General features: G+C 48.9%; 90 protein-coding genes, 1 pseudogene and 1 riboswitch (1 of these 92 running past the window's edge). Of the genes and pseudogenes, 44 read left to right on the plus strand and 47 right to left on the minus strand.

What is annotated here, in order from left to right; genetic code table 11:
* The 9 genes and pseudogenes from D1627_RS18400 to D1627_RS00045 all read left to right on the plus strand — a co-directional run.
* A pseudogene (locus tag D1627_RS18400) lies at nt 1–378 on the plus strand (hypothetical protein); the annotation flags it as partial.
* Nucleotides 379–709: 331 nt separating this feature from the next.
* Nucleotides 710–2,089 carry an MATE family efflux transporter gene (locus tag D1627_RS00010; protein ID WP_119430184.1) on the plus strand — a complete coding sequence of 460 codons (1,380 nt, stop codon included), beginning with the start codon at nt 710–712 and terminating at the stop codon, nt 2,087–2,089.
* A gap of 11 nt (nt 2,090–2,100) precedes the next feature.
* On the plus strand, nt 2,101–3,330 hold the full coding sequence (locus tag D1627_RS00015; protein ID WP_119430185.1) for a glycosyltransferase family protein: 1,230 nt from the start codon (nt 2,101–2,103) through the stop codon (nt 3,328–3,330).
* The gene (locus D1627_RS00020) at nt 3,284–4,522 is read left to right on the plus strand and encodes a glycosyltransferase (protein WP_119430186.1); all 1,239 of its coding nucleotides are present in this window, start codon (nt 3,284–3,286) and stop codon (nt 4,520–4,522) included. The genes D1627_RS00015 and D1627_RS00020 overlap by 47 nt, the downstream gene beginning before the upstream one ends.
* Nucleotides 4,519–5,796 (plus strand): hypothetical protein, encoded by a 1,278-nt coding sequence (locus D1627_RS00025; protein WP_119430187.1) that lies wholly within the window; start codon nt 4,519–4,521, stop codon nt 5,794–5,796. The genes D1627_RS00020 and D1627_RS00025 overlap by 4 nt, the downstream gene beginning before the upstream one ends.
* Nucleotides 5,797–6,041: 245 nt before the next feature.
* Nucleotides 6,042–6,836: a polysaccharide biosynthesis/export family protein gene (locus D1627_RS00030; protein ID WP_119430188.1), complete on the plus strand. Its 795-nt coding sequence runs from the start codon at nt 6,042–6,044 to the stop codon at nt 6,834–6,836.
* A 2-nt stretch (nt 6,837–6,838) separates the two neighbouring features.
* Complete coding sequence (locus D1627_RS00035; protein WP_119430189.1) at nt 6,839–9,157, plus strand: GumC family protein; 2,319 nt, start codon at nt 6,839–6,841, stop codon at nt 9,155–9,157.
* A gap of 110 nt (nt 9,158–9,267) precedes the next feature.
* Nucleotides 9,268–10,482, plus strand: coding sequence for a glycosyltransferase family 4 protein (locus D1627_RS00040; protein WP_147383142.1), 1,215 nt, complete (start codon nt 9,268–9,270; stop codon nt 10,480–10,482).
* A 4-nt stretch (nt 10,483–10,486) separates the two neighbouring features.
* Nucleotides 10,487–11,662 (plus strand): glycosyltransferase, encoded by a 1,176-nt coding sequence (locus D1627_RS00045; RefSeq protein ID WP_119430191.1) that lies wholly within the window; start codon nt 10,487–10,489, stop codon nt 11,660–11,662.
* A gap of 15 nt (nt 11,663–11,677) precedes the next feature.
* Here the strand turns inward: D1627_RS00045 and D1627_RS00050 are convergent, their stop codons facing one another.
* From D1627_RS00050 to D1627_RS00085, 8 genes are all read right to left on the minus strand, one after another.
* Complete coding sequence (locus D1627_RS00050; protein WP_119430192.1) at nt 11,678–13,375, minus strand: GNAT family N-acetyltransferase; 1,698 nt, start codon at nt 13,373–13,375, stop codon at nt 11,678–11,680.
* A 62-nt stretch (nt 13,376–13,437) separates the two neighbouring features.
* Entirely contained in the window at nt 13,438–14,499 is a 1,062-nt protein-coding gene (locus tag D1627_RS00055) for a polysaccharide deacetylase family protein (protein ID WP_199688344.1), read from the minus strand.
* Nucleotides 14,500–14,816: 317 nt separating this feature from the next.
* The gene (locus D1627_RS00060) at nt 14,817–15,410 is read right to left on the minus strand and encodes a hypothetical protein (RefSeq protein WP_119430194.1); all 594 of its coding nucleotides are present in this window, start codon (nt 15,408–15,410) and stop codon (nt 14,817–14,819) included.
* 142 nt (nt 15,411–15,552) lie between these two features.
* Nucleotides 15,553–16,644 (minus strand): 2-hydroxyacid dehydrogenase, encoded by a 1,092-nt coding sequence (locus tag D1627_RS00065; protein WP_449421204.1) that lies wholly within the window; start codon nt 16,642–16,644, stop codon nt 15,553–15,555.
* A 231-nt stretch (nt 16,645–16,875) separates the two neighbouring features.
* A complete protein-coding gene (glgX, locus tag D1627_RS00070) occupies nt 16,876–19,005 on the minus strand; it encodes a glycogen debranching protein GlgX (RefSeq protein WP_119430196.1) in 2,130 nt (709 codons plus the stop codon).
* A gap of 276 nt (nt 19,006–19,281) precedes the next feature.
* Entirely contained in the window at nt 19,282–20,064 is a 783-nt protein-coding gene (locus tag D1627_RS00075) for an oxygenase MpaB family protein (protein WP_119430197.1), read from the minus strand.
* Between the two features lie 79 nt (nt 20,065–20,143).
* The gene (locus D1627_RS00080) at nt 20,144–21,601 is read right to left on the minus strand and encodes a potassium/proton antiporter (protein ID WP_119430198.1); all 1,458 of its coding nucleotides are present in this window, start codon (nt 21,599–21,601) and stop codon (nt 20,144–20,146) included.
* Nucleotides 21,602–21,927: 326 nt separating this feature from the next.
* On the minus strand, nt 21,928–22,314 hold the full coding sequence (locus tag D1627_RS00085) for a hypothetical protein (RefSeq protein WP_147383144.1): 387 nt from the start codon (nt 22,312–22,314) through the stop codon (nt 21,928–21,930).
* Nucleotides 22,315–22,480: 166 nt separating this feature from the next.
* Here D1627_RS00085 and D1627_RS00090 point away from each other — a divergent pair, with 166 nt between their 5' ends.
* Nucleotides 22,481–24,946, plus strand: coding sequence for a penicillin-binding protein 1A (locus tag D1627_RS00090; RefSeq protein WP_119430200.1), 2,466 nt, complete (start codon nt 22,481–22,483; stop codon nt 24,944–24,946).
* A 63-nt stretch (nt 24,947–25,009) separates the two neighbouring features.
* On the opposite strand, the gene D1627_RS00095 is transcribed toward D1627_RS00090, so the two are convergent.
* Nucleotides 25,010–25,441: an acyl-CoA thioesterase gene (locus D1627_RS00095; protein WP_233555449.1), complete on the minus strand. Its 432-nt coding sequence runs from the start codon at nt 25,439–25,441 to the stop codon at nt 25,010–25,012.
* Between the two features lie 184 nt (nt 25,442–25,625).
* Here D1627_RS00095 and D1627_RS00100 point away from each other — a divergent pair, with 184 nt between their 5' ends.
* The 3 genes from D1627_RS00100 to D1627_RS00110 all read left to right on the plus strand — a co-directional run bounded on the left by D1627_RS00100 (nt 25,626) and on the right by D1627_RS00110 (nt 28,865).
* On the plus strand, nt 25,626–26,393 hold the full coding sequence (locus D1627_RS00100; protein WP_119431043.1) for a S1/P1 nuclease: 768 nt from the start codon (nt 25,626–25,628) through the stop codon (nt 26,391–26,393).
* A gap of 252 nt (nt 26,394–26,645) precedes the next feature.
* Nucleotides 26,646–27,950 (plus strand): NCS2 family permease, encoded by a 1,305-nt coding sequence (locus D1627_RS00105; protein WP_119430201.1) that lies wholly within the window; start codon nt 26,646–26,648, stop codon nt 27,948–27,950.
* A gap of 249 nt (nt 27,951–28,199) precedes the next feature.
* Nucleotides 28,200–28,865: a hypothetical protein gene (locus D1627_RS00110; protein ID WP_119430202.1), complete on the plus strand. Its 666-nt coding sequence runs from the start codon at nt 28,200–28,202 to the stop codon at nt 28,863–28,865.
* Nucleotides 28,866–28,982: 117 nt separating this feature from the next.
* Here D1627_RS00110 and D1627_RS00115 read toward each other — a convergent pair whose 3' ends face one another.
* The gene (locus D1627_RS00115) at nt 28,983–30,323 is read right to left on the minus strand and encodes a Na+/H+ antiporter NhaC family protein (RefSeq protein ID WP_119430203.1); all 1,341 of its coding nucleotides are present in this window, start codon (nt 30,321–30,323) and stop codon (nt 28,983–28,985) included.
* A 225-nt stretch (nt 30,324–30,548) separates the two neighbouring features.
* Nucleotides 30,549–30,651: riboswitch (SAM riboswitch) on the minus strand.
* Nucleotides 30,652–30,825: 174 nt separating this feature from the next.
* Here D1627_RS00115 and D1627_RS00120 point away from each other — a divergent pair.
* Nucleotides 30,826–31,746: an N-acetylmuramoyl-L-alanine amidase gene (locus D1627_RS00120; protein WP_119430204.1), complete on the plus strand. Its 921-nt coding sequence runs from the start codon at nt 30,826–30,828 to the stop codon at nt 31,744–31,746.
* Nucleotides 31,747–31,924: 178 nt separating this feature from the next.
* On the opposite strand, the gene D1627_RS00125 is transcribed toward D1627_RS00120, so the two are convergent.
* Nucleotides 31,925–33,187, minus strand: coding sequence for a DUF819 family protein (locus D1627_RS00125; protein ID WP_119430205.1), 1,263 nt, complete (start codon nt 33,185–33,187; stop codon nt 31,925–31,927).
* 267 nt (nt 33,188–33,454) lie between these two features.
* On the opposite strand from D1627_RS00125, the gene D1627_RS00130 reads away from it, so the two are divergent.
* Nucleotides 33,455–34,504: a serine hydrolase domain-containing protein gene (locus D1627_RS00130; protein WP_119430206.1), complete on the plus strand. Its 1,050-nt coding sequence runs from the start codon at nt 33,455–33,457 to the stop codon at nt 34,502–34,504.
* 193 nt (nt 34,505–34,697) lie between these two features.
* Here the strand turns inward: D1627_RS00130 and D1627_RS00135 are convergent, their stop codons facing one another.
* The 4 genes from D1627_RS00135 to D1627_RS00150 all read right to left on the minus strand — a co-directional run bounded on the left by D1627_RS00135 (nt 34,698) and on the right by D1627_RS00150 (nt 39,410).
* On the minus strand, nt 34,698–35,876 hold the full coding sequence (locus tag D1627_RS00135) for a C40 family peptidase (RefSeq protein ID WP_119431044.1): 1,179 nt from the start codon (nt 35,874–35,876) through the stop codon (nt 34,698–34,700).
* 86 nt (nt 35,877–35,962) lie between these two features.
* The gene (locus D1627_RS00140; protein WP_119430207.1) at nt 35,963–37,051 is read right to left on the minus strand and encodes an aminotransferase class I/II-fold pyridoxal phosphate-dependent enzyme; all 1,089 of its coding nucleotides are present in this window, start codon (nt 37,049–37,051) and stop codon (nt 35,963–35,965) included.
* Nucleotides 37,052–37,053: 2 nt separating this feature from the next.
* The gene (locus D1627_RS00145) at nt 37,054–38,067 is read right to left on the minus strand and encodes a dipeptide epimerase (protein ID WP_119430208.1); all 1,014 of its coding nucleotides are present in this window, start codon (nt 38,065–38,067) and stop codon (nt 37,054–37,056) included.
* Nucleotides 38,068–38,132: 65 nt separating this feature from the next.
* Nucleotides 38,133–39,410 (minus strand): D-alanyl-D-alanine carboxypeptidase, encoded by a 1,278-nt coding sequence (locus D1627_RS00150; RefSeq protein ID WP_233555450.1) that lies wholly within the window; start codon nt 39,408–39,410, stop codon nt 38,133–38,135.
* A 447-nt stretch (nt 39,411–39,857) separates the two neighbouring features.
* Between D1627_RS00150 and D1627_RS00155 the strand changes: the two genes are divergently transcribed.
* Nucleotides 39,858–43,052: a SusC/RagA family TonB-linked outer membrane protein gene (locus tag D1627_RS00155; protein ID WP_119430210.1), complete on the plus strand. Its 3,195-nt coding sequence runs from the start codon at nt 39,858–39,860 to the stop codon at nt 43,050–43,052.
* Between the two features lie 12 nt (nt 43,053–43,064).
* Entirely contained in the window at nt 43,065–44,468 is a 1,404-nt protein-coding gene (locus D1627_RS00160; protein ID WP_119430211.1) for a SusD/RagB family nutrient-binding outer membrane lipoprotein, read from the plus strand.
* A gap of 131 nt (nt 44,469–44,599) precedes the next feature.
* Here the strand turns inward: D1627_RS00160 and D1627_RS18405 are convergent, their stop codons facing one another.
* The 4 genes from D1627_RS18405 to D1627_RS18660 all read right to left on the minus strand — a co-directional run bounded on the left by D1627_RS18405 (nt 44,600) and on the right by D1627_RS18660 (nt 45,552).
* On the minus strand, nt 44,600–44,806 hold the full coding sequence (locus D1627_RS18405; protein WP_233555451.1) for a glycoside hydrolase family 9 protein: 207 nt from the start codon (nt 44,804–44,806) through the stop codon (nt 44,600–44,602).
* 67 nt (nt 44,807–44,873) lie between these two features.
* Nucleotides 44,874–45,068: a hypothetical protein gene (locus tag D1627_RS18410; protein ID WP_199688345.1), complete on the minus strand. Its 195-nt coding sequence runs from the start codon at nt 45,066–45,068 to the stop codon at nt 44,874–44,876.
* Nucleotides 45,069–45,084: 16 nt separating this feature from the next.
* Nucleotides 45,085–45,330, minus strand: a complete 246-nt coding sequence (locus D1627_RS18415; RefSeq protein WP_199688346.1) for a hypothetical protein — start codon at nt 45,328–45,330, stop codon at nt 45,085–45,087.
* Nucleotides 45,331–45,459: 129 nt separating this feature from the next.
* Nucleotides 45,460–45,552, minus strand: coding sequence for a hypothetical protein (locus D1627_RS18660; RefSeq protein ID WP_119431045.1), 93 nt, complete (start codon nt 45,550–45,552; stop codon nt 45,460–45,462).
* A gap of 258 nt (nt 45,553–45,810) precedes the next feature.
* On the opposite strand from D1627_RS18660, the gene D1627_RS00175 reads away from it, so the two are divergent.
* From D1627_RS00175 to D1627_RS00230, 11 genes are all read left to right on the plus strand, one after another.
* Nucleotides 45,811–47,061 (plus strand): ROK family transcriptional regulator, encoded by a 1,251-nt coding sequence (locus D1627_RS00175; protein ID WP_119430212.1) that lies wholly within the window; start codon nt 45,811–45,813, stop codon nt 47,059–47,061.
* 37 nt (nt 47,062–47,098) lie between these two features.
* Nucleotides 47,099–49,063, plus strand: coding sequence for a glucosamine-6-phosphate deaminase (nagB, locus tag D1627_RS00180; protein WP_119430213.1), 1,965 nt, complete (start codon nt 47,099–47,101; stop codon nt 49,061–49,063).
* 233 nt (nt 49,064–49,296) lie between these two features.
* Nucleotides 49,297–49,806: a hypothetical protein gene (locus D1627_RS00185; protein ID WP_119430214.1), complete on the plus strand. Its 510-nt coding sequence runs from the start codon at nt 49,297–49,299 to the stop codon at nt 49,804–49,806.
* Nucleotides 49,807–49,816: 10 nt separating this feature from the next.
* The gene (locus tag D1627_RS18240) at nt 49,817–49,996 is read left to right on the plus strand and encodes a hypothetical protein (RefSeq protein WP_147383146.1); all 180 of its coding nucleotides are present in this window, start codon (nt 49,817–49,819) and stop codon (nt 49,994–49,996) included.
* A gap of 139 nt (nt 49,997–50,135) precedes the next feature.
* A complete protein-coding gene (locus D1627_RS00195) occupies nt 50,136–51,203 on the plus strand; it encodes a DUF5700 domain-containing putative Zn-dependent protease (protein ID WP_119430216.1) in 1,068 nt (355 codons plus the stop codon).
* An 80-nt stretch (nt 51,204–51,283) separates the two neighbouring features.
* On the plus strand, nt 51,284–51,793 hold the full coding sequence (locus D1627_RS00200; protein ID WP_119430217.1) for a hypothetical protein: 510 nt from the start codon (nt 51,284–51,286) through the stop codon (nt 51,791–51,793).
* A 165-nt stretch (nt 51,794–51,958) separates the two neighbouring features.
* Nucleotides 51,959–52,204, plus strand: coding sequence for an AbrB/MazE/SpoVT family DNA-binding domain-containing protein (locus D1627_RS00205; protein WP_089320658.1), 246 nt, complete (start codon nt 51,959–51,961; stop codon nt 52,202–52,204).
* A complete protein-coding gene (locus tag D1627_RS00210) occupies nt 52,195–52,518 on the plus strand; it encodes a type II toxin-antitoxin system PemK/MazF family toxin (RefSeq protein ID WP_119430218.1) in 324 nt (107 codons plus the stop codon). The genes D1627_RS00205 and D1627_RS00210 overlap by 10 nt, the downstream gene beginning before the upstream one ends.
* A gap of 290 nt (nt 52,519–52,808) precedes the next feature.
* Nucleotides 52,809–53,183 (plus strand): hypothetical protein, encoded by a 375-nt coding sequence (locus D1627_RS00215; RefSeq protein WP_119430219.1) that lies wholly within the window; start codon nt 52,809–52,811, stop codon nt 53,181–53,183.
* Nucleotides 53,184–53,352: 169 nt separating this feature from the next.
* A complete protein-coding gene (locus D1627_RS00220; protein WP_119430220.1) occupies nt 53,353–53,577 on the plus strand; it encodes a hypothetical protein in 225 nt (74 codons plus the stop codon).
* Between the two features lie 449 nt (nt 53,578–54,026).
* Entirely contained in the window at nt 54,027–54,584 is a 558-nt protein-coding gene (locus D1627_RS00230; RefSeq protein ID WP_119430222.1) for a hypothetical protein, read from the plus strand.
* Between the two features lie 212 nt (nt 54,585–54,796).
* On the opposite strand, the gene D1627_RS00235 is transcribed toward D1627_RS00230, so the two are convergent.
* On the minus strand, nt 54,797–57,625 hold the full coding sequence (locus tag D1627_RS00235; protein ID WP_119431046.1) for a glycoside hydrolase family 3 N-terminal domain-containing protein: 2,829 nt from the start codon (nt 57,623–57,625) through the stop codon (nt 54,797–54,799).
* A gap of 466 nt (nt 57,626–58,091) precedes the next feature.
* Between D1627_RS00235 and D1627_RS00240 the strand changes: the two genes are divergently transcribed.
* Nucleotides 58,092–59,627 (plus strand): glycoside hydrolase family 10 protein, encoded by a 1,536-nt coding sequence (locus D1627_RS00240; protein WP_119430223.1) that lies wholly within the window; start codon nt 58,092–58,094, stop codon nt 59,625–59,627.
* A gap of 74 nt (nt 59,628–59,701) precedes the next feature.
* Here D1627_RS00240 and D1627_RS00245 read toward each other — a convergent pair whose 3' ends face one another.
* The 14 genes from D1627_RS00245 to yjjX all read right to left on the minus strand — a co-directional run bounded on the left by D1627_RS00245 (nt 59,702) and on the right by yjjX (nt 80,360).
* Nucleotides 59,702–60,466, minus strand: a complete 765-nt coding sequence (locus tag D1627_RS00245; RefSeq protein WP_119430224.1) for a DUF4397 domain-containing protein — start codon at nt 60,464–60,466, stop codon at nt 59,702–59,704.
* A gap of 14 nt (nt 60,467–60,480) precedes the next feature.
* Complete coding sequence (locus D1627_RS00250; RefSeq protein ID WP_119430225.1) at nt 60,481–62,151, minus strand: SusD/RagB family nutrient-binding outer membrane lipoprotein; 1,671 nt, start codon at nt 62,149–62,151, stop codon at nt 60,481–60,483.
* Between the two features lie 12 nt (nt 62,152–62,163).
* Nucleotides 62,164–65,268: a SusC/RagA family TonB-linked outer membrane protein gene (locus tag D1627_RS00255; protein ID WP_119430226.1), complete on the minus strand. Its 3,105-nt coding sequence runs from the start codon at nt 65,266–65,268 to the stop codon at nt 62,164–62,166.
* Nucleotides 65,269–65,930: 662 nt separating this feature from the next.
* On the minus strand, nt 65,931–66,974 hold the full coding sequence (locus D1627_RS00260; protein WP_147383148.1) for a glycosyl hydrolase family 18 protein: 1,044 nt from the start codon (nt 66,972–66,974) through the stop codon (nt 65,931–65,933).
* A gap of 75 nt (nt 66,975–67,049) precedes the next feature.
* On the minus strand, nt 67,050–68,630 hold the full coding sequence (locus tag D1627_RS00265) for a PKD domain-containing protein (protein ID WP_119430228.1): 1,581 nt from the start codon (nt 68,628–68,630) through the stop codon (nt 67,050–67,052).
* 7 nt (nt 68,631–68,637) lie between these two features.
* Nucleotides 68,638–69,423, minus strand: a complete 786-nt coding sequence (locus D1627_RS00270) for a hypothetical protein (RefSeq protein WP_119430229.1) — start codon at nt 69,421–69,423, stop codon at nt 68,638–68,640.
* A 14-nt stretch (nt 69,424–69,437) separates the two neighbouring features.
* A complete protein-coding gene (locus D1627_RS00275) occupies nt 69,438–70,928 on the minus strand; it encodes a SusD/RagB family nutrient-binding outer membrane lipoprotein (protein ID WP_119430230.1) in 1,491 nt (496 codons plus the stop codon).
* Between the two features lie 23 nt (nt 70,929–70,951).
* Complete coding sequence (locus D1627_RS00280) at nt 70,952–73,996, minus strand: SusC/RagA family TonB-linked outer membrane protein (protein ID WP_119430231.1); 3,045 nt, start codon at nt 73,994–73,996, stop codon at nt 70,952–70,954.
* A 1,233-nt stretch (nt 73,997–75,229) separates the two neighbouring features.
* On the minus strand, nt 75,230–75,982 hold the full coding sequence (locus D1627_RS00290) for a Mut7-C RNAse domain-containing protein (protein ID WP_119430232.1): 753 nt from the start codon (nt 75,980–75,982) through the stop codon (nt 75,230–75,232).
* A gap of 121 nt (nt 75,983–76,103) precedes the next feature.
* Nucleotides 76,104–77,291 (minus strand): NRAMP family divalent metal transporter, encoded by a 1,188-nt coding sequence (locus tag D1627_RS00295; protein ID WP_119430233.1) that lies wholly within the window; start codon nt 77,289–77,291, stop codon nt 76,104–76,106.
* Between the two features lie 7 nt (nt 77,292–77,298).
* Nucleotides 77,299–78,060 carry a LamB/YcsF family protein gene (locus D1627_RS00300; RefSeq protein ID WP_119430234.1) on the minus strand — a complete coding sequence of 254 codons (762 nt, stop codon included), beginning with the start codon at nt 78,058–78,060 and terminating at the stop codon, nt 77,299–77,301.
* The gene (locus D1627_RS00305; RefSeq protein WP_119430235.1) at nt 78,057–79,070 is read right to left on the minus strand and encodes a 5-oxoprolinase subunit C family protein; all 1,014 of its coding nucleotides are present in this window, start codon (nt 79,068–79,070) and stop codon (nt 78,057–78,059) included. The genes D1627_RS00300 and D1627_RS00305 overlap by 4 nt, the downstream gene beginning before the upstream one ends.
* Entirely contained in the window at nt 79,067–79,795 is a 729-nt protein-coding gene (gene pxpB, locus D1627_RS00310) for a 5-oxoprolinase subunit PxpB (protein ID WP_233555453.1), read from the minus strand. Before pxpB ends, D1627_RS00305 begins: the two co-directional genes overlap by 4 nt.
* Nucleotides 79,796–79,802: 7 nt before the next feature.
* A complete protein-coding gene (yjjX, locus tag D1627_RS00315) occupies nt 79,803–80,360 on the minus strand; it encodes an inosine/xanthosine triphosphatase (protein WP_119430237.1) in 558 nt (185 codons plus the stop codon).
* A 187-nt stretch (nt 80,361–80,547) separates the two neighbouring features.
* Here yjjX and D1627_RS00320 point away from each other — a divergent pair, with 187 nt between their 5' ends.
* Nucleotides 80,548–83,142 carry a M1 family metallopeptidase gene (locus tag D1627_RS00320; RefSeq protein ID WP_119430238.1) on the plus strand — a complete coding sequence of 865 codons (2,595 nt, stop codon included), beginning with the start codon at nt 80,548–80,550 and terminating at the stop codon, nt 83,140–83,142.
* A 73-nt stretch (nt 83,143–83,215) separates the two neighbouring features.
* Here the strand turns inward: D1627_RS00320 and D1627_RS00325 are convergent, their stop codons facing one another.
* From D1627_RS00325 to D1627_RS00335, 3 genes are all read right to left on the minus strand, one after another.
* Nucleotides 83,216–87,007 carry a DUF5689 domain-containing protein gene (locus tag D1627_RS00325; RefSeq protein WP_199688347.1) on the minus strand — a complete coding sequence of 1,264 codons (3,792 nt, stop codon included), beginning with the start codon at nt 87,005–87,007 and terminating at the stop codon, nt 83,216–83,218.
* 261 nt (nt 87,008–87,268) lie between these two features.
* On the minus strand, nt 87,269–88,930 hold the full coding sequence (locus tag D1627_RS00330; protein ID WP_119430240.1) for a pyruvate dehydrogenase complex dihydrolipoamide acetyltransferase: 1,662 nt from the start codon (nt 88,928–88,930) through the stop codon (nt 87,269–87,271).
* Nucleotides 88,931–89,142: 212 nt separating this feature from the next.
* Nucleotides 89,143–89,769, minus strand: a complete 627-nt coding sequence (locus D1627_RS00335) for a histidine phosphatase family protein (protein WP_119430241.1) — start codon at nt 89,767–89,769, stop codon at nt 89,143–89,145.
* A gap of 59 nt (nt 89,770–89,828) precedes the next feature.
* Between D1627_RS00335 and D1627_RS00340 the strand changes: the two genes are divergently transcribed.
* The 8 genes from D1627_RS00340 to D1627_RS00375 all read left to right on the plus strand — a co-directional run bounded on the left by D1627_RS00340 (nt 89,829) and on the right by D1627_RS00375 (nt 97,755).
* The gene (locus D1627_RS00340; RefSeq protein WP_119430242.1) at nt 89,829–90,248 is read left to right on the plus strand and encodes a hotdog fold thioesterase; all 420 of its coding nucleotides are present in this window, start codon (nt 89,829–89,831) and stop codon (nt 90,246–90,248) included.
* Between the two features lie 44 nt (nt 90,249–90,292).
* Complete coding sequence (locus tag D1627_RS00345) at nt 90,293–91,465, plus strand: chorismate-binding protein (protein ID WP_233555454.1); 1,173 nt, start codon at nt 90,293–90,295, stop codon at nt 91,463–91,465.
* A 156-nt stretch (nt 91,466–91,621) separates the two neighbouring features.
* Nucleotides 91,622–93,322, plus strand: a complete 1,701-nt coding sequence (gene menD / locus D1627_RS00350) for a 2-succinyl-5-enolpyruvyl-6-hydroxy-3-cyclohexene-1-carboxylic-acid synthase (protein ID WP_119430243.1) — start codon at nt 91,622–91,624, stop codon at nt 93,320–93,322.
* 243 nt (nt 93,323–93,565) lie between these two features.
* Complete coding sequence (locus D1627_RS00355) at nt 93,566–94,021, plus strand: DoxX family protein (RefSeq protein ID WP_119431048.1); 456 nt, start codon at nt 93,566–93,568, stop codon at nt 94,019–94,021.
* Between the two features lie 198 nt (nt 94,022–94,219).
* Entirely contained in the window at nt 94,220–95,332 is a 1,113-nt protein-coding gene (locus D1627_RS00360) for an AMP-binding protein (protein ID WP_119430244.1), read from the plus strand.
* Between the two features lie 65 nt (nt 95,333–95,397).
* Nucleotides 95,398–96,273, plus strand: coding sequence for an SMP-30/gluconolactonase/LRE family protein (locus D1627_RS00365; RefSeq protein WP_119430245.1), 876 nt, complete (start codon nt 95,398–95,400; stop codon nt 96,271–96,273).
* 102 nt (nt 96,274–96,375) lie between these two features.
* Nucleotides 96,376–97,293, plus strand: a complete 918-nt coding sequence (locus D1627_RS00370) for a DUF1835 domain-containing protein (protein ID WP_119430246.1) — start codon at nt 96,376–96,378, stop codon at nt 97,291–97,293.
* Nucleotides 97,294–97,356: 63 nt separating this feature from the next.
* On the plus strand, nt 97,357–97,755 hold the full coding sequence (locus tag D1627_RS00375; protein WP_119430247.1) for a hypothetical protein: 399 nt from the start codon (nt 97,357–97,359) through the stop codon (nt 97,753–97,755).
* Nucleotides 97,756–97,817: 62 nt separating this feature from the next.
* Here the strand turns inward: D1627_RS00375 and hutG are convergent, their stop codons facing one another.
* The 3 genes from hutG to hutU are packed head-to-tail and all read right to left on the minus strand — an operon-like array spanning nt 97,818 to nt 101,804.
* The gene (gene hutG, locus D1627_RS00380; protein WP_119430248.1) at nt 97,818–98,789 is read right to left on the minus strand and encodes a formimidoylglutamase; all 972 of its coding nucleotides are present in this window, start codon (nt 98,787–98,789) and stop codon (nt 97,818–97,820) included.
* Nucleotides 98,790–98,813: 24 nt separating this feature from the next.
* The gene (gene hutI / locus D1627_RS00385) at nt 98,814–100,061 is read right to left on the minus strand and encodes an imidazolonepropionase (RefSeq protein ID WP_119430249.1); all 1,248 of its coding nucleotides are present in this window, start codon (nt 100,059–100,061) and stop codon (nt 98,814–98,816) included.
* A 39-nt stretch (nt 100,062–100,100) separates the two neighbouring features.
* Nucleotides 100,101–101,804, minus strand: coding sequence for a urocanate hydratase (gene hutU, locus D1627_RS00390; RefSeq protein ID WP_119430250.1), 1,704 nt, complete (start codon nt 101,802–101,804; stop codon nt 100,101–100,103).
* A 103-nt stretch (nt 101,805–101,907) separates the two neighbouring features.
* Between hutU and D1627_RS00395 the strand changes: the two genes are divergently transcribed.
* A complete protein-coding gene (locus tag D1627_RS00395) occupies nt 101,908–102,531 on the plus strand; it encodes a class I SAM-dependent methyltransferase (protein ID WP_119430251.1) in 624 nt (207 codons plus the stop codon).
* 65 nt (nt 102,532–102,596) lie between these two features.
* Here the strand turns inward: D1627_RS00395 and D1627_RS00400 are convergent, their stop codons facing one another.
* Together D1627_RS00400 and D1627_RS00405 are read right to left on the minus strand one after the other, a co-directional pair.
* Nucleotides 102,597–103,637, minus strand: a complete 1,041-nt coding sequence (locus D1627_RS00400; protein ID WP_119430252.1) for an NAD(P)-dependent alcohol dehydrogenase — start codon at nt 103,635–103,637, stop codon at nt 102,597–102,599.
* Between the two features lie 102 nt (nt 103,638–103,739).
* Complete coding sequence (locus tag D1627_RS00405) at nt 103,740–104,222, minus strand: c-type cytochrome (RefSeq protein WP_119430253.1); 483 nt, start codon at nt 104,220–104,222, stop codon at nt 103,740–103,742.
* A gap of 248 nt (nt 104,223–104,470) precedes the next feature.
* On the opposite strand from D1627_RS00405, the gene D1627_RS00410 reads away from it, so the two are divergent.
* The 4 genes from D1627_RS00410 (at nt 104,471) to D1627_RS00425 (ending at nt 109,732) form a co-directional block, all read left to right on the plus strand.
* Nucleotides 104,471–106,867, plus strand: coding sequence for a zinc-dependent metalloprotease (locus D1627_RS00410; RefSeq protein WP_233555455.1), 2,397 nt, complete (start codon nt 104,471–104,473; stop codon nt 106,865–106,867).
* A 198-nt stretch (nt 106,868–107,065) separates the two neighbouring features.
* The gene (locus D1627_RS00415; RefSeq protein ID WP_119430255.1) at nt 107,066–107,512 is read left to right on the plus strand and encodes a DUF1622 domain-containing protein; all 447 of its coding nucleotides are present in this window, start codon (nt 107,066–107,068) and stop codon (nt 107,510–107,512) included.
* Between the two features lie 100 nt (nt 107,513–107,612).
* Nucleotides 107,613–108,593, plus strand: coding sequence for a 23S rRNA pseudouridine(2604) synthase RluF (rluF, locus tag D1627_RS00420; protein ID WP_119430256.1), 981 nt, complete (start codon nt 107,613–107,615; stop codon nt 108,591–108,593).
* Nucleotides 108,594–108,721: 128 nt separating this feature from the next.
* Nucleotides 108,722–109,732: a S4 domain-containing protein gene (locus tag D1627_RS00425; RefSeq protein ID WP_119430257.1), complete on the plus strand. Its 1,011-nt coding sequence runs from the start codon at nt 108,722–108,724 to the stop codon at nt 109,730–109,732.
* Nucleotides 109,733–109,792: 60 nt separating this feature from the next.
* On the opposite strand, the gene D1627_RS00430 is transcribed toward D1627_RS00425, so the two are convergent.
* The 5 genes from D1627_RS00430 to D1627_RS00450 form a co-directional block, all read right to left on the minus strand.
* Entirely contained in the window at nt 109,793–110,254 is a 462-nt protein-coding gene (locus D1627_RS00430; protein WP_119430258.1) for an SRPBCC family protein, read from the minus strand.
* 545 nt (nt 110,255–110,799) lie between these two features.
* Nucleotides 110,800–111,654 carry a pirin family protein gene (locus D1627_RS00435; RefSeq protein WP_119430259.1) on the minus strand — a complete coding sequence of 285 codons (855 nt, stop codon included), beginning with the start codon at nt 111,652–111,654 and terminating at the stop codon, nt 110,800–110,802.
* Between the two features lie 140 nt (nt 111,655–111,794).
* Nucleotides 111,795–112,676, minus strand: a complete 882-nt coding sequence (gene cysM, locus D1627_RS00440) for a cysteine synthase CysM (RefSeq protein WP_119430260.1) — start codon at nt 112,674–112,676, stop codon at nt 111,795–111,797.
* Nucleotides 112,677–112,773: 97 nt separating this feature from the next.
* Nucleotides 112,774–113,457 (minus strand): type 1 glutamine amidotransferase domain-containing protein, encoded by a 684-nt coding sequence (locus tag D1627_RS00445; RefSeq protein ID WP_119430261.1) that lies wholly within the window; start codon nt 113,455–113,457, stop codon nt 112,774–112,776.
* 111 nt (nt 113,458–113,568) lie between these two features.
* A complete protein-coding gene (locus D1627_RS00450) occupies nt 113,569–114,249 on the minus strand; it encodes a site-2 protease family protein (RefSeq protein WP_119430262.1) in 681 nt (226 codons plus the stop codon).
* A gap of 210 nt (nt 114,250–114,459) precedes the next feature.
* Between D1627_RS00450 and D1627_RS00455 the strand changes: the two genes are divergently transcribed.
* Nucleotides 114,460–115,343: the 5' portion of an FAD-binding oxidoreductase gene (locus D1627_RS00455; RefSeq protein ID WP_233555456.1), read on the plus strand. The gene runs 529 nt beyond the window's last position; only the first 884 of its 1,413 coding nucleotides appear in the window; the start codon lies at nt 114,460–114,462; its stop codon lies off the right edge, out of view.

The raw sequence follows: 115,343 nt of genomic DNA on the forward strand, positions 1-115,343 counted from the left end.
AACGACGCGCAGCTACCCTACCTGAAGCTGGGAATTTACAAGTGGGACTGGAATGGTAACGGTAAAACGAAAGTTAGCAAGCGTGTAATGTTCCTTGACAATGTTAAAGTAGGCGATCAGAATGCTTCTTTCAACTCTATGTCATCAAGCAACACCAGCACGGCTCCGACTCCAGCTCCAGCTCCGACTCCGACTCCCGAGCCAACACCGGCGCCAACACCAACACCAGCGCCAGCTCCAACACCGGCTCCTGAGCCAACGCCAGCTCCAACTCCGGCACCAACCCCGGAGCCAGAGAAGACTGAGTCTTCTTCATCATGGAGCGGCAAATACTCTAACTGGTGGAGCAACTTCTTCTCTAGAGGATGGAGACGCTAGTATAAGCTTTGCCTTGCTAGTGCCCTATGAGGTCTTAGCTAAGCAAATATAATAGAACGCTCCCTGTAGGATGGTTTCATACTGTCTTACAGGGAGCGTTTTTTTGTATACCTCTACTTAATGCTGATAATGCTAGTGTTAATTTAAAGCGCTGCTTCGGGTATCAGTTATCAGTGTACTGCAACAAACCTAAATTAATACCACCGATTTATAACAACATCTCACCGCATTCGTATTTTAACTATCTTATATTTTTTTTCACTTATTTTATTATATAAGACAAAACGCCCATATATTACACCGGTTATCTGAATTAATAGCGTTCTCCCTTATGAACTACTGGCTTGCTACCCCTTATTACCTGGTAAAGGATTTAGTGCAGAAAGGGCATGTGCGTAGCATTAAGGCAAAGAAAAACATACTTGCCTCTATCGTAATAAAAGGGTGCAGTGTAGCTATCAGCCTGGCGCTTGTGCCACTCACTATAAACTATATTAGCCCAAGCGGTTACGGCATTTGGCTTACACTAAGCGCTATAGTTAGCTGGTTCAGCTTTTTTGATATAGGAATGACACAGGGTTTGCGCAACAAGTTTGCAGAAGCCAAAGCAAAGGATGATACAGAGAGTGCCCAAAGTTACGTTAGCACAGCCTTTGCAGTAATTGCAATCATATTTAGTGCCGCCTGGTTACTCTTTCTTGCTGTAAATCAGTTTCTTGATTGGTCCCAGATATTAGGTGTGGAGCAAAGCATGCGAGGCGAGATCAGCATGCTTGCTACAATTGTGTTCACCTACTTTTGCCTGCAGTTTGTGCTCCGTATTATCACGACCGTTATTACAGCAGACCAACAGCCAGCGAAAGCATCTGTTATCGATATGCTAGGCCAGTTATTGGCCTTGATCATTATTTTCGTTTTAGTATACACCACCTCCGGGTCTCTTATTAACCTGGGCTTAGCACTATGTATTGCCCCTTTGGTAGTGCTTGGGGTGGCAAACATATACTTCTTCCGGGGCCCGTATAAGGTTTTCAGGCCATCCTTAGCCAAAGTTAACCTTTCTCATGCCAAAGGGCTGTTTGGCCTTGGTGCCGTGTTTTTTGTGATCCAACTTTCCGGAATCATACAGTATGAAACCGCGAACCTTATTATTTCCAGAAACTTCGGTCCGTCAGAAGTTACTTCTTATAACATTGTGTTTCGGTACTTCGGAATTTTAAACATGGTATTTGCCATTTTCCTCACTCCTTTCTGGTCGGCTTCCACAGAGGCGTTTTTAAATAAGGATATGAAATGGATCAGGAGCAGCATACAAAAGTATAACTGGCTAAACATGGCCTTAATGCTGGCTGGCACAGTTATGCTTTTATTTTCGGAACAGGTCTACACTCTTTGGCTGGGCAAAGGCACTGTGGAGATAGATTTTATGCTTTCTTTCTGGGGCTTCATGTTTTTTGCTGTGTCCATGTTTGGTAGCAAGTATGTTAGTTTGCTAAATGGCATAAGCGCCTTGCGTTTACAGTTCTTGTCTTGCCTGATTAGCCCTTTCATTTATATTCTGACTGTACTCATACTTATTAAATACTATAATATGGGCGTATACTCGGTATTTATTGGCGCTATCATCGCCAATTTTAATGCCTTTATTTTAGCTCCCATACAATACTATAAAATAATAGTACAGAACAAGAGAGGAATATGGATTCGATAACAAACTAGCCTATGGATGGTGCCTCATTAAAAAAGAAAATCCTGGATTCTATCTGGCTAAGGGTAAAAGATTACTTCTACGACCAGCGCGTCACTGATTCTCCGATCGTGCAGAATTTGAACGCACGTGCCTCTAATTCTCAGAAGAAAGCCATTATCTGTTACTTGCCATACAGCTTCTTTAACAATTGGGAAGAAACAACCTGTGGAAGAACGCAGCCCTTCGAAATACTTGCGATAGTGGATGCCTTATCAAAATTAGATTATCGGATAGACCTGATAGATTGCAATGACTTACGCGCCCTACAGCATGTCGAAAGTAAGAGATACGATCTCATTTTTGGGTTTGGAGAGACCTTTTATCACTTAACCCAACAGCAACCCTGGGCCATGTCGGTTCTGTACATGACGGAGCAGCATCCAGAATTTTCGTACCGGGAAGAGCAGAAAAGAGTTGACTATTATAACCAAAGGCATCAAACGAAACTGCAAAGCAGCCGAAGCGGAAAATTTTATCAAAGGCATCATCTAGAGCCTAAGTATACTTGTGTTATAGTTATGGGAGAAGAGGATCAGTTTTCTGGAACATATGATGCTCCATATGCCATTTTCCCTACCGGGCTCTTGCACCCTAATTTTATACTTCAACCTAAAAACCAGGAAATTGCCAGAAAAAACTTTTTATGGCTTGGCTCTCCGGGAGCGGCTATACACAAAGGGCTAGATTTACTGACAGAGGTTATTGCCAACAGGAGAGATCTAACGCTGCATATTGGCGGCATTTCCGATGCGGAAAGGGAGATGCTTAAAATAGGAAAGATCAAAAATGTAATTGACCATGAATATATAGATGTTCAGTCTCAACTGTTTAAAGACTTGGTAAGCACTTGCGCTTATATCATACTTCCCTCATGCTCAGAAGCCTGCGCAACATCTGTTACAACAGGCATGCTACATGGCCTCATACCTGTAGTTATGAAAGATGCAGGTTTTAACCGGCTAGGCTCACTACCTGTGTTTCTAGAGCATTATGCATTAGAATACCTCGATAAAGAATTATCTGAGCTAGCAGACAAAAGCCCAGAACAGCTAGAGCTTTACAGCCAGCGCGTGTATAGGTATGCGCACCAGCACTTTACCATTGATTCTTTTGCAAATCAGATAGAGACAATACTTCGCGATATAGTTAATAAGTATGACAAAAATACTACACCTGCAAACACACCTGCCTTCGTCCGGTAACGCTGCCTTCAGATTACACCAGGCTTTTAGGCAAGCTGGCGTAGATTCCGGTATACTGACTTTAACCTCAGATATAACCCTGGAGCATACGCAGCATTTAGGCAGAAAAGCAAAAATCAAAGCGATGCTTGATAGCAGGCTGCAGTCGTACCTGACACGCAATGCTGTTTTGGAGTATGGATATTTTTCATACCCCATACTTGGCACAGATATATCTAACTTTGAAGAAGTTAAACAAGCCGACATTTTATACCTGCATTGGGCCATAGGCGGCTTTCTAAGTATAAAAAACATAGAGCAGCTGGCACGCACAAACAAGCCGATCATTGTTTTTATGCATGATATGTGGTCCATAACCGGCGGTTGCCATTATAGCTTAAGCTGCGATAAGTTTAAGGTACTGTGCCGCGACTGCCAGATTTTTCCTGCAGGCAACTTCAAAGACTTAGCGCTTGCTGAGTTTAACAGTAAAAGTAAAATCTACAACAAGTATAAAAACCTGTATTTTGTATCGCCGAGCCGCTGGCTACATAATCTTGCAAAAGATGCCGCATTAACAACCGGTAAGCCCGTTTTTCATATTCCCAATATACTTAACAGGAGCGTTTTTAAAGCGGTTGATAAATCCGTGGCAAAACAGCTTCTAAATATCAATGCTCAGGAAAGGGTGATAACGTTTGGAGCGACTTCTGTTGACAGCCCGTACAAAGGCTGGAGTTACCTACAGGAAGCCCTAACCATACTTCATCAACAAAAAGACCTGGAAAATATAACTGTCATGGTTTTTGGCAGCGGCCATAACCAAGCTATGGCGGATGCGGTCCCGTTCAAAATAAAATTCCTGGGTCGCCTGCGCGATGACTACTCTACGGCCTTGGCGTATAATGCCTCCGATGTATTTGTTGTTCCATCGTTGGCGGATAACCTCCCTACCACTGTCATGGAGAGCCTGGCGTGCGGCACACCGGCTGTTGGCTTCGAAACAGGCGGCATACCCGACATGATACAGCATAGGCAGAACGGCTACCTTGCTGCTTACCGCAGTGCAGCCGATTTAGCAGAAGGTATAAAATATTGCCTTCAGCATCATGTAAAAGGCTCGCTTCTACCAGCTTTTGATACTGAAACCCTGCTGCAGAAGCATTTCAGCTTATTCGACCAAGTACTTCATGCAACGCCCGTAAGTTTATGAATACAGCCACCTTACAAGATACCTACCCTATTAACCAAAGCCTGAGCGTATACCAGACAAGGTTATTAAACTTCTTTTGGGTAGGTTTCTTAGTGTACACTTTAAGCTTTACACTAGGCACTACTGGCAGAGTAAACATAGTGCTTACAGAGTATTGCCAGGTAATCGGTATCCTGATATTTATGCCGAGCGCTCTAGCTGTCATTCAATTTAAACTGGAGAGCAACTATTTAAAAGTATTATACACCTTTTACTGCTGCTGGTTATTGATCACCGTTGCCCGTGGCATACCCATGGATTATGGAATGATAAAAAAGAACCTGTTTGACCCTTATAACGGGTTTTACTTGTACATGACACCGTTGATTATACTACTCCCGATCAACCTGGGGCATATCCGTAAAGTATTTTTATCAGTTATTACCCTTAGCATTGCCTACCTCCTATACAACCTGCTTTTCATACAGAACTTAATTTATATACAAGGCGAAAGCAGTAGAACAATTCTTGAGTATTTCGCCAAAACGCTTGGCCTATCCAGCGGTTTCTTGCTGTTAACTTACACCTACCACACAAAGTCAGTTAACATATTGGCATTTGCTACCATTGTTTCAACCCTTTTGCTAGCAATTATTGGTGCTCGGCGAGGGCTTATCCTAATATCCGTTATAATACTGGCATTTACATTTATTGTGTATGTGTATGCAAATAGAAAGCAACCGGGAAATCTTTTCGTTTATGCCACCGGCATGCTGATTGCCTTGGCCTCCGTTACTTTTCTGGTTCTGAGAAACGACTCCTCCCTCTTAAGCTTCACAAAAGAACGGATGGACGAAGACACGAGAACTGGCGTGGAGCTTTACTTTTATGATGACATGGAAGATCAGGACTGGTTAATTGGCCGGGGTATGAATGGCTTAGTTGCTGCACCTGTAAGTATAAACGATGACCACGTGCAGGGCATGCCCGGCTATAGGGATGGCATCGAAACTGATTACCTTAAAATCATACTTAAAGGCGGCATTATCAGTTTAGGGCTACAGTTGTTGATAGCGGTTCCGGCCATTTTTCTTGGTTTTTTTTATTCAAGCAACACGCTCTCCAAAGCCGCTGCACTCTGGATCATACTTTGGATGCTTTCGCTGTACCCTACCAATGTAACAACCTTCACGATGAATTATATTTTGGTCTGGGTTTCTATCGGCATTTGCTATTCCACATCTCTGCGCCAAATGCCAGAGAATAGTATCCAGGAATTTTTCAGATCCAAGTAAGCAAACAGTCGCCATCTGCTTCGGCACACTGGCTCTTCCTAAAAATCACAGCACAATATTTAACATTAAGCAAACCTTGCCAGCTTCCTATGCATATAATTGCAATGGTAATTTGGCTGCAATAAATTGAAATATACAACTCCTATATGCATCTTGCGTATTGTAATTATTCACCATTTATTTAAACAAAACCAATTGATTTAATTCTTGCATCGTGCCAAATACCTAAACCATAGCCTTATACTATGAGATTAAATTTACCCTTACCTTACGCTTTGGCTATTATACTTTGCCTCCTGTTTACCTCCTGCGTTAATACAAGGGAAGCTGTTTATTTTGATGGTGTGGGCAAAGCGACTTTCCAAACGGAGGGTCAGGAGCATCCGGAGCCCCCTATCCGGCCCAACGACCTGCTAAGCATTTCGGTATCAAGCCCAAATCCGGAAGCCACACTGGCATTTAACACACCTAACTTGGCGGCAACACAGGTTTCGTCTGCGGCGGGGGCGATTGTACAGGCGGCAGGCTATCTGGTAGGCAGGGATGGCACCATACAGTTTCCATTTTTAGGCAACATTAAGGCAGCAGGCCTTACAAAGTCTCAATTGCAAGATAACATAACCAGCCAACTGGCTACCAAAAAGCTCTTATTAAACCCTATTGTAAGTGTGCGTTACCTTAATTACAAGGTATCAGTGCTTGGTGAAGTAGCTAGGCCCTCTGTATTAACAATCCCTAATGAGCGTGTTACAATGCTGGAAGCCATCGGTTTGGCCGGTGACCTAACTGTATATGCCAAACGCGACAACGTGCTGCTTATCAGGGAGCTTGAAAATGGCGACAGGGTAACTACCCGCATAGACCTGACATCCCAGGACCTCCTAACCTCGCCTGATTATTACCTGAAGCCCAACGACATATTATATGTAGAACCGAATAAAGCGAAAGTGGCAAGTGCAGGCCGGGCTAATCAATGGCTGCCTATTGCCCTGAGCGCCATGTCTTTAGCCGTGATTGCGATTGATAGATTAGTAAGATAAGTATGAGTAGCTCAATCAATAACGCCCCGAATAACGAAGAAAACCTCCTGACTGTTCTTCTCAGGAAGTTTCTTCCATACTGGCCTGTATTTATAGGGCTGGCCATACTTTCTATGGCTTTAGCGTGGGTATATTTGCGTTATGCTACCCCGGTTTATGAAATAGCTGCCACGCTAATCATCAAAGACGAGAAAAAAGGCGTGGATGATGCCCGCATGACAGAGTCGATTAATGCCTTTGCCTCTAAAAAGATTGTTGAGAATGAGATTGAAGTAATCCAGTCTCGGGCGTTGATGAAGAAGGTAGCCTTAGGCCTGCATCTGTATGCCCCTGTGTATGAGGACACAAAGTTTAAAGAAGTAGCGGCTTATACTTCCTCTCCCGTAATTGTTACGCATTATAACCCAGATGCCATCCTTGCCACAGAGGACGAGCCGCAAAAAATATACTTTACATATAACCCCGACTTGGAAGAAGTTACTGTTGACGGAAAGTCTTACCCGCTTAACAAATCGATCAGGATGCCATACGGCGTTATCAAGTTTATCCCCAATGATCATCAAAGCAGCCAGGCTAAAGAGCAACTTTACTTTCAACTGCTACCGCTTAAGGCCGTAACGGCTAGCTTGCTAAATAATTTGCAAGTAAATGCAGCAAACAAATTGTCAACGGTTGTAAACCTGCAGTTAAAAGATGCGGTGCCAGAGCGCGGCGAAGCTATCCTAAACCTGCTGGTCCATAATTACAACCAGGCCTCAGTGGTAGAAAGAAATATACTTGCTGAGAATACGCTGGCCTTTATAGAAGACCGCATGCAAAAGGTTGAAAAGGAGCTTGACAAACTAGAGAGCCGCGTGCAGAAGTATAAAACCTCTAAAGGAATTGTAGACCTGAGTGAGCAAGGCCGTACGTTTTTGCAAAACATGAGTGCGAACGACAGTAAGGTAGAGGACATCAATCTCCAGTTAGCCGTTCTGGCAAAAATTGAGAACTATATTATTGCCAAAGACAAATCCGCAGGCATTGTACCCTCCACACTTGGTATAAACGACCCGGTGCTTACGCAGCTTCTGCAAAAGCTGTACGACAATGAAATACAGTACCAACGCCTCCGAAAGACAACAGCCGTTAACAACCCTATCCTGCTCTCAATAGCAGATGAAATAGAGAAGATAAGGCCGAGTATACTTGAGAATATACAAAACCAGCGCGACAACCTTCTGGCTAGCCGCAAAAACCTGACAAATACAAAAGGCAGCTATACCACGGCATTGCAAACTATACCCAAGCAGGAGCGCGAGCTCTTGGAGATAAGCCGCCAACAGGCCATCAAGAACAACGTTTATACATTGCTTCTCCAGAAAAGAGAGGAAACCGCCCTTTCTTTTGCTCCCTCAGCCACTGACAGTAAAGTGGTTGACGTGGCAGAGTCCTCGTTCGCCCCTGTCAGCCCGAAGCGCAACATTATCTATTTAGGTGCATTGGCTTTTGCGTTTATAGTAAGCATAGTCTTAGTTACTGCAAAAGACTTCTTTAGCAGTAAAATCCTGTATCGCACAGATATTGAAGCTTATACCCATGCCCCTATAGTTGCTGAGTTAATGAAAGTGAAGCATGATGATAGCCAGTTATTCACTAAGCCAGACAACCCTGTTGTGATTGAGCAATTTAGGCAGTTGAGGACGTCCTTGGGCTTATACAGCCGTACGTTCAAGAAACGAAAGATTCTGGTTACATCCAGCATACCCGGTGAAGGCAAAAGCTTTGTAAGCACAAACTTAGCCTATAGCTTAGCGGCTTCTGGCAAGCGAGTTGTATTGGTAGACATGGATATGCGCAAGCCTAAAACATCCACCCAATTTGGCATGCTAAACCAAAAAGGCGTTACAGATTATATCAACGCGCAATATGCCGCAGAGGAGCTCCTGCAGCGAACTCCTTTTGATAACCTCTGGATACTACCGGCTGGCTCTAAGCCCGGCGACCATACAGAGGCTTTGCTTAATGGCCGAGTTGAGGATCTTTTTCATCACCTGGAGGCTGATTTTGACTTTATAGTTATCGATACGCCTCCTGTAGACCTGGTTTCAGACGGCTATCTTATCTCTGAGTTCTGCGACATCACACTTTTGATCATTCGCCACGACCATACACCAAAGAACATCATTAAATACCTAAACTACAGCAACAAACATAAATCGCTGCATAACCTGGCCATAGTGTTTAATGGTGTTAAACCACGCGGATTTGCCAACAGGGAATACGGCTATGGGTATGGTTACAGGTATGATCATGTGTATCATAACAAGGCCTATTCATGATGGCGCTGCCACTCCACAGGCACTGGCGAAAGTATAAGTAGCCTGGCACCGGAGTGTATTTAAACAAAGTAATGTCACTTTAAAACTTCAGCATTAGGTTGGAAGCCGTTATGCACATAGTATACGTTGGATACCCAGGTTTTCCGGTGGGGCATGCCCAGGTCGAGAGGCAAAAGCTATTGGCCAGGGGCCTTGTTGCTTGTGGCTGCGAGGTAACTGTGCTTAGCAGGTATGGCGTGCTTAGCCAATCTAAAGGGGCAAACATAAATCCCTCAGGCCTTTATGAGGAGGTGCGCTATTGTTTTACCTCGGGCATAGCTTATCGCCCGGACAGCTTCCTGCTTAGAAATTATTATAAACTAAAAGGCCTGGTAAACGAGGCAAGACTGCTCTGGAAATTGCGATCTGAGAAGAAACTTGATGCGGTTATCATCACGACAAACTCATTTTACAATGTCTTGTTTTACAGTTTGCTGGCTTACGTGTGCCAGGCGCAGTCAATCCTGGATAATGTAGAGTACTGGGGGCAACGGCAAGGCAGCGGTTTGCTGCAGCGCATAGACCATTATTTGTACGACAATCATGCTTTTAGATTCACTACCAAGGTTATCTGCATTAGTAACTACCTGCTGGATATTGTGCTTAAGCAGGCACCGCAAAAGCCTGTGCTAAAAGTTCCGGTAATTGTGGACCTGGCCAAGTTTTATACAAATGGCAACTTGCGCGAACCATACTTCCTTTTTTGCGGCAGCGCCTCCTATTTTGACACGATTCGCCTTATAATTGAAGCGTATGAGTTACTTGGTAACACAACTTACAAGCTTTACATTGTCTCAAGTGGGCCAAAGCACCTGCTCGACCGTGTTAAGCAGCGCATTGCCCAAAGCACTTACCAGGGCAGCATTCAGCTTTTTAGTGAGTTAAAGTATGATGATCTCATCCTGCTATACACCTCCAGTAAGGCCTTGCTTATCCCATTAATGAACAGTGAGCAGGACAAGGCCAGGTTCCCGCATAAGATTGGCGAGTACTGTGCATCCAGCAAAACAATAATCACCACTAAAGTAGGTGAGATAAAGTACTACTTTAAAGATAAATACAATGCGCTGATTGCTGAAAAGGCTACCCCCAAATGCTTCGCTGAGAAAATGAATTTCATCATAAACAACCCTGAGCTTGGTGAGGTGCTAGGCGAGCGATCGTTTGCTGTAGCTAAGCAACATTTTGACCACTTGAAGCTGGGCCGTAAAGTATATAAGTTTATTTCTCAGCAAGAAGAAGTTAAAACCCCCATCCCTTACCAAGTGCAAACTATTTATTATTAGCCTTATGAATGTCCTCAGCATACAGCACCAAGATACACCGGCTGCCAGCTTTAAAGAGAAAGATGCTGAAAAAATAATGTTTGTTATACAAGGGCTAACGCAGGGCGGGGCTGAGTTTTTCTTTATATCACTGGTAAATGGTTTAAAAAGAAAGGGCATTGAGCCAGTAGTGTTGCTCCTAAGCAGTGATAACCCGCTAAAAATCTCGCTGGACTCAACTATAAAAGTGTATACCCTTACACGCTCTTTTCGCTACGATGTATTTATATCGAATAGAATAAAGAAGATAATGCGTGAGGAAGCGATTAAAAAAGTCTTCTGCATTGGTGCGTTCTCATTCTTTTTATCCAAGCTTGCTGTGCTTGGCTCCCCTGAGCTTACTTTTTTCTTATCGTTGCATACCACCGTACCGGTGTCGAAAAAAGAACATATACTTGATACGCTTTACCTGAGAATGCTTGGCAAACGCGATAAGGTGATATTTATATGCCAGAACCAAAGGGAGTTTTACAAATCTAAGTATAAATATAAGTCTGATAAATCTCTAGTGATCTATAACGGGATAGATGTAGCATATGCTGTAAATGGAGATGCGGAACAGCTCCTGACTAGTAAAGCCAGTATCAGGCAAGCCCATGGTATTCCAGATACTGCGCCAGTCATAATTAAGGTGGCTAATTTAAGACAGGAGAAAGGCCATTTTTATGCAGTGGATGCCCTGCAGCTCTTGCATGAAAAACATAACTGCAGCGCGCATATGTTTTTTGTTGGAGGTGGCCAAGCAAGTTACAGCCAGAAACTTACAGCCTATATCGCTGAAAAAGGTTTGGCTGGCCACATCCACCTGGTAGGCCCGAAAGATGATGTGCGGCCATACTTGAGCGCCTCTGATATTTTTACGCTTACCTCTTATAGTGTCGAAACCTTCTCGATTGCTGCCCTGGAAGCTATGAGTTTTGGCCTACCCTGCTGCTTGACAAAAATAGGCGGCGCCTCCGAGATGGTTGCCGAGGATAAAACCGGCTTGCTTTGTAGAGCTAAAGACACAGAGCACATTGCTGCCAGTTGGCACAAACTCCTAACTGGCAACTATGATCGTACTTATATTCAAAATTATGTGCGTTCAAAATTCTCTTCCACCACAATGGTGCAGCAGTATCACGATGTACTGCAAACCTAATATTTAATGCCGCGCTCATACTTCCTCAACCGCCTTCCCCTCCAGCCGAAGCTCCTTCTTTAGCCTGGCAGAGAAATTCATGCCCTGCAGATACATACCCGTGCAGCTTTGCTCTTTACAGAGTTCATCAAAAACGCTGACCAGGAACAGCGGTAGCCTATTAATAGCTTTTGAGTGGCAATACAAATGCATGAGCAGAGGCTCAGCATGATGTTGCTTAGAGCCATTTACCTGCTTTGCGCTGGAGGCAATGTGCCATATCAAGAACTGCAGCACCCCGTTTTCAGCATAGGAATAGGCTACAGAATTGTGGTCGAAATTTGATTTGGCCTGCTGCATAAACTCCCATTTGCAAATGCCGGTACCGTTAGGGGCGTAACTTAGTATATGGGCTATGTTGTTCTTATCTATTGGAATGGACTGGTTTTGATAGACAGACCCAGGTGTAAATTTATAAACCAGGTTTTCGAACTTTGGCTTTTCAGAAACCTTTTTTTGGAACAATTTTAGGATGCCCAATGCATGGCCTGCTTTGGTAGCCGCATCAAGCAGTGATTTGTTAAAACGCTGGTGTAGCGTACGCGGATCGATGCTATGCTTTGCAAGCTTCTCCTTTACTACCTCTTTCAATACAAAGAAGTTATTGAGCAGAAAAGCTTTGTTTTTGGAGGTTATGCGCAGCTCAACTATGTCTTCGTGAGCGTTTGCATGCCGCTCTTTATACTTATGGCCTCCTGGGGTCAGGTCTAAATAATCATATCCTTCCGCTTTCAGTTTTAAAGACACCAGATTTAATGCTAGGAAGCTCGGCCCAAATCGGTAATAAACAGGAGAATGAGCGTTTATACCGGCCCCATGCATACATTTATTCTTACCAATAATGGTGGTTGCGCCTGCAACAAGCTCACCGTTTACCCTTAGTGCGTTTAGTTCGAGTAATCCTTTCTTAAACAGGCCAAACAAATACCTCTTTAGTGCCGGGTTTTCCCGGAATGGCATGGTACGGAACATGTACCCCTTCCTAAAATCATGGAAGTTAGCCAGCGTATTCAGCACAGCAGTAAATTCATCAACATCAGTAATAGTTGAGAACTGCACTGCTCCCATGCGTTTAAACTTGTTGTAATTCGACTTGAACTGCTTTTTGTTCAACAACTTATCAACGGATGGATGACTAAAGTTTAGGATTGGCCTTGTAAATAGCCTGATAACGCTACGTTTTGCCCATGCCTGGTTTTCCTGAAACCATTTAGTTGGCGTTTGGGGCGGAAGGTATTTGAAGAAAATATCCTGGTTCGGATAATTCTGACGTATCAAATCTAAGGCAGCGGCTATAAAAGTGTTTCCGTTTGTAGGCGTGGCCAACCAAGTATGGTAATACGCGCTCCAACCGCCGGCACCCGCTATACCTAATCCTTTAATATTCTCCGCTAGTGGTAACACACCCGTTAATGCACTCTCCTGGCGTGCCACTACAAGTATAGGGTTGTGCTTGTCTCCAAAGCATTGGTACCAGCACTTTACATAATCCGGTGACTGAAAAACTGTTCCCCAAGGGCACACCTCATACAGCTGCCCCCACTCCGCCAGAAACTTACTGCTCTCCATTATTTTGAGAACATCGCCTCCGGTAATTAACTCTAAAGAACCTATTAAACTATTGTCAGAAGCTAAAGTCTTTAATTCAGGAAAAAGAATGTCGTTTTTACTCATAAGCTGTAAAAATCAAAAATTTCAAAACGGACATTAGATATTACATCAATTCCAACTCTCCATTAGTTTTCTTCCACTAAAAGTATGGCATACAGGTTTCTGCATGTATCCGGTAGCTTGTAAAATATATACATAATAGTAAGAAACAAGGCATCTGAAATTCCTGACTTAGTACTTGGCTTTAAATAACCCAGCTTGCTTTTACCATAAAGTTTACGGATATCTTGCTCCTGCAAATTTGGTCTCGGGTTAGCTCTATCGCTTGTCATTAAGCGCCTCACATTGTTCATGAAGGGCTCCCAGATACCTACCATCCTGCATATAGCTTCTGCAAATGGGGCCCCCTCAATTACTTCGAAGCGAGGCAGCTCATACGTATACTTTAATTTTTCAGGCTTCAGGAATTCAGGGTGTACGGTAAAGGCCAGCTTATAACTTTGCTGGTAAAGTATAAGGATCTCTCGCGCGGTGTAATCTCCGTTGGGGTAGGCAAAAAACTCAACATCCTTACCTATCCACTGCTCTAGCTTTCGCTTGGACTGGCTAAGCTCCTCAAATACTTGCTTGTCGGGGCAGTTGTTTAAGATAGGGTGCGTAACGGTATGGGCACCTATGGTGATGTAAGGAGATGTTGAGATCTTCTGCACTTGCTCTTTCGTCATCGCCTCTCTAGGCAGAGAAATTCTGCGCTTAAGCCTCTCGACCATGGCAAGGCGGTCGGAATTTGCCACATGCTTTAAATCATCAATGGAAAGTTTGGAAATTCTGCGTTTGTTGCCTTCTTCTATATAAGACCACCAGTAGTTGCCTTGCTCCACGGGGCCCGTAGATACGAATATAGTAACCGGAACCCCATACTTATCTGCTATATCTGCTATACAAGTTTCGTTTGAGATCCAGCCATCATCTACCGTAAGCACCACGCCCCCCTTTGGGAATGGCTCCTCCTGTTTGGCGATACCATAAATGTTAGCAGTGCTTAGGAAAACGAAGCCATTACCTTTTAACCATAGCAGGCAGTCTTCAAACTCTCTGGCAGTGGGTTTATGAAAGTATATGGATAGGATATGCTCACCTGATAGGGCTTTTCTCTTGGCACGCCGAACTAACCCAATCCCTATCATTAAGTTTGCCAATGCATACGCTAAAATATATCTAACAATACCTTTCATCTACAAACCGATAGCAGCATTTACTTTATTCCTGAAGTAAATTACAAGGGCGCCATATGATCCTGGAGTGTATCATACTGGAATTTACAGTTCCGCCTTAAATAAAGAATGTCAGGAAAAATAGCAGAATTAAATTTGTTATAAGACAAGAAAAATTATACTTTTTTATACTTGTTTTTATAGATTTAGTTTAATTTTTTGACAATTATATACTAATAAAGAGCTGGTCTAAATTAGATAACTTCGATATGCATCTTTGGCAGACACCACTAATTTCTAGGCGGATTAATCATAATGTGCGCGCCATGCGTGCCTGGATACATAATCCAAGGCATGCCCGGAGATTCTGCTTTTAGCGGCAACCCTGTTTGTGCAGCCGTGGCAAAAGGAATATACACTACATAGCGTAGGTAGCCATTGCTTACTTTGCCTGTAGCGTAATCAACGTCATCGTCGGGGGCAGAATACACAAAGAGGGCAGCAGGTTGAGCGGGCATTTTAAGCTTGCCACTTTTTGCCTCTTGCTCGCGTATGGCAAATATCTCTTTGGTATTTTTACCTGCCTCCCGAAGCGTTCTTCCGCGTGCCATAAATGGCCCCAGATCTTGGTGGTAACATGACACGGAGAAGCCTTCCTGCCTTGGATCATCGGCCAGGCAAATCATTTCATTGGTTCCTTTTCTGAGCTGCACAACTTTGCCCTGCTGGTTATAGCCCAGTACCGTAGCGCCTGCCTTCTTTTCAACGGGGGCAGCGTGTAGCGCTGCCTCGATCTGTGCGCTTTTTGGCGGCAGGTTAAATTGCGCAAGAGCCTGATAACAGAAACAAAGACTAAGTATCGGAGTGAGTTTAGCTATATACATTGGCTTTATACTTTAGAGATTGTGTTAAGAGATTTTAGAATTCCGCAAATCAAACCGTCCTGCTTTAACCATGCAGCTTCAAGGCATTCGCCCTGCAGCATCAAAGAAACTCGGTGGATCATGAAAGTTTTCACGACTTGGTTTAAGTAGGGAGTAATTCGTTTTGAAGACGCTGGCCTTGCTCAAAGTCATGTATATTTTGAAGCGTTGTCGTGGCTATGTTTTTCATTGCTTCTGCTGTAAAGAATGCCTGGTGGCCAGTAATTAACACATTGTTAAAAGACAGCAAGCGCATAAAGACATCATCCTGAATCACCTTATCGGAAAGATCCTCAAAAAAAAGTTCTGCCTCTTCTTCGTAAACATCAAGCCCAAGGTATTTTATCTTTCCAGTTTTTAGGGCCTTAATCACCGCCTTAGTTTCTAATGTAGCGCCGCGGCTTGTGTTTATCAGCATCACTCCCTTTTTCATTTTAGCGATGGACTCTGCGTTAATTATGTGGTGTGTTTCCGGTGTTAGCGGGCAGTGCAGCGAAATAATGTCAGACCCCTCATAAAGTGTATCTAAATCTATAAATGTGACACCTGCTACTCCAGATTCCTGAGTTATGTAAGGGTCATACGCCTGTACCTTGCACCCCATTCCCACTAATATTTTGGCAGTAACCTTACCGATCTCACCTAACCCGATAAGCCCAACGGTTTTACCATGTAGATCGAACCCCAGAAGGCCTTGTAAGGAGAAATTACCCTCTTTAACACGGTTGTAAGCACGGTGGGTCTTTCGGTTTAGTGTAAGTATAAGGGCTATAGTATGCTCAGCTACGGCATAAGGCGAATAAGCTGGCACTCGAACTATTTTTATGCCGCATGCTGCCGCTTTCTTTAGGTCCACGTTGTTGTAACCGGCGCAACGCAAAGCCACTAACTGCACCCCAATACCTTGAAGATGCTGCAACACATTAGCATTAACTTGGTCATTTACAAAAACGCAGATAGCTTTCGCTCCCGTAGCCATGGCTGCAGTGTTTTCATTTAAAGCAACCTCTTGGAATACAATCTCATTATTGAAGGATGTATTAGCTTCTTCGAAAAACTGCTGATCATAGGGTTTCGAGCTAAACAGGGTTATTTTCATGCGAGCTAATGTAAAAGTCACATTATTATATAACCCATTTAATAAATAATTGTTACATCCAAAGCCAGCAAGGTTAGCAATTAAAGCCTCTAACATTTTTCGCGTCACTATTAACCTGAATCTACATATGTGCGAGGCGTAAACTTATTATGCAGGCCGAAAACTGCGCTAAAAGAAAGTAAACCCATTCAAACCACCCCTTATCGCTTTCTAAATTTTGGGTATATTCTAAACCTCAAGGCGCTAATTAGAGTGATCGTGTAAAAAATAAAAAGCCGCACAACCCAACAAAACAGGTGTGCGGCTTTTACATTAAATCTAATTATTCTATTCTAGCGGTTGGTGCAACACAACCACGGAACGGGCAGCAACTTCTAGCGTTGCCTTAGCTTCAAACACTTCGCCTTCCTCATCCATTAAGTTTGCTGCAGTATCTAACACTTTTATCCAGGTTTTACCATATTTCACGGGTGGCAGCCTGTAATTCAGCGACTCATAGTGTGCATTAAAAATCACGTAAAAACTATCGTCCAGGATTTGCTCTCCCTTCGCGCCTTTGGCATGCAGGCCATGTCCACTCATAAACACAGCCAGAGATTTCGCAAAATCATGGTTCCAGTTCTCATCGTTCATTTCAGTGCCTTCCGGCAAGAACCAGGCAATGTCTTTCACTTTAGCCCCTTTAATAGGCTCACCCTGGAACCAGCGGCGGCGGTTGAACACAGGGTGCTTTCTGCAAAAGTTTATGAGCTTGCGCGTAAAGTCCAGCAATTCGGTATCAGCTTGGTTCCAATTCAGCCATGAGATTTCGTTGTCTTGGCAATAAGCATTGTTGTTGCCTCGCTGGGTACGTCCAAACTCATCACCGGCTACCAGCATGGGCACCCCCTGGCTTAGCATCAGCGTTGTCAGGAAATTACGTTGCTGGCGGGCTCTTAGTGTATTCACTTCTGCATTCTCTGTCGGACCTTCTTCGCCGCAGTTCCATGATCGGTTATGGCTCTCGCCATCGCGGTTATCTTCTGCATTGGCATCGTTGTGCTTGTTATTGTAGCTCACCAAGTCACGGAGTGTGAAGCCGTCATGCGCCGTCACGAAATTTATACTAGCCGTTGGGCTTCGGTAATCATCCCGATAAAGGTCCGAACTGCCTGTAAAGCGCTCTGCAAACTCAGCCAGCATGCTATCCGCTCCGCGCCAGTAGTCCCTGATACAGTCACGGTATTTGCCATTCCACTCGGCCCAGCCTGGCGGGAAATTACCTACATGGTAGCCACCTTCCCCTACGTCCCAAGGCTCGGCGATAAGCTTAACCTGCGAGATGACCGGGTCCTGGTGAATGATGTCGAAAAATGCGCTCAGCCGGTCAACTTCGTGAAGCTCACGCGCCAAAGTAGCGGCCAGGTCAAACCGGAAGCCATCCACGTGCATCTCTAGTATCCAGTAGCGCAAACTGTCCATGATAAGCCGCAGCACGTTAGGCAGGTTGGCATTAAGCGTATTGCCTGTGCCCGTATAATCCATGTAAAAGCGCTTATCATCGGTCAGGCGATAATAGGCGGCATTATCTACCCCCCGAAACGATAAGGTCGGCCCCATGTGGTTCCCTTCTGCCGTATGGTTATAAACTACGTCAAGTATAACCTCGATACCAGCCTGGTGCAGCGCCTTCACCATTTTTTTAAACTCTACCACCTGTTCGCCGCGTGTACCGCTGCTGGAGTAGCGCACGTCTGGCGCAAAGAAACCGATGGTATTGTAGCCCCAATAATTGGTTAGGTTACGGTCTGCAAGGTGGCGGTCAGTTATGAAATGGTGGATCGGCATAAGTTCAATAGCCGTTATCCCCAAATCCTGCAAATATTTGATAGTGACAGGATGTGCCAGCGCTGCGTATGTCCCCCGAATTCCCTCAGGTATTTCCGGGTGCATTTTGGTGAAACCCTTTACATGCGTCTCATAGATGATGGTTTTATGATAAGGCACATTCGGCGACCGATCCCCCTCCCAGTCAAAGCTAGGGTCTATTACCACTGACTTTGGAATGTAAGGAGCGCTGTCTTGTTTGCTAAAGCTTAAGTCTTCGTCAGGGTGCCCCATTTTGTAGCCAAATAGTGCATCGTGCCACTCTATAGTTCCGGAGATAGCTTTGGCATAAGGGTCGAGGAGTAATTTATATGGGTTAAAGCGGTGCCCGCAAGAGGGCTCATAGGGGCCATGCACCCGGTAACCATACAACTGACCAGGCTTAATGCCCGGCACGTATGCATGCCAAACCTGATGCGTGCGCTCAGTCATACTTATTCTATGAGTCTCCTGCTTATCATCCTCGGCATCAAACAGACAAAGCTCCACGCCAGTGGCATTCTCAGAGAAAAGGGCAAAGTTTACTCCCTCTCCATCCCAGGTCGAGCCCAATGGGTACGGGTTCCCTGGGTAATTCTCTATTTTCTTCATGTAGGTGGTTAAATTAAAACTGACTCGGTTTGCATGAGATGTGTAGAACCCTGATTTCCGAGATACTACAGCCTCACATACGCCTACCTTTCTGTAGTAGAACAGTTATACTTTTAACCTAAGAAATAGTTGGCCTGGCAACCGTAATATGTTTTGTTACCAGATTATACGTCAGAACTACACTGTAAAAAATATGGAAGCCTACATACTTAACATAACAAACCAAACACAGCCTTCTGTTTGACAAGACTCTTGGCAGCGTTAGTAATTTGCATCTTAGTACTTTGGATGGGCGAACCTCGGGAAACTATCCAGTTCCTTAATTTCGGATTTATAGGCTGGAGGAAGTATGAGCTCTTTAAGCAGCCACTCGGCTTTAAACTTACGGAAGAACTTATACAGCGCCAGCACAGGTCTTAGAAGCTGCAGCCGCTGTAGTTTTAAAAGCAAATGCACACGCCGAGGAACAACAAGCACCTGCGCCTGAAGCAAAAGCCAGTATCGTACCCATCCCAGGTGCTTGCGGTATTGCCTGTACAAGTCAGAAGTATAAGGAGATTGCTCCAGGTTCTGTAGCAAGTGCTGCGCCCGGTCTGCTTCCCACGTGGCCAGCGAATCCGGTAAGCCCGCTATGCCCATGCGGGTACCAACGCGGTTAAAAATTTGGAAAACCTCTGCACGCTCTTCCAACGTAAGTCGGCGCTCCAGCAGCTCATACGATCGTATAGAGTAATCGATCAGCATAAAAAGCACATCACGGTAGGCCCAGTCAGGGATGGAGGTGCCGCGCTTTGCCTCTACGCCTGCATGGATGGCCGCCATACTGTCAATTGCCCGATAAGCATCCGCCTCCTCGGAGAAAACAATCCGGCGCGCATAAGCCACTGTAGAAAAAAGCCTGCCCAAGGGGTCTGCCGGCAACCGGCCTGTAAAGTATAGCCAATCCACTGCTTTGTTGAGCGCGAACTCTGCCGAGGCTCCCGCAAAAATAAACAGGATGGTGTCGCTCTTACCCCAAATCTCCCGAACAATTGAACCTGGCTTTACAAAATACTTCATACTTGGTCAACGCTAATCGGCCTTAAATCGTGCTTCAGGAAATGCGATTAAAATGTGGCTACGCATGAAAAAGGCTTTGCTAGAGTAGCACCTTGCGTACGGCAGCTATTTCTGCTTCCTGCTCCACCATCACCATCAATTTATCATTTTCCGCCAGCATGGTTGAACCTGTAGGAGTTACAAACTTACCTCCACGGTCTATCAGCACGATTAAGGACGATTTTGGCAGCTGTAGGTCAACCAAAGGTCTTCCAATTGCAGCACTGCCTTTCGGGAGCTTCAGCTCCACAAGTTCGTTTTGGGTATTGTAACCCAGGTCTTCACCAAGTTGGATGCGTTTTGGGGTGTCGTCATTCTCGCTCAGGCCTAGCCAGCGCGCCACAAGCTGCAGCGTGGTACCTTGCAGCAAGGCCGAGGTAAGCACAATAAAGAAAACGATATTAAAGATCATCCCTGATTTCTCGATGCCAGCCAACAGCGGAAACGTTGCAAACACAATAGGCACTGCCCCGCGCAAGCCCACCCAGGAAACAAAAATCTTATCCCGTAACTCTGTTTTAAAGAAGTATAAGCAAAGAAATACACTTATCGGCCGGGCAACGAAGATCAGGAACAAAGACACGAGCAGCCCGGCTCCCAACACCGGTATTGTTTGAGAAGGAAAAACCAGCAGCCCCAGCGTTAGGAACAAAAGTATTTGCGCCAACCAAGCCACGCCATCGTAAAACCGTGTAAGGCTGCGCTTATGTATAAAATTCCGGTTGCCAAGTATAACCGCTGCTATATAGACGGCCAGAAAGCCATTGCCACCCACCAGGCTGGTGAAGGCATAGCTAAACAAGACCATAGCGATTGTAAGCGCAGGGTATAGCCCTTCCTGCGACAGCTTGATACGGTTAATTATTGCTGCTATTGTATAGCCCATGCCCAGGCCAACGGCTGCACCCAAACTCATCTGCAGTAAAAACATAGGCACGAGTTGCCAGATACTGCCTTCAGGGTTAGTGAGCAGAAACGTAAAACTGACGGTAAGGAAATAAGCCATTGGGTCGTTGCTACCCGACTCTAGCTCCAGTGTTGGGCGCAGCCTGTTTTTCAGGCCAATATTACCCATCCGAAGTATAGAAAAAACTGCCGCTGCATCCGTAGACGAAACAATGGCGCCAAGCAGTATACCCTCCAACAGCGAAAAGCCCAGTATCCAATGCGCAAAGTACCCGACAAGCACTGCGGTAATCAGAACACCCGCAGTAGATAGGCTTAAGCTTCGCCAGAGCACCGGCCGGGCGGTAGTCCAGTTCGTATCTAGCCCCCCCGAGAAAAGTATCAGCATCAGGCAGACTGTCCCCAACGACTGTGCCGTGGCAGCATCATCAAAGTAAATCCCTCCCAGCCCATCGGAGCCCGCAAGCATACCCACGCCCAGAAACAGCACCAGTGCAGGAATACCTAGCCTGCCAAAGCCTTTGCTCACTAAAATACTAAGAAACAAAAGTATGGCGATGCCTAAAAGAATATTTTCTACACTATAGCCCATGTATTAAATTTAAGGTGATGCAACACTACTTTAATACTGCATATACTACGAAGGAAAGTATTAGGGCCATTAAATAAATGCGTAGCACGGTAAAGCGGGTACATTTACCCGGCAACCACCAAAGCGCCCTTTTCGGGGATATCACCCCTGTTACCAAACCTACTATTGAAAGTACTGATATTATTAATGAAATATTAACCATGATGTATATAAATACAAAGGCAGCCCTTTTATAGAGAGTAGCCGGAGAAAATTAATGGAATTGCTGAGGATTCAGCGAAAGAAAAGCGCCGACAATAGTGGCTAAGTTGAGAATATAAAGGCGATTACGGTGCATTAGGAAGCACCGAGAATGGAAGGGTTTTACATAGTAATCCAGGTGCCCAATCGGTGGATACGTAAATTGGGGCAGCCTTGGCAGCCAGTAAGATCAAGGCAGGAAGTACTACCAGTTTGGTGATGAAAACTAGCTGCTTAATAGTTAAAACCGGAGCGTTTTCAGCAAAGTCATATGCCTCCACCGACTCGGGCTTTACAGTTTCTTCCTCGCCCTGCGTGGCAGTTAAGCGTAGCAAGGTATTGTTTACGGAGCCCTTTACGAAATAATCGTATACCATTACCTCATGGCCAGGCATCGTAAGCGACCATAGGAGCATCACCCACATAAATGGGTATCTTAGCCAATTCCGGAATATGATCTTGCTGCCTGACATGCATGCAAAGGTATGGTATTTTATTCAATTTTGCAGAAGCCATGCTTTGTGTTTGGCTTGGCGCAATGTTTGCTAACATTCTTCGGTTGCACCAAAATTGCGCTAACATACGTTTGCATTTTCGCAGCCTTATGAGTTGCCATAGCACACCCGTACCGGTTAAAACATGAAGCACACGCTTACTAAGATCCTTAAATTTATACTTACCAAGATTATGGCGCCCTTCGTGCGGCTAGTGCACGGAGAGTTTTCTGCCTTCTGGCAGAGTGTAAAACCGAAGTTTACTCGCCTGTACTGGAGGCAAAAAAGGGCGGAATGGCAGGAGAGCCGCAGGCAGTCAGACTACCGGTTCCTGTTTCGCATTTTTCTGAAGCTCTCCCTTTTTGGCCTGCTCCTGCTGGTGCTCTTTTACTTTGCCGTTTATGCTGGTTTCCTGGGAGGCATGCCTTCTACACGCGAGCTAAAATCGGTGCATAACAACACGGCCTCGGAGGTTTACTCAGCCGACGGCGTCCTTTTAGGCCGTTACTACATACAGGACCGCACCAACGTGAAGTATGAGAACATCTCCCCTGCCGCGATTCACGCCTTGATTGCCACCGAGGATGCACGTTTTTACGAGCATAGCGGCGTGGATGCACGCAGCCTTGGGCGCGTCTTTGTAAAGTCTTTGTTGTTGCAAAACGAAAGCTCCGGCGGCGGAAGCACGCTGAGCCAGCAGTTGGTAAAAAACCTATACCCGCGCAAGGATTACTGGATCTGGGACATGCCTGTGAACAAGTTGCGCGAGATGATTATTGCCCGAAAGCTAGAGGCTATCTACACCAAAGAAGAGATTCTGGAGCTGTATCTGAACACCGTGCCGATGGGTGGCAACCTGTATGGCATTGAGCGCGCCGCACAACGCTTTTTCAATACCCCGGCAGGCTCACTTAAAACCGAAGAAGCTGCTGTGCTTATCGGCATGCTTAAAGCTACCACAACCTATAACCCACGCCTGGATTTGGAACGCTCCAAGCGCCGCCGCAACGTGGTGCTGGCCCAGATGGCAAAGTATAACTATCTTACCACAGCACAGGCTGACTCCTTGCAAAAGCTCCCGTTAACGCTGAAGTACAACTACACCACGCACAACGATGGCATGGCGCCTTACTTTAGGGAGCACCTGCGGCAGGAGCTCGTGGAATGGGCAGCAAGCAAACGTAAGAAAAACGGGGAGCCTTATAACCTGTACACCGACGGGCTGAAGATTTATACTACCCTCGATGCCGGCATGCAGCGCCACGCCGAAGCCGCTGTAAAGAAGCAAATGGCACAGCTGCAGAAGCAGTTCGATACGCATTGGCGCGGCCGCTCTCCCTGGGGGAAAAACGCCGAGGTGCTGCAAGTGGCCATGCAACGCTCCGACCGTTACCGCAAGATGAAAGACGCCGGCAAATCTGAGGCTGACATTTCTGCAGCTTTCCGGGAGCCGGTCCCGATGCTGATTTATGGCTATAACGGCCAGGATAAGAAAACAATGAGCCCGCTGGACTCTGTAGCCTATTACCAACGGTTTCTGAACACCGGTCTGTTCTCTGTTGAGCCCCAAACAGGATACGTGCGTGCCTGGGTAGGCGGCATCAACCACCACGTGTTTAAGTATGACCATGTGCGGGCAAAGCGGCAGGTGGGCTCTACGTTTAAACCTATTGTGTACGCTGCCGCCCTGGAGCAAGGCCTGAAGCCCTGCGATTACTTTGCCAACGAGCGCGTCACTTACCCGGAGTATGACAACTGGTCGCCGCGCAACGCCGATGAGAAGTATGGCGGGGAATATACCATGCGTGGTGCGCTGGCCCATTCGGTAAACACCGTTTCGGCGCAGCTTATTATGAAGGCCGGGGTCAACAAAACGGTTGCCATGGCACATCGGCTGGGAATACAATCCCGCTTACCGGAAGTGCCTTCTTTGGCGCTGGGTACCGCTGACCTCTCACTGCAGGAAATGGTTACGGCCTATACTACTTTCGCAAACGGAGGCTACCAGGTAGAGCCCGTTTACATCCTGAAAATAACTGACCGTGAAGGCAGGGCATTGCGGGAGCACCGCCCCGGCGACGGCGAGAAGAAAGTAATCTCGGAAGAAACCGCCACCATTATGCTGCACTTAATGCAGGGCGTGGTGGAAGAAGGCAGCGCGGCAAAGCTGCGCTCTCAGTTCGGGCTTAAAATGGATATTGCCGGAAAAACAGGCACCACGCAGAAGCACGCCGATGGCTGGTTCATAGGCATAACCCCACAGTTGGTTACCGGCGTCTGGGTAGGTGGCGAAAGTCCGCAGGTGCGGTTCCGGACCTTGGCGCTTGGCCAGGGCGCGCATACTGCCTTACCCATTTGGGGAGATTATATACGCCGCATTGCGATAGACCCGGCTTACAAAGGATATTACAACAGTCAATTCGACCCGCTGCCTGCCAGGTTGCAGCAAGCCCTTAACTGCGAATCGTATCGGGCTGAGCCACCTCAGGAAAACTTCTTGGAGCGCGTACTGGACCACGTCACCAACAAGGCCGTACAGACCTATGAGCAATGGAAGGAGAACCTGAAAAAGCGCCGGAAGGAACGTAAGAAGCGAAAAAATAAAGATTAAAGATGAGCGTGTGAAGCGAATGTACCAAGCCTCACACGCTCATCTTAATTAAGCTCTAATAACTTAAATCTCCTCGTAATCCTCGCTTCTGTTAAGCCTGTTAAACTGTTCTACCAGCTCATCGGTAAGGCCTGTGAGTTTGCGTTTGCCCAGGTCCAGCCAGGCGCCATCTACGTTTATAACTGCCGCTTTTACGCCGTCTTCCCGGAAAACCTCATGCCGTATAGACCAGCGTGAGCCATCGGGCCTGCTCTTAGTTAACTCAACGGTAACTTTAAGATGTTCATTAATACCTACTTCGCGCAGGTAAACTAGCTCCTCTCTGAAAAGTATAGGCCCAATTCTCAGGTGCTGAAAGGCTTTTAAATCAAGTCCTAACCTGTCCAACACTACAATTCTGGCCTGCGCTGCAAAATCAGCGTAAGCGGAGTGGCGCATGTGCATGTTCGCATCCAGGTGAGACCACATCACCTTTCCTTCATATACATTATTCATGTTGTCGATTCTTTTTTGCTAAAATAGGAAATCCAACTGTTAAAATAAACTCAAATAGCTGTCTGGGTTTCCGCTGAAGAGCTCATTTTGCGTAACACAGGATTAAAAACAGATTTAACCTACTACAGTTAAGTATAAATTTTGTTGTTTTGTGTTTGTAATAATCAACCCCTCGAGTAAAACCATGAAACGAATAGCAAGTATTTTCTTTCTGAGCCTGTTACTGGTTAGCCATGCATTTGCATGGGGCCAAAACGGGCACCGCGCTGTAGGACTTGTAGCTGAGCAGCACCTGAGCAAAAAGGCAAAAAAGAAAATTATGAAACTGTTAGAGGATAACACCTTAGCAGAGGTTTCTGTATGGATGGACGATATTAAAAGCGACCACGCCTATGACCATACGCACGATTGGCATTGGGTTACTGTGCCTGATGGCCAAACGTATGAGCAAGCCGAAAAGAACGAGAACGGAGACATCATCGCCAAAATAGAGGAAATTACAGCTGCGCTTAAATCTGGCAAGTTGGACAAGGCCCAGGAGACAGAGGGCCTGAAGTACCTGATCCACCTAGTTGGCGACATTCATCAGCCACTGCATGTGGGCGGAGGCGAAGACCTGGGCGGAAACGCCGTGAAAGTGCAGTGGTTTTACCAGCCATCTAACCTGCACCGTGTTTGGGACAGCGACATGATAGACAGCAAAAGCCTAAGCTTTACAGAAATTGTGCGCTTCCTGGGCGAGCCTAGCAAAGAACAGTTAAAGGAGTGGCAGGCAGCCGGCGTGCGCGACTGGGCAAAGGAATCTATCAGTTATCGCCAACAAGTTTACGATATGCCAGAGGATAAGAAACTCAGCTACCGTTACGCGTACGACAACTACGACCTGGTAGAGCAACGCTTGCTACAAGCTGGTATCCGTTTGGCAGGCCTCCTGAACGAGATTTACGGATAAGCCGAAAAGCAAACATATTTTTGAAACAGCCGCAGTAGTTCCGCACCCGGAGTAGCTGCGGCTGTTTTACTTTTACAGTGCCCAATAAGCAGCTTTTCTACCCAAATTAACAGCCTGATTTACCCTCCGAAGAAGGCAATCTTTTGCCAAAGTATGATTTCGGAGATTTCAACTCAGAGGAATTTGTTAATTTTGGGGCTTCTCTTCGGATGCCTCTGCAACCGGAAAAACAAAAACATCAATCAACTATTTATGGAGTCATACTTCCACCTGAAGCGGCACAACACCAATTTTAAAACGGAGGTGCTGGCGGGTGTCTCGTCGTTTTTGGCAACGGCATACATCATTGTTGTAAACCCAACCATACTAAGCCAGGCGGGCATGCCATTTTCTGGTGTGCTGACAGCAACGGTGCTCGTTTCTTTTTTTAGTAGCTTAATGATGGGCTTTTATGCCCGCAACCCGATTTTGGTGGCACCAGGTATGGGTCTGAATGCCTTCTTCACCTATTCGGCGGTACTGGGCATGCAGGTGCCGTGGCAGGTAGCCTTAGGGGCCGTATTCTGGTCGGGTATTGTGTTCCTGGTTTTGTCGGTGTTTAATGTGCGTACCCTTATTGTTAAAGCTATCCCTAAACCGCTTCGGTATGCCATCGCCGCAGGCATCGGGCTTTTTATCACGCTCATAGGGTTTGCCAACGCCAAGTTTATTGTAGCCAACCCAGCCACGATAATCGGTATCAGCCCTATGAATCCGGCACTGCTCACGTTTTTGGCTGGCTTGCTGCTAACCGCGGTTATGGTGGTGCGTAATGTAAAGGGCGGTATCTTGATCGGGATTATATTTACTACATTGGCCAGTTACCCTATCGGCCGTTGGTGGGCCACCGACATGGAACCACTCATAAGCTGGCAAGGGATGGTGGCTGCCCCGGATTTCAGTCTGATCCTGCAACTGGACCTGGTAAACTCGCTCAAGCTCTCCATTGTGCCCGTGATCTTTGCCTTTGTTTTTACAGATATGTTTGATAGCCTTTCCACGTTTGTGGGCTTAGCAGAGGCTGCAAACCTGCTGGATGAGCATGGCGAGCCGCATAACGTAAAGCGCTCCCTTACAACCGATGCCGTAGCCACCACCCTTGCCGGCCTGGCTGGCTCCAGCCCCGGCACAGCATACATCGAATCGGCGGTAGGTATTGAGGCTGGTGGCAGAACCGGGCTCACTGCCGTGGTGGGTGGCTTGCTTTTCCTGCCATTTCTTTTTCTGGCGCCGCTGCTATCTATGGTTCCGGCCATTGCCACTGCTCCCGCGCTGGTACTTGTTGGCGCTTTTATGGTGCGGCCTGTCACCAAAATCGATTGGTTTAAAATGGATGATGCCATTCCGGCTTTCCTGGCAATGGTACTGATTCCTTTCACCTACTCTATTACGCAGGGCATTATCTGGGGATTTTTAAGTTGGACGGCCCTGAAGCTGGTTACAGGCAAGAAGCACGAAATTAGCATTGCCCTGTGGGTGATTGACATTTTTGCCATTGCGGCTCTGGTGCTGCATTAATAAGTATAGCTTAGCGATACAGGCTGGTTCAGTGTGGAACTTTTCCCCACTATGAACTAGCTTTTGCCATACTTCTGTTTGGTCTAAAGTTGCGGTTCTTAAATTTTATTCAGGCTTTTACAATAATATATCTTTTAACAGGTTAACCCTTTAGGGTTTCTACACTAAAAAAGGTATAAATGTGTATCTTCACCTATAGAAAGTCCGGCATCATCAAACTAAATTAAGTACAAACAAAAAAATTACATTATGAAGGCACTCTTTTTCTCCCTGGCCCTGATGTGTACTGTTACCGCCGTACAGGCTCAAGGCACTGCCGCAGAAAAAGCCCCTGCAACCAATAAACTGGAAAAGCAATTCGAGAACCTAAAGAGCAACTCAAATACCTGGCAGGGCTATAAAGTTGTAAAAATCACAACGCTGGAGTCTTTCTGGAAAAGCGTGCAGGAAACCGTTGCTACAAAAGATAAGAAGCTGGAGAACTTTGAGGCTGAAGCAGACAAAAAGCTGCAGGAAGCCCGCAAGGATGTTGCCGCCCAGGAGCAGCAGCTGGCCGGCATGAAAAAGGACATGGAGCTGAAAGAGGCCGAAATCCAGCAAAGCATGCACGACATCACGCATATTTCGGTGTTGGGGATAGATGTGCCCAAGCAACTTTATGTGCTGCTTAACAGCGGAATCATACTTGCCCTGCTTGTAGCCCTTGGCGTGATGCTGGTGCAGCACCGCAGCAGCAAGCAACTGGCCAACGAGAAGCGCAGAGCCTCCGACGAGATGGAGCTGGAGCTAAACGAGTATAAGAAAAGTGCCCGCGAGCGCGAGCTTAAAATAAAGCGCGAGCTGCAAACCGAGCTTAACCGCGTGGAGGAACTAAAGCAACAATTGACCTCTGCCAGAAAGCAACCGCAGCTATAAAAGCTGCCACACACGATCAACAATAAAAAAAGGGAGACAAAGCTTGTCTCCCTTTTTTGGTTAAGGTTAGTAAAGTAAGATTAGTGGCGGGTATGTTTAAGGTGAGAATAAAGCATGTTAGGCGGCTACGGCTGGTGCTGCCTCAGGCTGTTTGGCTAAGAAACGATCCACGGAAGGCGTATAAACAGCCAAGAGGCTGAACAGTAGCAACAGGTACAGGTACCAGGCATTGGCCCAAAGATCAAGGAAGTTGAGCTGGCCCTTGGTAAAGCTTAGTAGTATGAGCACCTGGGCGCCATAGGGCAGCAAGCCCTGCACAATGCACGAGGAGATATCAAGCAGCGCAGCGGATTTGCGTTTGTCGATGCTATACTTGCCGCTAATCTCCTTCACAACCTGCCCCGTAACCACAATTGAAACGGTGTTATTAGCAATGGCTGTGTTGGTGCCTCCCACCAGCGCGAGTATACTTGCCTGCGCCGACTTGAAACCGCGTGTAGTCCTGCTTACTTTCTGCAGCAGAAACTGGATGCCTCCGGCCTCGCTCACCATCTGGGCAAGCCCGCCTGTAAGCATGGAAAGCAGGAAGATCTCCGTCATGCCCGTGAATCCTTCGTACACGCTGCGCCCGAGGCTAAGTAGCTCCAGTTGCCCTTGCCACAATCCTACCAGGCCCGAAGCAAGCGTGCCCACCGTGAGCACCACAAACACGTTTACACCGCTAATCGCCAACCCAATCACGAGTAGGTAGGGTATGATCTGCCAGATGGCCGATGCATCGAGCGCAGGCAAATCCAAGGCTGCGGTTTCGGGCGTGCTCCAGCCTGTAACAAGCAGCAAGCCTATAGTGGCCAGCGCCGCCGGGCCAGCAATCAAAATATTCACCCGAAATTTATCGCGCATACTGCATTCTTGTGTTTGCGTGGCGGCAATGGTAGTGTCTGATATAAAAGAAAGGTTATCGCCAAACATCGCTCCGCCTAAAAGTGCGCCCAAAAGCAGGGGCAGGTTTGTTTGGCCCTGCTCGGCAAGCCCCACAGCAATCGGACCCAGGGCTACAATGGCACCCACCGACGTACCTGTTGCCGTAGATAAGAACGCTGCCAGCAGAAAAACGCCCAAGGCCAGATATTTTACCGGCAGCACGCTCAGACCAAGGGTAACGGTGGCATCCACGCCGCCCACAGCCTTAGTTACGGTGGCAAAGGCTCCGGCCAACAGGTAGATCAGGCACATGGTGATAATCTTGGAATCGCCGCAGCCCCGGATAAGCGCATCAACCTTTGCAGCAGTGGCACCACGAAGTATAAAAAATGCCGAAATAATACCCAGCAGTACTGCAACCGGAGCCGGCAAGGCATAAAAGTCGTTTAAAAGTATACCTGCGCTCAAGAAAGTAAGCACAAACACCAGGAAGGGCATCATCGCCCAACCACCAGATTTTTGAATATGTTGCATATAGTGCAAAAGTCCATAGATAGCTGGCAGAAACGCGCAGCCACCAATGAATGCTCTGTTTAATGAAAGAAAGTAAAATTTTGATTGGCCAGGCAGACATAATAGCTGGCGGAGATGATTAGCTCAGTTCAACAACAGCAACACAAAGCTAGCCAGGAATTGCCCGGACGAGCTGCGGAAAGCAAAGAAAAAACTGAAAAGGGTTGTACTGTCAGCATGAGGTTAAATTTATAGGTCCCAAATTGGGCAGGTGTTAGCACCTTTACGGCTTGGGCCGTGGTTGCTAGAGGTTCTCCGAGCCTGCTCTCTCCCCTCTTCTTTATAAATCTTGCATAAAGATGCTGCAAAGGTAATTGCCAAACCCCGACAAAATCAAACCTCTCGGAAAAGTTCTCTGAAAATTTATATGTCAGTATGCCTTTTGTTCTGTGTTGAAACTTGCATCTATCAGCTTTTTCAAACAAGTTTATATGATAAACCAAACACTCTTCTTCCTCAGACTATGAAGTATACTTCTACCGCTTTTTTTGCGCTGATGCTAGCGAGCGCCAGCTTCTTTGGATGTACAAAAAACCCCTATGCAAGCACCAACAAATCGCACAAAAAACAGCTAAAAGCCTATGCCAAGCAGCTGCGTACAACCCCCGCCACCAATCCTGGCGAGGAGCAGCTGCAGCAAGGTGATTACTGGGTAGGAACGACCAACTTCAGCCTGCGTCGCCCCAATTATGTAGTCATTCACCATACGGCCCAGCACTCCACCGACCAAACACTGAAAACCTTTACCATGCCTAAAACGCAGGTGAGCGCGCATTACGTGATCGGGCGCGACGGCAAAGTATACCACATGCTAAACGACAACCTGCGGGCCTGGCATGGCGGCAACAGCCGTTGGGGTAGTAATACGGACCTTAACTCCTCCTCCATCGGGATTGAGCTCGATAACGATGGGTATGAGGCATTTGCCGACGAGCAAATAAATAGCCTGCTGCAGGTGCTGGCCACGTTGAAGAAAACGCACGGCATACCGGCAGCGAATTTTATCGGGCACTCCGATATTGCCCCCACCCGCAAAAACGATCCCAACCGAACCTTTCCCTGGAAAAAACTGGCGGAGCAAGGCTATGGCCTGTGGTACGATGAAGGCTTAATTGAGAAATACTACCAACCGGCTGCGCCCATTACCGTGCTGGACAGCACCGGCACAAAGCCTGCAGTCATTTTGCAACCCCTGGATTCCATTTCTACCATCCCAGTGCAGTTTAACCCAAAGGAAGCGCTACGTATCATCGGCTACGACACCCGCGATGTGCCAGCAGCCATCAAAGCGTTTAAACTTCACTTTATCCAAACCGAGGTGGATACCATACTTACCGACAAAGACAAAATCATACTTTACAACCTCTACCAAAAGTATCTGTAATACAAACCTCCAGATACACAAAACCAAACCGGCCCCGGCAGGAGAAACATCTCTCCCACCGGGGCCGGTTTTTTTCAATTTTATTCTTATCGGTTTAGAAGCCACACATCCTAACTTTCCAACTTCCTAACCTCTCAACTTTCTAACTCTTTAACTTTCTAACTCCTAAACTTCCAGCCTATCCTGCCAGCATGTTCCAGACGGCTTGCAGCATAAGGCCGCATAGGTAGGCTCCATAGGTACCCACGGCATAGCCCAAAACAGCCAGCAGCACGCCCACGGGAGCCAGGTACTTGTTAAACGCCACTGCCACAATAGGAGCAGAGGCCGCCCCACCGATGTTGGCCTGGCTGCCCACAGCCACATAAAAGAACGGCGCCCGGATGATACGCGCTACCACTAACATGATCAGGATGTGGAACATAATCCAGAAGGCGCCCACCAAGAATAGTTTTGGGTTATCCAGCACAGCTGCCAGGTCCATGCTCATACCGATAGTGGCCACCAGGAAGTATAAAAACACGGTTCCGAAACGCGATGCTCCGTAGCTTTCCAGCTCGCGGGCTTTGGTGAAGGAAAGTGCGAGCCCTGCTGTGGTAGCAATAATTACAAGCCAGAAAAAGCCGCTGGTAATAGAGTATGCGTCTAAGGCCGGGTAGTTCTCGGCAAAGTATGGCGCAATGATATCTGCGAAAAAATGGGAGAATCCTGTAAAGCCAAAGGCCACGCCCAGCACAATCATGGTGCTGGTTGCTGTCGGGATCATGCGTTTGCCAGCCTGCAAGCCTTCCAGTCTTTCCTCCAGCTCGCGTATCGGGCGGCTGTCGGCTCCAAGCAGCTTGTCAATTTTCTCAGGCTTCTGCGACCAATACAGCAAAAAACCCATCCACACGTTGGCTACAAGCACATCCACGGCAATCATTTGCCCGAAGGCTTCCTTGCTTGCGCCAAACACTTCGAGCATGGCCGCCTGGTTTGCGCCGCCGCCAATCCAGCTGCCTGAGATGGTGGATAGCCCTTTCCATACTTCGTCGGTGCCCGTGTACAGCACATCCGGGAACACTGAGCCTACCAGGAAGAGCGCCAGCGGCCCACCCAGCATCACGCCCACCGTACCGGCAAAGAACATGATCACGGCTTTGCTGCCTAGCATCCGCAGCGATTTAAAATCAATGCTCAAAGTTAAAAGTATAAGCGAAGCCGGCAGGAAAAAGCGCGAAGCCACAAAGTATAGCTGCGAGGTTTCGCCGGAGATAATGTTAAACGTATTCAGCAAAGCTGGCAAAAAGTAACACAGCAGCACCGACGGCACTACTTTGTAAAAGCGGAGCCAGTAACGGTTGGTGCTGGCAGATGTCTGGAATACGATGGCCAGGATGACGAGCAGGATGCCCAGCACCACAGCCTCATTCGTGATCAGCGGTGCGCTAGATTCGTTCATGGGTTAATTTCGTGTTTGATCGTTTGGGTAATATATGGCTTTCGGACAAACCGATGTGTACCAGGTATAGAAACGCAGGGACACAAAGCTGCCTAAGCCCGGAAACTTTAAAGTTAGAACTACGGCGGCCCAAAGCCAACACCCTGTTGCCAAAACATATCGTTTTTTTCAGATTTTTGTGCTAAGGGGTATTGTTGCTCTGGTCTTTCAGGCTTAATTTATACTTTTAAGCACAAATCCACACTTTTACCCAAACACGTATACTCCATGCCAACGCTGGAAAACGCCTTGCACCACCTGCTGCACAAGCACTATAATGCTCAAACCCCAGGCGCTATGGTATGCATTGCCCGGTATGGTGCCATACTTTTTGAGGGAGGCGCAGGTGCGGCAAACCTGGAAACAGGGGCGCCCATCACATCGGAAACCACTTTCAGGCTGGCCTCTGTATCGAAGCAGTTCACGGCTATGTGTGTGCATCTGCTGGCGCAGCATGGGCAACTACAGCTGCACGACCAACTCAGCGCTTACTTCCCTGAGCTGGCGCATTTCGGCGACATCAGGCTATCTAACTTGCTAAACCATACTTCGGGCCTGCCAGATTTTGAGGAAGTTATACCTTCCAGCCAAACCGAGCAACTCACCGACGAAGATGTACTTCACCTTACATCAAAGCAAACCCATGTGTTCTTCCCTGCCGGGGCACGGTATCGTTACAGCAACACAGCCTACGTGCTGCTTGGCCTTTTGGTAGAGCGTGTTTCGGGAAGTGATTACGCTGATTTTCTACAGGATAATATCTTTCGCCCGCTGCAAATGCATAGCACCCGCTTCTATTCTAAAGATGCCAGCATTCAAAATCGGGCAACGGGTTATACCTGGGATGCACATCAAGGCATTATACTTACAGACCAAAATATCGGGACGGCCACGCGTGGCGACGGCTGTATTTATACTTCTGCCCAGGATTATCTTAAATGGCATATAGCCCTATCAAACCTGAATCTATTTAACATAAATAAAGCAATAAAAGATAATTGTGCTTTGGTTGAGCAGCATAAACCCTGGGGCTATAGTATGGGGTGGTTTATTTCTGATTGCAACAGCTATAATCCTGAGCTTTACCACAGCGGCGACACCTCAGGTTTTACTAACCTGATTATCCGGCTGCCTTACAAAGATACTCTGGTGGCATGCTTCTCTAACATTGCTAATAATCAGCATTTTTTGAATGAGCTGCTGGATACCTTACAGCAATTCCCGGAGTTCTTCCCTAGCTCTGAGCTGGTAAGTGCGCTACCGCGCCTGACGCGGTAAACTTGGCAGTTTATCATCAGGCAGCAAAACTCAGACACGACTTTAAGCTATCTAGTAATCTAAGAGTAATGGTTACGCTTTCAGAAAGAGCTTTAAACAATGGCCTAATTCGGCAAAGTATATATAATAGGGCCTAAAACAAACGAGGCGCCCTGCTGAGCGCCTCGTTTTATACTTCTTGTCTTTATTATACTTACTGATACAAAGCCGTTTTTCGGAGATCAACCACAGCATCATCCGGGGTTATTCGCTTGGCTCTCAGGAAACGGTTCAGCTCTGACTCGTCAAAGTTTTCAGCCTTCGGGTTCATGCTGCTGATGCGCACACGTCCGGCCGAATGGATGAACTCCTGGTTTCCGCCAATCCACATGCCTACGTGCACCACACGCTCCGATTTACCGTCCTTGGCTGGCACACCAAAGAAAAGCAGATCACCGGGCTGCATGTTATCCCATCCGTTAGCGGTATTAACCAGTTCGCCAATGTTAACCTGCTGCGAGGCATCACGAGGAAGCACCAAACCATTCATGAAGTATACGGTTTTGGTAAACCCACTGCAATCCACGCCTTTAAACGAAGTGCCACCCCATAAGTATGGCAGGCCTAACAGCTGCTTGCTGGTGGCCACCAGGTTGTTTCCATCAGGCTTGCGGCTGGACAGCCAGGCAGCATACGGCACAGCATCAGCGGCAGGTACAAAACCCGTTCTTCCATCCGGAAATCCTACTTCAAAATAATTTGCAGATGTGTTTTTGAGCGCAAGCACATCGCCATACACTAAATCCGATACGGTGCCTGCAGTTGCAGCTGCCTTGTCATGCGCAAAACCATAGGGTTTGGTGTAAAGCAATTTTGGGCTCTGCTGCCACTCATCGAAAGCAGCCTTGTCCATAAGCGTCACGCCGCTGGCATCTACCCAAGCCAGGTACTTATCCGGTGTTTGCACCAGGTACCAGCCGCCTTTCTTTTTGTAAACCTGCACAGGCGTACCCATGGTGGCTTGCGTGGCGAGCTCTGCGGGATGTTTGGGCTCGGAGCGCAGGTTGGCCACCGATATCGTAATTACGCCATAATTCCTGCCTTCCAGCGTTGCCTCGGGCAAAACCTGAATGCTATCCACATAGTTGATATTTGCCGCTTTAAGCTTTTGAAGCAACTCTTGCTTGGCTGCTGGTATGTTTGTTTCGCCGGTTAGCACTGCCCCATTTTGGCTTACATTGAACAAAGCCACGCGTTTATCGGGGGCATACTGCTGGCGAACTGTTTCGATGTGCGGCTCCATGGTTGAGGCCGTTGTGCTGGCAGACTCCTTCCCGGTGGAGCAGGCCATCAGGAAGCCCAGGGCAAGTATAAGTAAGTTCTTTTTCATCATGTGTTTATCCGGCGGCAACCCGCTTTCATAGTTTATCAGGTTAGAAAATATTTTAAAGTATAAACAGCGGCACAAATACCAACTGCCTATTTTACGACAATTTCAAGTTCAAATTGGTTTATAGCAGCGGCTACCCTTTTCAAGTCTTCGGGCAGGTGCAGGCTGTTAATTATTACACGGGTTATCGGCTCACTGGCTGCCGTTGGATACCGGAAGCTTGAAATAAGTATGCCGCGTTGATGCAGAAAATCTGCCAGCTGCTGGTACCTAGTGCTGAAAACCGGGTAACCTGGAATAAAGTCGAACATACTGGCTGCCGGCCCTAGCTCACTTAGAAACAATCTAATGTTTGCAACGAGTTGCTGCCGGGCTGCCTGCACTAATTCATCGGCCTTTAAGTATGCTTGCAAGTACGCCGGAATGGCCGGTGAGGCCCCTCCAAAGTATGAGCTGGCCTTCACCTGTTCTGCTCGTTGCCGTGAGCAAAGTATAAACCCAGCCGGAATGCCAAGCGCCTTCCCGAAAGAACTCACTACCAATAACTCCACATTTTTATACTTGCTGAGCTCTTTATAAATCCCTGCGCCTCCTGAACCGCACACGCCAAAGCCATGCGAATCGTCTAGGATAAGTATAACATGCTTACTGGCAGGCAAATGCGCCACCCAGTCAAACGAATACGCTTGGGCATGTAGCGGGTCCAGGGCATTGCATACAAGTATAAACCGCTCAGCAGTAGCCGTAAACACTCGTTCCAGCGTTTGCGCAACCCAGGTTTCGAAACTGATTGGGGCATTTGCCTGCGCAGCAGCCTCATCGGTTAGCCACAGTGCCGGGTGTGCGCAGGGCGCGTACAAAAAACGCCCTTCCGTACGCAAAGCATGCACCAGCGTTTGCCCAGCCAGAAACCCCGACGACATGGTTAAGGCCGCCTCTGCCCCTGTTTGCGCCGCCAGCTTTTCCTCTGCTGCGTCGTAGACGCGCAGTTGCAAGTTAGACCTCCGCGAGCTGGAATAGTTAGTGCCATAGCGCCGCATCCCTTGCTGCACCAACTCCTGAAAAGCAGGATTGCAGGCCATCCCGAGGTACGATGTGCCCGAACAGTAAAGGAATTCCTTACCATCCAGCAGCACGGTGCGCCCCGGCAGGTGATCGGTATAGGCGGCTTTGCTCATGCTTATGCCAGAAGCTCTGCGCCTGTTCCGTTTACTTTGCTGTAATGCACTTTTCCGAAATCGATGGTTACGCCGGAAGCAATGTCCTTGTTCAGCAGCAGGGCACCATCCATATCCACGTAATCCAGCATTGGGAGCAGCTGCGCAATGGCTGAGATCCCAACCGTAGATTCCGTCATGCAGCCTACCATTACTTTCATCCCCAGCTGCTGCGCCTCTTTTATCATTCTTCGTGCCGGCGTTAGTCCGCCGCATTTCACCAGCTTCACGTTAACGCCGTGGAAGTGGCCGTGGCATTTGGCTACGTCGCTTTCGGTAATGCAGCTTTCATCGGCAATAAGTGGCAGCACCGAGTGCCGGTAAACCTGCTTCATGCCTTCCATATCATCAGCGCGCATCGGTTGCTCAATAAACTCCACATTCAGTGGCTTGAGTTGCTTTGAGTTTTCGATGGTTTCCTCCACGCCCCAGGCGCAGTTGGCATCTACCCTGAATACGGCATCGGTATGTTTGCGCAGCTCTTTGATTATCGCCACATCTTCTTTGGTGCCCAGTTTAATTTTGTAAAGCGGCCATGGCATTTCCTTCAGCTTTTTAACCATGTTCTCAATGGTGTCGATGCCGATGGTATAATCCGTTAGCGGGGTATGGTCGGTGTTAAGGCCCCACATTTTGTAAAGCGGCTGCCCGTTAAGTTTGCCAAACAGGTCATTGGCAGCCATATCGAGTGCGCACAATGCAAAGGGATTATCCTGCAGATGCGGCTGCACCTGCGCCCAAAACGCTTCCGGTGAGGTCAGTTCTGCTGTTTCGATTAGCTGCCTGATGTTCTCCAGTGCGGCCGTCATGCTTTCAATCGTGAAGCCATAGTATGGGTTGCTGGTAGCCTCCCCGTAGCCTTTGTGCCCGTCCTGCTCCAACTCTACTATTAAGGTTGGCTGCACATCGCGAGAGTCGTAGGAGATGGTGAAAGTATGCTTAAGCGGTAAATCAAAAGAGCGTATGGTCAGTTTCATTTAGATAGTTTTATTTGTGAAAGTATGGCTTGTTGCTTTTATATTTAAAGTATGGCAACACGGTTTTAATACCGGTTATGTATCTCAGTGATGACGCGCACCATTTCGTTTCGGATATCCGACGTAGATGATGCGTAATTGTTGTTCATAAAGCTAAAGAGCAGCAGCTTTCCGCTCTTGGTAATTAGGTAGCCGCTCTGGTTGTGCACATGCGACAAGGTGCCGGACTTTCCGAACACGAAAGGCACATCGGCTTTATAGATATTCCGGAAAGTGCCTGGCCTGCCTCCTACGGCCAGCATCGGTAGCAATTGCTCCTTTGGCCGCTCCTCCAACAATTTTTGCAAGAGGGCAATAATGGTTCTTGGCGTAAACATGTTGGAGCTGGATAAACCAGAACCATCAATCCAAACAGGCTCATCCGGCAAATCCGTAAGATAATTTTTTTTCACATGATCAATGGCCCGTTCAATAGAAAGCGTGTCGGACAGTGTACCGGAGCAAAGTGCCATCAGCTGCTCGGCCATCAGGTTATCGCTTACCTGCAGCATACGTTTGTACACCGAGTCGGCAGGCAAGCCATAAAACACCTTTCCATTTTCAGGCAGAGGCCTTTTCAGCCACTCTACTGGTCGCTTTAGGGTATCAGCCAGTAACTTTACCACCGTTTCGGGGGAGGTGATGAACGGTACTTCGGTCGAGAATTTTGAAGAAGCCTCTTTTGGGTGAAATGCAATGTCGTTGTTTCGCCAGGCCCGCACAAAGGCATCGCCATTGCGCTGGCTTGCCGTATCCTGGCTTACCCTGGCCTTAAAGTATGAAGGTGTGGTGCTGTATGGGCCTTGCTCGGTACTGCGCAGGAACTTTACAATGTTGCCATGGATTGGGAACACGTTGCGCTCCGGCTGGTAATAGTAACTATAGTCATCCCAGCCCCAGTTGGTGGCAAAGGGCGTGCTGGCGAAAGGAGCATCTATGTAGTATAGTTTTTTTTCGGGGCGGTTCTTCAGGAAATTATAGGCGAGGCTGTTTTTCAGGTCCATGTGCGTAAACGTAGGGTCGCCGGTACCCCAAAAAATCAGGGAGTCGCCGTGGCTCACATACTTTAGCGCCGGTATAGAATCTCCGAGCATTTTAAGGCACGCATAAAACGTAAAGAGCTTGGTGTTAGACGCCGGCACAAAATACTTATCGGCATTATACTCCACCAGCATCTCTCCTGCCTCGGGGTCGTAGAGGGCAAACCCAATAAAGCGGTTGATATTTTGCTCAGAGGTTTTAACCTCCTGCATAATCTGAGAGGGCCCGAAAAGCTCAGGGGCTGTTGTGGCTGTGCCGGGCATTTTACTGGAGCTGCTACAAGCTAATGTGAAAAGCAGACAGGATAGCATAACCCATCTGAGCTGTGGCGCAATTAGGTGCATAGGTTTCGAGACATTAGATTGAAGACATTAAGTACGTGAAAAGCAATATATATTCAAAGTCTTTGTTGCAACCTCTTTCATGCTTGGTCAGAAATAAGCCTGATATTTTATTCTATTAGCTAATTAAATACTGCAAAAGTTAGCCATGACAATAGCTCGACTTTAAACGCTAAATTTAATTATTTGTACATTAATTTGTATATTTACTTACACTTTTTAGAAGTATACGTAAGCACGTTTATCTATACCTAATTGATGTAATCACATTGGTGTTTTGCGTTTATTTCACTTAATGCTTTCATAAGTATTTGATTTACCATATATTACCCTAACTAATCACATTCTTTAACCAAACCTAACGCAATTATGAGAAAAAACTACTTATCTCTCCTTTTGCTGCTGGTGGCTTGTTGCTGCGGAACCGCGTTTGCTCAGCAGCTAACCATTAGTGGTAAGGTAACAGGAGCCGAAGACAACTTTGCGCTACCCGGTGTTAGCGTAATTGTAAAGGGAACCACAACCGGCGTAACAACGGGCGCCGATGGTATGTACCAGATCAACGTGCCCAATGCAGAGGCAACGCTATTATTCAGATTTTTGGGTTATGCGCCTAAGGAAGTACAGGTCGGAAACCAGAACGTTATTAACGTGCAGCTAAATGCCGATAATAAACAGCTGCAGGAAGTGGTTGTAACAGCACTTGGCATTGAGCGCAGCGAGCGCTCGCTGGGTTATGCCACGCAACAGGTCGAGGGCGAAAACCTAACCCTTACTAAAGAGCAAAATGTAATCGGCTCGCTGGCCGGTAAGGTGGCCGGCGTGCAGATCACGGGATCGTCTGGAGCCAGCATGGGCGGCACTCAGAAAATTAAGATCCGCGGCGTAAACTCACTCAACGGCGAGGACGAGCCGCTGATTGTTGTAGACGGCACGCCAATATCTAACGCAAATTTTGCTGAAAGCGCTGGCGTAGACTACGGAAACCTTGCCCAGGACATCAACCCGGAAGACGTTGAGTCTATTAACGTGCTGAAAGGCCCGGCTGCCTCGGCCCTGTATGGTATCCGTGGCCAGTACGGCGTTATCATGATCACTACCAAAAAAGGCTCAAGGGGCCAGAAAAACATCACGGTGCAGCTCAATTCTGCCGTATCGGTAGAGCGTGTGGGCAACCTTATGCCTTACCAAAACATGTATGGCGGCGGCTCAAGCCAAACCTGGCGCACACTCGCTAACGGCGAAAAATATGTGGATATGCAGGTAGACGAAAGCTGGGGGCCAAAGATGGACGGCACCATGGTGCGCCAGATTTTCAGCTTTTACCCCCAAGACCCTGAGTATGGCAAGCTAACCCCTTTTGTTCCGCACCCGGATAATATCAAAGATTATTACGAAACCGGCTACAATATCAATAACGGGGTTACGATTAGCGGCGGCAACGAGGGCACCAACTTCCGCCTGAGCCTGAACGACACCCGCATAGAGGGTGTGGAACCCAACACATGGCTCGATAGAAACAACCTGGGCTTGAGCCTGGGCACCGACATTGCAAAGAACCTGACTGCCACCGCCAATCTTACCTATGCCTATACCAATGCACAACGCCCGGGCCAGGGGTCCGAAGACGGCTCCCGCTACCTGGGCCAGTGGTTTCAGCGCAGCCTGGACCTGAAGCGCCTGGAAAACTACCAGTACCCCGACGGAACCTACCTGCACTGGAACCTCAGGAGATCTTACGCCAGTTCCGGAACGCTTTCAAACTTCACCCCGCTTTACTGGAACAACCCATACTTCGAAGCGTACGAGAACACCTCGAACGACCGCCGCGACAGGCTGTTTGGCAACGTTGGTTTAAGTTACACAGTGCTTGAGGGCTTAAAAGTAAGCGGTTTTATCCGCTCCGATATGTATACCCAGAGTATCGAATCCAGAACAGCATTTGGAGGCAAAGATCTTCCACGCTATTATGTTGGCAAGTTCCAGAACCGCGAATTTAACTACGAGTTTTTAGGCCAGTATAACAAAACCTTTGGTGATTTCTCGCTTAATGCCAACGTAGGTGCTAACCTCTTCGACAGAAGATATACTTACCTTTCCCAAAACACCGAAGGCGGTTTAACTGCGGAAGGTTTTTATAACATCGATGCGTCTATAGACAGGCCAACTACTAACTCTTACTTATTACGCAAGGAGTTGCGCAGCATGTATGCCATGGCCTCTGTGGGTTATAAGGACACTTATTTTATAGATGCTTCCATCCGAAACGATAGATCCTCGGCCCTGCCAAAAAACAACAACTCTTATTGGTACCCTTCTGTATCAGCCAGCATGGTCTTCAGTGAGTTGATAGGCTGGACACCGCTGTCGTTTGGTAAAGTAAGGGTGAGCTATGCCCAGGCCGGATCTGACCTGGATGTTTACAGCACCTCGGCCACCTACCAGGTAGGCACCGTGTATTCCGGCCCTCAAACCGTAAATACACTCTATGTGCCGGATGTACTCAATAACCCGGACATCAAGCCTTCCTTCGCGCACTCGTACGAGGCCGGCCTGGACCTAAGGTTCCTGAACGGCAGGTTAGGGTTAGATCTAACGTATTATAAGCAACGCAACAAGAACCAGATCATCGAACTGGATGTGTCGGGCACCAGCGGCTATAGTTCTGCGATCATCAACGCGGGTCTTATCGAGAATAAGGGTATTGAGGCCGTGCTTTCGGCCACACCTGTGCAGACAGAAAACTTCTCCTGGAACAGCGTATTTAACCTGAGCCGTAACCGGAACAAAATTGTAGAGCTTTACCCGGGTGTAGACGTGCTTACGCATGGTACAGCATACTACTCTAGTACGTACAGTTACCTCAACTCCTATAGTGGCAAGGCTTACGGCAGCCTGATTGGCCAGGCATACCAGCGCGATGAGGCAACCGGCAAGATACTGCTAGACAGCAACAACCTGCCATTGTACACCAGCGCCACGCACGATTTCGGCACTGTGCTGCCAGACATGACAGGCGGTATGCAGAACACCTTTAACTACAAGAACTTCAGCCTTTCTGCCATGATCGATTACCAGGTGGGCGGGCAGTTCTTCAGTCGCTCTAAGATGCTTGCTGTGCGCACCGGCCTCGACCCGCTTACCGTTGAGATGAACGACAATGGCAAAAACGTACGCGACCCTTTGAGTGAGGGCGGCGGCGTGAAAGTAGAGGGAATCTCTGCAGAGACAGGCGCGGAAGTTACCGCCTACGTGGACCCGCAGCGTTACTACGGTGTGGCTGCGCGCAGAATTTACGAGGACTGGCTCTATGATGCAAGCTATGTTAAGTTGCGCGAGGCAAGACTGGGCTATACCTTTAGCAAATCTGAGATGAGCTGGTTGCCTGTTAAAAGCGCCAACCTGGCTATCATTGCCCGCAACCCGCTCATGATCTGGCAAGATGCCCCGAAAGGACTGGACCCATCAGAACTATCCACCGGTAGCCAGGCAATAGGCTGGTACGAGTCTGGCCAGTTGCCAACGGTACGTTCTTACGGCATCAACCTAAATGTTACGTTTTAAGCTGAAGTGCATATGAAAAAGCTATTTTATATACTTATCGCCTGTTTCTTCCTCGCCAGCTGCGATGATTTTGATGAGGACATCAATGTTAACCCTAATAGGCCAAGCGATGCTACGGCCATGCAACTGATAGGTAATTCGCAGCTTTCGCTGCCTGGCCTGAGCTCATCGCCAAATGGTGAGTTTTTGGCGCAATACCTCTCTGAAACACAATATGTAAACGCTTCGCTGTACCCGGTAACAAGCACAAGTTTTTACTCGCTGTACCAAGGCCCACTCATGAACCTGGAGTATGTGCTGACGCGCCCTGAACTAGTGAAGGAGAAAGATGGGCCGGCGGCAAACCAGTTGGCTGTGGCCAAGATCATGAAGGCATACTATTTCTGGCATATTACCGACCGTTGGGGCGATGTTCCTTTTGCAGAAGCGCTGCAGGGCACCGAAAACCTGACGCCGAAATATGATACCCAGGAAGCGATTTACAATGCCATGTTTGCCCTGCTGAAGGAGGCTAACAGCCAAATTGTGGCTGGGAGCATCAGCGGCGACATTATGTATAACGGCGACATGGAGAAATGGCGCAAACTGGCGAACACGCTGCGCATGCTCATGGCCTTGCGCCTGTCGGAGGTTAACGCCGCCAAGGCGCAGGAAGAGTTTAACCAGGCGCTTTCTGCCGGCATAATGGCTTCTAACGCTGATAACTTCATCTTTAAGCACCAGGCCAACGCCGATAACCAGAACTATTGGTATGGCCAAATCGATCCTAACGGGCTAGGTAGAGAGTGGTGGGCGCTCAGTCAGACATTGGTTGAAAACATGAAGCCATATAATGATCCGCGCCTGCCAGTGTACGGCAACCCGACCCGTGCCACCGGCGAATATGTAGGTCTGCCTTCCGGTGAAACCAAAGACATGGATACAGAAAAGTATTCTTTGCTTGGTAACGCCATCTGGAAGCAGGATGCGCCGGTATACCTGGTAACCTATGCCGAGGCGCTTTTTGCAAAAGCAGAAGCGGCTAAACGTGGCTGGATAAGCGGCGGAGAGACTGAGGCCGAGGCAAACTACACCATGGCTATCCGCCAATCAATGGCGCAGTGGGTAGGCAATGCCGCTGCCGCAGATGCTTTTCTGATGGAGCCCGGTATTGCCTACACTCCGGCCAATGGCCTGGAGCAGATTGCCACGCAGCGTTGGGTGCACCTGTTTATGCACGGTTACGAAGCCTGGGCTGAGTGGCGCAGAACCGGCTACCCGGATAACCTGATCGCTCCAAACGGTGTGAATGTGCCTACACGCCAGATTTACGTGGAAACCGAGAAGTTTAACAACACCGAGAACTACAATGAGGCTGTACAACGCCAGTTCGGTGGCGATGACGGACTTTACGGTAAGCTTTGGTGGGATAAATAATTAACCCGAAACAGTATAATACAAGAGCCGCTCCTGATTCTATTGGGAGCGGCTTTTATGTTTAAGGCTGCGCAAGTGGTTATAAATGGCAAGTATACTTTGAGTTTCGCAACAGGAGTCTGGTTTTGATGCTAAGGATTTTGAGACTGCTTCTTGCCTTCTTGCTGCAACGCGGATAGTATGTAGGTCAGGCTGGCGGTGCCGTCCATGGTTGGCTCGTTGGTAGAGTAATCGCCGAAGTCATCGTGGTGTACAACCAGCTCTGATTGAAATTCTTTATACTCATCCGGCTTATACAGCTTAATTCCTTTGAGGTTATTGTAGATACTGCCGTACACGGGCCCCTCCACCAATCCGCCATCCAGACGGTAACCATTTAGCAGGGTAAGCGAGGAGTGCGGAAACTCAGGGTAATGGCCGTTTTTCAGGTAGCCTCACAATCATACTTGTGCCACAGGGGTTAGCACCTAACAGCCACTCGCGGAGGCTGGCTTCTATAACGGCATAGGTCTCATCGCCGGTGAGTTGGCTGTATAAATGGCTTTGCGTAAGTATGGCAGCAACCAGGTTGTTGGAACAGCAGATAAAGGGCACGCCCATCTGAAAGGCATTATTTTTACCGCGTTGGTATACGCCCTCCAGGCCCTATTTCAGGTAAGCCACATATTTCTCCCGGTCTGTTGCACTGCTTTTTTGCAAGGTAGTAGTGGCCCAGGTTCAGGAAAGGGTACCACTGGTAATGCCTTGCCGTGTCGGCACCCATCCAGGGGGTAACAGGCTCCTTGTTAGCGAAAGCGGCTGCCTGCTCTAAGTATAAATCCTTGCCCTTAAACCTGGCAAGCTGTGTGGCCGCCAGTTCCATATCGTCTGTCCAATTATCCTCCTCGTAAAAGTATGGCGCGCCGTTTGGGTAAACGCAGCATAGGTGCCATACTCAGTTTTATCAACCTTTGCCTTATAAACAACCTTGCCGGTGGAGGCATTGCGTAACTTAAACGTTCGTGTCGGTTTTTTTACTTTGGTTCGATGCCCATACGCCAGCTTTTATACATTGGGGCAGGTAGCCTAGTTGGTTAATCCTTATCCAAGAGTTTTAGGCAAGCACGGCATGCATACTTAGCGCAAATAGCAAGAAGGCAATACTGAGTTTTCGCATGGCTTTCGTTATGTTTATAAGGCGTAATGGATAATAGTATAAAGATGGATAATCTTAGGCAAGCAACCGAACCTTTTTCCTCTTTTTAAAGTTATCACGCTTAACTTTATTAAAATATTTTAGTAAAGTATTTTGGTTAACTAAATTATTTTGGCATAATTGCCATCACAGAATTACACTTAGTGCATGAGCACCTTAACTACACATACAGACCATCTGGAAACGCTCAACAATGTTGAGAAAAAGAAATTTTTACAAAAAGTAAAGATTGTCAGACACTTATATGTAAAAGGTGCCCGCACCAACGCCGATATTTGCTCTCGCTTCAACATCAGCTCCCCCACTTCTATGGGATTATTAGGTGAGCTTATCTCTGAGGGACTGGTGGAGAAGCAGGGGCTCGGCATATCGGTGGGCGGCCGCAAGCCAGACCTGTACGGCCTTCGCAACAACTCGCTGTTTGTGCTAAGCGTTGAGATGGACCGGTTTAGCACGCGCATGGTGATCATGGATAACAACAACAACCAGATCACGCCTATACAGACATATACTTATACATTACCGGAAGACCTGAGCGGCCTGAACGAGCTTTGCTCCAAAGCGCAGGAGCACATAGACGCTTCCGGGATAGATCAAAAGAAACTAGTGGGTATTGGCGTAAGTATGCCGGGCCTGGTAGCCAACAAAGAAGGTAATAACCATACCTACCTCCGCACCGATTTGCTGGAGGAATCGCTGGAGCAGCTGATGGAGCAAAAACTGGGCAAGCCGGTTTTTATCCAGAACGACGTAAAAAGCGCCGCCCTGGCCGAGCTCAGATTTGGCCAGGCGAAAGGCAAGCAGGATGTACTGGTTCTCTCCATGGACTGGGGTATTGGTACGGGCGTGATTATGGATGGCCGCTTGCGCGGAGGCGCACTTGGCTTTGCCGGTGAGTTTGGCCACATTCCCCTGATCGAGGACGGTGTCCTTTGCCACTGCGGCAAACGCGGCTGCCTGGAAACGGTAGCCTCCGGGGTATCGCTTACAAACATTGCCCGCGAAAGTATAAAAGCCGGCCAGAAATCATTGCTCAGCAAACTTACCGAAGAGGAGCTGGAAAAACTTGAGCCGCAACTGCTGATAGATGCAGCACATAGCGGCGACCAGTTTGCCATAAACATGCTATCCGAAACCGGAAAGCACCTGGGCAAAGGCATTGCCATACTTATCCAGTTGTTTAACCCTGAGCTGATCATACTTGGCGGCAAGATTGCCGAAGCCAAACAATTTATCACCACGCCCATACAGCAGGCCATAAACACCTATTGCATGGCGCAGCTCCGGGAGTCGACCAGCATTGCGCTGTCTACGCTGGGGCCAAACGCAAGTATGCTTGGCGCCGCAGCAACCGTGCTCGAGAACATACTGGAACAGCAGTTGGAGCAGGCCAGGTAAACAGAAAACACGCAGATTAAGAAAGTATATACGCAGCATGCAACTACTTAACAATAACGTGGCTTATAACCCACAAAGCACTATGCCCAGATTAAATCTCCTGGAGGAGACCCGTTTTGAGAAACTTCCGGTTAGCGTTTACCCTGACCAGCACATCGCTTCTGTGTCGGTGGCAAAGCGTATTGCAGACTTAATCCGTGATAAGCAAAGCAAGGGGCAGCCTGCCGTTCTTGGCTTGGCAACCGGTGCCTCACCGGTTGGCGTGTACGCCGAGCTGGTACGCATGCACCGCGAAGAAGGCCTTAGCTTCCGCAACGTAATCACCTTTAACCTGGACGAGTACTACCCGATGCAACCCGATGCGGTGCAGAGCTACGTAACGTTCATGAACGAGAACCTCTTCGATCACATCGATATCGAAAAGGCGAACGTGCACATCCCGGATGGCACGCTGCCGAAAGAGGAAATACACGCTTTCTGCCTGAACTATGAGCGCCAGATTGAAGAGCTTGGCGGCCTTGACCTGCAGATTCTGGGTATTGGCCGTACGGGACACATCGGTTTTAACGAGCCGGGTTCCGCGCCAAACTCCGGTACGCGCCTGGTTACCCTCGATGACCTGACACGCCGCGATGCTGCCCGCGATTTTGGTGGCAAGGAGAACGTTCCGACCAAGGCCATCACCATGGGCATCGGCACGATCTTTAAAGCGCGTGAAATTATCCTGATGGCCTGGAGCCAGAAGAAAGCACCGATCATTAAGAAGGCCGTAGAAGGCGAAATGTCGAGCGAGGTGCCTGCCACGTACCTGCAGCTCTCTAACAGCGTGGAGTTTGTGCTGGACGAGGATGCCGCTTCGGAGTTGACTCGCTTTAACACGCCATGGCTGGTAAAGGATTGCATCTGGGATAGCCAACTGACAAAGAAAGCCGTTATCTGGCTCTCGCAGAAACTGGGCAAGCCTATACTTAAGCTGACCGAGGAAGACTATAACAACCACGGCATGGCGCAGCTGGCTACAGAGTTTGGCCCTGCTTACAACATCAACATCGATATCTTTAACAAGATACAGCATACAATTACCGGCTGGCCTGGTGGCAAGCCAAACGCCGACGACACGCAACGCCCTGAGCGCGCCGAGCCGGCTCAAAAACGCGTGGTTATCTTCTCCCCTCACCCGGACGATGACGTGATCTCGATGGGTGGTACGTTTATCCGGTTGGTAGACCAAGGGCACGATGTGCACGTGGCTTACCAGACCTCCGGTAACACTGCCGTTTGGGACGATGATGTGCTGCGCTATGTGGAGTTCGCCATCGACTTTAACAAGAGCATTGGGGCGGATACCAGCAAACTTCAGCAGATCTACGACGACATGCGCGGCTTTATAGAAGAGAAGCAGCCAAACCAGGTAGACACACAGGAGATCCTGAACGTGAAAGGCTTTATCCGGAAGAGTGAGGCTTACGCCGGAGCGCGTTACGCCGGCCTTGAGGATGATAACATACATTTTATGGCGCTGCCGTTCTACGAAACCGGCAAGCGCAAGAAAAACTCGGTAACCGACAAGGATGTTGAGCTGACCATGGAGCTGCTGCAGAAGGTTAAGCCGCAGCAGGTTTTTGCAGCCGGCGACTTTGCTGACCCGCATGGTACGCACATTGTTTGCTTCCGCATTATTGTAGAGGCACTGCAGCGCCTGCAGCAAACCGAGGACTGGGTAAAAGACTGCTGGCTGTGGATGTACCGCGGCGCGTGGCACGAGTTTGAGACCCACGAAATCGAAATGGCCGTTCCGCTTTCGCCGCAGGAGGTTATCCGTAAGCGCGATGCCATTTTCAAGCACCAATCACAGAAAGACAGACCGGTTTTCCCGGGCGACGATGCACGCGAGTTTTGGGTACGTGCAGAGGAGCGCAACCGCGAAACCGCTGAAAATTATCATAACCTGGGCCTCGCAGACTATGAGGCCATGGAGGCATTCGTGCGTTACAATTTCTAAACCATCCTTTCTCTAGGACACACACATAGGATTATCAACGAGTTTAGAACCACGAAAAAAGCCCGCTCAGTTTCTGAGCGGGCTTTTCTGTTATAGCACTTTTAAGTATAAATACGGGCTTTAAGTATGGCAGATTATGGTAACTTGGAGTGTGCAGTTCCGGTTATCGGCTGTATTTGACTAATAACCGGAATAACTCCTTATATACCATAGTTGTGGTGCATTTGAAAAAAATGACGTTTAAGAAGTATATATCGACAGTGTTAAATGGAATTTTCATTCTGACAACTCTACTTTTTGCCCTTGACGGACTAACTTCATTTGAAATCAAAAGCCAGGCGATAAAGTCATTTACATATTTTGGAATTATTGTATTGACTCCTCTGACTTTGATTTGGAATCTATGGACTTTTAAAACAGGAAAATGGAAAATAATAGGCTCGACAATTCCGACATTGACCATAATTGGAATTTTAATAATCGGACATTTAAAAATTGCGTTTTCATCATCCGCTTGGAGAACTCAAAAGGTAATTTATCAAAACGGACATTTGGACTTTAAGAAAGTTGAATTTCAAATGCAAGATGTTGGAGCCTTAGGATACAACAAGAGAATTGTAGAAGTAATTTATTTGACTGACCTGTTTATGATAGTTAGTCCCGTAGAAAAGGACATTGATGACAGAGTTGAATGGGTAAAAGTTGATAAAGAAGTAAATGAACTCGGACTGAAGTTTCTATAAAATTAATAGTATGTCAAGAAGCCATCACGTAACACGGAAAGACTTAAAGGGATTTTCAAAAAAAGAAATTGATGAAATGGTTAATGACCCTGATTCATTACTTAATCAATTGGCAGATAAGCGAAAAACAAAAAAGGAAGTTAAAGAAGAAAGAAAAAATAATAAAAACGCACCACAACAAAGCATATAGCTTATGGCGGGTGAACGGCTGCCAGCAAGGTTCGCGCTCCGTAGCCAGCTTTGGTTTCGGTGGACAGAAAAGTGCTTCGAAACCGCCACAAGCCATATGCAAACCGTTAGCAGGAATAACTAAAATTAATTAACTATACATGAAAACACTCTTTACCCTTATTCTCTTACTCACATGTGGCCATTTCATACAAGCACAAACCATAGATGCAACAGCCGCAGTCCGCTACTTTGAACTAACCGACAGCCTTCGCCAGGGAAAGCCATTTAGCGATGATTTATGGAAAAGCTTTCTAAGCCTAGAAGGTAACGCTCAATACATCCAGAACCAAGCATATAATGAGAAGTACCTGAACCGTTTCCGGAAAGACCTTGAAGTGGTGTATATGCCGCAGCACGACAGCATCCTACTCGAACGCCTGAAAGACCCTCGGCAGCACTATAATACTTATCTAATACACTTTTACAAAGCCAACGAACCACAGTTGCGTGAGTACCTGCAAAACATACTGGCCGATAAGGATGCATACTTGGCTTCGCTATATGCCGAAACATATACCATGTTGCCTAAGCGGATGCACCGTACCAAACCAGAAGCTACTTTATACTTTAATGCCTTAGGCAACGACGCGCTGGCAAACAAAGGTAATGTGGTGCTCACGCTGTGGGCGACTTATATGTATGACAAAGTGAAGTATGGCATATTAGGTGGCCACGAACTTCACCACCTTGTATGGCAAATGAAAAAATATGATGTGAAAGAGAAAGATAAAAGCCTTCTCCTGATGTTGGGACTGCTGCTAAACGAAGGTGCTCCTGACCTAATTGACAAACACTATACTATGGCGGAAAGCATGCCCGAAGATATGAAGTTTGGCAGTTACATGCTGCAACTTGGCGAAGCGCAGATGCCAAAAGTGGACGAAGCCATAAGGTACATAGCATCAGGCACCAAAACTTATACAAGCCAGGAAATTAAGCAGCAGGTAATTGGAATGAGCGGGCATATACCAGGTTTTTATATGGCTGATGTGATTGAGCGTAACGGCCTAAAGAAAAAGCTAATCACCAACATTGACAATCCTTTTGAGTTCGTTTACCTCTATAACAAGGCCGCAAAAAAAGACAAGGCAAAACCTTTCCTTTTCTCAAATGAAGCCATTACTTACCTTAAGAAAGTAGAGTCAAGCGCAAGTGTAAAGAACTAATCCTGCTAACACGGCACAGGCTCCATTCTCGGCTACGCCTCGTTCGCAGCCTGTACAATCCGTTAGCGTGCATTGGAATCATGAATGAACAACAAGAGATAGAAGAACTGTTTTCGATGTTTCACGACTTTGAGATAAAGAGCGTGAGCAAATACAGGGAAACTTTGGCCTTAGAAATTGTGATTCCTTGGGGGCAGGTATGGACTCCTCCCGTGTTGGAATACCAAATAAAAGTTGAGCTGTTGGGGTGTAGAAATTTACTGTGTGAGTACTTTGTGTTCAAAGACGATGAAGCCAACAAGTCGAAGCCTATTGCACTTCGGGAAACAGAGAAAAGGACAACAAGCGACCCACAGACAATGGAGAAGTTGGGGCTTGATGTTCAAAGCTATACCTATACTCAACCAGAGACTTATGTGCTTCATTGCAACAGTTCGAAAGAAATTGCTGGTGGAGAGTTGACTTTAACAGCAACAGATTACCGAATTTCTAATAGTAATGGTGAACCTCTAACACTTGACCATCTGAAGCAATGGGCTACTGAATGGTGGGGCAGGATTAAGGAAATGTGGGATGAGCAGAAAAAATAAAGAACAACGTAACGCCGATAAAGCACATGTGTAAAGCTGCGGCTACGTCTTGCTCACCTCATGTACCAACACGTTGTTGTTACCTATCATAGTAATCTATAGAACTTTGTCTTGTAAACAACCGTTAATGTAATAACTTTGTAATTACATTTAATAAAAAGTGCTATGGAAGTATCAATCATTCAAATAGGCAATTCCAAAGGACTACGGTTGACTAAGTCCATTCTAGACAGGTATAACATCAAGGATAAAGTTGAGCTAATACTGGAAAAGGGGCAGATTATTTTAAAGCCAGTTGAGCATCCAAGGAAAGGCTGGGACAAAGCCTTCAGGAAAATGCACGAGAACGGTGATGACCAGCTTTTACTGGATGATGTGTTTGGTGATGAAAGCTTTGATGAATGGAAATAAGCCAGTATGAGATAGTCCTGGTCAATCTGGACCCTACTGTTGGAAGTGAGATACAGAAAACAAGGCCATGTATCGTGATATCCCCCGATGAGATTAATCACAACCTAAGAACAGTAGTTATCGCGCCGATGACCACCAAGAGCCGTAGCTATCCTACTCGTGTGAAAGTGAAGCACAACAATCAAGTGGGGTGGGTCGTGATCGACCAGATAAGGACTATTGACAAAGTCCGCATTGTTAAAGTGCTAGGAATTCTGAACCCTTCAGAAATAGCTTCCTGCAAAAGTGTGATAAAAGAAACATTCGTGGACTAACAAAGAACGACGATAGGTAACCCGGTGCAGCCGTAACCCCTCGCTAAGCTGCGGGCTGCGGCTGCACTAATCCGTTAAGAGACATATTATTATGAGAGCAAGCTTTATAACTTTTACGGTAATATTAACAGGAGCATTTGTTCGCTGGACCATTAAGGGATTTAAGGGCAAATTTGATGATGTAATGAGTAGACCATATGAATCATCAAGAAGGTATGATATGAACTTCTTCGTGGGTTCGTTGATAATCCTATCAATTCTCTTCCTTTTTTCAAAGCTCTATTAAGCCTATGCCCGCTATTTTTCTGCTTTCTGCTTCGAATCGGGATGTTATCCAACTCTTTTTCTTTATTGTTTTCATTGTGTTAATTTATTTATTCTATGCAGCAATTAGAGTCGCTGGAGTAAGTGTATTGAAATACCTTTCAGCAGATGTAAGTGATCCTGTAAAGTATTTGACGTTGGTCGTTCACTTGCTCAGTTCTTTAATAAGTTCATTACTGTTGCCTAATAATGTTTTAGTAACTTTCTCACTCTTTAACAACCTGTATCGCAATGGAATATGGGTACCGATTTCAATTCTTGTGCTTCTTTTCCTTCACTTGATAATTGTTGGATGGGCTTTTAGTGCTTTTTTTCTGTTGGTTGATAAATTGAAGGCATAGCTTTTAAGAGAAGAAAGTGTATGTGTACAGGTAAGCAAAATGAGTCTGGAGTGTCTGAGCCACAAATACAAAATATAGAAGTAGAATTACAGCCTCCTAACCACGTATATGCTTCAGCTACGCCTAGCACATCGTCTACACCAATCCGTTAGGCGATATTTATCTTAAAATGAAAGCAATACTGTTTCTACTTATACTCCTTTTGACCATCAGCTATGCGCAGTCACAAGGGGTTGATGAAGACTTGGAGAAAATTGCAAGGTCTATGCGTATGGTATACCTTGACTTGGATAGTTTATCTGAAGCTCATGCTGATTCACTTATAGCTGACAAAGGCGTGGAGCATGTTATAATATTTAAGTCAGGTAATGTTGGTATTGATTTCCCTTATTAGGATAAAAAGAATTGTAGTTGCGAGGATAACGGTACAGACACACGCCTCATCTGATAGCAAGGTCAGAAATATTATCTGAAAAGAATCAGATGTTGTTCTAATAAAGTAGATGAGTTTAGGAATACTGGTTTATATGAAGAGTTGATAGACAACAGAAGTAAAATATTCTCTTCCACTCGCAAATTCAATATCAAGGCAAAATATTATTCCTACAAAACACTAATCCTTATAACATCAGAAGGAAAGCAGGAAGTGAGCAAGGTAGACTACACCGATGAGGACAACAAGTACAGACAAAATAACTTGAAGCAAGCAACTAAAATCTATATAGGTTTACTTTCAGCAGAGATATATAAACATTGAAAACCGCCTATCAATCTGCAGCACCAAGGCTACGCCAGCCCATCGACTGCATTAATAAAGTTGGCGGTAAAACAGAATTATACTAAATGAAGAAACTCTTACTCTTTGTAAGCTTGCTTTATACTTTTCAGTCCAATGCACAGAACATCAAAAAGATTCTGACAGCTTCTGAACTAGACTCGGTACAGCAGGGCATCGTTCTCTACAAGGGCGTTGAAAAGAAAACTGCTATGGATTTCGGAGGGTTTGAAGGTGAAATTGCTGTCAGAAAAATCAACAGCAAAATTTCATATCACTTCATCGGAACAGCTAACAAGTATAACAGTAAGCGGGAACTGATAGAATCAATGGAGATGGATAGCTTGGGGTATTTGCAGGCATACTACCAAATACTACCAGAAGACGGAGCCATCTTTGATTGTGTTTATGAATACAAAAGAATTAACGGAACACTTTATAGACTTGAATCGCAGAAGCTATACTATGAACCAGACAGGTTATGGCAGGAAGGCTTTAGGTATAGAAAAATGACAGATGGCTTTGCTGATAAATTCACATCGCCAAACAAAAGATGTGGCAATTGGACATTCTATACTAGGAACGGTGAAGTTGAGAAAACAGAAGATTATGGAGACCCAAAGTAAGTTCTGCCGCCAACAATGCTCAGCCTTTACGCTCGGTTTCGCCTTCCCCATCGAATGCACGAGTAACGTTAAGCAGGACACTAACTCTTAACAGCCCACTCGCCTATGTTCAATAATAGAATGCTTTAAGGGACATAGATTACCCCTACAAGTATAAACTAAAAGAGGCTCCGCATGCGGAGCCTCTTTTAGTTTATACTTGTAACTAACTGTTACTGCTGTACTTTTTTGCCTTTTTCCATGGCATCATAAACAACCTGCAGGGCCTCGGTGCGGGTATTAAGCTGGTACAGTTTGCGGTTCTCGCGGGTTGGGTGCACGCGGTTAGACAGGAACACGTAAACCAACTTGTTTACCGGGTCGATCCAGGTATAGGTGCCGGTAAAGCCCGAGTGGCCAAAGCTTTCTACAGGGGCGCTTGGGGCGGCGTTGCTATCCGGTGCGCCAGGCTTGGCTGGCCTGTCAAAGCCCAGGGCGCGGTAGTTGCCCTGGTCGCAGAACTGGCATTTGCTGAACTCGCTCACCGTGTTGCCGCTGATGTATGTTTCGCCGGCAAAGGTGCCATCGTTCAGGTATAGCTGCATCAGTTTGGCCAGGTCGTTGGCCGTACCGAACAAGCCTGCGTGGCCGCTAACGCCACCCAGCATGGCTGCGCCTTCGTCGTGCACGGTTGTGTGCAGCAGCTGCTTCCGGAACAGCGAGTCATGCTCTGTAGGCACTATACGGTCTGCGCTGAAGTGCTTGTAAGGATTAAACGTGAGCGTGGTAGCGCCAATAGGTTCGTAGATGTTCTTCTTCAGGTAGGTTTCAAAATCCTGGCCGGTGATGTTCTGCACTACCAGCGGCGCAAGTATAAACGACAGGTCGCTATACACGTAGCCTGGCTTCTCGTTCAGCGGAGAATCTTTGATCTCCTTGTAGATCTTCTGGGCATACTTGCGGTGCATGTATAAGTTATCGGCTACCTTAATCGGGAAGCGTCGGGAAGAATCAGCTTTAAACGTGCTCCACTTAAACTTGCCGTTTTTCTTCACGGTCTCTTTCCAGAAAGGAATCCAGGCTTTCAGGCGAGCCTGGTGCGTCAGGATGTCGCGGTATTTCAGGTCGGCTTTGTTAGAGCCTTCCATCATGGGCAGGTACTCGCCCAGCGTACGGTCCACATCAAAGCGGCCCTCCCCTTTCAGCTTCATAAATGCCGCCAACGAGGTACTGATCTTCGTGATTGAGGCCAGGTCATAGAGGTTATCCAACTGCACTGGCTTTTCCTTTTCGTAGGTATGATAGCCAAAGGCTTTCTGGTAGATTACTTTACCATCTTTTGCAACCAGTACCTCGGCGCCAGGCGCGGCCTTCTCTCGAATGGCTTGCGCCACCAAAGAGTCTATGCCTGCGAAGTCGGCAGTTTTAAGCCCTACGGCTTCCGGCATGGTATAGGCAAAGCGCAGCCCGCCTTTGGTTTTCAGGCCATCGTTGATGCGGAAATTGTTAGAGATTGTCACCGGCAACTTGCCCTTCGCGCCTATGCCGCCAAATATCATCTGGGCTGTCAGGTCCTGCGTGGTGGCGGTTTCCTGATAGGCCGCAATCACGGCATCTGCTTTCTCGAGGCTCTCGAGGTAGGCCAGGCTATACACGTTGCCGAACACGCCTACGATGGTGCGCTGCGAGCGGATCAGGTCTTTCAGGAACAGGTTCATTTCGGCAGTGATGCCAAAGTTACTTCCACCGGCTTTCAGGTTTAGCTTGTGCACGCCGGCAACAACCAGGTTATACTTTTGCAGCTTTTCCTTCAGGGCAAACAGCTCGGCAATAGAGGTAGTCGGGGTCAGGAAGAAGGTATCCACCTTGGTGTAACGGGCCAGACCGCGCTGGAAATCGGTTTCCTTATCGGTGCCAATAGCCAGGGCTGCCACTTTTAGCGTATCCAGGCGCTGCACCGGAAGTATGTTTTGCTTGTTGCGCAGCAGCGTAAGCGAGGCCTCAACCAGTTTCTCGTTCAGGTATTTGGCGTACGGGCTGTTCAGGTCCTCGATAAGGTTCTTCATCTCAACCGGTTTCCACTTATCCAGGCCCAGCCACTGCTTGGCGGCAAGCACTTTGCGGCAACGCGCGTCTACTTCAGCCTGCGTAATCTCGCCACGGGCAATAGCCTTTTTCACCTCCTGTATGGTTGTTTTCACATCCATGGTGTTCAGCAGCATGTCGTTTCCGGCTAAAAGCGCCTTCACATCCACAATGCCCGGAGCGTAAAACTTGGCCACGCCCTGCATGTTCAGGGCATCTGTAAACACCAGTCCCTTAAAGCCTAAATCTCTCTTCAACAGATCAGAAACGATTGGCTTAGAAAGCGTTGAGGCTAAGTTTTTAGTATTGTCGAGCACCGGGATGTTCATGTGCGCCACCATCAGGCTTCCGAGTCCGTTTTTCATGAGCTGGCGGAACGGGTAGAGCTCCACAGAATCGAGGCGGATTTTGGAGAAGTTGATGATCGGAAGGCCCACGTGCGAGTCTACATCGGTATCGCCGTGGCCGGGGAAGTGCTTGGCGTTTGCCAGTACTTTCTGGTCCTGCATGCCGCGCATGTAGGCCATGGCTTTTCGGGTAACGTTATACTTGTCCTCGCCGAAAGAACGGAAACCGATCACCGGGTTATTGGCATTGTTGTTTACGTCTACCACCGGGGCAAAATTCACGTGGATGCCCAAGCGGCGGCAATGGCGCGCAATCTCGGCACCCATCTCATAAATGAGCTTTTCGTCTTCGATGCCGCCAAGCGCCATTTGGTACGGGAAGCGCGAGGTGCTGTCGAGGCGCATGGGCAGGCCCCACTCGGCATCTATACTTACCATTAACGGAATTTTGCTTTCGCGCTGGTAGCGGTTGGTCATGCGTGCCTGGCGCACCGGGCCGCCCTGAAAGAATATCAGGCCGCCAACTTTATACTTGTTTATCAGCGTGCTGATAGAGTCGATGTGCGCTTGGTCTTTGTTGGAGTACACCGGGATCATGATGAGCTGCGCGATGCGCTCCTCTGGTGTCATGGTTTTGAACACAGAGTCTACCCAGGCTTGGTTGGCGTTCAGGAACGGCGGGTCTGTGGCTGGGTTAAAGACTGTTTTGGCAGCTTTCTGCGTGCTGCTGCGGCCGGTTTTTGACGTGCGCTTCTGCGCCTGCGCCGGCAAGGAGCCTGTCAGGAACAGGGCCAGCAGCGCGAGCAAAAGTAATGGTCTTTTTTTCAAAGCGATGAGTGGTTAGTGAATAGCGTGTTTACTGGTAAATTTAAGCTTTTTATGCCAAAAGAAAGCCATCAACTAGCGGTTAATTGAGCCTCTGTTACATACATCAACGTTGAAACATATTTTTTACCAGAACATCCCTCCGTTCCTTTTTCTTACCTACTGATTTTGGTATATTTATCCTCCGCCCCGCCCTAGAGACTTAAGCTGCAACACAAGCTGTTCCAGCATCTTCTTGTGATTCGTTAACCCTCACACGCATACTTTACACATGAAAAAAAAACGATGCTTTTACCTCCTGTTACTACTCTGCCTGCCCTATACTTTATGGGCGCAGCAAGCACCTCCCAAACGCGAGTTCCGCGCCGTCTGGATTGCCACGGTAGCCAACATAGATTGGCCAAGCCAGAAAGGTTTATCCTCGGTGGTGCAGCAGCAGGAGTTCAGGTATATTCTGGATGAGCAGCAAAAAAATGGCATGAACGCCGTGGTCGTGCAGGTGCGCCCCACCACGGATGCCTTTTTCCCGAACGGGCAGGAGCTTTGGTCGCATTGGCTGACGGGCAAGCAAGGGCAGGCACCCAACCCACCCTACGATCCGCTTGCCTTCCAGATTGAGGAGGCGCACAAGCGCGGCATGGAGTTTCATGCCTGGTTTAACCCTTACCGCGCCACCTTCGATACCATCCCTGAAAACATCAACCCAAAGCACATTACCCGCACCAAGCCCGAGTGGTTTGTGCAGTATGGCGGCAAGCTATACTTTAAGCCCGGCCTGCCCGAAGTGCGCCAGTACATTGTTGACGTGATCACCGATATTGTGCGACGGTATGACATAGATGCCGTGCATTTTGATGACTACTTTTACCCGTACCCCACCCAGGATCCGTTTCCGGATGATGAGGATTTTGCAAAGTATAACAACAACATCAGCAACAAGGATGACTGGCGCCGCTACAACGTGGATGAGGTTATAAAGTCGCTTTCGGATAGTATAAAAGCCGTGAAGCCCTATGTAAAGTTCGGCATCAGCCCATTTGCCGTTTGGCGTAACAAAACGCCAGAAGACCCGCGCGGTTCCGACACCAAAGGCGGGCTAACTAACTACGACCACCTGTACGCCGACGTGCGCGGCTGGCTGGAGAAGGGCTGGATAGATTACAGTGTGCCGCAGCTATACTTCCATATCGGTTTCGACATAGCCGACTACGCCAAGCTGCTGGACTGGTGGAGCAAGAACAGCTTTGGAAAGCATTTATACATTGGCCAGGGCACGTACCGCATCAACGCCAGCGACAAGTATAAAGAATGGAACGACCCGCTGGAAACCGGCCGCCAGCTGCGCCTTAACCGCCAAACCGATAACGTGCAGGGCAGCGTATACTTCAGCTCCAAATCAGTAATGGCAAACCCAAATGGTGTGCAGGACACGTTGCGCCAGAATTTTTACCAGCACCCGGCATTAATCCCCGAAATGAGCTGGCTGGACAGCACGGCACCTGCTGCACCTACAAACCTGAAAGCAATGCAAGGTTTTGATGGCGTGCATCTGCGCTGGCAAGCCTCCGCCCCTGCCGCGGATGGCGAAGGCGCACGCTATTATGTGATCTATCGCTTTAAAAAGGATGAGGAAATCAACCTCAACTCTCCAGCTCATATCATCGGCAAGGTATTCCAGAATCAAACGTCATACTTCGATAACACTATTCTCGCCAAAGGCAAGTATGTATACATCGTAACAGCCCTTGACAGGATACAGAATGAAAGTGCCCCTAGCGTTGAAGTTAAGCTGAAGTGGAAAGATTAAATTGAATCAATCATAAACAAGAACGGCCACCCAATGGGTGGCCGTTCTTGTTTATGATTGATCAGTCAAAATACTTATCTGTCCCGGTAGATTACTATGGTTTTCGTGCCAGAGTAGTTCCCATGCATCACCAGAGTGTATACCCGGCCTCCTACTGGCGAAAAGCTGGAAGACTTTATCACTGTTCCTGCAAGACCATTTTCTTTTAGCTCAACAACATAAGAACCCGTTGGCTCAACAGCAACATAAGCCGTATTGCCTTTAAAGTTCAGCGCTTCGCCTACTGCAGTTCGCGTTTCGGGGCTCTCCGAAGTCGCAGTTTTTACCGCTGTGGCAGAATAGCTGTTCGGAGCTGCCTGAACAAGGTTAACAAACCGGATATAGCTCTTGCCATACGTAGCCGCTGGCAACTTATCCTCAACTAATAATGACTCGTAGGCACCTGCGCTACCGATCAAAAATGCTGAATAAAAGTTACCATTTGCAAGCGTAACGCTATTAGTTGCTGTAACAGCGTTACCCTGCGGTGCAGGTGTAATGGCCTGCAAGGTACGCGTGCCTGCCTCAACATTTGCATAGCCATAGTTTGAGGGGAATAAAGGGCTTTTGGCATAAGCCATCCCTTGCTCTTCCCCTGCACTGTTAGCTGCAATCGTAGAAACCTTGGTGTTATCCAAGTAATAATTAACAGCTGGGGCATCTGGCGCTGCATGAAGAAACTTGATGTATGCACCGCTGTTAACCGGGTCATTAAAGTCTTCAATTGCATTCTTTTCACAGGAGCCCAGCATCAGACCTGCAGCAACTATTGCGATTGATTTAAAAAGTATATTTTTCATGTGAGAACCTCCAATTATTTTTTGCTAAACCATATTTCCACGGTATGATAGTTTGGCGCTAAACCACCAATCTTATCTAGGGATGCCACGTTCCACATATACTCAGAGTTAAAGCGAGGGCGGAAGCGGTAAGCCGGTTCACCCTGGTTAACTCCAAAGAATTGGCTCGGGAATGTAAACCCGGCAAATACGTTATTTGATGGATCTTGGTCAATTGTTCCATCTGGATTTTCGATATAATGGTATCTCCTCAAGTCAGACCATGTTTCAATAAAGCCCCATCCCCATTGTGCAATATATTTCTGCAGCATGATGTGGCGAATGGTAAGCTCATTGGCAGACTTAGGCATAAGCTTTTCGCTTGCTAAGTACTCTGCGCGCCGTTGCTCAAATACAGCCACTTCATCTTCAGGAGTGGTAGCGTCGTTGGTTACAAAGGTTTTTGCAAAGTTCATGTGTGCGTTCACGCCCTTGGTATAGGCATCGAGGGCAACATCCTTAGCACCTTTAATCAAGGCTGCCTCTGCTTTAATAAACTGCAGCTGCGCATAAGTCATCAGCGGGAAACGAGCGTTGTTTCCGAACAGGTATTTGTTAGGTGTTGTGGAAGCAACGTTATCAGAAGCCGTGTTCCACAGGTTCCTAGGCCGCTCGTTGGCAACAGTATACTCTGAAACACCAACCGAAGGAGTTACGCCACGGTACTGGCCATCATTAGCCGGTGAGAGCATTACTGGCAGACGAGGGTCCTTTAAATGCTGTCCTGCAAAAATAGGATCATCACCGATCAAGGATGGATCTGACAGTACAGGATTCGTACCATCTAGCAAACTAACAATAAACTTAGACTGGCGATATGAATTCAGGTTTCCACGGCGTGGGCCAAAGAAGTTAGTATCAGAGCTCACTGCCCCCTCGAAACGCACTGACGCATCATCAGCGTTGCTCTGCAGTGCCTGATCTACATATTCAATTACCTTATCGGGGTTAAAGGTAGACTTGTTTGTTAACCGGCTTTCGTTTACAGCAAGCAAACCGTAGGCAAAACGAAGCCATTTAGAACGATCACCGCCATAGATCAAGTCACCCTGAGCAAGTGTTGATGCTGTCCCAACCTTACCATCTGTACGTTTTAAGTTCTCGATGGCAAGCATGGTTAAACGGCGCACCTCTTCGTATACATATTCCTGCGAGTCGTAATCGAACGTGGTACGGCCTGGCTCAAATGCTTGCTTTACAACTATCTCTCCGTGATAATCTGTTAACAGCTGCCACCCGAAGGCACGCATCACATAGCCTACACCCACAAAATCCCAACGCTCCTCTTCAGCGGCTTTGTCAATCATATCGGTTAGGTTCTGGCCCATTGGCCAATACACCGAACGCCATAGTTGCCCTGCGGCGTCGCTACCTGAAACATACCCATGGCGATCCCAGGTAAGGTCTGTATCACGCGCATTCCAGTTTTGGATGTAGCGGCCCAAGTATCTCGAATCGAACTGGATTCCTAGGGCAAGCTCAGACTGCATGGCCGGCAAGTATAAATGCGGAGCAACAACCTGGTCCGGGCCGTTAGGGTTTGTGTTTACATCCAGATAGTTATCGCAACTTGTAGTTGCTAGAGCGCCTGCTGTAAATAAAGAAGCACAGACAATCTTTTTAAAAAAATTATATCTAGTTTTCATATTAAATCTTGTTTAGAAACCTACTTTCAAACCAAAGTTGACACCGATCGGCATCGGGAAATTACCGTAATCGAAGCCAACGCCACCACTACCGCCTACTGCTGCAGAGTTTCCGTTTACAACTGGGTCAAGGCCTGAGTAATTTGTAATAATGAACAAGTCTGTTGCCGTTACAAACACACTACCCGACTTGATGAAGTTAACTTTACTCAGTAAGCTTGAATTTAAGTTGTAGTTAAGCGTTACATCGCGCAGGCGTACCCAGTTAATATCTTTCTCGATGTAATTGATATCAGGAAGGCCATATGCTGTTGACCAGTAATTCATGTCTCTTGATGGGTCGATTACTTTGGTGTTGATAGTCGGGTTAGCAGTGTTCTCTAATCCGTCCTTCACCACACCTTTAAATACCACTGGTGCTTCACGATCCAAAGTACGCATGCTTAAGCCCTTTTCAGTCAGGAAGTGCTCGGTACCATTGTAAATGTCTCCACCTTTTCTGAAGTCGAGCAGGAAGCTTAAAGACAGGTTCTTATAAGCAAACGAGTTTGTTAAACCAACTGTGAAGTCAGGTTGTCTGTCGCCTACTACTGTAAAATTATTCAGGTCGCGCAGTGGGTAGCCTGTGCTTGGGTCGATTAAGATTTCGCCGGCATCGTTACGGAAATAATCATGGCCAGTAAATGTTGTGAGCGGGCCTCCAACAACTGAACCTGCGCGTACATCCCTGTAAAGCCATGTGTCAGACACGTAGAACTCATTTACACCTGTAGGCAATGAAATCAGCTCGCTCCATAAATGCGTGAAGTTTGCTAAAACGTCCCAGGTGAAGTTAGAGTTTACTACTGGCGAAGCGTTAAGCTGTAGTTCAACACCTTCGGTTTTCATCTTACCTGCGTTGAAGGCCTGAAGTATAAACCCTGTTGCATAGCTCAAGCGCATATTCTGAACGATCTGATCTTCAGAAAGCTTGTTAAAGTAAGTCGCGTCAATGCCCAGGCGGTTGTTGAAGAACTTTAACTCAGTACCAAACTCGTATGAGGTAGTCATCTCTGGTCTTAGGTCTGGGCTTGGGCCAGTAAAGGCATAGCCAAAACCACCGCCTGTAGTAGACTTAGGCTCCAGGAAAGCACGTATGCTGTATGGGTTTGCATCTTTACCAACTTGCGCCCACGAACCTCTCAGTTTACCATAGCTAAGGATGTGGTTGATACCACGCAATGGCTCTAACTCTGTGAAGATAAAGCTTGCACCAACAGATGGGTAGAAGAAGGATCTGTTCTCGATTGGAAGCGTAGAGCTCCAGTCATTTCTTCCGGTCAGTGTCAGGAAGAGAATGTTATCATAATCCATCGTGAGGTTCCCGAACACACCGATGAGTCTGCGCTGAGATAGTCTGTTTCTGCCGCGGTGTGTTGTATTTTCAGTGTTTTCTATCGAGTATAAACCAGGAGCCAGGAATCGCTCGCCGGTAACAGCCTGAATGAAAGACTCCTGAGAGTTTACAGCACTACCCACTTTCAGGTTAGTATTAAACTTATCGTTCAAGAACGAGCGATTTAACTCGGCATAATACTGCAAGTTAAAGTTGCGCGTGTTGTCAAGAGACTGATCAAAAATACCTCCGCTTGAGTAACCGTAGGCTGACTCTGGGTGGCGAACCATGGTAATGTTTCCAGATGAGAAATCGAAACCAGCATTACCAACGAAGCGCAACCACTCCAGCGGCTCAATCATTAAGCGCGCATTAGTGATATAGCGGTTGTTTACATTGTTGATCTTGTTTTTATTGACGTTAAAGTATGGGTTTTCGATCTCGCTATCGCCGGTAGAGTAGAATCTACGCGTTCCGTTCTCAGTCATGTAAATGCTGGCATCGTCGGTGGTAGGCCATGTAAGCAAGCCTAACAACGGGCCGCCCGCACCCTTAAACGCTGAGTTGTTATCTGTATAAGTATAAGCAAACGTTAAGTCTGTTGAGATATACTTATTCATTTGGGCAGTTACTGCAGAAGACAGGTTAAACTTTGACAAGTCTGTGCCTGGTACAAACCCCTCCTGACCAGTGTAGCCGCCTGAGATGCGATAAGTAGCCTTATCTGAGCCCCCGCTTAGCGATATGTTCTGCTTCTGCGTGAAACCGTTACGGAAGAAGTTATCAATGTTGTCGTAAAACTGCGTCCCTTCCGGATAGCGTGCACCAAAGTAAGTTGTTACGTTACCTGAGTTATCTTCCACGCCATTCACTCCAAGACCGTATACTTGCTGAATCTCAGGGAATTTATTTATCCGCTCTAACCTGAAGCTGTTGCTGTAATCAATGCGAGGAGCTCCAGACTTACCTCTCTTAGTAGTAATTACCACTGCACCAGAGGCTGCATCGATACCATAAAGGGCAGAAGCTTCGGGGCCTTTAAGTATAGTAATGCTCTCGATGTCCTCCGGGTTGATATCTGCGGCGCGGTTCGTGAAATCGCTTGCTCGGTTGTTAAGCGCCGCACCACCCGAAGAGGCGAATGAGTTTGTGTTGAATGTGCTGTTACTGATCGGAAGGCCATCCACTACAAACAAAGGCTGGTTGCTTCCACTTAATGACGAAACACCTCGGATCATGATGGATGTTGACGCCCCTGGCAAACCAGAAGTAGTGTTGATTTCGACACCCGCTACGCGCCCAGCCAAACCATTGATAAAGTTCTCACGCTGCGTCTGTGCAATCGTGGCGCCTTTAACCTCTGTAACGGCATACCCAAGAGCTTTCTTCTCCTGTTTAATACCAAGTGCGGTTACAACCACCTCATCCAGGGCCTCAGAGTCATTCTGAAGCACAACGTCAATAGTGCTTGCGTTGCCTACTGTTCGTGTCACTGGCTTCATACCGATAAACGAGAATACCAGCTCGTCGCTAGCCTCTACGTTCGGTATAGTATAGAAACCCTTCGCGTCGGTAACTGCACCGCGCTGTTTGCCTTTCACGGTTACAGACACGCCCGGTAGCTGAATTTTATCAGCAGCGGATGTTACCGTACCACTTACAGCTTTGCCCTGGGCAAAACCCTCGACATGTAGCAGGAGCATACATAGCCCCCACAAGATAAAGCGTATACTGTTCTTCATACTTTGTATAGTTGATATTCAGGCATGAAGATATACAAATTTTTATATTTCCAACTAATGTAAAAGGAAAATTAACTCATCTCTCTTAAGTTTACATAGCTTTATGTTGTTATTTACCCATTGACGCAACAAGCTGATAATTGCAGTTATTTAAGTAAATTTTCATTTTACAAGCATTCTATTTTTATAAAAAGCTCACTTCTTTTTATAAAATATTTATCAAAAGTCTGTTATTATATATAAACAAATAGTACATCGCTTTAAACAGCATTTTGGCCAACACTATAAATAAAGTCCAATTAAACACATATACCTAGCCCTAAACTCAATGTTGCATCAGTGATTTCTCACTTACTGAGTTATTCGTGATAATCCTATAAACATGGAGTAGAATGCCCGAAAAAAGCAACATTAGCTGAATATTGATTAGGCTGATGCAAATATGTTCAAACATTGGCTACTGACTATATTCGAACATAGCGGCTAAGGTTATACGGCTGACGATTCAAAAAAAATTTTGACTATTTTTTTGGTATTAAGTACTTGCAGCCTCGCTTTTTAAAACCCTGGTTGCTATGATCTTAAAATTGACTAGCATTTAGCAAAAAAATAAGGGGGTAAGTATAAACTTACCCCCTTAACCTCAATCAAAAAAATTTCCGCTAATAGCTTCTGCCTAGCTCGTCGTTCATGGCCTTTAACAAGGAGTGCTCACCGTTAGTATCCTGGTAAAACTCCCAGACCATGACACCGTTTGCGTGCTCTTTGGCAAGCTCGGCTTTGCGCTTTACTGTCTCGGTTCCGTTGTAATAGTACATTACATCATTTACTTCAAACGAATCCAGGGTTGGGTCTGCACCCGCCCAAAGTAAGCTGCGGTACGTAAGTGCGCTGTTGCTTGTGTTTTTGCCATAAGCCGGCACGCCTACAATTGCTTTCTCTTTAGGCAAGCCTTTGCTGTTAAGCCAAATATCCAGGCTTTCTTGTGCCATACGGTAGGTGGAGTGCTGCCCCGGATCCTCCGAATCCCAACCAATACCATCATACATCATGATATTCACAAAATCGATGTACTGGATTGACTCTTCAGCCACGCCATCGCGTACAGAACCTGGGTAAAGCGCCGGCGTAACCGCCACACTCAGGTATTTGTGCCAGGTATGCAGCGAGTCCGATAGCTCTTTAACCAAAGCCGTGTAGGTGATATTGTTTGCCTTATTGGCACGTGGGTACTCCCAGTCCAGGTCTACGCCATCCAGGTTGTGGCGCAACACAAAGTTTACCACATTGCCCACCAGGTTTCTTCGCGAACCAGGGTTGGCCGCTAAAGCAGAGTAAACGCTTTCGCCACCGGCCAGAGAAATGGCAGTCTTCACGCCGTTCTCACGCGCAAGCGTCATTACTTCATCAAAGTTTTCCCGGTTACTCAATTCCTGCAGGCTGCCGTCGGCATTTGGGTACAGGAAGGCAAAGTTCAGGTGGGTGATCATCTTATACTTTCTTACATCGATGGAATCGGGGTTGCGGCCCGCGGCATAGTATGCAACAATTTTAAAGTCCTGATCAGCCTCGTAAGTTCCGGATGGCGGTGTGATATTCTCCGTTGCATCGCCAGTGCTGTAATCATCTGGCACCCAGTCCACTTCCTCTTTGCAGGACTGCAGCGCGAAAACGGTAAGTATGGCTACGTATAAAAATCGTTTCATATATTTCTTGTGTGATTTTCCCTGGCGCCACAAAAGGCGCCAGGGCAGTTACAGAAAATGGTTTAAGAAGAGTGCCTATCTCCGCACGTGGTCAATGTCGAGGCCATAAGGTATGAACCCTTTCAGGAAGAACTCAGCAGAGCCGCTTCCATCCAGCGGGTAGCGCTTAATGCCTGATCTGCTGCCATCGCCTACTATATTCCCAGATTCGCTGATATCATCAGCGCTACGGAATGCATAATATATATAACCAGCGGTGCCATCATCCGGATCGTTATCAATTACAATATCTGTGATGTATGTATTCTCAGTTGCGCCGCCCTCGGTAGAAAAACCAGCCGTATCTTCAATCAGGGTAATATTGTCGCCATTCATGTCGCTCATATATAAGCCAACATCAAACCCTCCTCCTGCCACACTTACAGCAAAGTATATTTTGCCGTTCTTCTGATCTACTGCAAAACTCCTGATCTTCAACTCTTTCAGACCAGAAACTGCCTCAATAAACTGCCCTGCCAGGTTATACTTATACAAGCCCTTACCTGTGCCATGCTTGGAGTACCAGAGTGTATTATTAACCACCTGCAGCCCCCCATCAGTCCAGCCGTATGTGCTGGAAGCCCCAATATCCGCAGCAGTTACACCAAACTTAACGCTTGGATAAGGCGCATCCTGGGAGGATGTGGAAATAGAGCGTACACCTGCAAATCGACACACCCAGTAAACATTCCCGTTTCCATCAACAGTGCTTACAAAAGGGTCTTGCGTGTAGTCTCCGGATGTGGTTGTAATGGTGTAGGGGTTGCGCCCTTCAAGATCGACAGCGAACAACTTACCATCAGAAGCAGTGCCCCATGCTGAGTATTTAATGTGGTTGCCGGCATCGGAAATGATTATCTTGTTGTTATAAACATTAACCGAAAGCGGATGAACACCCACATTGGCTGGCAACTGCTCCGGCATACTTTCATCTACCTGCGTAAATCTATACTTGTATAGCTTGCCGCTTAGCACATCAGTGAAGTATAGCGTTTTTACCAGCTCGCCCATAACAGTCACTTCCGCAGAGGTTGTCAGGGATTCCTTCCCGTCGTCAATGGTAAGCCTAACGGTGTAAACCCCGGCATCCTCGAAGGCAACTTTTGGAGTGGCTTTGTCAGATGTCATACCATTCCCGAAATTCCAGGAGTAAGTAACCGGTTGGCCAGGGTACTGAAATACCTCTGCCGAGAACTGGGCTTCTTGCCTGAATAGTATGTTTTCGGGCACGACAATGCGCGGTTGCCTCTTCTTCACCTCTACCCATTTGGTTAGGCTTGTTACCTCGCCGTTATGCGTAGCTTCGAGCGTGACCTCATAGGTGCCCGGCAATTCATACATGATAGTGTCGGGCACGGCGCCTGTTGTTCTACTTGTATCGATGATCTCGCCATCTCCGTTGATAAGCTTGCCACCCTCGAACTTCCAGATATAACTTTCCGCGTTTTTGGTGCGGTTAAGCAGGAATACTTTGGCGGGCGCCTGTATCTCCTCTTCCGGGAAAGCAAAGTCTAACGAAAACTCGCCGTCCGGGGCTATAGTGCTGATCTCATCCTTCTCACAACTTACCGTTGCAAGAACCAGCAGCATCAGAAAAAATAGTCTGTATAGTCTCATATCCTGATTAGTAAGTTGATTCGAAGTCAGTGCTGCGCTCAGACACGGCACCTTTAGATGTAGTTACCCGCGCCGTGATCTCGGTATGGGCATCGCCGGTTTTGTATAGCTGCTTAAAGCCTTTCTCCTTGAGAAGCTCCTTGCTCAGGTTGTTCTGCAGGTAAACCCTGCCCACGCTGGAAACACCCGTGCGCGCACCACCCGACATCGTATAGTTCTCATCTCCGGCATCCGGGAAAAGCATTTCATACTCTGCTGCAGTAATGGCATAAGAAAGCTGGTTTACAAGTATTTTATAAGGCTCTTCCGGTAACTGGTCCAGCAACTCCTCGCCTTCCGGGCTATACTTGCCACCTTCAGGAATGGTGTAGATATACTCGCCCTCCAGCACGTATGCATTCCGGGAGGTCACGTAATAATTGTTCAGCGAGCGCCCTTCCTCCGGAAAGGTTTTCCAGGCAGTATTGTTATACACGGTGTCCGTCACCACCATCACCGGATCATCAGGGTTCCAGGTTTCTACCACGGTTTTATCTAGCTCAAAGTATAAACCGAAGTCTTCGTATACTTTGCGCAGCAGCTCTACTTTCGCAATGTTATCGTTTCGCTGCCAGGTAGTGATAGTATAAGTAATGGTATCGCCCAGCTCGGGGGCGCGGTTGCTGGGCGTCATCTGCACTTCGGGGCGGTAGCTATCCAGTGCTTTTCCTAGTTCTTCCATGGGCTCGTCTTTCTCGCAGGCCGCCAGGAAACACACCCCTAGGCTTAGTAAAAGTATCTTATGTATCTTCATGATCTCGTTCAGGCTTAAAGTGTTGAGTTTGCTTCCCACCAGAATTTCTTCGTTACCCAGTCGCGGGCCGAGGCACCCAGGCGCTCAATCTCCTGCGGGTTGTAGATGTACTCGGTTTGTGGGTCGTATGGCAGGCGTTGAATCCATTTGCCACCAAACTCCGTGAGCACATTTTCGGGATAGTAGATACCCGGATAAGCCGTTTCTTTGTATTGATAACGGCGCATATCTACCCACGACTCTGGCTGCAGGTATAGCGCAATGTATTTCTGCGTCATGATATCGCTGATTTTCAGGGCATCGGCTGCCTTGCGCACCTTCGCAGACTCCATGTAGTTAGAGAGGCTATCCTGCTCTACGCCCAGGCGATTCATGTTAGTAAGTATACCCTCGCGGTATGCCTCCAGCGCAGCCGGCTTATTACCCTGATGGAATGCCACTTCGGCTTTAATAAACAGTAACTCCTCTTCCAGCACATAAGGCAGCGGCGAGCTATCTGATGTCCAGTGGCCATTGTATAGGTTTGGAAACTCACTCATATCCCTACCTTCCAGTCCCAGCGAGACACGCGCGGCCTCGTATGTATTGTCCTCGCCCGGTGTGGTTAGTTTGAACAAACGTGGGTCATACTGTATGTTGGGTTCATCCACGGTCAGGTAGTTCATAAAAAAATCCGTGGGTACGCTGTAGGTAAGGTAGTTGCGGATATCAGCGAAGTTCCATTGCGGGCTTGGCGTGCTTGGCCCCCACATGTTGCGCTCCCAATCGCGCTGCGGGTTGCTGCTATAATAGTATATCGCGTCTTTCCAGTTGGCCAGCGCAGCGTTCACCTCGTTCATCACGCGGTCATAGCCCCCATCAAAGTTGGCGGTGCGCAGGTACATTTTTGCCTTGATGGCGTGCGCAAAAGACATCCAATGCTGCAAATTACCCTGATATATCAAATCTGAGGTCGCGTTCATGGTTTTATCTCCTGCATCGGAGGCTTGCAACGAGGCCATACCTTCGTCGAGCAGGCGCTCAATCTCTTTGTACACCACATCCTGGGTATCATACGTTGGGCTAAAATCACCGGTATAGGCTTCCAGCACCGGCATATCGCCGAAAGAATCTGTAGCGGTTAAGTATGAATAGGCAAGCATAATTTTGCCTACGCCTTCGTAGTTGTCGGAACCTTCCTGCTGGGCGCGCTCAATAAGGCCAATGGCGTTGCTGCCCACATCGAAGTAGTGCCAGCGCCAGGCACCCAGGCGGGTGATCTGGTTGTAATCCCAGCGGTCTTCGATGCGTGCGGTACCATAGCGCGAGGTTAGGTACATGGAGTGGTAAGTAGCGTAGCGGGCATGGGAATAAAGATGGTAAGCCATATTGCCCTCAATGCCCGGAAGCATCAGGTTTGATGAAGTGGTTACCGGTTGCACAGGGTTCTGGTTGATGTCGAGTTTCTCCTCGCAGGACGAGAAAAGCAACAGCGCCGCCGGTATTATGTAAAATATCTTTTTCATAAGAATGTCTCTGCTTTGATAAATTAAAATCCAACTGAAATACCCACCGAGTAGCTTTTCGGCAGCGGAATAGCGCCATAATCCACACCCATGGTACTACCGCCTTCAGCACCACCCGCATTTGGGCCGGCACTGTTCACTTCGGGGTCGCCGCCGGAGTAATTAGTGATCAGGATAGGGTTTTGGGCGGAAAACTCGATATTCATTCTGCTTACGTTTAAGCGCTTGGAGATATTCTCCGGCAAAGAGTAACTCACCGTGGCATAACGCATTCTGGCCCAGTTCACCTTCTCGACAAAGTTGGTACCAACGGCTGTGTAGTTAGTCGTGAAATAGTTGTAATCCAAAACCACTGGCTGGGTGTTCTTCACGTAGTTTCCGTCGCCGCGGTCCACAACGCCGTTAAACACAAACTCTCTGTCTCTCCATTCGCCAACATCTTCGGAGATACCGGCCGATGTCATGCCCAGGCGCGTTGCGTTGTACACATCGCCGCCCACTCTGAAATCCCATAGGAAAGAAAGGCTGAAGTTTTTGTAGTTGAATTTATTGATCAGACCGAAGTTTACCTTTGGCTCGCGGTTACCGATGTACTGCTGCTTGTTCTCAGAGTCGATCACCGGGTAACCATCCTCCCCGATGATCATGTAACCGTCTTCGTTGCGCTTATAATCCGTACCGATTAGGCCAAGCACTGGCTCGTCCAGCTTGGAGCCGGCAATAGCTGCAGTATATGGCTGGCCGAAAGTATACGGGAACACGCGCACCTGATCCGGCAGCTCCAGCATTTTAGAGCGGTTGCCCCAAGCGTTAAGCGTTACATTCCAACTGAAATCACCGGATTTAACGGGTGTGCCACCCATGGATACTTCTATACCTTTGTTGTGGATGCTACCGGCATTGAAGGTCTGGATCACATACCCTGTTGGCAATGGAACACGCGCCCGGATGATCTGGTCTTCGCTTTTCGCATCGTAATAGGTTGCGTCAAATGTCAGGCGGTTATCGAAGAGCCTGAACTCCACACCAAACTCTTTTTCTGTGGTTGTTTCCGGCTTCAGGTTAGGGTTACCTGCCGTAGCGTCCTTCACGAAACCGCCACCAATACCCTGATACTTGATCAGGTTGGCATCGGTGCTGTAGATCGGCGCATCCTTACCCACTTTGGCATAACTGGCACGCAACTTACCAAACCAGTGCTGCGAGTCCATCAGCTCCGAAAAGGCAAAGCTGGCACCAAGCGAGGAGTAGTAAAACGACCGATTATCGGCTGGGAGCGTAGAACTCCAATCGTTGCGGCCTGTATAGCTTAGGCTGAAAAGGGACTTATACTCTACCTTAACATCGCCGTACACGCCATACCTTCTTCGGCGGGCATACCCTTCGCCAAGGCCAATGTTCGGAGCCTCAATAACGTTTACGCTATGGATGTCCGGGTTCTGAAACTTTTCACCGGATACCGAAAGCGACTCGCCTTCGTAATACTCGCTGTTTGTACCAAAAATGGCTGTTGCATGTATATCCGGCGTGATGTCTTTGTCAATAGTGGCGTTAAAGGTGGAGGTTATGTTGGTATAGTTACCTGTGGTTTGGTACAACCGCCCTTCCAAGCTGCCCGGCGTGCCCGGTACATTCACGTAGCCATACTGTTGGTTGTAAAAATCCTGGCCCAAGCGGTAAGAAAGGTTCAGCCAGTCCAGTACATCATAGCTCAAGAGGCCATTAAGCACAATACGCTTGACCTCGGTTGATCTTGGGTTACGGTGCACGCCCCATAGCGGCGAAATAATGCCTGTGTCGTCATTGATTATATCAGGCGTGCCGTTGTTGTTGTAAAATACGTAGTTCGGGTCTCCGTTCGGGTACTGATACCCCTCAATGTCGTAGCGAAGCGGGTAGCGATAAATGCTGTTTCCCCATCCTCCTGAGCTGGAGCCAACCAGACCTTCTTTTATCGTGTTGGCGATGTAGTTTGCTGAAGCCGAGAATGAGAGTTTTTCCGACAGTTGCGAGTTGCCCTTCATTAGCAAAGACAGCCTGTCTACCTCCGTGTTCGGAATGGTTGACGTACCATTGCGGTAATTGCCCGAGAGGTAATAAGTATACTTCTCGGTGCCCCCGTTGATATTCACGTTTGCATCGTGCGTTACGCCCGTTTGAAAAAAGCGCTGTGGGTTGTCATAGATCGGTTCGTCAACTCTATACTTGCGCCCCCACGATGAAGTCGTACTGTTATCAAACGTACCGCCAAAACCTACCGTGTACAATTTCTGCTGCTCTGGCAGGCGGCCTACTGTTTCCACAACCGTATTATAGGCTGCATTAATGCGCATATCGCCTGCTTTGCCTTTCTTAGTAGTGATGATTACGGCACCGGAAGCGGCATCTATACCGTAGAGCGCAGAGGCCGAGGCGCCTTTCAGGATAGATACATTCTCGATGTCGTTCGGGTTGAAATCTGAAAGGCGGTTAGACGTTCCGTTAATGGATGCATTACTTACGCGTACGCCATCCACAATAATCAACGGTTGGTTATCGCCGGTAAGCGACGAAACGCCACGGAGGATAATCTCGGAAGGCAAACCCGGAGAACCACCGGAAGAGGTAATCTGAGCACCGGCCACCTGGCCTTGCAGGGCGTTAACAATATTGGGCTGGTTAGAGTCCTGCAGGTCTTCGCCGCCAATGGTTTGCACCGAGTAAGTCAGTGTGCGTTTATCGCGCTCAATGCCTAATGCCGTTACCACAACCTCGTCCAGGGTTTTAGCATCCGTTTTGAGCGAGATGTTAATTACGCCTTCGTTGCCAATGGTGCGCTCTTGAGGCAGGAACCCGATAAAGCTGTAAACGAGCACCTGCCCCTTCTCCGCATTTATAGTGTATTGGCCATCGGGACCAGTGAAGGTTCCGTCGGTACCTCCCTTCACTCTAACGGTTACTCCAGGCAGCGGAATACCATCATCGGCGGAAGTTACCACACCCGTTATACTTGCGCTTTGGGCGAAAGTATGAGCGTGCAAGAGGAGCAGACATAGCCCCCATAACATACTGCGTATACTTTTCTTCATGCTGTTTTTGGTTGATGTTCAGCCATGAAGATATATATTTTATCATATTAATACCTAACCCATATTCAAGTTTGACGCAATTACATCGATTCGCTAGGCCAGCCTATTAGTGTTTAGACTAAGAACCAGTGCAAATAATGTTATTACAAATAACTGATTTACAAGAATATATAAATTATAAATACTTATTTATAACAACTAATTTATACCTAATATAAATTTATATCGCAACATAGCCTACACTCACATTAAAAAACACAGGTATACAACCTTTTGCAAAATAAAAATAGTACAATTTTAAATTTACCACCATGAAACCGCTTTTTTAATTTACTAGTGATTTATCACTTACCTTTCAAGGTCAGATAATACAATATTTCTATCATCTCATATAGGTTTAAAGCGATAACACTGAATTCTTGAATTTTACAATACAAACAAGCTGCAACATTGAAAATCTGACTTCTGTTAAACGCTTCTGTTCAGCAAGGATACCGCTTACTCTATATAATACAGTCAGTTAGCTAAAGAGATACAGGTATGATGAGGTAACCAGAAGTTTCTCGAGCGGTTTAACCCAAGGCAACGTCCAGTACCATCACCACCACTAAACCAACGATTAACCCTAGCTCGGCAATGTCGGTATACTTGTCGCGCTGAGGTTCAGGAACAACTTCATTCACCACTACCTACAACATGACACCTGCGGCAAAATCCAGCTCACCAAGCACGCCGGCGATAGGCTCCACAATAGCTGATAACTATCTGTCTCAAAAGCATTTGAAAACCAACTTCCCATCCGGCGCAAAGGCATGGCCACTGCAAAGCTTTCCGGCATACTATGAATGGTGTTGGCAAGGATCAGAAGCGTGGTGCGGTGCCAGTTTGTCGAGGCCAAGGATAAACAAGGAACAGCTCATAAAACCAACGGCAGCGGACATCCAACTCAGGCCAGGGCATAGCTCCTTAGCGTAATCTATCGCGCAGGGCTCAACAAGGCGACTAAAAGCTTGCAACCAGCATCATCCCGCCCGTGCTGCCAAGTATAACAGCGGCCTTAGTTCCGTGAAGAGAAAAATATAGCCGCCCCTCCAGCTGTAACCAATCACGTAAAAAGCGTTGCTAACAATGCTGCGTATACAGGCCCAATTTCATTTAAGAAGGATACGATACCAGCCTCTAGCTGCTTCTTACCCGCCATGGCCGCTTATAGTTTCGCATCAGGAGTGAGCGCTATGTACTTATTTGGCTGATATACTGCCGCATACGCTCATAATAGGAGCCTTTCCAGTACACACGCAGGCAGGCTGGGCATTGATGGAACTCCTTGAAGTATAGCTTGGTTTTAGGCGGCAGCAAATTCAGCACCTCGCGCTTTTCCACCTCACGAAGAGGCAGGTTGCAGGACAGGCAACGACTCAGCGGCTTAAAGTGAGGTTGCAAGTTAAAGCGCGCTATAACCTCAGCCACCTGTGCCTCCGTTTGCTGGGAGCGCAGCCAATAACCCCAGGTTATGTTTTTCTGCTTCAGTAAGCCAATATCCCGTGTCAGGACAATCCGCTGTTGCTCGGCAGCCAGGCTGGCAATGGCTTTATCTGTAAAATTAGTTTCATAGATCACATCAAGGCCAAGCATGCGCATGCTTTTAGCCAGGGTGCCTAAGTGCACATCAAGTATAAACTGGTTTGGTGGCGGGTGCGCTTCTTCGAAACTAAACCCTGCGGGCCATTGCCGGGAGGGCTCAAACGGATGTACTTCTACGCTATCCTCTGCCTGTAACCGGTACCGAAACAAAACAGGCTTTTGGTTTACAAGAATCACATCAACTTCCGGGTGCGGCACGCCCAGTGCCTCCAGGGCATCTTTCACTGTCGGTGCTCCCCGGAAAGTATAGACAAACGCTGCTCCCCGAAGCCGTTTAGGCCGGAAATCTTGCAGGTTTCCGTTAAAGTAGAAGTACGCTTTGTTAATCCCACATTGACCCATACTCTCAGCAACTTATCGGGCACAAACACGCAGACCTGACCGGACATATCGCTTACGCCTGCACACCTGCTTTTATACTTTATACATTGGAGAAAGGCTAAAAATCAACGGCCATACCCGATCAGTTGAAAAGCTTTGGAACTTGCTGCATTAAGGTATAACCGCCAAGATAGGCCATTATCAGCACGACCAGCACGCCAAATACCGTTAACACCACGGGGTGGCGATACTGCCCAACAATGGATGGCTTGTAAGCGGCCAGCAACATAACCCCTAGCGTAAGGGGCAGCACCAGGCCGTTGAGCGCTCCGGCAAGTATGAGCAAGCGCACCGGCTGGCCTATTGTCACGAAAATGGCTGTGGAGACAAGTATAAACCCGATGATAACCCAGTTTTCGTTTCGGCGGATGATGCCGCTATAGGATTTCAGGAACGACACCGAAGTATAGGCAGAGCCAATAACCGACGTCACCGCCGCAGAAAGCATGACGACACCGAAGAGTTTATAGCCCACATTCCCGGCTGCCAGCTGAAAAACGGAGGCCGGCGGGTTGGAGGCATCCAGCACCAGCCCTTTACTTACCACACCCAAAGCAGCTAGAAACAAAAACACCCGAATTATAGACGCAACCGTGATTCCGGATACGGCACTGGTTGTCACCTCTGGCAGGGCATCTTTGCCTTTCACGCCGGCATCGAGCAAGCGGTGGCCACCCGCAAACGTAATGTAGCCCCCAACTGTGCCCCCTACCAGCGTCACAATGGCCAGCACATCCACCTCATCCGGCATAAATGTTTTGGCTACCGCCTCTCCCACCGGCGGACCAGACGTGATGGCTACGTACACAATGAGCAGAATCATCAGAAAGCCCATTACCTGCGCAAACCTATCCATTACTTTGCCGGCCTCGCGCACCAGAAAAACCGCAATGGCCATACCTGCAGCCAGCATGGCCCCTGTTTCCGGACTTATCCCTAGCAAAACGTTAAACCCTAGCCCTGCACCGCCCACGTTCCCGATGTTAAACGCCAGCCCGCCCAGCACAATCAGGAAGGTTACAAAGGCGCCCAGGCCGGGCAAAACGAGGTTGGCAATATCCTGGGCCCTGCGCTCCGACACGGCAATAACGCGCCAAACATTCAGCTGTACGCCAATATCAAGTATAATCGAAATAAGGATGACAAAGCCGAAGCTGGCGGCCAGTTGCTGGGTGAAAACGGTGGTTTGGGTCAGGAAGCCCGGCCCTACGGCAGACGTAGCCATCAGGAAGGCGGCACCGAGCAGTACGCTCCAGTTTCTTTTTCTCATAGGGTGGTTAAATGGCTGCGATGTTGATGTTTTCGGCACGAAGGCTTTCGTTGATTATTTGGGCAAACCTGAGCGCATGCGGCCCATCGCCATGGATGCAAATTGTATCCGCTTTTATACTTACCTCCATGCCCTGCCGCGACTGCACCTTGCCTTCGGTTACCATACGCACCACTTGCTGCACCGCCTGCTCCGGCTCTGAGATTAAAGCATCCGGTTGGCTGCGTGGCGTTAAGGTGCCGTCGTGTTGGTAGGTCCGGTCGGCAAACACCTCGCTTGCCGTGGCTAGTCCTAGCTTTTCTCCGGCTGATACCAACGCACTGCCTGCCAAGCCATATAGTATCAGCTCAGGGTCATACTTATACATTGCCTCGGCAATGGCTTCAGCCAGAGCAGGTTTTGTTGCCGCCATGTTATAAAGGGCTCCGTGTGGCTTAATATGATGCAGTTTAGCGCCCTCGGCTTTAGCAAGAGCGGCCAGTGCCCCAACCTGGTACAGCACCATGTTGTATACTTCTTTGGCGCTGACAGCCATGTCGCGGCGCCCAAAACCAACCAGATCAGGCAAGCCGGGATGTGCACCGATGGCCACGCCGTTTTCCAAGGCAAGCTTTACGGTTTGCTGCATCGTTAGTGGGTCGCCGGCATGGTAGCCGCAGGCAATGTTGGCAGAGCTTACATACTTCAGTAGTTCGCTGTCGTTGCCCATGCGCCAGGTTCCGAAGCTTTCGCCCATGTCGCAGTTCAGGTCTACGGTAGCTTGTATCATGATTGGTGTAGTTTGTAAAGGATGGCCTGCCGCAAGGCAAGCAGTTGTTTCTCCAGCAGATATAGTAAGCGTTGGGCCTCTTCCAAAGAAACCTCTTCAAACCGGATGACGCCGCCCGGTTGCACCTGGGCAAGTATAGGCAGATCAGCAGTTATGACCTGTGCGATGCGCGGGTAGCCGCCCGTGGTCTGGCAATCGGCCATCAGGATGATCGGATCGCCTTGCGGGGGCACTTGCACCATGCCATAGCTAACGGCAGTGGAAAGTAGCTCCATTTCCTCGGTTAAAGAAAGGCTGACACCCTGCAGGCGGCACCCCATTCTATCGGATTGCGTGCTAACCTTAAACTTCTCCTGCCAGATATACTCCCGGCTATTCTCGGTGAAGCAGTTAAACTCCAGGCCAGGCAAAGCGCGCAGCGTAGGCGCAGGTTGGTATGCCGGCAACAACTCCGGCTCCGGTGACCAAGAGGCTTCTATAAAGGGGCTGTCTGTTTTTGGGTGAAGGAGCAGGTCGCTGAGCAGTAATACGCTTTCGGCTTTTGCCTCTTCTTTTGCAAGCGTATCGCCGGCACGCAGCGCACGGCCTTCCAGCCCGCCCAGGCCAGCGCGTAAATACGTGGAGCGGCTACCCATCGAGGCATCAACATTAATACCTCCTGCTAGTGCCAGATACGTATAGTTGCCTAGCACGGGCCTGCCAAAGGAAAGTATACTTCCGGCTTTTATCAATAGTGGCCGCCAAAGGCGCACGGGTTGCTCATTTATACTTGCAGATAAATCGGCGCCGGTTAAAGCGATTAATGTATCATGCTCAAATAGTAGTTCCGGGCCCACCATGGTTATCTCCAGCACGGCTGCATTTTCGTCGTTACCGACCAGCAGATTAGCCATACGCAAAGCTAACTTGTCCATGGCGCCGCCCACAACTACGCCCTGTCGCTGGTGCCCTTTCCGGCCTAAGTCCTGCACCGTAGTCAGCAAACCAGGCTTTAAAACAGTTAAGCTCATGCGCTTGCCTCCTTCTTTGCCAGAAACTCACTTTCAGGGATGGGTACAAACCGGACAATATCACCGGCCTGCAACAGGCTGGGCTCATCTCGGTTGGGGTTGAAGAGTTGCAGCGGCGTTTGGCCGATGAGCTGCCAGCCGCCGGGCGTGCTAATAGGGTACACACCTGTCTGGGCGCCTGCTATGCCCACGCTGCCTGCCGGTATTTTTGTTCGCGGCGTGGCCTTGCGCGGAGTTTCCAGCCTGGCATCCATTCCGCCCAGGTACGGGAAGCCCGGCGCGAAGCCAATCATGTGCACCAGGTAATCAGTGTTGCTGTGCAGCCGGATCACTTCGTTTATACTTAAGCCGGTATGCTCGGCCACCAAGGCCAGGTCCGGGCCGTAACTGCCTCCATAAACCACTGGTAGCTCCACCACACGAGCTCGTTCAGATCTTTGCACCTGCACCTGCTCCAGCAGCGCTTCCAGTTTCAGCATCAGCTCCTCGTAGGCATCCAGTTTACCGTGTTGGCTCAGCACCCATGGGTCGTAATATACTGTGAGCGTAGTATAGGCGGGCACAAACTCCAGCAACCCTGGAAAAGGCTGTTGCTCCAGCACATGCGCCACGGCACGTATGCGGTTAAGTATCTTTTTACTGATCTTATGGCCGAACTGCAGCTCCACGGCGGCATCGCCAACCGGGCACATCAGCAAAGGAGGGTTTTGGATTATCTCAGGCATAAGTAATTTATACTTGCGTGTGTGGCTCCGGGTTCAGGTATAGCGTTTTGTTTTTGATCGGAACCAAGGCCAGCACCACAGCCTGCTCGTACAGCTCGCGCCTACTCAGGGCATTGTTACTAAGTATACCGATAGCACCGCCCTTCTGCTTTGAGTTCTCGTGGTTAAAGATCATGTCGTTGGCTTTGCCTAATTCTATACCTTGCTGCACGAGTTGCTGCACGGCAGGCGGCAGGTAAAACGTGCCCGAGCGTGCCTTGCCCAGCTGCTCCCGGTCCTGCACCACCACCCAGGCAAAGGCCGCCAGCTGGCCATACTCCTCTGCCACGCCACCTTCTATCCCGATCCAAAAATCAGCCTCAGGTTGTACATGGCGTGCATTTTGTACACGGTTTAGCGCCCCCTGCAGCGTTTCCTGCTCCGATACGGGCTGGTCGGCCACACCCGACGGAACGCTAAGCGGCTGTGCCACAAACTCTCTGTCCGGAAACATGCGGTCAAAGCCATCCAGGGCAGCCTGAACTTTTACCGGATTTTTAGAGGCAACTACTACGGTATACTTCATTTTTATATGTGTCTTTTAAGTGCGAATGGCTGCGCCAGGCAGGCTTTTAAGTATGACTCCTGGTGCAAGTGATTCGCTTATACTTTATCACCTAAAGAACGGAAATATTTCTGAGGATGCCTTACCACATAGGCGCTAACGCGGGTTTACTTCGGTGTTTAGCCACTTTTAAGTATATTTGGATAAGATGAAAAAGACGAACAGAAGAATACTGATAGCTAGCCTTTCCCTTTTAAGCGCCGCCTGCAGCGGACCGATGGCCACCACGGAGTCGGTGCCGGTGGAGGCCGGGGTTTCGAAAGAGCTGGCCGATTACCGCAAGCAGGTGCTCAGCCAGATCGCCTACGACATCAGCCTAACCATTCCGGAGCAGAAGCAGCAGCCTATTATGGGTTCGGAAAAAATCAGCTTTAACCTCTCTGACAACAGCCAGCCACTGCAACTCGACTTTAAGGAAAGCCCTGATCACCTGAAACAAGTATGGCTAAACGGGGAAAAGATTGAGGCAAGTATAGCCCAGGAGCATATCATACTTCCTGCAAAATACCTTAAAAAGGGCCAGAACGAAGTTAAGGTTGAGTTTATCGCCGGAGACCTCTCACTGAACCGCAACCAGGACTACCTGTATACCTTGCTAGTGCCGGACCGCGCCCGCACGGTATTGCCTATTTTTGACCAGCCAAACCTGAAGGCAACGTTTAAACTGGCCCTCACATTGCCCAAAACATGGAGTGCGCTGGCCAACGGAACACTTCAGGACTCCACGGTGCAGGGCATGGCAAAGACTTATACTTTTGCTACCTCCGATACCATCCCGACCTACCTGTTCTCCTTTGCCGCCGGCAAGTTCAGCCACGTGCAGCGCAACATAGATGGCGTGAACATGCACTTTTACCACCGCGAGACCGATGCCGAGAAGATACGGGAAAGTATGGGGCCGATCTTCCAGATACACCGGGATGCGCTCACTTTTCTCGAGGATTACACGCAGATTCCCTACCCTTTCCAGAAGTTTGATTTTGTAGCCATTCCCGATTTCCAGTACGGCGGCATGGAGCATGTGGGCGCGATACAGTACAAGGCGGCCAGCCTGTTCCTGGATGAGGGCGCAACCAAGGATCAGAAGATCTCACGCTCTAACCTGATCGCGCACGAAACGGCGCACATGTGGTTCGGCGACCTGGTTACCATGCAGTGGTTCAACGATGTATGGATGAAAGAGGTGTTTGCCAATTTTATGGCCGATAAGATCACACAGGTTGCGCTGAAGGACACCAATTTCGACATGAAGTTTCTGGTGGATCATTTCCCGGCGGCCTACAGCATCGACCGCACCACTGGCGCCAACCCGATCCGTCAGCCACTCGACAACCTGCAGGATGCGGGCTCGCTTTATGGCAGCATCATCTACCACAAAGCCCCGATCATGATGCGCCAGTTAGAACGTTTGATGGGCGAGCAAGCCTTTAAGGAAGGCCTGCAGGAGTACCTGAAAACCTACGCCTACCAAAACGCCACCTGGCCCGACCTAATCAAGATCCTGGATGCCCGCACCCCAGCCGACCTGCAGCAATGGAACCAGGTATGGGTAAACGAACCGGGCCGGCCAATTTTCTCGCATACCCTGGAAACCGCTAATGGCAAAATCAAGAGCCTTACGCTAACCCAACGCGGCGAGGATGGCTCTGACCGCGTGTGGCCTCAGTTTTTCGAGATCGCGCTGGTATACCCCAACCGTACCGAGCAGCTAACCGTGGACATGACCAACGCCGAAGTTAGCGTGCAGGAAGCCATTGGCAAAGACGCACCGCAATTCATACTTTTCAATTCTACCGGCCAAGGGTATGGCGTTTTCCCGGTGGATGAGAAACTGCCAGAAAAAACGTATACTTTGCAGGACCCCGTGCAGCGTGCATCCAGCTACATTAACCTGTACGAGAACATGCTAAATGGCCGCGCAGTTAAGCCGCAGCAACTGCTCAGCCTCTACCAAAAAAGACTTACGCAGGAGCAGGAAGAGCTTAACCTGAAGCTGATCAGCGGCCAGCTCAGCGATGTATACTGGCTTTTGCTTACGCCCCAGCAACGCCAGCAGTATGCCGTAGCGCTGGAGCAAAGCCTTTGGGATGCCATAGAGGCACAGAAAGCCAGCAACAACAAGAAGCTACTCTTTAAAGCCTACCAAAGTATAGCGCTTACAAAAAAAGCGCAGGACCAGCTTTACAAGGTATGGCAAAGCCAGACGCCGCCTTCCGGCATTAAACTGTCCGAAGACGATTATACCTCACTGGCACTGGCCCTAGCCGTCCGGGATTATGGCACAGACATTTTAGAGCAACAACAGCAGCGCATCCAAAACCCCGACCGTAAGCAGCGCCTGGCTTACCTTATGCCGGCCCTTTCTGCGGATGTGGCTGTGCGCGATAAGTTCTTTGCCTCCCTGGCCGATGCCGAAAATCGTGAGAAGGAATCCTGGGTGGCCTCTGCCCTGGGCTACCTGCACCATCCGCTTCGCGCCAAAACCTCTGAGAAATACCTGCCACAAAGCCTGGCGTTGTTGGAGGAGATACAGCGTACCGGCGATATCTTCTTCCCGTTTAACTGGCTGCGGGCTACGCTTGGCTCCTACCAAACCACCTCAGCGGCACGGGTTGTCCGCGAGTTCGTGGCGCAGCACCCAGACTACAACCCAAAGCTGAAAGCTAAAATTCTGCAAGCCGCCGACGACCTGTTTCGGGCAGAAAAGCTGGTGGAGCAACAGTCCGGAAGCGAAGAGCTTTGACGGCACCTAACCTAAAGTATAGAAACAAGAAAGCCCGGTTATGCCGGGCTTTCTTGTTTCTATGTAAGTTGTTTTACTGCTTCAGTAGCCTTACCGTCTGGCTTCCTTCGGCACCGCTTATTTTAAGCATGTATACACCCGGCTTGATTCTGCTATCACGCAGTTCTAACCTAAAACCACCATTTCTAGCGCGGTAGGTCTTATTGATGATCAAGTTATTATACATGTCGTAAAGTGCAACCTCAACCAGGCCATCTGCTGCGTTTTCTATACTTACATCAGCATAATCAACGAGCGGGTTAGGGTAAACTTTTACGAGGTATACTGGCTTGGCTACTGGCTCTTGCGGCAAGGCATCTTCCTCACAAGGCTTGTCTTCGCAGCTGCCAAGGGTGGCACCCAGCCTCAGGTAAGCTTCCACGCCATGCTCCGGCACATATACCGTTCGTGCTCTGGAGCCAGTTCTGTAGCACATCTCCACCAGTTGAATATTCTTGGTGCGTTGGTATACTACGTTTACCACACAAACTTGCACCGAATCGGTGGCGGTGCGGCCATAACTATCAGTGATAGTAACAAAGTAGGTGGTGCTCACCTCGGGGCATACATTTATACTTTGCCCAGACTGGCCGTTGCTCCAGCTATAGGTATAAACTCCGGAGCCGCCCGTGGCCGCGCTAGCGCTCAGTGTGGTGCAAGCTTCGGGGGCGTAGCCAAAGTATACGGTCTTGCCAGGGCCCGCATCAACAACCAGTGGAGCCTTCAGTTCGAAGCGCGTTTTTACAGGCAGGTGGTCTGACGTGGTGTTCACGTAGTTAGCAATGTAAGTAAAGGGAATGACAAGACTCTCAGAACCCACCACATACTCGTCAAACAACTCATTGCTGATCGTGATGTGGTCTATTACATTATCCTGCGTAATAAAAGAGCGCAGGCCTGCCTCGCTCAGCGACAGCGTTACCGCACGGTAATCATCCGCATCCTGCACGAATAATTGGTAGGCAGTCTGTCCGTTGCCAATCGATGCATCTACATCATCGTTATAATCGCCTAAAAGAATGATGTTGGCATTTGCATAGTGTACATCCAGGGAGTCCTTCAGCACCTGCACATCGTAAGCACGGCGGGCCAGGTCGGCGCTGGCAGAACCGGACTTCGCGTGTATATTGATCAGGTTGATGCGCTCAGTGATGCCCTCAATGGTAGCATCAACAGTGAGCATGTAAGGCAGGCGGCCACTGGACCAGAACGACGAAGGATCGCCGGTTGGGTAGTTGTTTAGGGCCTGGCTCTGTCCGGTGCGAGCGGCATCATACATTTCCTCGAACATCACGCGCGCCTCAACTACTGAAATAACTGCGGTGTTATAGATAAAGCAGAGCTTTTGCGGCGGGAAGCTTGGGTCCGGACCATTGAAGGAGTATGAGTAACGATCGGAGCATACTTTGGCGTAGCCGGGCATCATGTCCACTAGTTGCTGCAGCTGGTTATCATCAGAGATCTCCTGCACGGCAATAATATCGGCATGCACGCTATCAAGGAGCGCGGCGGCGTTCTGCAGCTGGAGCAGCTCATTGTTCGGGCCGAAATCTGGCTGCGTGGCACCAAAGAATTCCATGTTCCAGGTCATCACGTCCAGTGTTTTCGCCACCGGAATATCTGAGCCGGCCGCCTCGTAAGGTTTCGTTCCCGGAAGGTCATCTATAAAACGAGGAAGCACCTGCAATGCGCCTTTAAAGCTACTGACGATGCCCGTAATGGTGACAGGCTCTGCGGGCTTGTAACGGCCAATCAGGCTGGCTACATCGGCATCAATACGCACATCTACAGCGCCTGTCCCGTCGGTTACGCGGTAATTGCTGTCCGGGAAAAGCAGGCCCGAAGTATCTGTAAAAGTGGCGTTAGGTATGGTTACCAGCATGCCCTCAAGGGGTTTTAGCTCAGCGATGGAAGCTACAATAGGTGTAACTGGAGTGGTAGCCTGGCCTAATGGGATAAGCTCGGTAATATTCACCAGCTCGGCCATTTGGTTAAACTGATCTACCTTAGCTGTAATCTGCAAGGAGTCGCCGATGGCAAATTTGTTTTCGCCATGTACCTGGGCATCAAACACCGCAATGCCAGCCGTGGAGTCCTGCATATAAGCCGGGCCGCCAAACTGATCGGTTGCCGTGAGCACGCCGCGCACCGTTACCACCGTGCCCACAGGCAGGCTTCTGGCCTCGGCTATACTTCCTTTTTGTGGCACTTCCGGGTCTGGATCTGGGTTGCCGCCGCCAAAACTCTGGCCGGTGTTAACAGCATTGTAGGTACTGGCAATCGGACCGCTCCAGGTAAAATCAGCATATGTTGTGCCTGTACCTGTTAGCTGCAAAGAGTAATTTATGGGCGTCGAGCTACCCTCTGCCACCCCAATGTCCTCACTGGTTAAGCCTAAGGCTGGGCCGTTTGTGGCCGTCATACTTCCTTCGTAGCTCAGGAACTGAACTACCTCGCCATCCGTGTTTACCAAGGCAATGCCATCGGGCGCACCGTTTTGCAGGCCGGCAATCGGGAAGAATATCGTGCCGTAACCGCTATCCTGGTTCGGGATTGTTCCGCTTAGGTTAACTGTTTCGTAGGAAGCCCCGCCGTTTCCGTTATAGGCGATCAGCTGCCAGCCACTCAGGTCTGCGCCCGCATTTCCGGCCACTTCCACGCCTTCGTTTATATCCGTGCCGTCGTTATCATAATGCAGCTCGTTGATGAATACGATATCCTGCAGGGGCAGAAATATCTGGCCTGTGTTTACAACATTATAGGTTGAAACCGCACTGCTTGCCCAGGTAAACGCCTCATACGAGGAGCCTGCACCCGTCAGCTGCAGCGAATGGCCTATTGGCGAGCTGCTAGCCTCACTTACGCCAATGTCGGTGCTCATCATGCCATCGGCAGGACCTCCCTCGGCTGTAAATGCCCCTTCGTAGCTCAGAAACTGCACTACGTCCCCATCTGGGTTTATAAGTGCTACGCCATCAGGAGAGCCATTTTGCAGGCCTGCTATAGCAAAAAACTGTGTGCCGAAACCAGCTTGCTGATTGGGCAGTACCCCCGAGAGGTTGAGCGTGGAGTAAACGCTGCCGTTGCTACCGTTATACCCGATCAGTTGCCAACCGGTAAGGTTCGTGCCTGCCAGGCCAGCCACCTCAACGCCTTCGTTGGCATCGGCTCCGTCATTGTCGTAATGCAGCTCGTTTATGAAGACAACGGATGCCACAGGGGTTGGCTCAGGGTCTGGGTCAGGATCTCCTCCTCCTAGAGGTAGCGTTTGCTCGCTGTTGGCAGCGCCAAAGGTGCTTTGTGCCTCAGCCTTCCAGGTAAAGTCGGTGTATACAATACCAGCTCCTGCTAACTGCAAAGAGAAGCCTAAAGGTGTGTTTGTGGTTTCGCTTACGCCAATGTCCTGGCTGGTCATGCCACTGGCCGGGCCATCTGTGGCTATAAAAGCGCCTTCGTAGCTTAAAAACTGAATAACCTCGTTAGACGCGTTTACTAAGGCCATACCATCAGGTGCCCCATTTTGAATGCCGTTGGATGGGTAGTTTACCACCACAAACCCGTGGTAGAGCGAGCTATTGCCAGGGATAGTGCCCGTAAGGTTTCGGGTATCGTATGCCGCACCGTTAGCGCCGTTATACAGCACCAAGCGCCACCCAGTGAGATCGGTATTGGCCGGACCCATAATCTCGATGGCCTCGTTGGCATCAGTACCATCATTATCATAATGGATTTCATTGATAAAGACCTGCTGCGCGTTTGCCACCCCAGGGAGGTAAAGGCAAATCAATAGACCCAGCAGCCTAAGCGGGTGTAATAATTTTTTCATGCGATAGTTAAAGAAGTATATGGGTTGAACAAAACTCAAGGTCATGTGCTGCAACTATCCGTTCTACACTATCACATCTTGTTATTGTTATAGCACCACTGCTTTTACTTCATATAACTATATTGGTTTCATTTTATACATTTCCTTTTCATTAAGGAAGTGTTATTTTAAGACGCGCTTGTAAACCAAGCATATCCACAATAAAACAAAAAGCCCCCCTGTTTCCAGAGAGGCTTTCTAAACTTATAGCTAAGAGATAATTTACACCAGTATTCTCACCGGGTTCTCTAGCAGGTTCTTAAAGGTTTGCAGGAAGGCAGAACCAACGGCTCCGTCCACCACGCGGTGATCGCAGGAAAGCGTTACTTTCATCACGTTGCCAATCTGGATGTTGCCGTTCTTCACCACTGGCGTCTGCTTAATGCCACCTACTGCCATGATGCAGGCATCCGGTGGATTGATGATGGCAGTAAACTCCTCGATGCCAAACATGCCCAGGTTGGAGATGGTAAAGGTGTTTCCTTCCCAGTCAGAGGGCTGCAGCTTCTTGGTTTTCGCTTTGCCACCCAGGTCTTTTACCTCAGCCGAGATGGACGACAGTGACTTATAGTCTGCGTTACGAACAACCGGTACCAGCAAGCCTTCTTCCACCGCTACGGCTACACCAATGTTGATGTGCTTGTTGTAACGGATCTTATCGCCTAACCACGACGAGTTAACCGCCGGGTGCTGACGAAGGGCGGCAGCAGCAGCTTTAATCACTAGGTCGTTAAATGATACCTTAACCGGAGACACCTCATTGATGCTGGCACGCGCCTCAATGGCTTTGTCCATATCAATTTCCATGGTCAGGTAGAAGTGCGGCGCAGAGAACTTGCTTTCGGCCAGACGGCGGGCAATTACCTTGCGCATCTGCGATACGTTCACTTCCTCATACTCTTCGGATGGAGCGCCTGGTATGGCAGCAGGAGCAGCCTGCGGTGCCGCGGCTTTTTGTGGAGCAGCCGACGGAGTGAAGCTTTCCACATCGCGAAGCACGATGCGCCCGCCCTCGCCGGAGCCTTTTACCTGAGCAAGGCTAACGCCTTTCTCCTTGGCAACGCGCTTTGCCAGCGGGGAAGCCTTGATACGGCCATTGTCAGATGCTACAGCAGTATCCGTAACTTTTGTCTCTTCAACTTTTTCTGATGTGGCAGCCTCTACAGATGTTTCAACAGCCTCATCGGTCTGTGCGTTTTCCTGGCGGGTTTCTTTGTTGGATGATGCCGCGTTAAGCAGCGCCTTGTAGTCTGCACCTTCCTCGCCGATGATCGCGATGATGGCATCAACGGCTACAGAATCACCTTCGTTTACGCCAATGTATAGCAGTGTTCCGTCCTCGTAAGACTCCAGCTCCATGGTTGCCTTGTCGGTTTCCACTTCAGCCAGAATGTCGCCGGACTTCACTTTATCGCCTTCTTTTTTCTGCCAGCTTACAAGCACACCCTCGGTCATGGTATCGCTCATTTTTGGCATGCGGATAACAGAAGCCTTGATGTTGCTGGTGTCGGCTACCTTGGCTGGTGCCTCTTCTTTCGCAGCTACCGGCTTGGTCTGTTCCTCTTTCGGTTCCGGTTTTGCCTCTTCTTTGGCGGCGGCAGGTTTGCCACCTTTTGCCTCGTCCAGCATGCCAGAGATGTCTTCACCTTCCTTACCGATGATGGCAATCAGCGCATCAACCGGTACAGAGTCGCCTTTCTTTGGCCCGATATAGAGCAGCGTACCATCCTCGTAGGATTCCAGTTCCATGGTCGCCTTGTCGGTTTCCACTTCGGCCAGGATGTCGCCAGCGCTCACCTTATCGCCTTCTTTTTTTAACCAAGATGCAATCACCCCCTCTGTCATCGTGTCGCTCATCTTGGGCATTCTTATAACTTCAGCCATAAATCTCGTGTTGTTTTATTTGCCCAATAGGTCTTCTATTATCCGCCCAAAATTAGATTTAAAAATATTTTATTCAAACTATGTTTGCGTACAAAGATAGGATTACACCTGACAAAGTCTTTTTAAACTGCAGGCGGCACACATAGCTCCGAGGAGCAATTTACACAATCAAGCTTAAATTCTAAAAGAAATAGATGTTACTTCTGCAATTGCTATACCCTGGAGGGTTGCAGATGTGTGACATCGCAGTATTTGTTCACAGAAAACATACTTCCGGTGTAGTCTAGCTCGTAGAGGCATAGGTTCTGGTGCTGGAACTCATCCATGCAGCGCAGCGGGTAACGGAGTAGCTGGCACAGCATTACCCGCATGGCCCGCCCATGCATGCAAATAAGTATGGTTTCCTCTTCGGGCCGGCTCAGTATCAGGTCAATTACCGGCGTTTGGCGCTGGTACACTAGGTCCGGGCTTTCGCCGCCTTCAATGCAAATATCGGTATTGCCATCACACCAGGTTTGCAGGATGCTGTGGTAATAAGCGTCCTCCTCCGGTGTGATGCGCGTGCCTTCGCGGGTGCCCCAGTTTATCTCGTTCAGGCCGGTGTGCTGTTCGTGCGGTATGCCAAGGTCGATAAAGCCCTGCACCGACTGCATGCTTCGCTGCAAAGTGGAGGTATAAACCTTATCAAAAGGAATGTGTTTATACTTTTCGTAAAAAAGCTCGGCCTGCCGGCGGCCCGTTGCGTTTAGGTTGGAGTCTACGCCGCTGCCCTGCACAATGCTCTCGAGATTATAATCGGTTTGGCCGTGGCGGATGAGGTATACTTTCTTAATACTCAAAATTCTTCTACTTTTGCCTTCTTACATTAATGTGAGCGCTAATTTAGACATCACATCCCATGGATAAAAATACAGATACGATAGAGCGTGTAAAAGAGTGGTGCAAAAACACCATGATCGAGCACTTGGGCATTGAGATTACGGAGGTGGGCAAGGACTTTTTGTGCGGCAGAATGCCTGTAGATCAGCGTACGCACCAGCCCATGGGCCTGCTGCACGGCGGTGCCTCGGTGGTGCTGGCCGAGTCGTTGGCAAGTATGGGTGCCGCCCTGCAGGTTGACCTAACAAAAAAAGCCTGCGTCGGTTTAGAGATCAATGCCAACCACATGCGCGGCATCAGCACGGGCTGGGTGTATGGCAAGGCCACCCCGATCCATGTGGGCCGCAGCACGCAGGTCTGGGAAACCAAGATCACGAACGAGGCCGGCGACATGATCTGCATCAGCCGCATGACGGTAGCCGTGATCGACAAAAAATAACGTTTACAAAACGGGGCTTTATAACCCTGGCAAGTATAAACTTAATGGGTAAAGCACCCCTACACCATACACTGCAACAGTTTTTCCGGGCAGCCATGGCCGGGCAGAAGGCAGTAGCCCTTTGGCGCCAGCCCAATGCCCAAAAGATGGAAGCCTGCATACAGCTCGGCGATAACCTTTGCACCGGGCAACCACAACTGGAGCGGAGCCCCTTCGGCTTTTTATTCTGTCCGTTTGAGGCAACAGCTACGCACCATAACCTCTTTATTAAGGCGGATGTATACTTCGATGGGCAGGCCCGGAACTATACGTTTGCCGATGACCTGCCAAAGCACCAGCAGGAAGCGTTTTATACCTTGCTGGCGGCAGATGCTGTTGATGGTTGGCATACACCTGCCAGAAACGAGCAGCAAAACCAGAACGAGCAGGATTTCACCCGCGCTGTTAGCAGCGCCGTGGAGGCCATAGCTGCGGGAAATATGGAAAAAGTAGTGCTGTCGCGCTGCAAACAGGAACCGTTGCCTGAAAATTTCTGTGCTGTAACGGCTTTTGAGGCTATGGCTGAGGCTTACCCGCGCGCTTTTGTATCGCTGGTATCAGTGCCGGGCGTGGGCACCTGGATGGGCGCATCCCCCGAGATACTGGTAAGTATAAACGAGGATCAGGTTTTCCATACAGTAGCCCTGGCGGGCACGCAAACGGCGGTTGCCAACGTGGCCGATGCCATCTGGCGGCAGAAGGAGATTGAGGAACAGGCGATGGTAGAACGCTACATACTTAGCTGCTTTAAAAAATTGCGCCTGCGCGATTACTCCGAAATAGGGCCGCGCACGGTGGTGGCTGGCAATTTGATGCACCTGCGCACCGATTTCCGGGTAGATATGAAAGAAGTGCACTTCCCAACCTTGGGCACAGATATGCTGGAGTTGCTGCACCCAACCTCTGCCGTGTGCGGCTTGCCCAAGGAACCTGCGCTGCAATTCATACTTTCCCACGAAGGTTACCAACGGCGCTACTACAGCGGCTACCTGGGCCCGGTTGGCCAAGCGGCAGGCGCACATTTGTACGTAAATCTACGCTGCATGGAACTGCTGCCAAAGGAGGCCATACTTTATGCCGGCGCAGGCGTAACTTCAGAGTCAGACCCGCAGAAGGAATGGCAGGAAACGGAGCACAAAATGCAAACCATGCGCCAGATACTACTTAATTTTGAATGAGTCATTAATTGCTATATTGTTAAATTGTTGCCACGCTAAACATAGCAACGGCTAAAAGGCACTAGTAGAATACATACTTTGACATTATTTAAACCTTAACTGAGTTAACTACCCAGCCATTTAACAATTAAACAATTAAGCAGTTCAACAAAAACCATGATCCAACCTGTTGTAAATATTGCTGAGATTTGTGCCCTGAAAGGTGTGGAGCAGGTGGTTTTATCGCCGGGGTCGCGGTGTGCGCCTTTAACGATTGCCTTTGCCCGCCACCCGAAACTTACGGTACGCACAGTGAGCGATGAACGTGCTGCCGCTTTTATTGCCTTGGGCATGGCACTTACTTCAGGCAAGCCAACGGTGCTCGTTTGCACGTCGGGCACGGCGGCCCTTAACTATGCGCCTGCTGTGGCTGAGGCATATTTCCAGGAGGTGCCGCTTTTGGTGTTAACCGCTGATCGCCCGCCGGAGTGGATAGACCAGCTCGACGGCCAAACCATACGCCAGCAAAACGTGTTTGGGCAGCACATCAAAAAAAGCTATACTTTCCCCGTGGATCTGGCACACCCGGATGCCGTCTGGCAAAGCGAGCGACAGATTTCTGAGGCGTTGAACGAAGCGATGGCATACCCTGCAGGGCCTGTGCATATCAATGTGCCCTTGCGTGAGCCGTTCTACCCTGCCCCAGGCACAGAGCTGAAGTATGACAGCACTGTAAAGATCATCGAGGAGGAGCCGCAGGCTTACCAGCTCACCGAGTTTCAGTCGTTGCGGTTGCAGCAGGAGATCATGAAGTATAAGCGTGTGGTAGTGCTGGCCGGCCACATGCAACAGGATTTGCGGTTATTGCAACGCATTAAAGCTTTTGCTGATACCACAGGTGCTATTTTGGTGGGAGATGTCATTAGCAACACCCATACCCTGGACCAAGCTGTACGCTACCAGGACATCATTTTCGCCAACACCGACCAAAACACACTTGCCCAACTGCAGCCCGATCTGCTCATCAGCTTCGGAAAATCAACCATATCCAAAGCTCTGAAGCTATACTTGCGCAAGCATAAGCCTAATGCCCATTGGCATGTGCAGCCTGCGGGGCAGGTGGCCGACACCTTTCAATCGCTGACCAAAATTATACGGTGCACGCCTTACAGCTTTTTTGCAAGTATGGCTGGGAGCACTAAAAACGAAGCTTCTTTTGTTAAGGCCTGGGAACAGAGTACGCAAGCTGCCAGTGCATTTCTGCAGAAGTACGCTGGCAAGCAGCAGTACAACGAACTAACGCTGGTGGCAATGGTACTGGAGCAGCTGCCTAAGCAAAGCAAGCTGCACCTGGCCAACTCCATGTCGGTGCGCTATGCCAACATTGCAGGGCTTATGCCGGAGCAGGAAGTTGAAGTATACGCTAATCGGGGCACCAGCGGGATAGATGGCAGCAACAGTACGGCTGTGGGCTGCGCGCTTACCAGCCAGAGCACTGTAACGCTGCTAACCGGCGACCTGGCGTTTTTCTATGACCGCAACGGCCTGTGGCACAACTACCTGCCGCCAAACCTGCGTATTGTGCTGCTTAATAACCACGCAGGCGGCATTTTCAGGTTAATAGACGGCCCGAAGCAGCAGCCCGAACTGGAGCCATACTTCGAGACAAAACAGGCCCTCGACGCCCAAAACACAGCCCGCGACTTTAACCTGAACTACACCGCCGTTCATACTTTCAGCGAACTGCAAAAAGCGCTCCCGGCCTTTTTCGCCAAAGATAACGGTGCCGCCATACTTGAGATTTTCACTGATAACGCATCAAATGCTGCCGATTTTGAGCAATACCGACAGGCCGTGAGAGCACTTGCTCTCGGATAAAGTTCTTCCCATAGCCGCTGCCAACATTTGCTCTTTTGGCAGCGGCTATTTATACTTGCCCGCTTATTACTCAAAATCCACCTCACCAGCTAAAGTATAAGACTGCTTACCAAATACTTGCCCATCCAAAAATCAACTCTGCTAACTCCCTTTTTCATTTCATCACCCTTATAACATCCAAAAAATCACTAGGATCGTTTAAATAAATAAAGAACGAATTGTTTCATTTAATCTTTCTTGGCCATGAATTTAACACACGATATGAACCGCGTAGAGCGCTGGGCGGACACGCATCACCCCATGTGGCTTGATTTTTTACGCATTGGGTTGGGTATATTTTTGATGATCAAAGGCTTTATGTTTGTACAGGACACAGGAGCGCTTTTCAGTATCATGAATAAAAGCCAATTTCCGTGGGTGTCTATTGGGCTGGCGCATTATGTGGCCTTTGCCCATTTGGTTGGCGGCCTGCTGATTGCATTGGGCCTGATCACGCGGGTAGCCATCCTTTTTCAGATTCCGATTCTGATTGGTGCGGTTTTCTTTATTAACCCGGAGCGGGGATTCTATTCTGAAAACACAGAACTGTGGTCCTCCATTATCGTCCTCTTCCTGTTAGTTTTCTTCCTGATTTTTGGCTCGGGTCGCTTCTCTGTAGACCACCTTATCCGTAAACCGAAGCGCGATTGGCTGTATTGATATACACACGCGTCAGAATTTCAGGAAAGTATAAAAGCAAGTTTTAGCTGTTTGAACATCAAGCAGGCAAGGAATTGAGAAATCCTTTGCCTGCTTTGTTTGTTTTTAAAGCGTTAGCCCCCATTTTTGCACTAGCCCGTATAGTTAAGCTTAACCTATGTTGCAGCGCCAATGCTGTAGAACTATCAGAACATAACCATGACAGATAAGTACCTCACGCTGAACGGCAAGAAATTTTATTATGATGAAATTGCGGCCTACTCCTTCCGCAACAGTATTCCGCTGAATGGTTATGAAACTAAAACGCTGGAGTTTTGCCGCAATTGGCTAAATGGCTTGCAGGCTTTCCCGATACAGACTTCCGGCTCTACAGGCGTACCTAAAACCATAAACCTGACGCGCCAGCAGATGGAGGCAAGCGCCCGGAAAACACTGAAGCTGCTCAATATTACACCCGGCGACTGCACCTTTGTTTGCCTCAATACAGAGTTTGTGGCAGGTATGATGATGCTTGTTCGTGGTTTTATTGGCGAGCTGGAAATGATTATAGTGGAGCCCATCGGCAACCCTTTGCAACTGGTAAGCTCGGACACAGCTCTAGATTTCGCCTCTTTTGTGCCGATGCAGCTGCACACCATACTGGAGCAAACCCCCGAAAGGCTCGAGCAGTTGAACAAAGCCAAGGCCATACTTATTGGCGGGGCACCGGTAACGCCTACCCAGCAACGCGAACTGCAAAGTATAAGCGCCCCAATCTACCATACATACGGCATGACAGAGACGGCCTCGCACATTGCCTTGCGCAAGCTTAACAACCCGGGCGCAGCCGAATACTACGAGGTGCTTAAAAACGTGGAAATTGGGCAGGATAAGCGCGGCTGCCTCACTATTAAAGGCGATGTTACAAACAACGAGCAACTCGTTACCAACGACCTGGTAGAACTGCTTACCCCTACCCGTTTCCGCTGGATTGGGCGTGCGGATAACACAATCAATACCGGTGGCGTGAAAGTACAGACAGAGAAAGTGGAACTGGCCATTGCAGAAGCGCTGGCTGACTGGGAGAATTCGCCCCGTTTCTTTATCGCACCGCAACCCGATGAGGTGCTCGGTGATCGGATTATACTTGTTGTAGAGGGAAACCCGCTTGCTCAGGCAGATGAGGAAACGCTGTTTACACGCTTGCGCAGCCTTCTCAAAAAGTTTGAAGTGCCAAAGCAAGTATATTATAGCAAGTCTTTTTCAGAAACCGCCACTGGCAAGCTAAACCGGCAAGGAACGCTGCAGAAGCTAAATCTGCCCACCGACTAACGCCTGCCAAAGCATAACGGCTAAGCTGCCTGCGCGTAAGAAGTATAAACCAAATTCAGAATTTTATGAAGCGGAATATACTTTCAGCTATAAGTATAACACTCTTATCGGTTGGGCTAAGCAGTTGCAGCAGTAGTTTATTTACCGCCCGTGCCCCCATAGAAATGCAGCAGGCCTGGGCATCCGACAACATCTTTAAAACGCCTGAATCAGCACTATTTGACCCGCAACGGAACGTCATCTACGTTAGCAACATCAACCAAACATCCGACAAAAAAGACGGAGACGGCTTTATCTCGAAGTTAAATACCGATGGCGAAGTAGAGGAACTGTATTGGGTTACCGGCCTTAGCAATCCGCGTGGCATGGACGTACATAACAACGTGCTTTACGTAGCCGATACCGATGAAATTGTAGCCATCTCCACACAAACCGGCGCCGTGCTGGGCCGCTATGAAGCTGAAAAAGCAAAGTACCTCAATGATGTAGCTATCGACAACACAGGTAATGTATACGTAACCGACACAGACCAGAAACGCATTTACCTGCTCCGCAACGGGCGCGTAAGCACCTGGATGGATAACACCAAACGCGAGAAACCTAACGGTATTTACTTGGAGGGCGATAGGATGATTGTTGCCTTTATGAGCAGCGGCCGGGTGCGGTTGCTCGATCCTGCCACTAAAAATTTTTCAGAATGGACCGACGGCATTAAAGCTGCGGACGGCATTGCCGAAGCCACCGACGGCGCATACCTGATCTCGAGCTGGGACGGCGAAGTATACTATGTCATGGAAACAGGCAAGAAATGGCGCTTGCTTAACACCAAGGACAAAAACATAAACGCAGCCGATATAAGCTACGCCCGACAGCTTGGTTTAGTACTTGTACCAACTTTTAACGATAATCGGGTGGTAGCCTATAGACTAAGCACTCGCTAATACCGTTAAAGAATTATACCGTTATAATGTTTGAGGCAAGGCAGCTGCACCGTTACGTGTCAGTTGCCTTCTCATTTCCTGCACAGTACTGCCTGTTCCTGTATGAAAAAACTTTCCACCTTACATATTTTAAACGGCGATGCATCCCTGCCAAACTTCACCAAAGCTAACCTGCCAGGGCAAGTACTGGTCTGGCGTGAGGTACTATCAGAAGGCCCGGTCCATGCAGACTTGCCCGAGAGCGAATTCTGGCAAAAGCGGGAAGAATACATTACGCGTGCCACCAAAGAGCCTGCAGAAGCCTACCATATCAAGGTGTTGGAAGAAGTGCAGAAACTAGAGCAAGCGCATACTTTTTTCGAAGTTATACTTTGGTTTGATGCTGACCTGATGTGCCAGGTAAACCTGCTCTTCCTGCTGAGCCGCCTCCAGCAACGCAGACCTGCGATGGTCTCGGTATGCACACCTGGTCCTGGTAGCAGCATTGGCTTGCTAAACTCTGGGCAACTGCAGGCACTGATGGAAAAGAGGCAGCAACTAACACAAGATCAACTTTATAGTGCAGGCGAGATTTGGGAACTTTACGCCAGCCCTCATCCCTTAAAGCTACAGCTATACTTACAGCAGATTTCCTCGCCGCTGCCCCACCTGGACGAGGCCATGCACCTTTTCTTTACGCGCTTCCCGGATTGCACCGATGGCCTGAGCCAGCCAGAACGCGCCTTACTACAGTTTATTCAGGATGGTGCCACAAATATGAATGCCTTAATGCAGCAGTTCTGGATAGAATACCCGGGTTATGGTTTTGGTGATTTGCAGCTGGAGCAACTGCTCTCGCAGCTGCAACCCGACCTCGCGCAAACCACAGAACCGCTGAAGCTTAGCTTTTTTGGTGAGCGCGTACTGCAGGGCTACGCAAACTATAAACCGAAACCGTATTGGCTGGGAGGCACGGAAATTAATGGCAACTCCCGTTTTTGCTATGATCAGGAGACCAAAAAATTAAAACCATGTGCTTGATCTTAGTTTGGCCCAAAAACTGCATAGGCATACGTAATCTTATACCTTAAACCCGTATTGCCCATGACTTGCATAAAACCCGTACTCACCTTGAGTTTTGTCCTTTGTGGCCTATTTTTTTCATCTACTACCTTTGCGCAATCCACGGCCACGTCTCCTGTTCCGCAGGATGAGCTTGCACAAAGCTTGCAGCAGCTCGGTGAGAAAGAAACACTTTCAGGCATAAATCTGGTGCCTGGCCGCAACGGTACTTACCAACTCGATTTTTCGCAGCAGTTGGAAGAGGATGCCACTCTGCAGGTAAAGAATACTGCCGGGAGGCTAGTTTATCAAAAGCCTCTCGAGGCTGGCCGCAACCGCTCCGCTTGGCGCTACCAACTAGGCAAGCTAAAGCCTGACACGTACCTGATAGAAGTCAAGACCAGCGATACAACTTACTGGACCAAGTTCAGGGTAAAATAAAATACAAACGGCCCGGCAGAAAACTCTGCCGGGCCGTTTGTATTTCAAGCCAAAACTCCATTTTATATTTGCTTCCAGGTATTTACCATTTGATAAAGTATGGCTGCGCCAAGTTTAGCCGTTCGGCTGTCGATGTCGAGGGCTGGGTTGAGTTCGGTAACATCCATACTTAGCAGTTTTCCGCTCTGTGCTACTTGCCTCATCAGTTCCAGCACCACCTCGGGCTGTAAGCCCAGTGCGTTTACAGCGCTAACCCCAGGCGCATAGGCCGCCGCGAAAACATCCATATCCAGGGTTAAGTATACCAGGTCTACACTGTCCAGGAACGCCTGCAGGTCCTGTTCTAGCTGTTTCAGGCGGTGCATTTGCACCTGACCAGCCAAGGTATAAGTAACGTTAAGCTCACTGGCGGTTTTGAAAAGCGCTGCCGTGTTGCCATACTCCTGCAGGCCCAGCACCTTGTATACAAAATCGTTGCCGCTTGCCTGCAAGCTGTTGGCGATCTGCAGAAAAGGTGTTCCTGAACTGGCCTGTTGGGTATAGCTCCGCAAATCAAAATGGGCATCAAAGTTCAGGATACCAAGCCTAAAACCGCCACTTGATCGCTCCAAACCCAGAAAATGGCCGAAGGCTGTTTCGTGGCCGCCGCCCAGCACAAGTGGCCGGTACCCATGCTTCAAGAGGGCATCCACCTTTTTGCCTAGTTGCTGCTGCGCATCCTCCAGGTTTCCGCTAGGGCAAAGCACATCTCCGGCATCATATAACTTCACTTCCTGTGCTAAATGGTAGGCAAAAGAGGCCATGGCACTGCGCAGGGCCGCCGGGCCACCCACAGCACCTACCCTGCCCTGGTTGCGGTGCACGCCCTCATCGGAGCAAAAGCCCAGGAAAGCAAATGCTACATCTGCGGCAGGTTCAGGTATATCTTTGGTAAGGTCAAGGAAATGGATTCGCTGGTGCCAGCGCGCGCCAAGTTCGCCATCAAGTTTATCTATTCGGCCTTGCCAAGCTTTCTTAGTTGCAGGTTTATACATGGGTTGTGCTTGTAAATGCTGCGGTTAAATGCGCCGCCCTTTTTTCCAGATGTGTGCTGGTTTCAGCTTGCCCTGAAAGTATAGTATATCGCGGTGGTTATCGGTGGCAAAGGCAACCATGTCGGCTTGCTGGCCTTTCGCAAGTATACCCCTATCAGAGAGATTTAGTGCATAAGCCGCCCGAACTGTGATGGCTGCCAGCGTTTCTGCCGTAGTAAGTTTTTCGGCTGCGCCAAGTACGGCTGCCTGTACAAGCAAATCGCCCATGGGAGCAGAACCGGGGTTCCAGTCTGTAGCAATGGCCAGGCAAAGCCCTCCATCCAGCATTTTGCGCGCCGGTGCATAATGCATGCCTAGCCCTAACGAGGCACCTGGCAGCACAGTGGCTACAACACCTGCTTCTTTCAGCAGTGCAATCTCTTCCTCGCTGCTGGCCTCCAGGTGGTCTGCACTTACAGCGCCTGCCTCGGCGGCTACTTTGCTGCCGCTGGTGCTAAACTGGTCGGCGTGCACCGTCAGGTCAAAGCCCATTTCCTTGGCAGCCAACAAGTATTCCAGTGCCTCACCCTCTTTATATGCGGTTTCTTCCACAAAAATATCAACCCTACGCGCCAAGTCCTGCTCCAGCACCTGAGGCAACAGCTTGGTAACTACTTCCTCAAGGTATATTTTCGCTTCCGCATGCTCGGGTGGCACCATATGCGCCGCCAGGCAGGTTGGCACCAAATCCAGCGGGTGATGCTTGTTTACAAGTTTAATGGCCTCGAGCATTTTTAGCTCATCTTCCACATTCAGGCCATAGCCGCTTTTTACCTCACAGGTGGTAACGCCCTCCTTCAGGTGGCGGTCGCAGCGCTTACGGAGCAGGTCAACGAGTTCTACCAGCGTTGCCTCACGGGTTTTACGCACGCTATCCAGGATGCCCCCACCATTTCGTGCAATCTCCAGGTATGATTTGCCCGCAACGCGCATGGCATAGTCATTTGCACGGTTACCAGCAAAGCAGATATGCGTGTGGGCGTCTATCAGACCTGGCAGCAACACTAGTGGTTCATTTATAATTTCCAGATGATACTGCTGTTCCAGCGCCAGTTTATGCAATTTGTCGTACGCATCCACTTTTACAACTTCGGTACCATGAACCAGTATGCCCGCACGCTCTAGCACCTGCAGTTGCTCGTCCTGCACCGGTCCGGTTTTTGGCAAACCAGCCATTGTTAGTATTTGGCTGAAAGGGCCGATAAGCGTATACTTTGCGCTATCTTCTTTCATTGTTAAATCTCTTTTAAAGGTTTTTAAGGCTTGCTTATACTATAACTCCAGCCCGAACTCTCTGGCGTTTTCCTGGGCCGTTTCGTAGCCGGCATCAGCATGGCGGAAAATTCCTAGGGCCGGGTCGTTGTAGAGCACGCGGCGCAGGCAACGATCGGCACGCTCGGTGCCATCGGCAAGTATAACCATGCCTGCGTGCTGCGAGTAACCAATACCTACGCCACCCCCATGATGGAAGGATACCCAGGTGGCGCCGCCGGCTGTGTTAGCCATCAGGTTAAGTAACGGCCAATCGGAGATTGCGTCGGACCCGTCTTTCATGCCTTCTGTTTCCCGGTATGGGGAGGCCACAGAGCCGCAGTCGAGGTGGTCGCGGCCAATCACGATCGGGGCCTTTACCTTGCCCTCGCGCACCAGTTGGTTAAACAGCAGCCCGGCTTTCTCACGCTCGCCCATTCCAAGCCAGCAAATACGGCAAGGCAGCCCCTGGAAGGCAACTTTTTCATGTGCCTCATCCAACCACTTAATCATGTGTGTATTTTCCGGAAACAGTTCTTTCAGGGCTTCGTCGGTAACGCGAATGTCCTCTGGGTCGCCGGAAAGGGCTGCCCAGCGGAACGGGCCTTTGCCCTCGCAAAACAGCGGACGGATATATTCGGGCACAAAGCCCGGAATGTTGAAGGCATTTGCCTCACCACCCTGTTGGGCAAATTCGCGCAGGTTATTTCCATAGTCAAAGGTTTTACTGCCACGCTGCTGCAGCTCCAGCATAAAGCCCACGTGGCGTGCCATGCTTTTCAGTGATAGCTCTTTATATTTTGTCGGGTCCTGGTGGCGCAGTTCCTTGGCCTGCTCTAGCGTCAGACCATTCGGGACATAGCCGTTTAATGGATCATGTGCCGATGTTTGGTCAGTGAGGATGTCTGGGGTGATGTTATCTTCAATCAGTTTTCCGAGCACGTCGCCGATATCACCTACCAAGCCAACAGATAGTGCCTGTCCAGTTTTTTGGGCCTCCAGCACCCAGGCTTTGGCTTCCTCGTAATCGTGGGTCATTTTATCGATATAGCGGGTGTCGAGGCGCTTCTGGATGCGCGCGGGGTCTACGTCAACACCCAAAAAGGTGGCACCGGCCATCGTTGCCGCCAAAGGCTGCGCGCCACCCATACCGCCTAAACCGCCCGTTACAAGCAGCTTATGGCGCAGATCGCCCTTAAAATATTTATCGCCGCAGGCAGCAAAGGTTTCGTAAGTGCCCTGTAAAATACCTTGCGAGCCGATGTAAATCCAGCTGCCGGCCGTCATTTGGCCATACATAATAAGCCCGCGCTTGCGCAGGTCGTTAAAATACTCCCAAGTGGCCCAATGCGGCACCAGGTTTGAGTTGGCAATGAGTACGCGTGGCGCTTCGGCGTGGGTACGCACCTTGCCCACCGGCTTCCCCGACTGCACCAGCAGACTCTCATCCTCCTCCAGTTCCAGCAGCACTTCAATTATTTTGCGGGCATCCTCTGGGGTTCTTGCGGCCTGCCCCGTTCCGCCGTACACAACCAGATCGGCGGGTGCTTCGGCCACTTCATCGGTGAGGTTGTTCAGGAACATGCGGAGTGCAGCTTCGGCTTGCCAGTTTTTAGCGTGCAGCTCAGGACCTCGCGGCGGGATGTATGTAGGGTGGTTTGCGTACTTCTGGATAAACTCAGTTTTAGTTAGTTTTGATGTTGGGTTTGTTGTGGCGGAATTCATAGTTGATCGGTTTAAAGTAAGGTTATACCCAATTATCCGAAAATTTTAGCAGAAAGTATAGTTTCAGCATCATAAATTGCAACACACATACATTCAAAATCCTATGATACCAGCCCTGCAGAGCCTACCTGAGCTTTTCGGAAGCATAGACATTTATCTGTTCGACCAGTTGCTGAAAGGCCGTGTACGAGAAGGCATGAAACTACTTGATGCCGGCTGCGGCGAGGGCCGGAACATTGGTTACCTCCTGCAAGCTGGGGTAAAAGTATATGGCGCCGATGCCTCGGATGTAGCAATCCGTGAAGCCAGGCAAATGGCTGCAAAGTACGCCCCGGAAAAGTATAAAGAGCATTTTGCAGTTGCTGACCTTGCGGCACTGCCCTATCAGGCAGCAAATTTTGACGTGGTGATTTGCAGCGCAGTGCTGCATTTTGCCCGGAACGAAGCGCACTTCCGAAGCATGTTCCAAGAATTATGGCGCGTGTTGCAGCCTGGGGGCATGCTTTTTTGCCGGTTCAGCACCACCATAGGTATGGAAGGGAAATTGATTGCGATTGGACCAAGTTTGTATCAGATGCCCAATGGCCCGGTTTGGTTTCTTGCTGATGAACCCTTAGTGAGGGAGCTAGTTTATACTTTGGAGGCAGAAATGCTTGAGCCCCTGAAAACAGTGTTAGTAGAGGATAAACGAAGTATGACCACGCTGGTGCTGCGCAAAAACTCCTAAGGTAAGTATAAAAAAGAGCCCAAACCTGACTTCAGGTTTGGGCTCTTTTTTACTTGTGGTAAATCCTACAGCGTAGACATATCAATAACGAACCGGTATTTTACATCGCCCTTCTCCATACGCTCGTAGGCTTCGTTAATATAATCCATCGGTATCACCTCTACATCCGAAACAATGTTGTGCTCGGCGCAGTAATCCAGCATTTCCTGAGTTTCCTGTATACCTCCGATGAGGGAGCCCACCAGCCTGCGGCGTTTAAATAACAGGTTTGCTGCCATTACTTCGGCAGGTGCTGGCGGTGCACCCAGCAAAATCATGGTGCCATCACGTTTCAGCAAATTCAGGTACATGTTATAATCATGCGGCGCAGAAACCGTATCGATGATAAAGTCGAAAGTTTCGGCCAGCTCTTTCATGGTTTCCTCGTTCTTGGTGATGGCGAAGTTGTGCGCCCCCAGATCTCTGGCATCCTGCTCTTTACCAGGCGAGGTACTCAGCACCGTAACATCAGCACCGCGCGAGGCAGCAATTTTAACGGCCATATGGCCTAAGCCGCCTAAGCCAACAATGCCTACCCGGTGCCCCTGTCCTATTTTCCATTCCATAATCGGAGAATAGGTGGTAATACCCGCACATAGCAATGGCGCTACATGCGACAGTTCAAGGTTTTCGGGTACCTTTAAAGTATACTTCTCATCTACCACGATCTTATTGGAATACCCACCATAAGTCAGGCTGCCATCTTTATCGTAGCCATTGTAGGTCATCACGAGGTTGTTTTCGCAATACTGCTCTAGGCCGTCCTCGCAGCTGCGGCAGTGGCGGCAGGAGTCCACAAAGCAACCGATGCCGGCCAAATCACCCTCCTTAAACCGTGAAACGTGGCTGCCAACTTGCTTCACGCGCCCAACAATCTCATGGCCCGGTACCATCGGGTAAATGGAGTTGCCCCATTCGTTGCGCACCTGGTGCAGGTCCGAGTGGCACACGCCACAATAAAGTATGTCAATGAGCACATCCTTGGCGCCCACCTCGCGGCGCTCAAAACTAAAATCGCCTAAAGGCGCACTTGCCTCCTTCACGGCATATCCCTTGCTTTGTATCATAACTTGGTTTTAAAGGTTTGAATGCAAACAGCCGTGCTGGCTGCATGTTTAAAGCGGTGAAAAGACAAATTTCTCCATCTTCCGGCACGGATGATGCCGCTGCTATTTTTTTCGTAGTGATAAAATATACCTGGCCATAATGCGGGCATCTTCCTTCTCCAGGTCCGGGTGCGGCGTCATGGGCACCTGGCCCCAAACACCAGCCCCACCCTCTAGAATTTTCCCGGCCAGGTAGTCTACGTTTTTATCATTGAATTCATACTTTTGGGCTACATCCACATACGAGGGGCCAACGATTTTCTGCTTCTCCTGGTGGCACGAAAGGCAATCAGACATGGCAATTAGCTTTGCGCCTTGTTCATAGTTTTGCGCCTGTAATTGCTCTCCGGTTGCCGCTGCACTGTCGGTTAGTTCATTTACTGCGGCATCAGTACCAACCTTGGTTTGCTCTATGGGTGCAGCCGCTTCTTCGGTGGCTGCCGCGCGTTTGTCTGCGTCGTAATAATCCTCATACTCGGAATTACTGCTGCCGCCACAACTCACTAAAAACAGGCTACAGCCTAAGATTGTCAGTATATTTTTCATGTTTTATACTTTGTTACCTGATGAGATAGTCTATACGCTAAGTGCGCGCCTTAGTGTTAAAATTCTGCGAAAGGCCTCCGTCTGCACCAGCTTAAGCAAATGATTTTCATCTTTCTAGCACTTCCTGGAAGTATGTCAGCCAATAAATATAGAAAATGGCTATCTTACCTTTCCATCTTTATACGAACACCTTTTTCATGAAAACACTTTTGCTTAGAGGGCTTTGCCTCCTGCTGTTACTTACATGCATGGCAATCCACACTGCCCAGGCTCAAAAGCTGCCCAGTATTGCCTCCAAAACTGTTGGCATGCAAAAATACTTCGGCTTTTTTCCGTTTTACTATGATGATGAAACAGGTAAAATCTGGCTTGAAATTGATAAACTGAACCAGGAGTTCCTGTATGTGAACTCGCTGCCAGCCGGCCTGGGCTCTAACGACATCGGCCTGGACCGCGGACAACTGGGCGGCGAGCGCGTGGTATACTTCAGTAGGCAGGGCCCCAAAGTAATGCTGGTGCAGCCCAACCTGGCTTATCGTGCCACCACAAACAACCCCAACGAGCGCCGCGCCGTGGAGGAGTCTTTTGCACAATCCATACTTTGGGGTTTTAAAGCCGAAGCCGCAGACGGCAGCAAAGTGCTGGTAGACGCCACCGATTTCCTGCTCCGCGACGCCCACGATGTAACCGGAAGTATAAAACGCAGCAAGCAGGGAAGCTATAAACTCGATGCCAGCCGCTCGGCGTTATACTTGCCGCGCACCAAGAACTTTCCGCAGAACACTGAGTTTGAGGCCACGCTTACCTTTACCGGTGGCGAGGATGCCGGCCGCTTAGTGCGCGAGGTAGCCCCGGACGCGCAGGCACTCACGCTGCGGCAGCACCACTCCTTCATTCAACTGCCCGATAATAAGTATAAACCTCGCGAGGCCGACCCACGAGCCGGCTTCTTCGGTATTTCTTACCTGGATTATGCCACGCCGGTAGATGAGGATATTGATAAGCGTTTTATAGCGCGCCACAGGCTAGCGAAAAAGAACCCTTCAGCCAAAGTATCAGAAGCCGTTGAGCCCATCGTGTACTATGTTGACAATGGCGCACCGGAGCCTATCCGTTCGGCATTACTAGATGGCGCACGCTGGTGGAACCAGGCCTTTGAGGCGGCTGGGTATAAAGATGCTTTCCGGGTGGAGGTGCTGCCTGACTCTGCCGACCCGATGGATGTGCGCTACAACCTCATCCAGTGGGTGCACCGCAGCACACGCGGTTGGTCTTACGGTGCTTCAGTAGTTGATCCGCGCACCGGAGAGATTATCAAAGGGCATGTGTCTTTAGGTTCTTTACGTGTTCGCCAAGACTACATGATCGCCGAAGGTTTGCTTGCTCCTTATCAAAATGGTAAATCTGAAAACAAAGCCATGATGGACATGGCGCTGGCGCGCATCCGGCAGCTGTCGGCCCACGAGTTAGGCCATACGCTGGGTATCATGCACAACTATGCAGCCAACAACAACGCCTCAGTTATGGATTACCCGCACCCGCAAGCCAAGCTAGACCGCACCGGCAACATCGACCTGAGCCAGGCCTACGGTACCGAGATCGGAGCCTGGGATAAAACCGCCATCGCCTACGGCTACCAGGATTTCCCGGCCGGCACCGATGAGAAAAAGGCCTTGGATGAGATTCTGGCCAAAAGCCGCGCACAGGGCCTGCTGTTTATCTCGGACCGCGATGCCCGCTCCCCGGGCGGGGCACACCCGGTTGCACACCTCTGGGATAACGGGAAGGATGCCACTGATGAGCTACTGAATGTGCTCCGCATCCGTGAGAAAGCTTTAAAGAACTTTTCGGAGAACAACATTAAGCCAGGCACAGCCATGAGCACTTTGGAGGATGTTCTGGTGCCTGTTTACAATTACCACCGCTACCAAACGGAAGCTGTTGCCAAGCTTATTGGCGGCGTGAACTATACTTATGCCGTGCGCGGCGATGGCCAACTAACTACTGAAGTAGTACCCAAGCGAGAGCAACAGCAGGCGCTACAGGCCTTGCTGCGCACCTTATCACCGGAGGTGCTCACGCTGCCAGAAAATATCATCGCCCTTATCCCGCCACGCGCCCCAGGCCTTAAAAGCAGCCGCGAACTGTTCGAGAAACGCACCGGCCTTACTTTTGACCCATTGGCTGCCGCAGAAGCTTCCGCAGATTTTACACTATCATTCCTGTTGCACCCGGAACGTGCCTCCAGGCTGGTAGAACTGGGCGCCCGCGACAATAACCTCAGCCTGCAGGATGTGGTAAACCAACTGGTTGACAATACCTGGAAGGGGCAATACGAGAAAGGACTGCAGGAGCAGGTGCAGCTGCAAACCGAGCAGCTTGTACTGACACACCTGCTTAGCCTTGCCCATAACGAGGCTGCCTCGTACCAGGCACGCGCTGTAGCTACAGAAGCCCTAAAAGACCTAAAGGGATTCATCGCAAGCAAGCAGCGCTCCCTAAAGAAAGATTCCTACCAGGCCCACCTTACTTTTGCGCTGGCCCGCCTGAACCGCCCGGTTACGGAAGAGGTTAAACCAAGTCGCCCACTTGACCTGCCTCCCGGCTCCCCGATAGGCAGCGGGTATTTAATGCAATGTGACTAAAACTATTTAAACGAGTATAAAGCAAACCGCCCTGTCAGAAAATTCTGGCTGGGCGGTTTGCTTTTAAAGCTATAGAGATGAAGGTTAGCCATACTCTTGGTTATCTAATTCGGCTATACTTTAACCTTTGTATACATTTAGTTTGATGCCGCGTAAACAGGTGAGTTAAAATACTTTATTAACTCAACTCCACCATCGATGCAACTTTTATACTCCCTTCAGCAGACCATTTCTGAACCTGTGAACGAAGTGCCAGCAGAGGGTATAGAAGGAGCTGTGATAAATGCGGTGCAGTGGCTGAAATTAGGCGTTGAAACGATTGGGGCGCTTATTATTGGGTTGGGTGTAGTGATTGCCGTGTATTACTTTATCCGGGCCCTGATTCCGCCGCAGATGCATAGCTACAACAAAGTACGCCTGATATTGGCACGTTACCTGGCGCTGGCGCTGGAGTTTCAGCTGGGTGCCGATATACTTTCCACGGCCATCGCCCCGTCCTGGGACCAAATTGGTAAATTGGGCGCCATTGCTGTTATCAGAACCATGCTTAACTACTTCCTGACCCGCGAAATGGCCGAGGAGCGCGAAGCCACCGGAGAAGCCGACGACAGATCGCTGACCCCGGAGCCAGCCAAAGCCAAATAGCCCTAGGTGGTAAAATAGGTAAATCAGTGGCTTTCCTGTACTTTTGCCAAAAGATGTTTTGCACAAGTACGGCGTTTAGCGCCGTTAGTGCCTTTTGCCTATGGAACCGATCAGACTCAACAAATTTATAAGCGACTCCGGACTTTGCTCGCGCCGCGAAGCCGACAAGATGATAGAACATGGCCGCGTAATGGTGAACGGCAAGCGCCCGGAAGTAGGAGCCCGCATCACTGTAAAGGATAAGGTACGCGTAGACGGCAACTTACTGGCGGTAGACGCTGTGGAGCCGGTTTACCTGCTGCTCAACAAGCCGCCGGGCATCGAAACCACCACCGATACCTCGCAGCGCGACAACATCATCAGCTTTACAAACTACCCCGAGCGCATTTTCCCGGTTGGGCGCCTCGACAAGGATTCCGAAGGCCTGATTATACTTACCAACAACGGCGACATCGTAAACAAGATACTGCGGGCTGGTAACAAGCACGAGAAAGAATACGTGGTAACCGTGGATAAGCCCATTAATCAGGAGTTTGTGGAGCGCATGAGCAATGGCGTATCCATACTTGGGGTAAATACTAAAAAATGTAAGGTAACCCAGGAAGGCCCTAACCGCTTCCGGATCATACTTACACAAGGCATGAACCGCCAGATCAGGCGCATGTGCGAGGCACTGGGCTATGAGGTGCAAACGCTGCAGCGCACACGCATCATGCACCTCTCGCTGGCAAAAATCCCGCTTGGCCAGTGGCGCAGCATGACCGAAACCGAAATAGCGGAAATGATGCGCCTGGTAGAGCACTCCACCAAAACCGAGGAAGCATCTGGGAGTAAAAAGAAAACCACCGGCACGGATGCTTCCACCAAAAGCCAAAAACCAAAGGCGCGTTCTAACGCCGCATCAAGCAGACCGCCACGCACAGGTGGCGGCCCTAAAAGCGGAGGTAAAAGCAGCCCTGGCAGCAAACGCGATAAGCCCAAAACTAGCGGAAGTGCACGAGGCTCTCGTGGTGCCTCAAAAGGCAGCCCGAAAGGCGGCAGCAGCAAAGGCAAAAGCACCGGCGGAAGACGTGGACGCTAATCCTATTTGCCGCGCAAGTATAAAGGCAATAGGTAAACCAATCCTTTTGCCGTAATTTTGAGTTTTTAAATACAGGGTGCTGCCAGGTTTTCAACGTATAAATCGGTTGCTGCGCTCGCCACAACATCATGGAACCAAAGAGATTAAATAAATTTATCAGCGACACAGGCTTTTGCTCCCGACGCGAGGCCGACCGACTGATTGAGGAAGGCAGGGTAACTGTAAACGGTAAAGAGCCGGACGCGGGAACACGCGTTACACCTAAAGACAAAGTACGCATTGATGACCAGATGCTGACCGTGCGCGAAGAGGCTCCGGTATTCCTGGTGCTCAACAAGCCGTCTGGCATGTCGGCTACGGCAGATATGGGTGTGCGCGACAACGTGGTTCGTGCCATTAACTACCCGGCCACACTGCAACCCATCGGCCGCCTCGACCGCGACGACGAAGGCGTGCTGTTTTTGAGCAACGACAGCGACCTTGTTCGTAAACTAACCAAAGCTGATAGCCAGTTAGAAAAGGAATTGGTTGTAACTGTCAATAAACCGTTTACCCCCGAGTTTATATCGAAACTAAGCGAGGCCTGCGCCTCTTTTGAGGATGGCCATCCTAAAAAGGCCAACGTGCACAAAGAGTCTACCACCCGCTTCCGGATTATACTGGAACCAGGCATGAACCACGCCGTGAAGAAAGTATGCGAGTCGTTGGGCTATACGGTTACCTACTTGCAGCGCGTGCGCATACAGGACGTTACCCTCACTAAAATGCAGAAAGGCCACTGGCGCGCACTTACTGGTGGCGAGGTAAACGCACTGAAAGAAACTGCTAATGCCAAAGCGGGTAAAGCGCCTGTAAAACCCAAGTATGATGGTAAGGATGGCAGCTTCAAAAAGACATTCAGCAAAGATAAACCTGCGTTTGAGAAAGGCGGTACGAGAAAATCTACCAGACCAGCAGTTGCGGAGCAGCCAGGTACAGGCAAACGCATCGGCAAGTCGAGGCCGGCACCTGGGCCAGGTGCTGCAGCCGGAAAAGGCGCCAGAGGTGGTGCCCGTGGCGCGGGCAAAGGCAGCTCTGCCAGAGGGGGAGGCTTTAAAGGCGGGCCTAAAAAAGGTAGCACATCAGGTCGATCACGCTAAAACAGAGTATAAGTATAAACAAGAAGCCCCTGCAGCCAATAAACTGCAGGGGCTTCTTGTTTATACTTTACCCTCGAGCACTGCTTTTACTTGCTGCTCTTCCTCGGTTTGGTTAAGGGTTGAAATACCGGTTTCGCAGTAGATCTTAAGTATGGCTAAGTGCCTTGCCCAATGGAAATTACAGGTAGCGTAAATGTGGTCGGGGTTTGGGTAACCCATATGCTTAAAGTCAAGACAAGTAAAATCGCCTTTCGTTGTAATCTCAAAGGTCAGGTGCGTGTCCGTCCAAGGGTCATTCTTGTTAAGGCAGCGCCATTCCACAAAAGTAGGCGGCTGTAGCGCGAGTACCTCCATCAAATTTGTACCGTGGCCAGCCATCCTGAACTCATTTATAAATCCCTTTTCAGCCTTCACAGTGCAATCCTGAATCCACCATTTCGATAAACCATGCTGTGTTGTAACTGCTTCATAAACTGCCTCACGGCTTGCCTGTATAAGTACCTGATGATAAATAGTTGCCATACGGCTAAGATACTATTTTTTAACAAAACCTGCTGGCAGCTTGTGCAATATCAATAATCAACCCAGTCGCATTAAGGCACAAAGTTTTACAAGCGTAGATTGATGCAAGTATAACTCCTTAATAGCTAGGTTCAACTTTCAGTTACTCCTATAAATCCTAAGCCATGTCTCCCTGCCGCAATTTTTCAGCTGGTGGTTCTGCAGAAAAATACGTGCCCGGAACGCAATAGGCCTTGGTTTGTATCGTGAGATATAATTAATTATTAACGGCTTTTAGCTTAGTAGTTGCTATTTTTTGGCCTTCCAGGCCAGTTGGGCCGGAGACTCAACATCTATATTTAGGCACAAATCTGAGATGCACGCCAGGTTATCTTAGAAGAGATTTGATTTGTAGTAGTAACGCTTGGGTTATGACTGATATCGCCAAAAAATTTTACCTCAAATAATATTGATACTGAGGAATGGCTATGCTAATTAAAAAAGGCAAGCGATGGCCCCTAGTTAGCGCCACTGCTTACCTTTCTATTAATTCTCGATCTATACTTTTATCCTTCCCAACTGCCCATTTTACCTTGCTGATAATCGCGGAAAGCTTTCTGAATTTCCTGCTCGGTGTTCATCACAAATGGCCCGTGGGATACTACTGGCTCGTTGAACGGCAGGGCGTGTCCGAAGAGTATGTAGCTATTTTCCTGCGCCTCTACTTTTATTTCCTCGCCTTCGTTTTCAAATTCCACCAGGTTCAGTTTCTCTACTGTTTCGCCGTTTACTTTCACAGCGCCTCTCACCACGTAAAAGAAAATATTGCGCTCCTCGGCCACAGAGGTAGTAAAGCTGCCGCCAGCCTCTAACTCCGCGCTGGCCATGTGTATGTCGCTGAGCGATGGGATTGGCCCTTCGGTACCACGCCAATTGCCAGAGATCACATGTACCTTCACCTTGCCTGCTTCTTCGCTTACTACCGGAATCTGGTCTTTTTGCAGGCCAACATACTTAGGCTGCGTCATTTTATACTTGGCAGGCAGGTTAAACCAGAGCTGCAGGATTTCGAGCGGGCCTCCCTCCTTTTTAAATTTATCCGAAGAAAACTCAGCATGGATCAGGCCGCGCCCGGCTGTCATCCACTGCACGCCACCAGCCTCAATTATATCCTTACCACCGCTGGTATCCTGGTGCATAATATCGCCTTCAAGTATAAACGTGAGGGTTTCGAAGCCGCGGTGCGGGTGCGGACCAAACGGAAGCCCCCGGTTATTGGCTTTGTATACCTGTGGCCCATGATGGTTAAGGAACAGAAACGGGTCAATATATTCTACCTCGCGCGTGGGTATGGCTCGGTACGTGACCAGGTCATCCATAGGCGCGTAAGCTGCTTTGTATGTATTCTTGATCTTTCTCATAGGATTTTAAAGTTCAATGTACGTACATAAAACTCCAAAGCTGGCAACTTGTTTACAAGTACAGCATGGCATAAAACAGAAAGGGAACCCATCTAATGAAGGCTCCCTTTCTGTTTTATGAAATTGATACTAAGGTAGAACTAAGCAAATAGATCGGAAGAGAGGTATCGGTCGCCACGGTCGCAGATGATGCAAACAACAACGCCTTCCTCTAACCCCTCGATCAGTCTAGTGGCTACGTGCACTGCACCACCGCTGCTCATACCGGCAAAAATGCCTTCCTCGCGGGCCAGCCGGCGGGTCATGGCGGTAGCATCGGTTTGGCTCACGTCAATGGTGCGGTCTACGCGCTCTGGCTCAAAAATCTTGGGCAGATACTCTTTCGGCCAGCGGCGTATGCCCGGAATCTGGGAACCTTCCACAGGTTGCGCCCCGACAATCTGCACGGCGGGGTTCTGCGCTTTGAGGTAGCGTGAGGTGCCCATAATTGTGCCGGTGGTGCCCATCGAGGATACGAAATGCGTTACCTGGCCCTGTGTATCGCGCCAGATCTCGGGGCCGGTGGTGCGCACGTGCGCCAAGTAGTTGTCGGGGTTTCCGAACTGATTCAGCACCAGGTAGCCGCCTTGCTGCACCTGCTCTGCCACGTAATCAATGGCTCCTTCCATAGACTTCTTGGCGGGCGTAAGTATAACTTTTGCGCCATAGGCCTCCATAGTTTGTACCCGCTCTTTAGTGGCGCTGGCAGGCATCACGAGCTCAATCTCTACACCAAATAGGCGCGCTATCATAGCTAAGGCTATACCCGTGTTGCCACTGGTGGCCTCTATCAGTTTCATGCCGGGTTTCAGGTCGCCACGGTCCAGAGCACCTTTAATCATACTATAGGCGGCGCGGTCTTTCACGCTTCCGCCAGGGTTGTTGCCCTCCAATTTGGCATAGAGTTTTACGCCGGGTTTTGTGTTGATATGTGTAAGCTCTACCAGCGGGGTATTGCCGATAAAATCTAATAAAGTCGCCATAAAGCAGGTGATGTATGATGAAGCCGCAAAGATAACCGATATGCTACCTACAGACCAAATAGTAAAGCATGTGCCGCGGCACATGCTTCAAGTGTGTTTATTTTTTAGAAAGTGTGTCCAGCAATTTTTCTGCGGCCGCCTCTGATGAGGCTGGGTTTTGGCCGGTTATCAGCAGGCCATCTTGCAGCACGTAGCTTTGCCAGTCGTCGGCTTTGCTGTACTCTCCGCCAAGTTCCTTTAGCTTTTCCTCTACTAGAAATGGCACAATGTGGGTCAATTGCACAGCCTCTTCCTCTGAGTTGGTGAATCCTGTTACCTTTTTGCCTTTAACAAGCGGGCTGCCGTCTGTGGCTTTAACGTTGGCAAGGGCTGCAGGTGCGTGGCATACAAGCGCCATGGGTTTTTGCTGCTGGTTAAATGTTTCGATCAAGTTGATGGATTGTTGATCGTTTGCCAGATCCCACAATGGCCCGTGGCCTCCCGGGTAAAATACGGCATCAAAATCATCGGCCTTAACTTCGCTCAGTTTTTTAGTCTTGCTCATTTTCTCCTGCAGGGCGGAATCCTGGTAGTAGCGTTTGGTTGCTTCGGTCTGGGCATCCGGGGCTTCACTTTTCGGGTCGATGGGTGGCTGGCCGCCTTTTGGAGATGCAAGCGTGATGTTAGCGCCTGCATCGGCCAGTTTATAGTATGGCGCAGCAAACTCCTCTACCCAAAAACCTGTTTTATGGCCAGTATCGCCTAGCTTGTCGTGTGATGTCAATACAAATAATACGTTCATTTCTCTTGATTTAAATTAATGTGTTAGCTAACTCTTCTGCATAAATTACGCGTGCACCCATAATTAGCTGTTTGGGTTATGTGCTCCATTAACAGCCACCAGCACGAAAAGTTATTGTGGAATTCTCGGGAAGTTGTGCTCCTCTACCTGCCCGTTAGGTTTATGGTGCAGCAAACGGCTTGGCCGGCTCAGCATGGCTTGCTCCCGGGCCTTCTTCAAGGCTTCCCCCGCTTCTTCCAGGGCGTGTAGCTCTTTGTCTTCTTGGTCCAGCAGGCACCATCGTTTTTTAGTTTCATTGTAGCTTAGGCGGTACACGCGTTCGCCGGGTATGGTCTTGTGACGGATCAAGTCAAGTATGAACTTACCGTCGGAGGCGTTTCCGTCAGGGTACGGCATGGGTAACAGTGCAAAGAAAATGTAGTACAACGAAAAGTAGGTAAACTGATAGGTCAGCAACCCGGGCTCAAGCCGCTTACTCTCGATCAGGTAGACAACCAGCAGGGCCGTGATGGCATTGAACAGCGTGCCACCAGAAAAGATAAGTATGTTTGCGAAACGCTCGTTACGCTTGAGGTTATCGAAGCTGCAGAAGCCATACCAAAAGTAGTACTGCCGCACTTCCAGCATACCTAATCTGAAAAGCAGTTTGCCGGTACCTACGGATACCCGTATGTTTTTACCACCCATTAGCCAGGCAAAGAACACATGCCCCGCCTCATGCACCAGCGAGATAAGAGGGAGTACAAGAAAGAATGCCAGAAAAAATTTGGGTAAATCACTTAAGCCGAACATGGCTATACATACGTGCGCGGGCCTGAGAGTTTTTCAGGGGTACAAATTACCGGTTAAGCATAACTTTAGTAAGTGTTCTAGCACTATCCACTCAAAAAAAGCGCTTCTCAGTTTCCGGCCGAGCCCTGCCACGTATATTAGGTATAGGCCCACACAATTTCCGGGGCATGCATTGCGCCCCCACCACTGACTACAAAATCACCCGGACAATTGATTAAGAAAAGGAAGAAGGGAGGTTTTTTTATGGTTAACCAGCAATCTATCAATGAATTTAAACAAAAACTGAGAGGCGCGTTAATAGAGCCACAAGATGATGCCTACGAAGCATCCCGCAAGGTATACAATGCCATGATTGATAAGCACCCGCGCTTAATTGCGCGCGCCGCTGACGTGGCCGATGTAATTACTGCAGTGAACTTTGCGCGGGAGCAGCATTTGCTGCTAGCTATACGAGGCGGGGGCCACAACGGCGCCGGGCTAGGCACCTGCGATGATGGGCTGGTGTTAGACCTTTCAGACATGCATGGCATCCGGGCTGACCCGGAAAATTACACTGTACGCGTAGAAGGCGGTTGTACCTGGGGCCACGTAGACCACGCCACGCATGCTTTTGGGATGGCTGTTCCGTCAGGTATCATTTCCACTACAGGTGTAGGCGGGCTAACGCTTGGCGGCGGCATTGGGCATTTAACCCGCAAGTATGGCTTAAGCATAGATAACCTCCTGGAAGCTGATATGGTACTGGCTGATGGCAGCTTTGTAACCGCCAGCGAATCAAAAAACGAAGATCTTTTCTGGGCCATACGGGGTGGTGGCGGCAATTTTGGAGTGGTCACCTCTTTCCTGTTTAGATTGCACCCTGCCGATACCGATTACGCAGGCCCTATGCTTTGGGAGCTGGACCAAGTGAAGCCTATTATGAAATGGTGGCAAAACTTTATCCTAAAAGCCCCGGAAGGCATGAGTGGCTTTTTCGCGTTTATCCAGGTTCCGCCGGCTCCACCTTTCCCCGAAGAGCATCATGGCAAAATTATGGGTGGTGTTGTATGGTGCTACAGTGGCCCGCTAGATTTAGCGGAAGAGCTATTTAAGCC

Origin of the sequence: Pontibacter oryzae (genome assembly GCF_003576375.1) — a bacterium.
In the GTDB taxonomy this organism is placed as follows: Bacteria; Bacteroidota; Bacteroidia; order Cytophagales; family Hymenobacteraceae; genus Pontibacter; species Pontibacter oryzae.

Bases quoted from the DNA above. Each gene is read 5' to 3' on its own strand.
- D1627_RS00010 (WP_119430184.1), top strand. From the start codon at position 710: ATGAACTACTGGCTTGCTACCCCTTATTACCTGGTAAAGGATTTAGTG.
- D1627_RS00015 (WP_119430185.1), top strand. From the start codon at position 2,101: ATGGATGGTGCCTCATTAAAAAAGAAAATCCTGGATTCTATCTGGCTA.
- D1627_RS00020 (WP_119430186.1), top strand. From the start codon at position 3,284: ATGACAAAAATACTACACCTGCAAACACACCTGCCTTCGTCCGGTAAC.
- D1627_RS00025 (WP_119430187.1), top strand. From the start codon at position 4,519: ATGAATACAGCCACCTTACAAGATACCTACCCTATTAACCAAAGCCTG.
- D1627_RS00030 (WP_119430188.1), top strand. From the start codon at position 6,042: ATGAGATTAAATTTACCCTTACCTTACGCTTTGGCTATTATACTTTGC.
- D1627_RS00035 (WP_119430189.1), top strand. From the start codon at position 6,839: ATGAGTAGCTCAATCAATAACGCCCCGAATAACGAAGAAAACCTCCTG.
- D1627_RS00040 (WP_147383142.1), top strand. From the start codon at position 9,268: ATGCACATAGTATACGTTGGATACCCAGGTTTTCCGGTGGGGCATGCC.
- D1627_RS00045 (WP_119430191.1), top strand. From the start codon at position 10,487: ATGAATGTCCTCAGCATACAGCACCAAGATACACCGGCTGCCAGCTTT.
- D1627_RS00050 (WP_119430192.1), bottom strand. From the start codon at position 13,375: ATGAGTAAAAACGACATTCTTTTTCCTGAATTAAAGACTTTAGCTTCT.
- D1627_RS00055 (WP_199688344.1), bottom strand. From the start codon at position 14,499: ATGATAGGGATTGGGTTAGTTCGGCGTGCCAAGAGAAAAGCCCTATCA.
- D1627_RS00060 (WP_119430194.1), bottom strand. From the start codon at position 15,410: ATGTATATAGCTAAACTCACTCCGATACTTAGTCTTTGTTTCTGTTAT.
- D1627_RS00065 (WP_449421204.1), bottom strand. From the start codon at position 16,644: ATGTTAGAGGCTTTAATTGCTAACCTTGCTGGCTTTGGATGTAACAAT.
- glgX (WP_119430196.1), bottom strand. From the start codon at position 19,005: ATGAAGAAAATAGAGAATTACCCAGGGAACCCGTACCCATTGGGCTCG.
- D1627_RS00075 (WP_119430197.1), bottom strand. From the start codon at position 20,064: ATGAAGTATTTTGTAAAGCCAGGTTCAATTGTTCGGGAGATTTGGGGT.
- D1627_RS00080 (WP_119430198.1), bottom strand. From the start codon at position 21,601: ATGGGCTATAGTGTAGAAAATATTCTTTTAGGCATCGCCATACTTTTG.
- D1627_RS00085 (WP_147383144.1), bottom strand. From the start codon at position 22,314: ATGTCAGGCAGCAAGATCATATTCCGGAATTGGCTAAGATACCCATTT.
- D1627_RS00090 (WP_119430200.1), top strand. From the start codon at position 22,481: ATGAAGCACACGCTTACTAAGATCCTTAAATTTATACTTACCAAGATT.
- D1627_RS00095 (WP_233555449.1), bottom strand. From the start codon at position 25,441: ATGAATAATGTATATGAAGGAAAGGTGATGTGGTCTCACCTGGATGCG.
- D1627_RS00100 (WP_119431043.1), top strand. From the start codon at position 25,626: ATGAAACGAATAGCAAGTATTTTCTTTCTGAGCCTGTTACTGGTTAGC.
- D1627_RS00105 (WP_119430201.1), top strand. From the start codon at position 26,646: ATGGAGTCATACTTCCACCTGAAGCGGCACAACACCAATTTTAAAACG.
- D1627_RS00110 (WP_119430202.1), top strand. From the start codon at position 28,200: ATGAAGGCACTCTTTTTCTCCCTGGCCCTGATGTGTACTGTTACCGCC.
- D1627_RS00115 (WP_119430203.1), bottom strand. From the start codon at position 30,323: ATGCAACATATTCAAAAATCTGGTGGTTGGGCGATGATGCCCTTCCTG.
- D1627_RS00120 (WP_119430204.1), top strand. From the start codon at position 30,826: ATGAAGTATACTTCTACCGCTTTTTTTGCGCTGATGCTAGCGAGCGCC.
- D1627_RS00125 (WP_119430205.1), bottom strand. From the start codon at position 33,187: ATGAACGAATCTAGCGCACCGCTGATCACGAATGAGGCTGTGGTGCTG.
- D1627_RS00130 (WP_119430206.1), top strand. From the start codon at position 33,455: ATGCCAACGCTGGAAAACGCCTTGCACCACCTGCTGCACAAGCACTAT.
- D1627_RS00135 (WP_119431044.1), bottom strand. From the start codon at position 35,876: ATGATGAAAAAGAACTTACTTATACTTGCCCTGGGCTTCCTGATGGCC.
- D1627_RS00140 (WP_119430207.1), bottom strand. From the start codon at position 37,051: ATGAGCAAAGCCGCCTATACCGATCACCTGCCGGGGCGCACCGTGCTG.
- D1627_RS00145 (WP_119430208.1), bottom strand. From the start codon at position 38,067: ATGAAACTGACCATACGCTCTTTTGATTTACCGCTTAAGCATACTTTC.
- D1627_RS00150 (WP_233555450.1), bottom strand. From the start codon at position 39,410: ATGCCCGGCACAGCCACAACAGCCCCTGAGCTTTTCGGGCCCTCTCAG.
- D1627_RS00155 (WP_119430210.1), top strand. From the start codon at position 39,858: ATGAGAAAAAACTACTTATCTCTCCTTTTGCTGCTGGTGGCTTGTTGC.
- D1627_RS00160 (WP_119430211.1), top strand. From the start codon at position 43,065: ATGAAAAAGCTATTTTATATACTTATCGCCTGTTTCTTCCTCGCCAGC.
- D1627_RS18410 (WP_199688345.1), bottom strand. From the start codon at position 45,068: ATGGGCGTGCCCTTTATCTGCTGTTCCAACAACCTGGTTGCTGCCATA.
- D1627_RS18415 (WP_199688346.1), bottom strand. From the start codon at position 45,330: ATGGAACTGGCGGCCACACAGCTTGCCAGGTTTAAGGGCAAGGATTTA.
- D1627_RS00175 (WP_119430212.1), top strand. From the start codon at position 45,811: ATGAGCACCTTAACTACACATACAGACCATCTGGAAACGCTCAACAAT.
- nagB (WP_119430213.1), top strand. From the start codon at position 47,099: ATGCAACTACTTAACAATAACGTGGCTTATAACCCACAAAGCACTATG.
- D1627_RS00185 (WP_119430214.1), top strand. From the start codon at position 49,297: ATGACGTTTAAGAAGTATATATCGACAGTGTTAAATGGAATTTTCATT.
- D1627_RS18240 (WP_147383146.1), top strand. From the start codon at position 49,817: ATGTCAAGAAGCCATCACGTAACACGGAAAGACTTAAAGGGATTTTCA.
- D1627_RS00195 (WP_119430216.1), top strand. From the start codon at position 50,136: ATGAAAACACTCTTTACCCTTATTCTCTTACTCACATGTGGCCATTTC.
- D1627_RS00200 (WP_119430217.1), top strand. From the start codon at position 51,284: ATGAATGAACAACAAGAGATAGAAGAACTGTTTTCGATGTTTCACGAC.
- D1627_RS00205 (WP_089320658.1), top strand. From the start codon at position 51,959: ATGGAAGTATCAATCATTCAAATAGGCAATTCCAAAGGACTACGGTTG.
- D1627_RS00210 (WP_119430218.1), top strand. From the start codon at position 52,195: ATGGAAATAAGCCAGTATGAGATAGTCCTGGTCAATCTGGACCCTACT.
- D1627_RS00215 (WP_119430219.1), top strand. From the start codon at position 52,809: ATGCCCGCTATTTTTCTGCTTTCTGCTTCGAATCGGGATGTTATCCAA.
- D1627_RS00220 (WP_119430220.1), top strand. From the start codon at position 53,353: ATGAAAGCAATACTGTTTCTACTTATACTCCTTTTGACCATCAGCTAT.
- D1627_RS00230 (WP_119430222.1), top strand. From the start codon at position 54,027: ATGAAGAAACTCTTACTCTTTGTAAGCTTGCTTTATACTTTTCAGTCC.
- D1627_RS00235 (WP_119431046.1), bottom strand. From the start codon at position 57,625: ATGACACCAGAGGAGCGCATCGCGCAGCTCATCATGATCCCGGTGTAC.
- D1627_RS00240 (WP_119430223.1), top strand. From the start codon at position 58,092: ATGAAAAAAAAACGATGCTTTTACCTCCTGTTACTACTCTGCCTGCCC.
- D1627_RS00245 (WP_119430224.1), bottom strand. From the start codon at position 60,466: ATGAAAAATATACTTTTTAAATCAATCGCAATAGTTGCTGCAGGTCTG.
- D1627_RS00250 (WP_119430225.1), bottom strand. From the start codon at position 62,151: ATGAAAACTAGATATAATTTTTTTAAAAAGATTGTCTGTGCTTCTTTA.
- D1627_RS00255 (WP_119430226.1), bottom strand. From the start codon at position 65,268: ATGAAGAACAGTATACGCTTTATCTTGTGGGGGCTATGTATGCTCCTG.
- D1627_RS00260 (WP_147383148.1), bottom strand. From the start codon at position 66,974: ATGAAACGATTTTTATACGTAGCCATACTTACCGTTTTCGCGCTGCAG.
- D1627_RS00265 (WP_119430228.1), bottom strand. From the start codon at position 68,630: ATGAGACTATACAGACTATTTTTTCTGATGCTGCTGGTTCTTGCAACG.
- D1627_RS00270 (WP_119430229.1), bottom strand. From the start codon at position 69,423: ATGAAGATACATAAGATACTTTTACTAAGCCTAGGGGTGTGTTTCCTG.
- D1627_RS00275 (WP_119430230.1), bottom strand. From the start codon at position 70,928: ATGAAAAAGATATTTTACATAATACCGGCGGCGCTGTTGCTTTTCTCG.
- D1627_RS00280 (WP_119430231.1), bottom strand. From the start codon at position 73,996: ATGAAGAAAAGTATACGCAGTATGTTATGGGGGCTATGTCTGCTCCTC.
- D1627_RS00290 (WP_119430232.1), bottom strand. From the start codon at position 75,982: ATGGGTCAATGTGGGATTAACAAAGCGTACTTCTACTTTAACGGAAAC.
- D1627_RS00295 (WP_119430233.1), bottom strand. From the start codon at position 77,291: ATGAGAAAAAGAAACTGGAGCGTACTGCTCGGTGCCGCCTTCCTGATG.
- D1627_RS00300 (WP_119430234.1), bottom strand. From the start codon at position 78,060: ATGATACAAGCTACCGTAGACCTGAACTGCGACATGGGCGAAAGCTTC.
- D1627_RS00305 (WP_119430235.1), bottom strand. From the start codon at position 79,070: ATGAGCTTAACTGTTTTAAAGCCTGGTTTGCTGACTACGGTGCAGGAC.
- pxpB (WP_233555453.1), bottom strand. From the start codon at position 79,795: ATGCCTGAGATAATCCAAAACCCTCCTTTGCTGATGTGCCCGGTTGGC.
- yjjX (WP_119430237.1), bottom strand. From the start codon at position 80,360: ATGAAGTATACCGTAGTAGTTGCCTCTAAAAATCCGGTAAAAGTTCAG.
- D1627_RS00320 (WP_119430238.1), top strand. From the start codon at position 80,548: ATGAAAAAGACGAACAGAAGAATACTGATAGCTAGCCTTTCCCTTTTA.
- D1627_RS00325 (WP_199688347.1), bottom strand. From the start codon at position 87,007: ATGAAAAAATTATTACACCCGCTTAGGCTGCTGGGTCTATTGATTTGC.
- D1627_RS00330 (WP_119430240.1), bottom strand. From the start codon at position 88,930: ATGGCTGAAGTTATAAGAATGCCCAAGATGAGCGACACGATGACAGAG.
- D1627_RS00340 (WP_119430242.1), top strand. From the start codon at position 89,829: ATGGATAAAAATACAGATACGATAGAGCGTGTAAAAGAGTGGTGCAAA.
- D1627_RS00345 (WP_233555454.1), top strand. From the start codon at position 90,293: ATGGGTAAAGCACCCCTACACCATACACTGCAACAGTTTTTCCGGGCA.
- menD (WP_119430243.1), top strand. From the start codon at position 91,622: ATGATCCAACCTGTTGTAAATATTGCTGAGATTTGTGCCCTGAAAGGT.
- D1627_RS00355 (WP_119431048.1), top strand. From the start codon at position 93,566: ATGAATTTAACACACGATATGAACCGCGTAGAGCGCTGGGCGGACACG.
- D1627_RS00360 (WP_119430244.1), top strand. From the start codon at position 94,220: ATGACAGATAAGTACCTCACGCTGAACGGCAAGAAATTTTATTATGAT.
- D1627_RS00365 (WP_119430245.1), top strand. From the start codon at position 95,398: ATGAAGCGGAATATACTTTCAGCTATAAGTATAACACTCTTATCGGTT.
- D1627_RS00370 (WP_119430246.1), top strand. From the start codon at position 96,376: ATGAAAAAACTTTCCACCTTACATATTTTAAACGGCGATGCATCCCTG.
- D1627_RS00375 (WP_119430247.1), top strand. From the start codon at position 97,357: ATGACTTGCATAAAACCCGTACTCACCTTGAGTTTTGTCCTTTGTGGC.
- hutG (WP_119430248.1), bottom strand. From the start codon at position 98,789: ATGTATAAACCTGCAACTAAGAAAGCTTGGCAAGGCCGAATAGATAAA.
- hutI (WP_119430249.1), bottom strand. From the start codon at position 100,061: ATGAAAGAAGATAGCGCAAAGTATACGCTTATCGGCCCTTTCAGCCAA.
- hutU (WP_119430250.1), bottom strand. From the start codon at position 101,804: ATGAATTCCGCCACAACAAACCCAACATCAAAACTAACTAAAACTGAG.
- D1627_RS00395 (WP_119430251.1), top strand. From the start codon at position 101,908: ATGATACCAGCCCTGCAGAGCCTACCTGAGCTTTTCGGAAGCATAGAC.
- D1627_RS00400 (WP_119430252.1), bottom strand. From the start codon at position 103,637: ATGATACAAAGCAAGGGATATGCCGTGAAGGAGGCAAGTGCGCCTTTA.
- D1627_RS00405 (WP_119430253.1), bottom strand. From the start codon at position 104,222: ATGAAAAATATACTGACAATCTTAGGCTGTAGCCTGTTTTTAGTGAGT.
- D1627_RS00410 (WP_233555455.1), top strand. From the start codon at position 104,471: ATGGCAATCCACACTGCCCAGGCTCAAAAGCTGCCCAGTATTGCCTCC.
- D1627_RS00415 (WP_119430255.1), top strand. From the start codon at position 107,066: ATGCAACTTTTATACTCCCTTCAGCAGACCATTTCTGAACCTGTGAAC.
- rluF (WP_119430256.1), top strand. From the start codon at position 107,613: ATGGAACCGATCAGACTCAACAAATTTATAAGCGACTCCGGACTTTGC.
- D1627_RS00425 (WP_119430257.1), top strand. From the start codon at position 108,722: ATGGAACCAAAGAGATTAAATAAATTTATCAGCGACACAGGCTTTTGC.
- D1627_RS00430 (WP_119430258.1), bottom strand. From the start codon at position 110,254: ATGGCAACTATTTATCATCAGGTACTTATACAGGCAAGCCGTGAGGCA.
- D1627_RS00435 (WP_119430259.1), bottom strand. From the start codon at position 111,654: ATGAGAAAGATCAAGAATACATACAAAGCAGCTTACGCGCCTATGGAT.
- cysM (WP_119430260.1), bottom strand. From the start codon at position 112,676: ATGGCGACTTTATTAGATTTTATCGGCAATACCCCGCTGGTAGAGCTT.
- D1627_RS00445 (WP_119430261.1), bottom strand. From the start codon at position 113,457: ATGAACGTATTATTTGTATTGACATCACACGACAAGCTAGGCGATACT.
- D1627_RS00450 (WP_119430262.1), bottom strand. From the start codon at position 114,249: ATGTTCGGCTTAAGTGATTTACCCAAATTTTTTCTGGCATTCTTTCTT.